This is a genomic window from Ruegeria sp. AE3, assembly GCF_056542225.1.
In genome coordinates, this window is record NZ_JBQFZL010000005.1 from 112,663 (window position 1) to 217,478 (window position 104,816).

General features: G+C 58.2%; 100 protein-coding genes and 2 pseudogenes. 48 read left to right on the forward strand and 54 right to left on the reverse strand.

Annotated elements, in window-relative coordinates; all coding sequences use genetic code 11:
• The first annotated feature begins 95 nt into the window (after positions 1-95).
• The 4 genes from trxB to ACR0NZ_RS11995 all read left to right on the forward strand — a co-directional run bounded on the left by trxB (position 96) and on the right by ACR0NZ_RS11995 (position 5,177).
• Positions 96-1,037 (forward strand): thioredoxin-disulfide reductase, encoded by a 942-nt coding sequence (gene trxB, locus ACR0NZ_RS11980; protein ID WP_267362965.1) that lies wholly within the window; start codon positions 96-98, stop codon positions 1,035-1,037.
• 3 nt (positions 1,038-1,040) lie between these two features.
• On the forward strand, positions 1,041-1,490 hold the full coding sequence (locus ACR0NZ_RS11985) for an RES family NAD+ phosphorylase (protein WP_480493622.1): 450 nt from the start codon (positions 1,041-1,043) through the stop codon (positions 1,488-1,490).
• An 80-nt stretch (positions 1,491-1,570) separates the two neighbouring features.
• Positions 1,571-3,262 (forward strand): adenylate/guanylate cyclase domain-containing protein, encoded by a 1,692-nt coding sequence (locus ACR0NZ_RS11990; protein WP_480519146.1) that lies wholly within the window; start codon positions 1,571-1,573, stop codon positions 3,260-3,262.
• 196 nt (positions 3,263-3,458) lie between these two features.
• Complete coding sequence (locus ACR0NZ_RS11995; RefSeq protein ID WP_480519148.1) at positions 3,459-5,177, forward strand: bifunctional sulfate adenylyltransferase/adenylylsulfate kinase; 1,719 nt, start codon at positions 3,459-3,461, stop codon at positions 5,175-5,177.
• Positions 5,178-5,278: 101 nt separating this feature from the next.
• Here the strand turns inward: ACR0NZ_RS11995 and ACR0NZ_RS12000 are convergent, their stop codons facing one another.
• The 3 genes from ACR0NZ_RS12000 to ACR0NZ_RS12010 all read right to left on the reverse strand — a co-directional run bounded on the left by ACR0NZ_RS12000 (position 5,279) and on the right by ACR0NZ_RS12010 (position 6,903).
• Positions 5,279-6,166 carry a PhzF family phenazine biosynthesis protein gene (locus ACR0NZ_RS12000; protein ID WP_480519150.1) on the reverse strand — a complete coding sequence of 296 codons (888 nt, stop codon included), beginning with the start codon at positions 6,164-6,166 and terminating at the stop codon, positions 5,279-5,281.
• Between the two features lie 93 nt (positions 6,167-6,259).
• The gene (locus tag ACR0NZ_RS12005) at positions 6,260-6,484 is read right to left on the reverse strand and encodes a DUF1150 family protein (protein WP_480475477.1); all 225 of its coding nucleotides are present in this window, start codon (positions 6,482-6,484) and stop codon (positions 6,260-6,262) included.
• 5 nt (positions 6,485-6,489) lie between these two features.
• Positions 6,490-6,903, reverse strand: a complete 414-nt coding sequence (locus ACR0NZ_RS12010; RefSeq protein WP_058275530.1) for an Hsp20 family protein — start codon at positions 6,901-6,903, stop codon at positions 6,490-6,492.
• A 163-nt stretch (positions 6,904-7,066) separates the two neighbouring features.
• Here ACR0NZ_RS12010 and ACR0NZ_RS12015 point away from each other — a divergent pair, with 163 nt between their 5' ends.
• The 4 genes from ACR0NZ_RS12015 (at position 7,067) to ACR0NZ_RS12030 (ending at position 9,675) form a co-directional block, all read left to right on the forward strand.
• Positions 7,067-7,291, forward strand: a complete 225-nt coding sequence (locus ACR0NZ_RS12015; protein ID WP_209504778.1) for a YdcH family protein — start codon at positions 7,067-7,069, stop codon at positions 7,289-7,291.
• Between the two features lie 76 nt (positions 7,292-7,367).
• A complete protein-coding gene (purE, locus tag ACR0NZ_RS12020; RefSeq protein ID WP_209504779.1) occupies positions 7,368-7,853 on the forward strand; it encodes a 5-(carboxyamino)imidazole ribonucleotide mutase in 486 nt (161 codons plus the stop codon).
• The gene (locus ACR0NZ_RS12025; RefSeq protein ID WP_480519152.1) at positions 7,850-8,605 is read left to right on the forward strand and encodes an NAD(P)-binding domain-containing protein; all 756 of its coding nucleotides are present in this window, start codon (positions 7,850-7,852) and stop codon (positions 8,603-8,605) included. Before purE ends, ACR0NZ_RS12025 begins: the two co-directional genes overlap by 4 nt.
• Positions 8,606-8,607: 2 nt before the next feature.
• Complete coding sequence (locus ACR0NZ_RS12030) at positions 8,608-9,675, forward strand: 5-(carboxyamino)imidazole ribonucleotide synthase (RefSeq protein ID WP_480475473.1); 1,068 nt, start codon at positions 8,608-8,610, stop codon at positions 9,673-9,675.
• Positions 9,676-9,740: 65 nt separating this feature from the next.
• Here the strand turns inward: ACR0NZ_RS12030 and ACR0NZ_RS12035 are convergent, their stop codons facing one another.
• From ACR0NZ_RS12035 to ACR0NZ_RS12060, 6 genes are all read right to left on the reverse strand, one after another.
• Complete coding sequence (locus tag ACR0NZ_RS12035) at positions 9,741-10,892, reverse strand: alpha-D-ribose 1-methylphosphonate 5-triphosphate diphosphatase (RefSeq protein ID WP_480519154.1); 1,152 nt, start codon at positions 10,890-10,892, stop codon at positions 9,741-9,743.
• Complete coding sequence (locus ACR0NZ_RS12040; RefSeq protein WP_480519156.1) at positions 10,889-11,662, reverse strand: alpha/beta fold hydrolase; 774 nt, start codon at positions 11,660-11,662, stop codon at positions 10,889-10,891. Before ACR0NZ_RS12040 ends, ACR0NZ_RS12035 begins: the two co-directional genes overlap by 4 nt.
• Positions 11,663-11,691: 29 nt before the next feature.
• Positions 11,692-12,543, reverse strand: coding sequence for a DMT family transporter (locus ACR0NZ_RS12045; protein WP_480519158.1), 852 nt, complete (start codon positions 12,541-12,543; stop codon positions 11,692-11,694).
• Between the two features lie 246 nt (positions 12,544-12,789).
• Complete coding sequence (groL, locus tag ACR0NZ_RS12050; RefSeq protein ID WP_480475465.1) at positions 12,790-14,427, reverse strand: chaperonin GroEL; 1,638 nt, start codon at positions 14,425-14,427, stop codon at positions 12,790-12,792.
• Positions 14,428-14,480: 53 nt separating this feature from the next.
• The gene (gene groES, locus ACR0NZ_RS12055) at positions 14,481-14,768 is read right to left on the reverse strand and encodes a co-chaperone GroES (protein WP_209504786.1); all 288 of its coding nucleotides are present in this window, start codon (positions 14,766-14,768) and stop codon (positions 14,481-14,483) included.
• A gap of 151 nt (positions 14,769-14,919) precedes the next feature.
• Entirely contained in the window at positions 14,920-15,594 is a 675-nt protein-coding gene (locus ACR0NZ_RS12060; protein WP_480519160.1) for a DUF2161 domain-containing phosphodiesterase, read from the reverse strand.
• Between the two features lie 109 nt (positions 15,595-15,703).
• Between ACR0NZ_RS12060 and ACR0NZ_RS12065 the strand changes: the two genes are divergently transcribed.
• The 4 genes from ACR0NZ_RS12065 (at position 15,704) to ACR0NZ_RS12080 (ending at position 19,327) form a co-directional block, all read left to right on the forward strand.
• Positions 15,704-16,684 carry a TraB/GumN family protein gene (locus ACR0NZ_RS12065; protein ID WP_480519161.1) on the forward strand — a complete coding sequence of 327 codons (981 nt, stop codon included), beginning with the start codon at positions 15,704-15,706 and terminating at the stop codon, positions 16,682-16,684.
• Positions 16,685-16,794: 110 nt separating this feature from the next.
• On the forward strand, positions 16,795-17,715 hold the full coding sequence (locus ACR0NZ_RS12070; protein WP_480475459.1) for a manganese-dependent inorganic pyrophosphatase: 921 nt from the start codon (positions 16,795-16,797) through the stop codon (positions 17,713-17,715).
• A gap of 191 nt (positions 17,716-17,906) precedes the next feature.
• Entirely contained in the window at positions 17,907-18,782 is an 876-nt protein-coding gene (locus ACR0NZ_RS12075) for a TIGR01459 family HAD-type hydrolase (protein WP_267362988.1), read from the forward strand.
• Positions 18,783-18,883: 101 nt separating this feature from the next.
• A complete protein-coding gene (locus ACR0NZ_RS12080; protein WP_267362989.1) occupies positions 18,884-19,327 on the forward strand; it encodes a MaoC family dehydratase in 444 nt (147 codons plus the stop codon).
• Positions 19,328-19,404: 77 nt separating this feature from the next.
• Here ACR0NZ_RS12080 and ACR0NZ_RS12085 read toward each other — a convergent pair whose 3' ends face one another.
• Together ACR0NZ_RS12085 and ACR0NZ_RS12090 are read right to left on the reverse strand one after the other, a co-directional pair.
• On the reverse strand, positions 19,405-20,394 hold the full coding sequence (locus ACR0NZ_RS12085) for a methylenetetrahydrofolate reductase (protein WP_480519163.1): 990 nt from the start codon (positions 20,392-20,394) through the stop codon (positions 19,405-19,407).
• Positions 20,391-20,972 (reverse strand): methylenetetrahydrofolate reductase C-terminal domain-containing protein, encoded by a 582-nt coding sequence (locus ACR0NZ_RS12090; RefSeq protein ID WP_480519165.1) that lies wholly within the window; start codon positions 20,970-20,972, stop codon positions 20,391-20,393. Before ACR0NZ_RS12090 ends, ACR0NZ_RS12085 begins: the two co-directional genes overlap by 4 nt.
• 261 nt (positions 20,973-21,233) lie before the next feature.
• Here ACR0NZ_RS12090 and ACR0NZ_RS12095 point away from each other — a divergent pair, with 261 nt between their 5' ends.
• The 3 genes from ACR0NZ_RS12095 to ACR0NZ_RS12105 are packed head-to-tail and all read left to right on the forward strand — an operon-like array spanning position 21,234 to position 23,670.
• Entirely contained in the window at positions 21,234-22,166 is a 933-nt protein-coding gene (locus ACR0NZ_RS12095; RefSeq protein WP_480519267.1) for a bifunctional riboflavin kinase/FAD synthetase, read from the forward strand.
• The gene (locus tag ACR0NZ_RS12100) at positions 22,163-22,636 is read left to right on the forward strand and encodes a YcgN family cysteine cluster protein (RefSeq protein ID WP_480519167.1); all 474 of its coding nucleotides are present in this window, start codon (positions 22,163-22,165) and stop codon (positions 22,634-22,636) included. The genes ACR0NZ_RS12095 and ACR0NZ_RS12100 overlap by 4 nt, the downstream gene beginning before the upstream one ends.
• A complete protein-coding gene (locus ACR0NZ_RS12105) occupies positions 22,636-23,670 on the forward strand; it encodes a threonine aldolase family protein (protein WP_480519169.1) in 1,035 nt (344 codons plus the stop codon). The genes ACR0NZ_RS12100 and ACR0NZ_RS12105 overlap by 1 nt, the downstream gene beginning before the upstream one ends.
• Here ACR0NZ_RS12105 and ACR0NZ_RS12110 read toward each other — a convergent pair.
• Together ACR0NZ_RS12110 and ACR0NZ_RS12115 are read right to left on the reverse strand one after the other, a co-directional pair.
• Positions 23,657-24,472 (reverse strand): alpha/beta fold hydrolase, encoded by an 816-nt coding sequence (locus ACR0NZ_RS12110; RefSeq protein ID WP_480519171.1) that lies wholly within the window; start codon positions 24,470-24,472, stop codon positions 23,657-23,659. The two genes, ACR0NZ_RS12105 and ACR0NZ_RS12110, sit on opposite strands and share 14 nt — an antisense overlap.
• 14 nt (positions 24,473-24,486) lie before the next feature.
• Positions 24,487-25,089 (reverse strand): DsbA family protein, encoded by a 603-nt coding sequence (locus ACR0NZ_RS12115; RefSeq protein WP_480519173.1) that lies wholly within the window; start codon positions 25,087-25,089, stop codon positions 24,487-24,489.
• A gap of 107 nt (positions 25,090-25,196) precedes the next feature.
• Between ACR0NZ_RS12115 and ACR0NZ_RS12120 the strand changes: the two genes are divergently transcribed.
• Positions 25,197-26,216, forward strand: coding sequence for a ribose-phosphate pyrophosphokinase (locus tag ACR0NZ_RS12120; protein WP_480475441.1), 1,020 nt, complete (start codon positions 25,197-25,199; stop codon positions 26,214-26,216).
• 105 nt (positions 26,217-26,321) lie between these two features.
• Positions 26,322-26,771 carry a ribose 5-phosphate isomerase B gene (gene rpiB / locus ACR0NZ_RS12125; RefSeq protein ID WP_480476904.1) on the forward strand — a complete coding sequence of 150 codons (450 nt, stop codon included), beginning with the start codon at positions 26,322-26,324 and terminating at the stop codon, positions 26,769-26,771.
• Positions 26,772-26,799: 28 nt separating this feature from the next.
• Here the strand turns inward: rpiB and ACR0NZ_RS12130 are convergent, their stop codons facing one another.
• The 7 genes from ACR0NZ_RS12130 to ACR0NZ_RS12160 all read right to left on the reverse strand — a co-directional run bounded on the left by ACR0NZ_RS12130 (position 26,800) and on the right by ACR0NZ_RS12160 (position 33,157).
• Positions 26,800-27,150: an H-type lectin domain-containing protein gene (locus tag ACR0NZ_RS12130; protein WP_480493596.1), complete on the reverse strand. Its 351-nt coding sequence runs from the start codon at positions 27,148-27,150 to the stop codon at positions 26,800-26,802.
• 114 nt (positions 27,151-27,264) lie between these two features.
• Complete coding sequence (locus ACR0NZ_RS12135; RefSeq protein ID WP_209504801.1) at positions 27,265-27,675, reverse strand: F0F1 ATP synthase subunit epsilon; 411 nt, start codon at positions 27,673-27,675, stop codon at positions 27,265-27,267.
• Between the two features lie 12 nt (positions 27,676-27,687).
• Entirely contained in the window at positions 27,688-29,112 is a 1,425-nt protein-coding gene (gene atpD, locus ACR0NZ_RS12140; RefSeq protein ID WP_480475437.1) for a F0F1 ATP synthase subunit beta, read from the reverse strand.
• Positions 29,113-29,132: 20 nt separating this feature from the next.
• Positions 29,133-30,008: a F0F1 ATP synthase subunit gamma gene (locus ACR0NZ_RS12145; protein ID WP_480482282.1), complete on the reverse strand. Its 876-nt coding sequence runs from the start codon at positions 30,006-30,008 to the stop codon at positions 29,133-29,135.
• A 12-nt stretch (positions 30,009-30,020) separates the two neighbouring features.
• Positions 30,021-31,559, reverse strand: a complete 1,539-nt coding sequence (gene atpA, locus ACR0NZ_RS12150) for a F0F1 ATP synthase subunit alpha (RefSeq protein WP_480475432.1) — start codon at positions 31,557-31,559, stop codon at positions 30,021-30,023.
• Entirely contained in the window at positions 31,560-32,120 is a 561-nt protein-coding gene (locus tag ACR0NZ_RS12155; protein WP_480519175.1) for a F0F1 ATP synthase subunit delta, read from the reverse strand. It lies immediately after the preceding gene.
• Positions 32,121-32,422: 302 nt separating this feature from the next.
• A complete protein-coding gene (locus tag ACR0NZ_RS12160; protein WP_480493592.1) occupies positions 32,423-33,157 on the reverse strand; it encodes a class I SAM-dependent methyltransferase in 735 nt (244 codons plus the stop codon).
• Positions 33,158-33,218: 61 nt separating this feature from the next.
• On the opposite strand from ACR0NZ_RS12160, the gene gloB reads away from it, so the two are divergent.
• The gene (gene gloB / locus ACR0NZ_RS12165) at positions 33,219-33,986 is read left to right on the forward strand and encodes a hydroxyacylglutathione hydrolase (protein ID WP_480519177.1); all 768 of its coding nucleotides are present in this window, start codon (positions 33,219-33,221) and stop codon (positions 33,984-33,986) included.
• A gap of 174 nt (positions 33,987-34,160) precedes the next feature.
• A complete protein-coding gene (clpA, locus tag ACR0NZ_RS12170; RefSeq protein ID WP_480493588.1) occupies positions 34,161-36,485 on the forward strand; it encodes an ATP-dependent Clp protease ATP-binding subunit ClpA in 2,325 nt (774 codons plus the stop codon).
• Positions 36,486-36,730: 245 nt separating this feature from the next.
• On the opposite strand, the gene ACR0NZ_RS12175 is transcribed toward clpA, so the two are convergent.
• The 3 genes from ACR0NZ_RS12175 to ACR0NZ_RS12185 form a co-directional block, all read right to left on the reverse strand.
• Positions 36,731-38,473, reverse strand: a complete 1,743-nt coding sequence (locus ACR0NZ_RS12175) for a peptidoglycan -binding protein (protein WP_480519179.1) — start codon at positions 38,471-38,473, stop codon at positions 36,731-36,733.
• Positions 38,474-38,476: 3 nt separating this feature from the next.
• On the reverse strand, positions 38,477-39,655 hold the full coding sequence (locus tag ACR0NZ_RS12180; protein ID WP_480482292.1) for a biopolymer transporter ExbB: 1,179 nt from the start codon (positions 39,653-39,655) through the stop codon (positions 38,477-38,479).
• A 69-nt stretch (positions 39,656-39,724) separates the two neighbouring features.
• Entirely contained in the window at positions 39,725-40,255 is a 531-nt protein-coding gene (locus ACR0NZ_RS12185) for a gamma-glutamylcyclotransferase (RefSeq protein WP_267365629.1), read from the reverse strand.
• A gap of 67 nt (positions 40,256-40,322) precedes the next feature.
• Between ACR0NZ_RS12185 and ACR0NZ_RS12190 the strand changes: the two genes are divergently transcribed.
• Entirely contained in the window at positions 40,323-41,324 is a 1,002-nt protein-coding gene (locus ACR0NZ_RS12190; protein WP_480519181.1) for a DUF2125 domain-containing protein, read from the forward strand.
• Here the strand turns inward: ACR0NZ_RS12190 and ACR0NZ_RS12195 are convergent.
• From ACR0NZ_RS12195 to ACR0NZ_RS12210, 4 genes are all read right to left on the reverse strand, one after another.
• Entirely contained in the window at positions 41,321-42,172 is an 852-nt protein-coding gene (locus ACR0NZ_RS12195; protein ID WP_480519183.1) for an extensin-like domain-containing protein, read from the reverse strand. The two genes, ACR0NZ_RS12190 and ACR0NZ_RS12195, sit on opposite strands and share 4 nt — an antisense overlap.
• Positions 42,169-43,089, reverse strand: coding sequence for a prephenate/arogenate dehydrogenase family protein (locus ACR0NZ_RS12200; RefSeq protein ID WP_480519185.1), 921 nt, complete (start codon positions 43,087-43,089; stop codon positions 42,169-42,171). Before ACR0NZ_RS12200 ends, ACR0NZ_RS12195 begins: the two co-directional genes overlap by 4 nt.
• The gene (hisC, locus tag ACR0NZ_RS12205; protein ID WP_480519187.1) at positions 43,086-44,171 is read right to left on the reverse strand and encodes a histidinol-phosphate transaminase; all 1,086 of its coding nucleotides are present in this window, start codon (positions 44,169-44,171) and stop codon (positions 43,086-43,088) included. Before hisC ends, ACR0NZ_RS12200 begins: the two co-directional genes overlap by 4 nt.
• A gap of 64 nt (positions 44,172-44,235) precedes the next feature.
• The gene (locus ACR0NZ_RS12210) at positions 44,236-45,651 is read right to left on the reverse strand and encodes an aminotransferase class V-fold PLP-dependent enzyme (protein WP_480519189.1); all 1,416 of its coding nucleotides are present in this window, start codon (positions 45,649-45,651) and stop codon (positions 44,236-44,238) included.
• Positions 45,652-45,753: 102 nt separating this feature from the next.
• On the opposite strand from ACR0NZ_RS12210, the gene ACR0NZ_RS12215 reads away from it, so the two are divergent.
• Positions 45,754-46,215, forward strand: a complete 462-nt coding sequence (locus ACR0NZ_RS12215) for an Lrp/AsnC family transcriptional regulator (protein WP_480519191.1) — start codon at positions 45,754-45,756, stop codon at positions 46,213-46,215.
• Here ACR0NZ_RS12215 and ACR0NZ_RS12220 read toward each other — a convergent pair whose 3' ends face one another.
• The gene (locus tag ACR0NZ_RS12220; RefSeq protein WP_480519193.1) at positions 46,216-47,088 is read right to left on the reverse strand and encodes a LysR family transcriptional regulator; all 873 of its coding nucleotides are present in this window, start codon (positions 47,086-47,088) and stop codon (positions 46,216-46,218) included. It abuts the gene before it with no gap.
• 93 nt (positions 47,089-47,181) lie between these two features.
• Here ACR0NZ_RS12220 and ACR0NZ_RS12225 point away from each other — a divergent pair, with 93 nt between their 5' ends.
• On the forward strand, positions 47,182-47,463 hold the full coding sequence (locus ACR0NZ_RS12225; protein WP_480519196.1) for a DUF1330 domain-containing protein: 282 nt from the start codon (positions 47,182-47,184) through the stop codon (positions 47,461-47,463).
• A gap of 58 nt (positions 47,464-47,521) precedes the next feature.
• On the opposite strand, the gene rpsD is transcribed toward ACR0NZ_RS12225, so the two are convergent.
• The 3 genes from rpsD to ACR0NZ_RS12240 form a co-directional block, all read right to left on the reverse strand.
• A complete protein-coding gene (gene rpsD, locus ACR0NZ_RS12230) occupies positions 47,522-48,142 on the reverse strand; it encodes a 30S ribosomal protein S4 (protein WP_480519198.1) in 621 nt (206 codons plus the stop codon).
• A 271-nt stretch (positions 48,143-48,413) separates the two neighbouring features.
• On the reverse strand, positions 48,414-48,857 hold the full coding sequence (locus ACR0NZ_RS12235; protein ID WP_480519200.1) for a hypothetical protein: 444 nt from the start codon (positions 48,855-48,857) through the stop codon (positions 48,414-48,416).
• 325 nt (positions 48,858-49,182) lie between these two features.
• A complete protein-coding gene (locus ACR0NZ_RS12240) occupies positions 49,183-51,465 on the reverse strand; it encodes an adenosylcobalamin-dependent ribonucleoside-diphosphate reductase (RefSeq protein WP_480475402.1) in 2,283 nt (760 codons plus the stop codon).
• A 114-nt stretch (positions 51,466-51,579) separates the two neighbouring features.
• On the opposite strand from ACR0NZ_RS12240, the gene ACR0NZ_RS12245 reads away from it, so the two are divergent.
• A complete protein-coding gene (locus ACR0NZ_RS12245; protein WP_480475400.1) occupies positions 51,580-52,011 on the forward strand; it encodes a DUF1489 family protein in 432 nt (143 codons plus the stop codon).
• On the opposite strand, the gene hisG is transcribed toward ACR0NZ_RS12245, so the two are convergent.
• From hisG to hisS, 3 genes are read right to left on the reverse strand one after another with little or no spacing between them, the layout of a single operon-like run.
• A complete protein-coding gene (hisG, locus tag ACR0NZ_RS12250) occupies positions 52,012-52,701 on the reverse strand; it encodes an ATP phosphoribosyltransferase (protein WP_480475398.1) in 690 nt (229 codons plus the stop codon).
• On the reverse strand, positions 52,698-53,786 hold the full coding sequence (locus ACR0NZ_RS12255) for an ATP phosphoribosyltransferase regulatory subunit (protein WP_480519202.1): 1,089 nt from the start codon (positions 53,784-53,786) through the stop codon (positions 52,698-52,700). Before ACR0NZ_RS12255 ends, hisG begins: the two co-directional genes overlap by 4 nt.
• 3 nt (positions 53,787-53,789) lie before the next feature.
• Positions 53,790-55,316: a histidine--tRNA ligase gene (gene hisS, locus ACR0NZ_RS12260; protein ID WP_480519204.1), complete on the reverse strand. Its 1,527-nt coding sequence runs from the start codon at positions 55,314-55,316 to the stop codon at positions 53,790-53,792.
• Positions 55,317-55,447: 131 nt separating this feature from the next.
• Between hisS and ACR0NZ_RS12265 the strand changes: the two genes are divergently transcribed.
• On the forward strand, positions 55,448-55,642 hold the full coding sequence (locus ACR0NZ_RS12265; RefSeq protein ID WP_209598067.1) for a SlyX family protein: 195 nt from the start codon (positions 55,448-55,450) through the stop codon (positions 55,640-55,642).
• A 4-nt stretch (positions 55,643-55,646) separates the two neighbouring features.
• Here ACR0NZ_RS12265 and ACR0NZ_RS12270 read toward each other — a convergent pair whose 3' ends face one another.
• The 3 genes from ACR0NZ_RS12270 to dnaE all read right to left on the reverse strand — a co-directional run bounded on the left by ACR0NZ_RS12270 (position 55,647) and on the right by dnaE (position 59,834).
• Positions 55,647-56,018: a hypothetical protein gene (locus ACR0NZ_RS12270; protein WP_480475392.1), complete on the reverse strand. Its 372-nt coding sequence runs from the start codon at positions 56,016-56,018 to the stop codon at positions 55,647-55,649.
• An 11-nt stretch (positions 56,019-56,029) separates the two neighbouring features.
• Positions 56,030-56,248 (reverse strand): YMGG-like glycine zipper-containing protein, encoded by a 219-nt coding sequence (locus tag ACR0NZ_RS12275; RefSeq protein ID WP_480475390.1) that lies wholly within the window; start codon positions 56,246-56,248, stop codon positions 56,030-56,032.
• An 85-nt stretch (positions 56,249-56,333) separates the two neighbouring features.
• Positions 56,334-59,834, reverse strand: coding sequence for a DNA polymerase III subunit alpha (gene dnaE / locus ACR0NZ_RS12280; protein ID WP_480519206.1), 3,501 nt, complete (start codon positions 59,832-59,834; stop codon positions 56,334-56,336).
• 345 nt (positions 59,835-60,179) lie between these two features.
• On the opposite strand from dnaE, the gene xdhA reads away from it, so the two are divergent.
• From xdhA to ACR0NZ_RS12315, 7 genes are all read left to right on the forward strand, one after another.
• Positions 60,180-61,541, forward strand: coding sequence for a xanthine dehydrogenase small subunit (xdhA, locus tag ACR0NZ_RS12285; protein ID WP_480519208.1), 1,362 nt, complete (start codon positions 60,180-60,182; stop codon positions 61,539-61,541).
• Complete coding sequence (xdhB, locus tag ACR0NZ_RS12290) at positions 61,538-63,940, forward strand: xanthine dehydrogenase molybdopterin binding subunit (RefSeq protein WP_480519210.1); 2,403 nt, start codon at positions 61,538-61,540, stop codon at positions 63,938-63,940. Before xdhA ends, xdhB begins: the two co-directional genes overlap by 4 nt.
• Positions 63,940-64,875 (forward strand): xanthine dehydrogenase accessory protein XdhC, encoded by a 936-nt coding sequence (gene xdhC / locus ACR0NZ_RS12295; protein WP_480519212.1) that lies wholly within the window; start codon positions 63,940-63,942, stop codon positions 64,873-64,875. The genes xdhB and xdhC overlap by 1 nt, the downstream gene beginning before the upstream one ends.
• Positions 64,872-66,389: an ABC transporter ATP-binding protein gene (locus tag ACR0NZ_RS12300; RefSeq protein WP_480496423.1), complete on the forward strand. Its 1,518-nt coding sequence runs from the start codon at positions 64,872-64,874 to the stop codon at positions 66,387-66,389. Before xdhC ends, ACR0NZ_RS12300 begins: the two co-directional genes overlap by 4 nt.
• Positions 66,390-66,452: 63 nt before the next feature.
• A complete protein-coding gene (locus tag ACR0NZ_RS12305) occupies positions 66,453-67,535 on the forward strand; it encodes an ABC transporter permease (RefSeq protein WP_480496425.1) in 1,083 nt (360 codons plus the stop codon).
• Between the two features lie 2 nt (positions 67,536-67,537).
• Complete coding sequence (locus tag ACR0NZ_RS12310; protein WP_209598075.1) at positions 67,538-68,458, forward strand: ABC transporter permease; 921 nt, start codon at positions 67,538-67,540, stop codon at positions 68,456-68,458.
• A gap of 32 nt (positions 68,459-68,490) precedes the next feature.
• Positions 68,491-69,564 carry a BMP family ABC transporter substrate-binding protein gene (locus ACR0NZ_RS12315; protein ID WP_480475376.1) on the forward strand — a complete coding sequence of 358 codons (1,074 nt, stop codon included), beginning with the start codon at positions 68,491-68,493 and terminating at the stop codon, positions 69,562-69,564.
• A 119-nt stretch (positions 69,565-69,683) separates the two neighbouring features.
• On the opposite strand, the gene ACR0NZ_RS12320 is transcribed toward ACR0NZ_RS12315, so the two are convergent.
• Genes ACR0NZ_RS12320 through ACR0NZ_RS12330 form a run of 3 tightly spaced genes read right to left on the reverse strand, consistent with a single transcriptional unit; the run spans position 69,684 to position 71,742 of the window.
• A complete protein-coding gene (locus tag ACR0NZ_RS12320) occupies positions 69,684-70,481 on the reverse strand; it encodes a metal ABC transporter permease (RefSeq protein ID WP_480519215.1) in 798 nt (265 codons plus the stop codon).
• Positions 70,481-71,227 (reverse strand): metal ABC transporter ATP-binding protein, encoded by a 747-nt coding sequence (locus ACR0NZ_RS12325; RefSeq protein ID WP_480519217.1) that lies wholly within the window; start codon positions 71,225-71,227, stop codon positions 70,481-70,483. The genes ACR0NZ_RS12320 and ACR0NZ_RS12325 overlap by 1 nt, the downstream gene beginning before the upstream one ends.
• Before the next feature lie 2 nt (positions 71,228-71,229).
• Positions 71,230-71,742, reverse strand: a complete 513-nt coding sequence (locus tag ACR0NZ_RS12330) for a Fur family transcriptional regulator (RefSeq protein ID WP_480475370.1) — start codon at positions 71,740-71,742, stop codon at positions 71,230-71,232.
• Between the two features lie 57 nt (positions 71,743-71,799).
• Between ACR0NZ_RS12330 and ACR0NZ_RS12335 the strand changes: the two genes are divergently transcribed.
• The 3 genes from ACR0NZ_RS12335 to ACR0NZ_RS12345 all read left to right on the forward strand — a co-directional run bounded on the left by ACR0NZ_RS12335 (position 71,800) and on the right by ACR0NZ_RS12345 (position 74,970).
• Entirely contained in the window at positions 71,800-72,771 is a 972-nt protein-coding gene (locus ACR0NZ_RS12335) for a zinc ABC transporter substrate-binding protein (RefSeq protein WP_480475368.1), read from the forward strand.
• A gap of 151 nt (positions 72,772-72,922) precedes the next feature.
• Positions 72,923-74,326 (forward strand): sensor histidine kinase, encoded by a 1,404-nt coding sequence (locus ACR0NZ_RS12340; RefSeq protein WP_480519219.1) that lies wholly within the window; start codon positions 72,923-72,925, stop codon positions 74,324-74,326.
• On the forward strand, positions 74,323-74,970 hold the full coding sequence (locus tag ACR0NZ_RS12345; protein ID WP_480519221.1) for a response regulator: 648 nt from the start codon (positions 74,323-74,325) through the stop codon (positions 74,968-74,970). The genes ACR0NZ_RS12340 and ACR0NZ_RS12345 overlap by 4 nt, the downstream gene beginning before the upstream one ends.
• A 73-nt stretch (positions 74,971-75,043) precedes the next feature.
• Here the strand turns inward: ACR0NZ_RS12345 and ACR0NZ_RS12350 are convergent, their stop codons facing one another.
• Positions 75,044-75,796 carry a hypothetical protein gene (locus tag ACR0NZ_RS12350; RefSeq protein ID WP_480519223.1) on the reverse strand — a complete coding sequence of 251 codons (753 nt, stop codon included), beginning with the start codon at positions 75,794-75,796 and terminating at the stop codon, positions 75,044-75,046.
• 832 nt (positions 75,797-76,628) lie between these two features.
• Positions 76,629-78,353, reverse strand: a complete 1,725-nt coding sequence (locus ACR0NZ_RS12355) for a hypothetical protein (RefSeq protein WP_480519225.1) — start codon at positions 78,351-78,353, stop codon at positions 76,629-76,631.
• Between the two features lie 194 nt (positions 78,354-78,547).
• Here ACR0NZ_RS12355 and ACR0NZ_RS12360 point away from each other — a divergent pair, with 194 nt between their 5' ends.
• The 7 genes and pseudogenes from ACR0NZ_RS12360 to ACR0NZ_RS12390 all read left to right on the forward strand — a co-directional run bounded on the left by ACR0NZ_RS12360 (position 78,548) and on the right by ACR0NZ_RS12390 (position 82,798).
• The gene (locus ACR0NZ_RS12360) at positions 78,548-78,826 is read left to right on the forward strand and encodes a hypothetical protein (RefSeq protein WP_480519227.1); all 279 of its coding nucleotides are present in this window, start codon (positions 78,548-78,550) and stop codon (positions 78,824-78,826) included.
• A 49-nt stretch (positions 78,827-78,875) separates the two neighbouring features.
• Positions 78,876-79,685 (forward strand): hypothetical protein, encoded by an 810-nt coding sequence (locus tag ACR0NZ_RS12365; protein ID WP_480519229.1) that lies wholly within the window; start codon positions 78,876-78,878, stop codon positions 79,683-79,685.
• A gap of 205 nt (positions 79,686-79,890) precedes the next feature.
• A complete protein-coding gene (locus ACR0NZ_RS12370) occupies positions 79,891-81,285 on the forward strand; it encodes a metal-dependent hydrolase family protein (protein ID WP_480494455.1) in 1,395 nt (464 codons plus the stop codon).
• Positions 81,286-81,305: 20 nt separating this feature from the next.
• A complete protein-coding gene (locus ACR0NZ_RS12375; protein WP_480519231.1) occupies positions 81,306-81,545 on the forward strand; it encodes a hypothetical protein in 240 nt (79 codons plus the stop codon).
• Positions 81,546-81,598: 53 nt separating this feature from the next.
• The gene (locus ACR0NZ_RS12380; protein ID WP_480519233.1) at positions 81,599-81,745 is read left to right on the forward strand and encodes a hypothetical protein; all 147 of its coding nucleotides are present in this window, start codon (positions 81,599-81,601) and stop codon (positions 81,743-81,745) included.
• A 41-nt stretch (positions 81,746-81,786) separates the two neighbouring features.
• Positions 81,787-82,261, forward strand: a pseudogene (locus ACR0NZ_RS12385) (DDE-type integrase/transposase/recombinase); the annotation flags it as partial.
• Positions 82,262-82,330: 69 nt separating this feature from the next.
• The gene (locus tag ACR0NZ_RS12390; protein ID WP_480519235.1) at positions 82,331-82,798 is read left to right on the forward strand and encodes a hypothetical protein; all 468 of its coding nucleotides are present in this window, start codon (positions 82,331-82,333) and stop codon (positions 82,796-82,798) included.
• Between the two features lie 127 nt (positions 82,799-82,925).
• On the opposite strand, the gene ACR0NZ_RS12395 is transcribed toward ACR0NZ_RS12390, so the two are convergent.
• Positions 82,926-83,150, reverse strand: coding sequence for a transposase (locus ACR0NZ_RS12395; protein WP_480519237.1), 225 nt, complete (start codon positions 83,148-83,150; stop codon positions 82,926-82,928).
• A 318-nt stretch (positions 83,151-83,468) separates the two neighbouring features.
• Here ACR0NZ_RS12395 and ACR0NZ_RS12400 point away from each other — a divergent pair.
• Positions 83,469-84,619 (forward strand): annotated as a pseudogene (locus tag ACR0NZ_RS12400) (IS3 family transposase).
• A gap of 349 nt (positions 84,620-84,968) precedes the next feature.
• On the opposite strand, the gene ACR0NZ_RS12405 reads toward ACR0NZ_RS12400, so the two are convergent.
• From ACR0NZ_RS12405 to ACR0NZ_RS12430, 6 genes are all read right to left on the reverse strand, one after another.
• Positions 84,969-85,763 (reverse strand): SDR family oxidoreductase, encoded by a 795-nt coding sequence (locus tag ACR0NZ_RS12405; RefSeq protein ID WP_480519239.1) that lies wholly within the window; start codon positions 85,761-85,763, stop codon positions 84,969-84,971.
• A 699-nt stretch (positions 85,764-86,462) separates the two neighbouring features.
• Positions 86,463-87,545: an ABC transporter ATP-binding protein gene (locus ACR0NZ_RS12410; protein ID WP_480519241.1), complete on the reverse strand. Its 1,083-nt coding sequence runs from the start codon at positions 87,543-87,545 to the stop codon at positions 86,463-86,465.
• A gap of 3 nt (positions 87,546-87,548) precedes the next feature.
• On the reverse strand, positions 87,549-89,204 hold the full coding sequence (locus ACR0NZ_RS12415) for an alpha-amylase family glycosyl hydrolase (protein ID WP_480519243.1): 1,656 nt from the start codon (positions 89,202-89,204) through the stop codon (positions 87,549-87,551).
• Positions 89,205-89,213: 9 nt separating this feature from the next.
• Positions 89,214-90,362, reverse strand: a complete 1,149-nt coding sequence (locus ACR0NZ_RS12420; protein WP_480519245.1) for a carbohydrate ABC transporter permease — start codon at positions 90,360-90,362, stop codon at positions 89,214-89,216.
• Between the two features lie 3 nt (positions 90,363-90,365).
• Entirely contained in the window at positions 90,366-91,373 is a 1,008-nt protein-coding gene (locus tag ACR0NZ_RS12425) for a carbohydrate ABC transporter permease (RefSeq protein ID WP_480519247.1), read from the reverse strand.
• A 66-nt stretch (positions 91,374-91,439) separates the two neighbouring features.
• Positions 91,440-92,708, reverse strand: coding sequence for an ABC transporter substrate-binding protein (locus ACR0NZ_RS12430; RefSeq protein ID WP_480519249.1), 1,269 nt, complete (start codon positions 92,706-92,708; stop codon positions 91,440-91,442).
• A 208-nt stretch (positions 92,709-92,916) separates the two neighbouring features.
• On the opposite strand from ACR0NZ_RS12430, the gene ACR0NZ_RS12435 reads away from it, so the two are divergent.
• On the forward strand, positions 92,917-93,948 hold the full coding sequence (locus ACR0NZ_RS12435; protein ID WP_480495814.1) for a LacI family DNA-binding transcriptional regulator: 1,032 nt from the start codon (positions 92,917-92,919) through the stop codon (positions 93,946-93,948).
• A gap of 2 nt (positions 93,949-93,950) precedes the next feature.
• Positions 93,951-95,282 (forward strand): GH1 family beta-glucosidase, encoded by a 1,332-nt coding sequence (locus tag ACR0NZ_RS12440; protein ID WP_480519251.1) that lies wholly within the window; start codon positions 93,951-93,953, stop codon positions 95,280-95,282.
• Positions 95,283-95,513: 231 nt separating this feature from the next.
• Here ACR0NZ_RS12440 and ACR0NZ_RS12445 read toward each other — a convergent pair whose 3' ends face one another.
• Positions 95,514-97,145, reverse strand: coding sequence for an arylsulfatase (locus tag ACR0NZ_RS12445; protein ID WP_480519253.1), 1,632 nt, complete (start codon positions 97,143-97,145; stop codon positions 95,514-95,516).
• A gap of 14 nt (positions 97,146-97,159) precedes the next feature.
• Entirely contained in the window at positions 97,160-98,002 is an 843-nt protein-coding gene (locus tag ACR0NZ_RS12450) for a TauD/TfdA dioxygenase family protein (RefSeq protein WP_480478494.1), read from the reverse strand.
• Positions 98,003-98,092: 90 nt separating this feature from the next.
• Here ACR0NZ_RS12450 and ACR0NZ_RS12455 point away from each other — a divergent pair, with 90 nt between their 5' ends.
• Positions 98,093-99,031, forward strand: a complete 939-nt coding sequence (locus ACR0NZ_RS12455) for a LysR family transcriptional regulator (RefSeq protein ID WP_480519255.1) — start codon at positions 98,093-98,095, stop codon at positions 99,029-99,031.
• A gap of 309 nt (positions 99,032-99,340) precedes the next feature.
• Here the strand turns inward: ACR0NZ_RS12455 and ACR0NZ_RS12460 are convergent, their stop codons facing one another.
• Positions 99,341-99,922, reverse strand: coding sequence for a TetR/AcrR family transcriptional regulator (locus ACR0NZ_RS12460; protein ID WP_480519257.1), 582 nt, complete (start codon positions 99,920-99,922; stop codon positions 99,341-99,343).
• Positions 99,923-100,009: 87 nt separating this feature from the next.
• On the opposite strand from ACR0NZ_RS12460, the gene ACR0NZ_RS12465 reads away from it, so the two are divergent.
• The 3 genes from ACR0NZ_RS12465 (at position 100,010) to ACR0NZ_RS12475 (ending at position 102,788) form a co-directional block, all read left to right on the forward strand.
• Positions 100,010-100,483 carry a cupin domain-containing protein gene (locus ACR0NZ_RS12465; RefSeq protein WP_480519259.1) on the forward strand — a complete coding sequence of 158 codons (474 nt, stop codon included), beginning with the start codon at positions 100,010-100,012 and terminating at the stop codon, positions 100,481-100,483.
• 95 nt (positions 100,484-100,578) lie between these two features.
• Positions 100,579-101,409: a class I SAM-dependent methyltransferase gene (locus ACR0NZ_RS12470; protein ID WP_209598739.1), complete on the forward strand. Its 831-nt coding sequence runs from the start codon at positions 100,579-100,581 to the stop codon at positions 101,407-101,409.
• A gap of 809 nt (positions 101,410-102,218) precedes the next feature.
• Positions 102,219-102,788, forward strand: coding sequence for a hypothetical protein (locus ACR0NZ_RS12475; protein WP_480519261.1), 570 nt, complete (start codon positions 102,219-102,221; stop codon positions 102,786-102,788).
• A gap of 289 nt (positions 102,789-103,077) precedes the next feature.
• On the opposite strand, the gene ACR0NZ_RS12480 is transcribed toward ACR0NZ_RS12475, so the two are convergent.
• On the reverse strand, positions 103,078-104,460 hold the full coding sequence (locus ACR0NZ_RS12480; protein ID WP_480519263.1) for an ApeA N-terminal domain 1-containing protein: 1,383 nt from the start codon (positions 104,458-104,460) through the stop codon (positions 103,078-103,080).
• A 39-nt stretch (positions 104,461-104,499) separates the two neighbouring features.
• Positions 104,500-104,816: hypothetical protein (locus ACR0NZ_RS12485; RefSeq protein WP_480519265.1), on the reverse strand; the 317-nt coding region annotated here is incomplete at its 5' end.

Genomic DNA, 104,816 nt, shown 5'->3' on the forward strand with positions numbered 1-104,816 from the left:
ACCTGAACAGTAAGGGGCTTTAAGCCGGGCCAGTCGGTCGCTATATCGGGGCGACGGGCCGCGGGCCCAATTCAGGCAATTCGAGCGGGGGCACCATGGCCGACACAAGACACACCAAGGTTCTGATCATCGGGTCAGGGCCCGCAGGATACACCGCAGGCGTATATGCAAGCCGCGCCATGCTGGAACCCATTCTGGTACAGGGCATCGAACCCGGTGGTCAGCTGACAACGACGACCGAGGTCGAAAACTGGCCCGGCGACACCGAGGTGCAGGGCCCGGACCTGATGGTGCGGATGCAGGACCATGCGAAGGCCATGGGATGTGAGGTGATTGGCGATATCATCAGCGATCTGGACCTCAGCAAGCGCCCCTTCACCGCCAAGGGCGACAGCGGCACCACCTATACCGCTGATGCGGTCATTCTGGCCACAGGCGCGCGTGCAAAATGGCTGGGTCTGCCCTCGGAAGAGAAGTTCAAGGGCTTTGGCGTCTCGGCCTGCGCCACCTGTGACGGGTTCTTCTATCGCGGGCAGGAAATCGTGGTGATCGGTGGCGGTAACACAGCCGTGGAAGAAGCCCTGTTCCTGACCAATTTCGCCAGCAAGGTGACCCTGATCCACCGCCGCGATGAGTTGCGGGCGGAAAAGATCCTTCAGGATCGCCTGTTGAAGAATGAAAAGATCGAACCGCTGTGGTTCCACCAGCTGGAAGAAGTGATCGGCACCGATGCGCCTTTGGGCGTCGAAGGTGTTCGGGTCAAACATGTTAAAACCGGCGAGATCACCGAGATCCCGTGCAAAGGTGTCTTTGTCGCCATCGGCCACGCCCCTGCGAACGAGTTGGTCAAGGACACGCTGGAAACCCATATGGGTGGTTATGTCGTCACCAAACCGGGCAGCACCGAAACCTCGATCCCCGGCGTGTTCGCGGCAGGCGATCTGACCGACCATGTCTATCGTCAGGCGGTAACAAGCGCCGGGATGGGCTGTATGGCGGCACTGGATGCCGAACGGTTCCTGGCCGAACAGGACTGATACATGCTTGAATTCTCTGGCCCTGTCTGGAGAATTCTGTTTGCGTCGCAGGCAGCGACCCCATTGCTGCCTGCCCGCGCGCCTGAGGGGCGCTTTCATCATTCCGGACAGTTCGCGCTTTATGCCTCGCTCAGCGCCGAGGGCGCTTCGGTCGCCATCCGGCGCTACGTCTCGGGGGATGATCCCGACCGCGTGATACAAAGGTTTCTGGTGGAAAACGCGCGGTTGGTGGACTACCGCGGGCAGACGGCTGTCTCGGTGATCTGGCAGGATAATCGTGCTATGGGGGTCCCTTCGCCGACATGGGCTTTTTCGGATAAAGCGCGGGCACTGGGGGCGGACGGCTTGATCTACAGCTCGCGCACGCGCCCCGACCTCAGCCATCTGGTGCTGTTTTGTGCGGACAAGATATCAATTCACTCCCAACACCCTGCCACCCACTGGCAGGCTTAGATTTGCACCCGAAGCCTTGACCTGACCGCGAACGTCCCCGCAAAGTCCAACCACGGCGAACAGCGATACAGGTGGTATTCTTGAAGAGCGCATTGTGGCGTGGCGGTTGGGCAACCCGGCTTCGGATCGGCAGCGGGTTGGTTCTGTTTGCTTTCGCTTTCTTCCATTTTATCAACATCGGGATGGGCCTGTTTCACACCGATTATCTGCACGGGATGCAGGACGGTCGAACAGCGGTGACGCGGCATATCCTTTTGAGCGTGCTGCTTTATGCGGCGCTGTTCACGCATGCCGGTCTGGCGCTGACCTCGATCGCGCAGCGCCGGACCCTGCGCATGCCGTTCAGCACGGCGTTGCAGGTGGTTCTGGGTCTGCTGATACCTTTGCAGCTGATCTCGCATGTCATCCAGACGCGGGTCGCGCACGAGATCTATGACGTCAATGACGAGATGGGGTATATCATCATCCTGATGTGGCCCAGCACCGTGATATGGATGCAAAGCGCGTTGTTGCTGATCGTCTGGGTGCATGGCTGTATCGGACTGCATATGTGGCTACGGCTGACGAAATGGTGGTCCAGCGCCGTACCCTATCTGATCGGTGTTGCCGTCTTCATCCCCATGTTCGCTTTGGCTGGTTTGCTGACCGAGGGTCGCCGCATTTGGATGGATTTCGCAGATGAGTTTTTGCGGGAACAATATATCGAGCATTACAACTGGCCCTCGCCCGAGGCGTTTCAGACCATGTTCACCGTCAAAGACAATGCCCTTCTGGCGTTCTGGCTCGCCTTGGCGGTCACGGGTCTTGTGTATATCGGGCGCAAGCTGTGGCGGCGCAGGCATTCGGTGCGGGTGAGTTACAGCAGCGGGCCCGAGGTAGATGCAGAAAAGGGTATGACCCTGCTTGAGATTTCGCAGGCACACGGTGTGCCCCATGCGGCCTTGTGCGGCGGGAAGGGGCGCTGCACCACGTGCCGCGTCATCGTTGAAGAGGGCGCCAGCGCCCTGCCCCCACCCGGCGATGTCGAGGCCCGCAGTCTGGCCGCTGTCGGCGCCTCACCGCAGACAAGGCTGGCCTGTCAGATCCGCCCGACGGAACCGACCACCGTTTTCCGCGTTTTTCAACCGGATGGCGGGCGCATCCGCGGGCATGCCAGTCAGGGGCAGGAACGGAAACTGGCCGTGCTGTTTCTGGACATGCGTGGATTTACCGCTCGCACGACCGGTCAGTTGCCCTATGACATCGTGTTCCTGCTGAACCGGTTCTTCGACGCCGTTGTTCCTGCCATCACCAAGGACGGGGGTGTCGTGGACAAGTATATGGGTGACGGGTTGCTGGCGGTTTTCGAAAAACCCGATGCAGCAGCATCCGCCAGCGCTGGGTTGAAAGCTGCGATAGATATCAGCCATGCCCTCGACCGGTTCAACGAACGGCTTGAGGCCGAGGGCAGCCCTGGCATTCGGATCGGAATGGGCCTGCACCTTGGGGATCTGGTGCTGGGTGAGATTGGCGCGCAGGGACATGCCGCTAGAACGATCATCGGCGACGCTGTCAATGTGGCCAGCCGACTGGAAAGCGAGACCAAGGCGTTGGGGGTCGAACTGCTGGTCTCACAAGAAGTGTTGACGGCTGCGGGCATGGACCTGCCGCCGGAGGGTATCCGGATGTTCCAGCTGCGCGGCGTTGCCGATCCGATTCCCGCCCTGCCAGTCACTCGCGCGTCCGGGCTTGCGCCACACACGCAAAAACAGGAACAGTCATACTTTGCATGATCGGATTATCTACGCCCAGGGGAACCAGATCATCATTTTGATTTCAGAGTTGGAAATTCCTTCCAATCCGCGAGAAATCAGCGCATATCGTCCTTTGTTTCATTGACGCCAGTGGACTTCGCGCGACAGTCGGTGCAAATGCCCCGAAAACGCCCTCGAATCACTGGCAACACAACACTGCGATAAGAGTATTCAGATGACGATGTTAAGCAATCTGGCCCCCATTCCCGAACTTTATGTGTCGTACGACTCGGCCCAGAAACTGAAGGTTGAAGCCGCCGACCTGACCAGTTGGGATCTGAGCCCGCGCCAGATCTGTGATCTGGAACTGCTGATGAATGGCGGTTTCAATCCGCTCAAAGGTTTCCTGAGCGAAGCCGATTACGACAATGTCGTTGAAAACATGCGTCTGGCTGATGGCACCCTGTGGCCGATGCCCATCACGCTGGACGTCAGCGAAGATTTTGCGGACAAGATCGAACTGGGTCAGGATATCGCGCTGCGTGATCAGGAAGGCGTGATCCTGGGCACCATGACGGTGACCGACCGCTGGACCCCGAACAAGGCGCGCGAAGCTGAGAAGGTTTTTGGCGCCGATGACGATGCCCACCCGGCTGTGAACTATCTGCACAATGTGGCGGGCAAGGTCTATCTGGGTGGCCCTATTGTTGGCATCCAGCAGCCCGTTCACTATGACTTCCGCGGTCGCCGCGATACACCAAACGAGCTGCGCGCCTATTTCCGCAAACTGGGCTGGCGGCGGATCGTGGCCTTCCAAACCCGCAACCCGCTGCACCGTGCGCATCAGGAGCTGACTTTCCGCGCTGCCAAGGAAGCGCAGGCCAACCTGCTGATCCACCCGGTCGTCGGCATGACCAAGCCCGGCGACGTGGACCACTTTACCCGCGTGCGCTGCTATGAGGCGGTACTGGACAAGTATCCCGCATCCACCACCTCGATGAGCCTGCTGAATCTGGCGATGCGCATGGCAGGCCCGCGCGAGGCGGTCTGGCACGGGCTGATCCGTGCCAACCATGGCTGCACCCATTTCATCGTGGGCCGAGATCACGCGGGCCCGGGCAAGAACTCGGCCGGTGAAGATTTCTATGGCCCCTATGACGCGCAGGATCTGTTCCGCCAGTTCCAGGATGAGATCGGCGTTGAGATGGTCGATTTCAAACACATGGTCTATGTGCAGGAACGCGCGCAATACGAGCCGAATGACGAGATTCTGGATAAGGACAATGTCACGATCCTGAACATCTCGGGCACCGAACTGCGCCGCCGTCTGGCCGAGGGCCTGGAAATCCCCGAATGGTTCAGCTTTCCCGAAGTTGTGGCCGAGCTGCGCAAGACCAAGCCGCCACGCAGCCAGCAGGGCTTTACCGTGTTCTTCACCGGCTTCTCGGGCTCGGGCAAATCCACCATCGCCAACGCGCTTATGGTCAAGCTGATGGAGATGGGGGGTCGTCCGGTCACGTTGCTGGATGGCGATATCGTGCGAAAAAACCTGTCATCCGAACTGGGTTTCTCGAAAGAGCATCGCGACCTGAACATCCGCCGGATCGGCTATGTGGCATCCGAGATCACCAAGAACGGTGGCATCGCCATCTGCGCCCCGATCGCACCTTATGCCACCACACGCCGCGCGGTGCGCGAAGAGATCGAGCAGTTCGGTGCCTTCTGCGAAGTGCATGTTGCGACCACCATCGAAGAGTGTGAGCGGCGCGACCGCAAGGGTCTGTATAAGCTGGCCCGCGAGGGCAAGATCAAGGAATTCACCGGCATCTCGGACCCGTATGACGTGCCTCAGAACCCCGAGCTGCGTGTCGAGACCGAGAATGTCGAGGTCGACAACTGCGCCCATCAGGTATTGCTGAAGCTGGAAAGCATGGGCCTGATCGCAGCCGGCTGAATCTGATGAATGAAACGAAGCGGCCTCCGGTTTACGGGGGCCGTTTTTGTTTTGACGAGGCTGAGGTGTTTGGGGACGTCGACGGGTGTGAGCCGGTTCGTCTATTGCGCGGTCTCTGGCAGGTCAACCTGCCCGCGCATCAGGATATGCCCCTGACCGGCAACCTTGATCCCCGTCATCGCGTCGGCGGGTCCAACGCGCGTGACAACGGCCTGACCGGGGCGGCCCATATCGTGACCCTGTTCCGCAACGAAACTGTCTTTGGTCATTAGCCCGTATCTCCACAGATAGGCCGCCATGGCCCCGGTGGCGGACCCGGTAAACGGATCCTCGGGCGGGCTGGGCGGGGCCATAAGCAGGCGCGAGAACGTATCGCCCGCATCGGTGGCCCCTTGGAGCGTCACGAGGAAAGGCTCGGCCATATCCGAGCCGGAATACCCTGCCGTCGCAGCCACTTTCCGCAGCGCGCCCTCGGACAGGCGGGCCGCGCGCAACGCGTCATGATCGCGCAGAACGGTGATACAGAAGGGCAAGCCGGTTGAAACCATCCGGGGTGGCGAGATGATGGCTTCTTGCGGCAGGCTGATCGCCTTTGCCACCAGATCGGCAGGCACATGCGCACCAAATTGCGGTGCGACCTGCGTCATTTCGATCTGGTCGCCCTGCAATCCGATCGAAACCAGACCCGCGCCGGTTTCCAGCGTCAGATTATCGCCGGAGATCATACCGCGCGACCGCATCGCCGCTACGGTGGCAATCGTCGGGTGCCCGGCAAAGGGAATTTCACGGCTGGCCAGAAAATACCGGACGCGGATGTCGGCCACGTCGGACGGGCCGGTGAATGTGCATTCGACCAGAGAGGTTTCGCGCACATATGCCATGCAGACCTCGGCCGAGAGACCCGCGCCGCCATGGACCACGGCACAACCGTTGCCGCCAAATGCACGATTGGTGAAGGCGTCTACCCAGTCGAATTCAAACCAGCTCATGCAGTCGGCTCCGTTACAGGTTAAAAGCGGCAGTTTCGCCGATGCGCATGTGTTGCGGGCAACGTTTCAGCCCCGCCCGGGCTAAGGGGCCGTTCAGTGAACGGCCACAGGTGACAGGTCGTGCTGACGGGCCAGAACGAAAGCCAGCTTGCGGTCGGCCACAAGCGCTAGTTGCTGCCCATCGGAATCGTGCACGGCATAAAGGTGATCCAGATCACCTGCCTGATCGCGCAGATCACGCGGCAGATCGGCAACGTCGACTGTTTTCACATAGACGATACGATTGCCTTCGGTGTTGATTTCAATCGGTGTATTCATAGCTCTTACCCCTTCCGTATATTGATTGTCTGAACCACGGTTTCCGGCACGGCGCGGGTCAGATCCACATGCAGCAGACCGTTTTCCATAATCGCCTCGCCCACCTCGACCCCGTCGGCCAGCACGAACATGCGCTGAAACTGACGCGCCGCGATGCCACGGTGCAGGAAGATGCGCCCCTCGCTGTCGTCGCGCTGACGGCCCCGGATCACCAGTTGGCGATCCTCGATGGTGATCGACAGATCCTCTTCGGCGAACCCGGCCACGGCAAGGGTGATGCGATAGGAAAAGTCCGAGGTCTGTTCGATATTATAGGGCGGGTATCCTTCATTACCGGCCTTTGCAGACCGTTCCAGAAGGCGTTCCAGCTGCTCGAACCCCAAAAGATGCGGGTATGAGCCAAGAGTAAGTTTCGACACGTATTTTCGTCCTTTATTGTCAAAGCGACGTGGTGCGCGGTCCCGTTCCGGCAACCGCTTGTTATAGAATATGGGAAGAAACCAGGATGTCCACAAGGTCTGGCGCGATAACGTCTGACACACTATCTTGTTGGGCAAGCACCACAACAAGCCCGAGTCGCCAATGAACGCGCCCACCGACCTTTCGATGAAAACCGATGAAGTTCTGCGGGTTGAATTGGAGGTTTTCCGCCGCCAGCACCGCGACCTTGATGAAGCGATCGAGGCGCTGCATGAAAAAGGAACGGCTGATCAGTTGACCCTTCGGCGTCTGAAAAAGGAAAAACTGCGCCTGAAAGACTTCATCCGCCTGATCGAAGACCGCCTGACCCCCGATATCATTGCCTGAACACCCTGTACCGCATTGCCACAAAAGCGGATTTGGCTATAGTGCGCGCTCTTTCTGAGCGCGGGGACGTAAGCGGATGAGCGATGTGACAGTGGGGATCATCATGGGCAGCCAGTCGGACTGGCCCACGATGAAGGAAGCCGCAGATATTCTGGATGAACTGGGCATCGCTTATGAGGCGCGTATCGTTTCGGCCCATCGCACCCCGGACCGGTTGTGGGACTATGGCAAGACCGCCGTGTCGCGCGGGTTGCAGGTGATCATCGCGGGCGCAGGTGGCGCGGCACATCTGCCGGGCATGATGGCCTCGAAAACACGGGTACCGGTGATTGGCGTGCCTGTGCAGACGCGGGCCCTGTCGGGGGTGGATTCGCTGTATTCCATTGTGCAGATGCCCAAGGGATTTCCCGTGGCGACCATGGCAATTGGGTCCGCTGGCGGGGCCAATGCGGGCCTGATGGCGGCGGGCATTCTGGCCTTGCAGGATGAGGCCCTGGCCGCGCGGCTGGATGCCTGGCGCGAGGCCTTGTCAGCCTCGATCCCCGAGGAACCGCAGGGATGAGCAGAATCGGGTTTATCGGCACCGGGCATATCGCCGCGCCGATTGCGCGGCTGATGGCCGCCAAAGGGCATGAGATCAGCGTGACCGAACGCAACGCCGAGGTCTCGGCCGCCCTGAATGCCGAACTGGGTGTGGCTATCGCGCCGCCGCAGGCGGTGATTGACACCTCGGACATCGTGTTTCTGTGCCTGCGCCCGCATATCGCGGCCGAGGTTCTGACTCCCCTGACCTTTCGCGCCGATCAGCAGGTCGTGTCGGTGATGGCGGCCGTTTCCGCCAAGGATTTGGCCAAGCTTTGCGCACCGGCGTCGGATTTCGTGCAGACCATCCCGCTGGGGTTCTTGCAGTCCGGTGGCTGCCCGATGGCGGCATTTGGAAATGACCGCTTGCTGGCCGAGCTGTTCGAGCCGGAAAACCCCGTGGTCAAGGTTGCGGATGAGGCGGCGCTGAACGCGCATTTTGCAATTTGTGCCATGGTTCCCGGCATTCTGGATTTGATGGCCACCGGGGCCAAATGGCTGGGTGACATGACCGGCGATGCGGACGAGGCCGAGTTCTATGCCACGCAGTTGATGGCTGGTTTTCTCGCCGCGATGGAGAAAGGCACAGCCGGGCGGTTGGCACAGGAGCGCGACGCTTTGGCGACCGAAGGTACTCTGAGCCTGCAGATGACGGGCACCCTGATCGAACAGGGCGCGCATGAGGCGCTGAGAGCGGCGCTTGGCGCAATTGGAAAACGTTTGGAGAATTGAAGATGGCGGAGATGCTCGCCCAAGGTGCGGTGATCGGGATTCTGGGTGGCGGCCAGCTGGGCCGGATGTTGTCGGTGGCGGCCTCTCGGCTGGGGTTTGTCAGCCACATCTACGAGCCGGGCGCAAACCCGCCTGCCGGACAGGTTGCGGATCGGGTAACGACAGCGGCCTATGACGATGTCGACGCCTTGACGGCTTTTGCCGATGCGGTGGACGTCATCACCTATGAGTTTGAGAACATCCCGACCGAGGCGCTGGATATTCTGGAAGCCCATCGCCCCATTCGCCCCGGGCGTGAGGCATTGAGGGTCAGTCAGGACCGCCTGACCGAGAAGACGTTCCTGCAGGGGCTTGGCCTGAAAACGGCCCCGTTTGCGGATATCACCAATCTGGATAGCCTGAATGCGGCTATCGAAGTAATCGGCACGCCTGCGATACTGAAGACCCGCCGCTTTGGCTATGACGGCAAAGGGCAGGCCAGATTGCGCAGCCCCGGGGATGCCGAGGCCGCGCTGGCCGACATGGCTGGCGCGCCTGCCGTTTTGGAGGGGTTCGTTGATTTTTCGCACGAAGTTTCGATCATTGCTGCGCGCGGGCTGGACGGTCAGGTGGCCTGTTTCGACCCGGGTGAGAATGTGCACCGCGATGGCATTCTGCACACCACCACCATCCCCGCCCGCCTGTCCCCTGCCCAGCGCACCGATGCCATCCTGCTTGCGGCCAATATTCTGAACGCGTTGGAATATGTCGGTGTCATGGGGGTCGAACTGTTCGTTACACCCGGCGGGCTGATCGTGAACGAGATCGCGCCGCGCGTGCATAACTCGGGCCACTGGACGCAGAATGGCTGCGCCGTAGACCAGTTCGAACAGCACATCCGCGCGGTGGCGGGCTGGCCGTTGGGCGACGGGCAGCGCCACTCGGATGTGGTCATGGAGAACCTGATTGGCGACGATATGGACCGCGTGCCCGAGCTGGCGCGCGAACGGGACGTCGCACTGCATCTTTACGGCAAGGCCGAGATCAAGGCCGGTCGCAAGATGGGACATTTCAACCGGATCAAGCGGTAGAATATCGCGCTACGGCGCGATGCCTTCGGCGAGAGTATTTGGAAAAAGGTGAAGCTGGTCTGGTTTCACCCCACAAAGCGCGACGCGATATCCCCTGACATATAGCTGACGCGCCCGCCCGCCAGTGTCGCGGCAACCCGGTGAGTGGTTGCATCAAGGATTACCAGATCGGCGCGTTTGCCCGCGGCAAGCGTGCCCCGGTCCTGCAAGTCCAGCACCCGCGCGGGGCCGGATGAGATCAGCGCCCAGGCCCCTGCGAAATCCAGCAGCCCGGTTTTGGCCAGCATCAACGCCGCGCGGCGTGGACTGGGATAATGGTAATCCGAGGCCAGCGCATCACAGAGCCCCATCGCGATCAGCTCTACCGCGCTGGCGTTGCCCTTATGCGAGCCGCCGCGGACCACATTGGGCGAGCCGAGAATGACGTGATCCCCGGCAGCGCGCGCGGCCTCGGCGGCCTCAAGCGTTTCGGGAAACTCGGCAATGTGCACCCCTTGGCCGCGCCACCAAGCGCGCGCCTCGGCAGTTGCGTCATCGTGGCTGCCCAGACGCACGCCCATGTCCGCAAGCTTCGAACAAAGCGCTACAAGCGCCGCCGGAACCTCAGCCTTGCGGGCGTGCATGTCGAGCAGCATCTCAAAATGTGCCTCCGGATTTCGCCCGGCCTTCAAGGCTTGCCCGGTCAGGCGCGGTGGTTTCTTGCCCTGTGCCAAACGATCATGCGGCAGGTGGTCATTGAAGACCACGTATGGCACCTGCCAATCGGCGATGCGACGGGCCAGCCCGTCGAAATCCGCGAGCATATTGGTCTCGAACCGCAGTTGCGGGATCAGATCGGTGACCGTGCTGCCCTTGACCGCTGCGATGGCCGCAAACACCTGCGCGGCAAAGTCCGGGCCGCGCACGCCGCCTTCCCAGCTGTAAAACTGCGCCAGCACGGCTGTGGTGATGCCATTGGCGGCCAGTTCGGCCTCGACCGACAGAATGCCCTCATTCATCTGTTTCATCGCGCCGCGACGTGGGGCTATATGGCGTTCGAATCCATCGCCGTGCAAATCGACAATACCTGGCAGAACTAGATAACCGGTCAGGTCAATCCGCCGCCCGGGCGCGTCATTCTGAACCACCCCATCTGCAATGGCGAAGTCTGCGCGTAACAGCCCTTCACCCGGTAGCAGGACCTCTGCTCCGGTCAATGTCAGTTCCAATGCGGTCATTCTGATGGCTCCGCCCCCGGTTCCGAGCAGTTTTGCCCGATACAGATCTCGTCTATTACGTCCATCACACCGTCCAGCCAAGTGATCTGCGGATCAAACCGGCCGAATTCAATGAAGTGCAGCACCTGCGCCATGACCTGCGGGTTGTTCATCATGAAGGTATGGGTCACCGGCAAGACAAGATGATCGGCCATGCCTTCGACCTTGGTGGACTCGACCGACACTTTGCCATCGTCAGGACCGTCGATCAGAGACGAAAACACGAGGTTCAGGGACTGGTCACCTGCGATGACACCCAGTTCGAAATCCACGGGCGGCAGGCGGCTGGGAATACCATCCGGGCCCGTACCCAGTTGAAGACCGGCCGGACCGTTCAGGTATCCGAACACCTCCCACGCGCTGAGTTCATCGACCAGCTGGCTACCCTGATTGGGCGGCCCCAGCATGACGACACGGCCCATGTTTTCAGGGCTGTGGTCCTGCAACCAGTATCGCAACAGGATGCCGCCCATGGAATGCGCAACGACATTGACGGTATCAGTGCCGCAGGCTGCAAACGCTTGCGGGATGGTTTGTTCGGCCAGTTCGGGGATTCCGATTTCGGTCGATGGGTAACCGGGGCGCACGACGGAATAGCCATTCGCTTTGAACAGTTGTTCCATCACGCTGAACGACGCCTCAGTCCGGGCAAGACCGTGCAGCAGGACAACGCATTTCGCATTGGCCACGGCGGGAATAAGGCAACAAAGCAGGGCGATCAGAATTCTCATACCCGCCAGATAAAGCCTGTGCGCCCACGTTAAAAGACCTTCCCACGTTGACGTCGCAGGACAGCCAGCGCGATACCGCCCAAAACCAGTGCCGCACCAACAAGCAGCCGCACACCCGCGCTTTCCCCCAACAGCACCACGCCGCCCACAATCGCGATCACCGGCACGCTGAGCTGAACAACTGCCGCCGTTGAAGGTGCCAGTTGGGGCAGAACGCGATACCACAAGGCGTATCCCAGACCCGAGGTTACGCCACCTGACAAGGCCGCAAGTAGATAGCCCAATCCGGTCATGTGCCACTCTGCCCCTGTGGCCATCAGGGCCAACGCGGTCACAGGCAGCGCGACGATGAAATTTGCAGCCGTGCCCTGCAACGCATCAGGCTCGGACCGCCCGGCCAGTGAATAGGCCGCCCAGCCGATCCCGGCGGCAATCATCAAAACGGTTCCGGTTGGATCGACCTGCACTGTTCCTGTGGGCCACAGGACACAGGCCAGACCACCCAGCGCAATCGCTGCTCCGGCCAGCTGTCGGCGGGTAGGTTTGGTCCCGGTAAGGGCGGTGGCGGCGAACATGGTGATCTGCACAACGGCAAACAGGATAAGCGCGCCCAGCCCCGCATCCAACGTCAGATAGGCAATGGAAAACCCGATCATATACAGGGAAAGCGACCCGGCCCCGATGAACCGCCTGCAGGTGCGCAGCGGCAAATGTCCTCTGCGCAGCACAACCAGTGCGGCCAGAACCAGCGCCCCCGCCAGAACCCGGATAATGGCAAACCCCGCGGGATCACTGGATCCGCTGTCGATAGCCAGCCGGTTCAGAATGGAGTTCGCCGCAAAGGCGCACATGGTCAGGGCGGTCAGAAGGAACAGTCGCATTGCAACCACATACCGACTTGGCGGCAGGTTGGACACTCACAATTCGGGCACACGCGGCCCAGCCTTCATCTTTTCCAAAATACTCCCGCCGGAGGCGTGGCCGCATTGCGGCCATCGGAAATGAGACGGGGCCGCCAAAAGGCGACCCCGTCCGTTAGCACTTTGGCTTCCCCTCTCGACAGCTTGACCTTGCAGCCAAACGCCTGTCAGGGGTCGTCAGAATTCGCCGAGGCGAATTCGACGTGCTTACATCATGCCGCCCATGCCGCCCATGTCGGGCATGCCGCCAGCAGGTGCATCTTTTTGCGGTTTGTCTGCAACCATCGCTTCGGTGGTGACCAGCAGGCCGGCAACCGAAGCCGCGTCTTCCAGAGCGGTACGGACAACTTTGGCCGGGTCGATCACGCCGAACGAGAACATGTCGCCATATTCTTCGGTCTGAGCGTTGAAACCAAAGGCCGGATCCGAAGACTCGCGCACTTTGCCTGCAACAACCGCGCCGTCAACGCCTGCGTTTTCGGCGATCTGGCGCAGCGGCGCTTCGATGGCCTTGCGCACGATGTTGATGCCTGCGTCCTGATCAGCGTTTGCGCCTTTCAGCGATTCCAGTGCTTTACCGGCCTGAACCAGCGCAACACCACCGCCTACAACGACGCCTTCCTGAACGGCTGCGCGCGTTGCGTTCAGAGCATCGTCCACACGGTCCTTACGCTCTTTCACTTCAACTTCGGTCATGCCGCCGACGCGGATAACGGCAACACCGCCTGCCAGTTTGGCAACGCGTTCCTGCAGCTTCTCACGGTCGTAATCCGACGAGGTTTCTTCGATCTGGGTGCGGATTTGGGCAACACGTGCTTCGATCTCGGCTTTCTCGCCAGCACCGTCGACGATGGTGGTTTCGTCTTTGCTGATCTCGATCTTCTTGGCGGTGCCCAGCATGTCCATGGTGACATTCTCAAGCTTCATGCCCAGATCTTCGCTGATCACCTGACCACCGGTCAGGATTGCGATGTCCTGCAGCATGGCTTTGCGGCGATCGCCGAAGCCCGGTGCCTTGACAGCAGCAATTTTCAGGCCGCCGCGCAGTTTGTTGACAACCAGAGTTGCCAGCGCTTCGCCTTCAACGTCTTCTGCAATGATCAGCAGCGGCTTTTGCGACTGGATCACCTGCTCGAGCAGCGGAACCATCGGCTGCAGCGAGGACAGTTTCTTTTCGTGCAGCAGGATCAGGCAGTCGTCAAGCTCGGCCACCATCTTGTCTGCGTTGGTGACGAAGTAAGGCGACAGGTAGCCGCGGTCGAACTGCATCCCTTCGACAACATCGGTCTCGGTTTCCAGACCTTTGTTTTCTTCGACGGTGATGACGCCTTCGTTGCCGACCTTCTGCATCGCGTCTGCGATTTGCTGGCCAATTTCAGCTTCGCCGTTGGCCGAGATGGTGCCAACCTGAGCAACTTCTGCCGAGTCTTTGACTTCACGCGAAGCAGCACGGATGCCTTCGACGACTTTGGCGGTTGCCAGGTCGATACCGCGCTTCAGGTCCATCGGGTTCAGGCCCGCTGCAACCTGCTTCAGGCCTTCTTTTACGATGGCCTGCGCCAGAACGGTCGCGGTGGTGGTGCCGTCACCGGCTTCGTCATTGGTGCGGCTGGCGACTTCTTTCACCATCTGCGCACCCATGTTTTCGAACTTGTCTTCCAGTTCGATTTCCTTGGCAACCGAAACACCGTCTTTGGTGATGCGCGGTGCGCCGAAGGATTTGTCCAGTACCACGTTGCGGCCTTTGGGGCCCAGGGTCACTTTGACAGCATCAGCCAGGATGTTCACACCCCGGAGCATCTTGTTGCGGGCATCGGTGTCGAACTTGACGTCCTTTGCAGCCATGTCGTTTCTCCTTGAGAAAATGTGTTGAGTGGAAGATCAGAGAAAGCGCGGGCTTACTCGATGATCCCCATGATGTCGCTTTCTTTCATCATCAGCAGCTCTTCGCCGTCGACCTGAACCTCGGTGCCCGACCATTTGCCGAACAGGATCTTGTCGCCAGCCTTGACCGCCATTGCGATCAGCTCGCCGCTGTCCTTGCGCGCGCCTTCGCCGGTTGCGACGACTTGGCCTTCGCTGGGCTTTTCTTTTGCGCTGTCAGGAATGATCAGTCCGCCTGCGGTTTTTTCATCGCTTTCGGTACGGCGAACCAGCACACGGTCATGAAGCGGTTTCAATGCCATCTTTGCAGCTCCTTGGGCTCAAAGTTTTGTTTATCCTCCCCTCGCCTTTCGACGAGGCGTTAGCACTCGGTGTGTATGAGTGATAACGACGCATAGCTAGGGAGTCTAAAACGCCGAGTCAACAAGGTGTTTGGGATTTTTTTACAACGCCTCAGTCAGCCTGTTCCCAGCTGTAGGCCCAGTGTTTCAAGCCGTCTGTTCCCTCAGAAGTAAGAGCGTAGACACCTTTTTCAACCTTCTCGAACCACCCATAGTGATTTTCCCGCATCAACCGGGTGGCGACCGGAACACCCGCCGATCTGGCAACCTCGGCCCCTTTGGCCGGGCCGTGTTCGGCCAGAAAGGCCGCGCATTTCAGCGCATCCTGACGGTAGGCCGTCACGATCCCGTGACGTGTCGCGCCCCCGGAATTGGGGTCGCCCTCCAGCCGAGCGAATTCACGCAGCAGCCGCACCGCCCTGGCCTTGTCCTTGCGCGGCACATATGGGCCCGGGTCGCATTGCACCTCGACCGTGCCATCGGCGCGTACGGTGATCAGACCCAGGCCAAGCCTGCGGCACAGAGCCAGATTGTCCCTGAGCGCCCGCCGGGCCGTGCGCCCGGTGGGTTTGCTGACCCCGATATAGACCTGATCCGTGAGTTTCAGGCGGGTAATCGCCTGATGGAAAAGGGACAGCGTGAACCTGAGCTTGAGTTCGACAATCACAGGCGTCTCGTCTTCGCGCATGGCGACGATATCGGCTGCGCCCACTTCTCCTTTGACGGTGTATCCCTGACGCTCCAAAAGCGCCTTGATCGGGGGATAGAGGTCCTGCTCGCGGTTCATGGGCCTATGCTACGCAGATTGTTGAGGAATACCAGACGGGTTGCTTGAACATGGGCCGCAGGCATGGCTATGTCTGGGACACCTTGATGACACAACACCGGATGGGTTCATGCGCCTGCTGACGTTTCTCGCTTTTCTACTGGCCCCGATCACGGCTGCGGCTGCGTGCGATGGGCAGGACCTGCGCCCACTGCTGTCAGATGACGCGCGGGCCGAGTTGCAACGCGCCGTGGCGGACATCCCCTTTCCGGAAGGCAACCACTGGATTGCGCGCAAGGGTGACACGGTTCTGCACATCGTTGGCACCCTGCACACTTATGACGAACGTATGGAAAAGGTGGTTGAACGCCTGTCTCCGGACCTGAGCAAGGCTGACGCATTCTATTTCGAAGTCACCCAGACTGACATGGACGCATTCGAAAAAAACCTGGCCAATAATCTCAGCGCTGTAATGATCACATCCGGGCCGACCCTGATCGACCTGATGGGAGATGAAGACTGGGCCGCATTCTCGACCGCGTTGAACCAGCGCGGCATTCCCGGCTGGATGGCAGCCAAAATGCGACCGTGGTTCTTGAGTATGATGCTGAGCATCCCGCCCTGCATGATGGAAGATCCGAACGGGACCTACGGCATGGACGCCCGCCTGAACGATCTGGCCGCAGAAAACGGCATTCCGCAATACTCGCTGGAACGTATCGACGACCTGATCGCCATGTTCGACAGCCACCCTCTGGAACAGCAGGTCGAGTCGCTGGTGCGGCTGTCCGGGGCGATGATGGGAAGCAACGATCAACTGGCCACCATGGCCAATGGATATCTGGAAGAAAAGCACGCCGAGATCATACAATTCGCACGCCTTCAGGGGTTCGAGGAATCCGGGTTGAGCCGGGACGTCTTCGATGAGGAATGGAACGGGTTCGAGCAGCAGATGCTTGTCCAACGGAATGCTCTGTGGATGGAGCATATTCTGGCCATCACGGATCAGACGGCGGTGATCGCGGTCGGCGCAGGTCATCTGAGTGATGACCACGGTTTGCTGAACCAGCTGGAGCAGGCCGGATACACGCTGACACGCGCCGCTTTCTAAGCTGGTTCAGCGGTTTTCAGACCAAGCGTCGCAGACGGGCTGCTGTGGCGTGACAAGGGCGTTTGTCCGCCCTATAAGGCGCGCAAATTTCCATTCCGCAGGACGCTGACATGACAACGCTCGTATTTGGTCACAAATCCCCCGACACCGATTCCACAGGCTCGCCGATCCTGTGGTCGTGGTACCTCAACGAAATCAAAGGTGTGCAGGCCGAGCCCGTGCTGTTGGGCGAGCCCAACACCGAAGCGGCGTTCATGCTGGACAACTGGGATCTGCCCAAACCACGCATCCTGGACGATCTGGCAGCGGACACTCCGGTGGTTATCGTCGACACCAACAACCCTGCCGAACTGCCCGCCAACGTCAATGACGCAGACATCCGCGCCATCATCGACCACCACAAGCTGGTCGGTGGTCTGGAAACCAAAGGCCCGATCGACATCACCGTGCGCCCGCTGGCCTGCACGGCCACCATCATGGTTGACCTGATGGGCGACGATGCAGCCAAGATGCCCGACGCCATCAAGGGCGCGGCACTGACCTGCATCCTTTCGGACACGCTGGAATTCCGCTCGCCCACCACCACGCCCCATGACCGCGAGGTCGCAGAGCGGCTGGCGGCCGAGTTGGAGCTGGATATCTCGGCTTACGCGGCAGATATGTTTGCGGCGAAATCGGATGTCTCGTCCTTCTCGGATGCCGAACTGATCCGCATGGACAGCAAGGAATACGAGGTCGATGGCACCAAATTCCGCGTCTCGGTTCTGGAAACCACTGCGCCGGGTGTCATTCTGGACCGCAAGGCAAGCCTGGCGGGTTCGATGGTGGATGTCGCCAAAGAAGACGGTGTCGATCAGGTGCTGCTGTTCGTCGTCGATATCCTGAACGAGGAAGCCACCCTGCTGGTGCCCAATGATCTGGTCAAAACCGTTGCCGAGAAAAGCTTTGGTGCATCCGTCGATGGCGACGCCGTGGTTCTGCCGGGCATCATGAGCCGTAAAAAGCAGATCATTCCGAACCTGAAGGTCTGAAAAAACACGCGGGGTCCGTCATTCTGAGTAAAACGGGCCTCGCATTATTGGTCTTCAGTCTGCGCCTTCGGCATTGCGCTTAAACAGACCTTTACCCAACCGACGAAATACAGGGCGGCCACCGATCGATTGGTGGCCAATCCCTTGCCAATCGGTCATAAGGCTCGTGCAGTTTCAGCTTGAGGCCACATATGACCCAGATCGTTCACGCGCTGTCCGAAATCTCCGCCCGCTACAAAGCGTTGTTTGTCGATCTGTGGGGGTGCGTTCACAACGGGATCACGGCCTATCCCGAAGCTGTCGCAGCCCTTCAAGCCTATCGCGCGGACGGGGGGCTTGTTGTTCTGGTCACGAACTCGCCCAAACCCCGTGCGGGTGTGGCCGAGCAACTGGTGCAGTTCAATGTTCCCGCAGATGCCTATGACACCATTGCCACCAGCGGCGATTCCGCACGGTCGGCGATGTTCCGTGGTGCTGTCGGGCACAAGGTTTACTTCATGGGGGAATGGCAGCGCGATGCGGGCTTTTTCGAGCCCCTGAAACTGCTGCACCACCCGATCCATATTGAACGTGTCCCGCTGAGAGAGGCCGAAGGGATCGTCTGCTGTGGCCCTTTTGATCCGATGGCCGACCCGGACGTGAACCGCCCCGATTTCCTCTATGCCAAACAGATGGGCATGAAGCTGCTGTGCGCAAACCCCGACATTGTTGTCGATCGCGGCGAGGTGCGCGAATGGTGTGCAGGCGCTTTGGCAAAGCTCTATACCGAGATGGGCGGCGAGAGCCTGTATTTCGGCAAGCCGCACCCACCGATCTACGATCTGGCGCGCCGCAGGTTGCAGGAACTGGGCCATGATATCCCGGACAGCGACATTCTGGTGATCGGCGACGGCCCCCATACGGACATTCTGGGGGGCATGGGTGAAGGCATTGATTCCCTGTTCATTTCGGGCGGGCTGGCGGCTGCTGAGACAAAAACGTCGCACCATCCGGATCACGAATCCCTAACGGCTTATATCGAAAGGGAAAAGATCAACCCGACCTACACAATCGGGCGATTGAGATAGCAAGAAAAGACTTGATTTTCTGCAGTTGCGAAGTAATAAAGTTGCCAACCTAGGCCGGATAGTGGTTTTTTCTTTCTCGGTCGATTTCGAGTGAGGGCAACATGTTGGACAATCTTCCACGCGGAACGATCTGTATCGAAGACATCGAAATGGGAATGTCCCGCCACCTGCGCAAAGTGGTGACGGACGAAGATATCGAGATGTTTGCGCAGATCTCGACAGACCGGAACCCGGTGCATCTGGATGATGATTATGCCCGCGATACAATCTTCGAAGGGCGTATCGCGCACGGAATGCTGACAGCTGGGCTGATCTCGGCCGTTATTGGCGAACAACTGCCGGGTCATGGCACGGTCTATATGGGGCAGTCACTGAAGTTCCTGGCCCCCGTGCGCCCCGGTGACATGGTTTATGCCGAGGTCAAAGTCATCGACATCGACTTTTCCAAGCGTCGCGTCAAACTGGATTGCCATTGCTCGGTCGAGGGCAAGAAGGTGCTGATCGGTGAAGCCATGGTACTGGCCCCGTCGCGCAAGTTCGACTGATCGGCGAACACATCCATGCAAAAGGCGCCCGACCGGCGCCTTTTTTTTGTTGGGACACTGAGTTTTGCCTGTGCCTTTCAGGACGGGCGGGCGCGTTTTCGCCCTTTCAACGCACCGGATTCCAGGATGATCTCTGACACCACGTGTTCACGCCTGTAGGCCATCACATGAACGCCAGACACCCCCGCGATATCGCGGATCTGCTGGATCAGTTCGATACAGATCTTCTTGCCCTCGTCAGCTGGTTTTTCGGCTTTCTCCATCCGCTCGATTACCTGATCGGGGATGTGAATGCCGGGAACATTGCTGCGCATCCAGCGAGCTGCACGCGCTGACGCGATCGGGCCGACGCCCGCGATGATGAACACTTTCTTGTCCAGTCCCGCATCGCGCACACGCGCCATAAATTTCTCGAACAGCGGAATGTCGTAGATGTAATTGGTCTGAATATACTCAGCCCCGGCCTCAACCTTCTTTGCCAGACGATCAGGTCGCCAGTCATAAGGCGGTATGCAGGGGTTTTCGGCAGCACCAAGGAACAGTTGCGGCGGGCGCGTGATCTTACGACCAGAAAGGAACATTCCCTGATCGCGCATCGTGCGGATCGTCCGCAACAGGGTCAGGGAATCGAAATCGAATACCGGTTTTGCCCCCGGCTGATCCCCGACGCCGACGCCGTCGCCGGTCAGGCACAGCACGTTACTGACGCCCAACGCCGCAGCCCCCAGAACATCGCCCTGAATGGCAATCCGGTTCCGGTCGCGGCAGGAAATCTGATAGACCGGAGAATAACCCGCGCGCGTCAGCAAGGCACAAATCCCAATCGAGGACATATGGCAGTTCGCGCCCGAAGCATCGGTTGCATTGATCGCGTCAGCCACTTCGCCAAGCGGTTGGGCCGCCTGAAAAACATCCTCGGGGTCGGCACTGTCGGGTGGGTTCAACTCGGCGGTGACTGCGAAACGGCCTGAACGGAGCACCTTCTCCAACCGGCTGTGCGACACATGTCCTTGGGGAACCGGAACATAGCCAATCGGCTCCACCTCGTTGCGATGGGTATCACTCATTTCTTCAGTTCCCGGTTTATCGCGTTGGGTGGTTCGGCGGCCAGTGGTGCCGCAGAAGGTTCATTCTCGCGCGCTTCGGGGAATGCCTCGGCCAGCGCCAACCGGGCTGCATCCCGGGTCTCGCGCTCGTGCGCTGCAATCTCGCGGCTGACCCGCAGCCAGGATGACGAGCCTTTCAACGTGTGCTCCACCGGCGGAAGAACTTCTTTTATCTTGTCGGCTCCGTGCCGCATGCGGCTGGCTCCGTTCCAGGCCAGGGCCCAGACGCATTTCATATCCGGCTTCACCTCGCAAAACTCGCCGGGACGTACGCCGCCACATGGGCCATTGCGCAATTGCTTTGGGCAGTTCATCGGGCAGGACATTCCGGTGGATGACAACACGCATTGCCCGCACATCTTGCAATCAAACAACAGGGTTTTGACGCCCTTCTCGACCAGTGCAATGGGGCGTTCGACGCGGTTATATCCGATCTTTGCAAATATCGGGTCCATCGCGACCATGCCGCGTTCGACACATTTATAGATCCACTCGAAAGTGCGGGCATGACGAATCGCGAACAGTCGCATTCGGTACATGGGTCTGCCTCCTGTGCTGGGTTCATTCGAACCTCGCCGGGCTTTGATCCGGTGCGCCTTAATCCAGGGAACCGGATTTTCAGTCTAAACCCGGAGTTTTTTTTGAATCAAGCGGTTGGAGGCGCTTGGCCTGAAATACTTGGATTGGCCTCATGCATTTTCCCGGCCAACTGAAATGTTCAAAGCTCAGTCACAGGATCGCATTCTTGGAATTCAAACTGCCGCTTGAACAAATTGACTCGCGCCGCTACGCAATCGTCTATGCACATCATCCGGGATATCCAGTTCGTCCAGCCAGAAGATCGCGGCGCCAGCGTGGCAATCGGGAATTTCGACGGCGTTCATTTGGGGCATCAGTCGGTCATTGAACTGGCCCGTAATGCAGCGCCGGACGCGCCGCTGGGTGTGTTGACCTTCGAGCCGCATCCGCGGGAGTATTTTGCGCCTGACGCGCCTCCGTTCCGCCTGATGCGGGGCAATGCGCGAGCGCACCGGCTGGAGAAGCTGGGCGTAGAGAAGCTTTATGAACTGCCGTTCAACGCCGCGCTGGCCGGGCTTTCGCCAATGGAGTTTGCGCGCAACGTGATCTGCGACGGGCTGGGCCTGTCGCATGTCGTGGTGGGTGCCGATTTCTGCTTTGGCAAGGGCCGCAGTGGCACGGCGCAGGATCTGGTGAAGTTCGGGCAGGACATGGGGTTCGGTGTGACGATTGCGCCTTTGATGGAACGGTCGGAAAATGTTGTATCCTCAACCGCCATTCGCACCGCGCTGAGCGACGGCCGCCCACGGGACGCAGCCGCGATGCTGGGACACTGGCACCGGATCGAAGGCGAAGTGATCGGGGGCGAACAGCGCGGGCGCGAGCTGGGCTTTCCCACCGCGAACATGTCCATCGAAGGGCTGCATCCGCCAAAATTCGGTGTCTACGCCGTACTGGTGGATGTGTTGGATGGGCCGCATAAGGGCAGCTATCACGGTGCGGCCTCGATCGGGGTGCGCCCGATGTTTAACGGCCAGGTGCCCAATATCGAAACCTTCCTGTTCGACTTTTCGGGCGATCTGTACGGGGCGACCCTGTCGGTGGGTCTGATCGACTTTCTGCGCCCCGAGATGACATTCGACGGGCTGGAGAGTCTGATCACGCAGATGGATGCCGACTGCGAACAGGCCCGCGGTATATTGACCGCCCTATGAGTGTTGATCCGATTGAACGCGCGGGCCTGCCTGCCCGGTTTTGGGAGCGCAAACCCCTGCGCCAAATGAACCAGCGCGAGTGGGAGGCGTTGTGTGATGGCTGCGGCAAATGCTGCCTGAACAAGCTGGAAGATGAAGACACGGGCGAGGTGGCCCTGACCTGCGTCGCATGCCGCTTGCTGGATGACGAAAGCTGCCGCTGCGTACAATACGACATCCGGCATCAATTCGTGCCCGAATGCATCGTCATGACCCCCGACAATATCGACGAACATGCCTATTGGTTGCCGCAAACCTGCGCGTATCGGTTGCTGTGGGAAGGCAAACCGCTTTACGACTGGCACCCGTTGATATCTGGTACAGCGGACAGTGTGCACGCTGCCGGGATCTCGGTTCAGGGGCGCACGGTGTCTGAGTTTGAGACACCCATGGAAGAGTGGGAAGATTACATAATCGAGGAGCCAAGCTGATGCATTTCGCGTCTGACAATTCCGGGCCGGTTCATCCACAGGTCATGGCCAGGCTGGCCGAGGTCAATCAGGGCTATCAGATGGCCTATGGCGCGGATACGCTGATGAACGAGGTGCGCGACCGTATCCGCAGTATATTCGAGGCTCCGGGTGCTGCGGTCTATCTGGTGGCGACCGGGACAGCAGCGAATTCGCTCGCCCTTGCAACATTGTCAAAGCCTTGGGAAACGGTCTTCTGTTCCCCAGTCGCGCATATCCACGAGGACGAATGCAACGCACCGGAGTTTTACAGCGGCGCCAAGCTGACCCTGGTACCGGGCGGAGACAAGATGACCCCTGAGGCTTTGCGCGGGTCAATTCTGGGCGAGGAAACACGCGGTGTGCATGGGCCGCAGCGCGGACCCGTGTCGATCACACAAGTGACCGAGCGCGGATCGGTCTATTCGCTGGCAGAGTTGCAGGCCCTGTGCGAGGTCGCCAAGACTTACGGCCTGCCCGTGCATCTGGACGGCGCGCGCTTTACCAACGCGTTGGTTGCGCTGAACTGTTCCCCTGCGGATATGACATGGAAAGCAGGTGTAGATGCTGTCAGTTTTGGTGGCACCAAGAACGGTCTCATGGGTGTCGAGGCGGTTGTGTTCTTTGATGAAAGCAAAGCCTGGGAGTTTGAGCTGCGGCGCAAGCGCGGGGCGCATCTGTTTTCCAAACACCGCTATCTGTCCGCTCAGATGGCGGCCTATCTGGAAGACCACCTGTGGCTGAAGATGGCGCGTCAGGCCAATGACAACTGCGCCCGCTTGGCCGAGGGGTTGCGCGCCAAGGGGGCCGCATTTCTGTACGAACCGCAGGCCAATATGATCTTTGCCTCATTCCCACGCGCGAAGCACAAGCAACTGCACAAGGCAGGCGCGGTTTATCACCTTTGGGGTGCAGAGCTGGAAGGCGAGGATAACAACGAAAACCTCGCGTGCAGGCTGGTTTGCGACTGGTCCATCGGAGCGGCGGAGATCGATCAGTTTCTCAATCTGCTTTGACGCCTAACGGGGCGTTGGTCTGCCAGAACGCCCGCAGCAAAGCGCCGGTTTCATCAGGGTGTGAAATCGGCAGCATGTGCCCTGCGCCGTTTATGCGTTCATGGCGCGCATCAGGCAGGCGCCGTTGCAGCCCTGCGCAAATCGCGTGGATCACTGGCGGCGTCTCTGACCCGCTCAGCAACAGGGTCGGCATCGATGCGCGCCGGAGCCGATCCGGGTCAAGCAACCCTGCCTGATCGTCATAGAGCACAGGGTGCACAGCAGGAACCGCATCGATTCCACGCACCATATTTGCCCGCGTGCGCTCGGGCAAATCAGGCCATTTGGGGCTGATCTTCGTGCTCCACGCCCTGTTGAACAGGCGCGCGGCCAGAGCCTTGTCACCAGATTCGAAGGCCGCACTGACTGGCTCGGAGTCCCGTTCGTGCTGTTCGAACAACAGCGGCGCATCCTGTTTCGCAACTGCAAAGAACACGGGTTCGATCAGGATCAGGCTGCGCACGCGCTCGGGATGCTCAATTGCCAGCCTGAGTGCGATCATCGCCCCAAAGGAATGCCCGATTACATCCATGGGTTCCGTCAATTCAGCCAGGGCCGGTTTGGTCACTGCGTCAAAGAAATCACCCTGCCCGTCCCAATCCGGGCTGCGCCCATGCGACAGCATATCCGGGGCAACAAATGTCGCACAGCCATTCAGCGCACTGGCCAAACCAGACCAGGCACCGGAATGCGCAATCGTGCAATGGAGGGCGAGCAGTTTCCGCTCCCCCTCACCCAAGTGCCTGACGAAAACGGATTGCATCGTGGCCCTGACCGTCACCCGTTCATCTCGGCCAGATGCCGATCCAGATCGTCCAGCCTGTCCTGACCCCAGAACCGCTGGTCGTCGGGCGTGATGTAGAACGGTGCGCCGAAGACACCCCGGTCCACGGCTTCCTCGAGGTTGGCGGCGTAGGTTTCTGCGCCCACCAGCAAGCCGCTGTCTGCCAGACCGGGATCAAACCCGGCTTGCGTCAGACATTCGCGGATGACATCGTCCTGTGCGATATCCTTTTCCTCGGCCCAGCAGGCGCGAAGGAAGCTATGACACAGCTTACCCACATCGCCCGAGCCGTCCTTGATCGCGGCAATAACCGCATAAGATGACGGGGCCATGTTGGTCGGCCAGTGCGCGGGTTTCAGATTGAACTCCATCCCCAGATTCTTCGATTGGCGCAGCAGCTCCTGTGCGCGGTACTCGATACGAGAGATATGCCGGTCTTTCGGAGGGGTCCCCCCGGTGCGCGCGAACAGGGCGATAATGTCCAGCGGCTTATAGTTGATCGTCGCGCCGTGTTTCGCCGCGATTTCTTCCAACCGCATCCCTGCCAGATAGGAATAGGGCGAGAGTGTCGCAAAAAAGTAGTCAATCTGGGTCATGTGCACTTTCTCCGCTGCGTTACCTTTGCGGGACGGTAAGGCCATGCTAAGCGGTGTCAACATCACGATTCTGTCACATTGCCATTGCTGCCCGGGGACCTCAGCCGATGCCGACACTTCACGAACCCAAGCTTATCGCTGGGAACGCCAACCTTCCGCTTGCCCAAGCCATCGCACGCCGCATGAGCCTGTACCGAGGCGTTGATCAGGGTCTGGTCGATGCGCGTGTCGAACGGTTCAACGACGGTGAGATTTTCGTGGAAGTGTTCGAAAATGTGCGCGGCGAGGATATGTTCATTATCCAACCGACCTCGAACCCGGCCAATGACAACCTGATGGAACTGCTGATCATCGCCGATGCGCTGCGCCGGTCGTCCGCGCAGCGGATCACCGCCGTGATCCCGTATTTCGGGTACGCCCGTCAGGACCGTCGCACCAAGGCCCGCACGCCCATCAGCGCCAAGCTGGTGGCCAACATGTTGACAGGGGCCGGGATCGAACGGATCCTGACCATGGACTTGCATGCGGCCCAGATTCAGGGCTTTTTCGATATGCCCGTGGACAACCTTTATGCCTCGCCCATCTTTGCGCTGGATGTGAGGCATCAGTTCAAGGGAAATCTGGATGAAATCATGGTCGTTTCACCTGACGTGGGCGGCGTGGCCCGCGCGCGTGAACTGGCCAAGCGGATCAACGCCCCTTTGTCGATCGTGGACAAGCGCCGCGAGAAAGCGGGCGAAGTGGCCGAGATGACCGTGATCGGGGATGTGAAGGACAAGATCTGTCTGATCGTCGACGACATGTGCGACACCGCCGGAACGCTGTGCAAGGCAGCGCAGGTGCTGCTGGATAACGGTGCGAAAGAGGTTCATTCCTACATCACGCATGGCGTCATGAGCGGCCCTGCGGTGGAACGGGTGACAAATTCGGTGATGAAGTCGCTGGTGCTGACCGACACGATCCAGCCAACCAAAGAGATTTTGGGCGCCAAGAACATCCGCATTGTTCCGACCGCGCCTATCTTTACGCAGGCGATCCTGAACATCTGGAACGGAACCAGCGTGTCATCCCTGTTCGAAGACAAGACGCTGACGCCGATCTACGAATCCATGTACCAGATGGATTGAGTTTGGACGGGTCGACAGAATGTGTCGTCCCTTTCTTTTTGAACCACCGGTTGCGCACAAGTCTGCCTCATGCGCGCGATCAGCGACACAAGCGGACCGATCTCCATGACTGGCAACAAACGCATTGTTCTTTCCAGCGACCACGCGGCTATCGAGCTGCGTCAGGCCGTGGCCAACCACATCGCGCAGCAAGGCTGGGACGTGGTCGATATCGGCCCGACGACCCATGAAAGCACCCATTACCCCAAACACGGCAAGGCCGCGGCACTGGCCGTAGCCTCGGGTGATTGCGGATTGGGGATTATCCTCTGCGGCACGGGTCAGGGCATCATGATGGCCGCAAACAAGGTGCCCGGCATTCGCTGCGGCGTCTGTTCGGACGCGTTTTCCGCCCGGATGATCCGCCAGCATAACAATGCCAATATGCTGTCGATTGGCGCGCGTGTTGTCGGCGAAGGACAGGCGCTGGATATTGTGGATGCGTTTCTGGGTGCCGAATTTGAAGGCGGCCGCCACGCCACACGGGTCGACATGATCGAAGCGCAGGACGACTGAGGCCTGCGCCTGTCCTGCAAGCCCAGGATCAGGAAATGTCCCAGTCGTCCGGGTGCGCCACCTCTCCAAACGCGGTCCAGCTGATCCGGATGCGGGCAATCCGCGTGTCGGACCAAGTCCGAAACACCGCTTCAAACCCTTCTGTGGTGACATTTTCTGCCTGAACCTCGGCGCGCAGGGCTGATGATGTGTCGACATCCCAAAGGGAAATCCCGATCTGAACAATGGGCGGGCTAAGAAACGTGTCCTTGAATTGGATGGGTTTCCGACGTTCGCGGGGGCCTTCGCCAGTCCACATGTCCCCGCCTTCGGCAAATTCCGAAAACAGAACACTTTCACCTTGATCGATGCCAATGGGATGGGTCAGAAATTTTTTCATGTATTCATCATTATACTTGAATTTCCGCAACTTATCCCTGCTTTTTGGCAAAAGCACGACAAAAAAACGGCCCCGCAATCGCGAGGCCGTTCCAATTTTTCACTGTTAAGCCAATTACAGGCTCATATGCGTCCCAAGCGCTTCCATGTCGGCCAGCAGCTTGGCGGCTTCGTCGACGATCGACATATCGTCGCCGCCCTTTGCCGCTTCGTGCGAGGCGCGTGCCTCGGCAATCAGCTCGTCCATATGCGAACGGGTGATTTCCGAAACCGGAACCGCCTTTTCGGCCAGAACCGACAGGCTGTCGCCGTTGATCTGGGCAAACCCGCCGGTGACCAGGTATTCGCTGGACCCTTCGGGTGCCTCAACCTTCAGCAGACCGGGGCGCAGCGTTGTGATGGTGGGGGCGTGATCGGGCATCGCCGTCATGTCCCCGTCTGCGCCGGGAATCTGGACCGCGGTGACCTCGAGCGAAGCTAAGCTCCGCTCGGGGCTGACGAGGTCGAAATGCATCGTGTTTGCCATCAGGGATACTCCTTAGGCGGCTGCTGCTGCCATTTTTTCGGCTTTGGCGATCACTTCGTCGATGCCGCCAACCATCAGGAAGGCTGCTTCGGGCAGGTGATCGTATTCGCCAGCCACAACGGCCTTGAACGACGAGATGGTGACATCCAGAGGAACCTGAACACCCGGCGATCCGGTGAAGACCTCGGCCACGTCGAACGGCTGCGACAGGAAGCGTTCGATCTTACGGGCACGGGCCACGGTCAGCTTGTCCTCTTCCGACAGTTCGTCCATGCCGAGAATGGCGATGATGTCCTGCAGCGACTTGTAGCGCTGGAGAATTTGCTGAACGTCGGTCGCAACCTTGTAGTGCTCTTCCCCGACGATGGCCGGGTCGAGCAGGCGCGAGGTCGAGTCGAGCGGGTCAACCGCAGGGTAGATACCCTTTTCCGAGATCGCACGGTTGAGAACGGTGGTCGCGTCGAGGTGCGCAAACGAAGTTGCCGGCGCGGGGTCGGTCAAGTCGTCCGCAGGCACGTAGATCGCCTGCACCGAAGTGATCGATCCGGCCTTTGTCGAGGTGATGCGTTCCTGCAGGGCGCCCATGTCAGTGGCCAGTGTCGGCTGGTAGCCCACAGCGGACGGGATACGACCCAGCAGAGCCGACACTTCGGAACCCGCCTGCGTGAAGCGGAAGATGTTGTCGACGAAGAACAGAACGTCGGTACCAGACTGGTCGCGGAACTGCTCGGCCAGGGTCAGACCGGTCAGAGCAACACGCGCACGCGCACCCGGAGGCTCGTTCATCTGACCGTAAACCAGGGCCACCTGGCTTTCCGACAGGTTGTCCGGCTTGATCACGTTCGATTCGATCATCTCGTGGTACAGGTCGTTGCCTTCACGGGTCCGTTCACCAACACCCGCAAACACCGAGAAGCCCGAGTGCACTTTTGCGATGTTGTTGATCAGTTCCATGATCAGAACAGTTTTACCAACGCCGGCGCCGCCAAACAGGCCAATCTTACCGCCTTTGGCGTAAGGGGCCAGCAGGTCAACCACCTTGATGCCGGTGACCAGAACTTCCGACTCGGTCGACTGTTCGGCAAAGGTCGGTGCGGGCTGGTGGATAGCGCGAACTTCGGTCGCCTCTACCGGACCTTTTTCGTCGATCGGCTCGCCGACGACGTTCAGGATGCGGCCCAGGGTGGCATTGCCAACCGGAACCGAGATCGGTGAACCGGTGTCGGTGACCACTTCGCCACGGACCAGACCTTCGGTCGCGTCCATCGCGATGGTGCGGACAGTGTTTTCACCCAGGTGCTGAGCAACTTCCAACACCAGGCGCTTGCCATTGTTGGTGGTTTCCAGCGCGTTCAGAATTTCAGGCAGCTGATCTTCGAAGTGCACGTCGACGACGGCCCCGATGATCTGTGTGACTTTGCCTTTTGCATTCGCCATGTTTCGTCTCCGGTTTGTCTCTACAGCGCCTCAGCGCCGGAAATAATTTCAATCAGCTCGTTGGTGATCACGGCCTGACGCGAGCGGTTGAACTGGATCGTCAGCTTGTCGATCATCTCACCCGCGTTGCGCGTCGCGTTGTCCATTGCGGACATCCGCGCGCCCTGTTCAGACGCTCCGTTTTCGAGCAGAGCCGAGAAGATCGCGGTCGCAACCCCCTTGGGCAGCAAGTCGGCCAGAATGGCCTCTTCGCTGGGCTCGTAGTCGAAGATGGCACCGCTGTCGTCACCTTCCGATTCCTCGAACGAGGCGGGGATGACCTGCTGTGCCGTCGGGATCTGGGTCACAACGTTGACGAACTTCGAATAGAAGATCGTGGCAACGTCGAACTCGCCCCCGTCGAAGCGGGACAGGATGTCCTTTGCGATGTCCTGCGCGTTGGAATAACCCAGACGCTTGACCTCACTCAGGTCCACATGCCCAACGAACAAATCGCCAAAATCACGCTTGAGCGCGTCACGGCCTTTCTTGCCGACGGTCAGGATCTTGACCGTCTTGCCCTTGCCGCGCAGCTCTTCCGCCTTCTGGCGGGCCAGCTTGGCGATGTTCGAGTTGAAGCCGCCACACAGGCCGCGTTCAGCTGTCAGCACAACCAGCAGATGGACATCATCACTGCCCGTACCACGGAGCAGCTTGGGGGCGCTGTCGCTGCCCCCAACCGACGCCGCCAGCCCCGCCATCACGGCATTGAACCGCTCGGCATAAGGGCGCGAGGCTTCGGCAGATTCCTGGGCGCGGCGCAGTTTTGCGGCCGCGACCATCTGCATGGCCTTGGTGATCTTGCGGGTCGATTTGACCGACTCGATCCTGTTTTTAAGGTCCTTCAGACTAGGCATCGGAACCTCCTATCAAGCGAAGGTCGCGGCGTATTCGTCGATCGCTGCTTTGAGTTTGTCGGACGCTTCACCTTTGATCTTTGGATCTTCGTCGGTGATCCACTTCAGCAGGTCTGCGTGCTTGCCGCGCAGATGCGCCAGCAGACCGGCCTCGTAGCGGCCAACGTCAGATACATCGATCTTGTCGAGATAGCCGTTGGTGCCAGCGAAGATGACGCAGACGATTTCCGCGTTGGTCAGCGGCGAGTACTGCGGCTGCTTCATCAGCTCGGTCAGGCGCGCACCACGGTTCAGAAGCTGCTGGGTTGCGGCGTCGAGGTCGGAACCAAACTGCGCAAAGGCCGCCATTTCGCGATACTGAGCCAGTTCCAGCTTGACCGGACCGGCAACCGATTTCATCGCGTCGGTCTGAGCCGACGAGCCCACACGCGAAACCGACAGACCGGTGTTCACAGCAGGACGGATGCCCTGATAGAACAGTTCGGTTTCCAGGAAGATCTGACCGTCGGTGATCGAGATCACGTTGGTCGGAATAAAGGCGGAAACGTCACCACCCTGGGTCTCGATAACCGGCAGAGCCGTCAGCGAACCAGCACCGAAGTCTTCGTTCAGCTTTGCCGAACGTTCCAGCAGGCGGGAGTGGAGGTAGAAAACGTCACCCGGATAGGCTTCGCGGCCCGGCGGGCGACGCAGCAACAGCGACATCTGACGATAGGACACGGCCTGTTTCGACAGGTCATCATAGATGATCAGCGCGTGACGGCCATTGTCACGGAAATATTCTGCCATCGCGGTTGCGGCATAGGGTGCCAGGAACTGCATCGGTGCCGGGTCGGACGCGGTTGCGGCGACAACGATCGAATATTCAATCGCACCGGATTCTTCCAGTTTCTTCACCAGCTGGGCAACGGTCGAACGCTTCTGACCGATCGCAACGTAAACGCAGTACAGTTTCTTCGACTCGTCGTCGCCCGCTGCTTCGTTATAGACTTTCTGGTTCAGGATGGTGTCCAGAGCCACGGCGGTTTTACCGGTCTGGCGGTCACCAATGATCAGCTCGCGCTGGCCACGGCCAATCGGGATCATCGCGTCAACCGATTTCAGGCCGGTTGCCATCGGTTCGTGCACCGATTTACGCGGAATGATACCGGGTGCTTTGACGTCTGCAACGCCGCGCTTGGTGGCATTGATCGGACCTTTGCCGTCCAGCGGGTTGCCCAGACCGTCAACAACACGGCCCAGCAGCTCGTCACCGATTGGAACGTCCACGATCGAGTTGGTGCGCTTGACGGTGTCACCTTCTTTGATGTCACGGTCAGAACCGAAGATAACGACACCGACGTTGTCGCTTTCCAAGTTCAGCGCCATCCCCATGATGCCGCCGGGGAATTCGACCATCTCACCGGCTTGAACGTTGTCCAGGCCATATACACGGGCAATCCCGTCACCGACGCTCAACACGCGACCGATCTCGGCCACTTCGGCTTCCTGACCAAAATTCTTGATCTGGTCCTTCAGGATTGCAGAAATCTCTGCAGCTTGGATTCCCATTTATCCGACCTCTTTCATTGCATTCTGTAGGGAGTTCAGCTTCGAACGGATCGAACTGTCGATCATTTTCGAGCCCACTTTGGCGACAAGACCGCCGATGAGGCTTTCATCAACGGTCGCATTGATAGTTACGGTCTTGCCCACACGCTCGGACAGCGTCTTGGACAGTTTTTCCAGTTGTGTCTTGGTCAGCGCCTTGGCCGAGGCGACATCGGCGGTCACTTCGCCACGCTCATCAGCCAGCATGTCACGCAGCACCTGCACCAGTTGCGGCACAACAAACAGGCGGCGTTTCTGCGCCATCAGACCCAGCGTATTGCGCAGGATGGCGTTCAGGCCCATCTTGTCAGCAATTGCGGTGATCGCAGCTTCCTGCTGAGTACGCGAAACCAGCGGCGATGCGATCAGGTCGCGCAGGTCGGCACTGTCGCCCAGTGCTGCTGCCAGATCATTGATGCCGGATTCCAGACCCGCAAGGTCATTATTCTCTTTTTCGATCTCGAAGATCGCGGTGGCATAGCGCTCGGCGATGCCTGTGGAAATCGAAGCTGGTTCGGACACGTCCACCCTTCCGATATTTGAGGCCCCGATTTTGGGTAGCGGCCGCTACCTTGGGGCGTGAGGAAACCCCGGCCAGACGGTCGGGGATCAAAATCACCGGGGATGTAGCAGAGGTGAACCAACCAAGCAATACGCTATAGCGGTAACAGATTTATCCACAAAATGTTAATTTTCATACACTTACACCAAGTGCGACCGTTTGGACCGGTCGCGGCAGTTGAAAAATGTTACGAATATGCAGGTTTTTGCGATTCCTGTGACTTTTTTCTCGCGAATTTGTCACTTTGGGATGCACACGGTTGTCACGCAGGCTTTAGCAGACCGTCAAGCGCCTTGATCGGCTTCCTGATGGCATGTTTGGTGACATTGCCCCGGGGCGGATGAATGTTCTTTGTGACCTCGACCATCAACACCCCGCCCGCCATGACAGTTGGAATACGCTGGCCGGTTTTTTCGATCAGACTGCCCGACTTCAACCAGAACCGCCGGAAGGACGGCGGCATGTAAAGAGCCGAGCAATGCGCCTCGGGCAGGAAGTAGTGCGACCTGAGCTGATTTTCCAGCTGAGTGGCGGAATAGGGACGGCCAAAGCCAAATGGCGTTTTGTCCGTGCGTGACCACAGACCCGCCCGGTTCGGAACAATGAACACGGCCCTGCCACCGGGGCCCAGAACGCGCCAGCATTCCTCCAGCAGCTGGTTTGGCCGCTCGGACGTTTCCAGCCCGTGCATCACCACAAGCTTGTCCACGTGACCGGTTTCAATGGGCCACCGGGTCTCTTCCGTCAGGACCGAGACATTGGGCATCCCCGCAGGCCAGGGCATCACACCTTGCGGGCCGGGCATCAGCCCGATGACCCGGCGCGCATCGGCCAGGTAAGGGCGCAACAGCGGCACGGCAAAGCCAAAACCGGCAACTGTCTGACCTTTGGCTTCGGGCCAGAGCTCGGTCAGCCGCCCGCGAATAGCCGCCTGTGCCGCGCGCCCAAGGGTGCTGCGGTAGTAGAAGTTCCTCAGATCCTGCACATCAAGATGCATTGCGGACATCCGGTCAATCGGCTTAGCTGGGCGCAGTCTAGCAATGAAAGGGCAAAAGACCATGCCTCTTGAAATCGTTACAATCCCGTGCCTCAGCGACAATTACGCCTTTCTGGCCCATGACAGCGGCAATGGCCAGACTGCGCTGATTGATGCGCCCGAAGCCGCGCCGATTCTTGCAGCGCTGGAAGATCGGGGATGGACGTTGTCACATGTGCTGCTGACCCATCATCACTGGGATCACGTTGAAGGGCTGGCCGAAATTCTGGCCAAACACCCTGCAAAGGTCATCGGTGCTGCCGCCGATGCGCACCGCTTGCCCCCGCTGGACCAGCGGGTTGCCGAAGGCGACAGCTTTGAGGTCGGTGGCGAACCGGTCGCGGTGATGGACGTTTCGGGGCACACGGTTGGTCATATCGCGTTTTATCTTCCGCAAAGCGCGGTAGTCTTTACCGCTGACAGCCTGATGGCCCTCGGGTGTGGGCGTCTGTTCGAAGGCAGCCCGGCGCAGATGTGGGCGTCGCTGAGCAAGCTGGCCGCTTTGCCGGACGACACTCTGGTCTGTTCGGGGCATGAATATACACAATCCAACGCAAAATTCGCCATTACCGTCGATCCCGAGAACACCGCGTTGAGACAGCGAATTGCCGATATCGACCGCGCCCGCGCCGCTGGCGAAGCCACTGTTCCGTCGATTTTGGCGCTTGAAAAAGCCACCAACCCGTTCCTGAGGGCCACTGATCCGGCGATTCAGGCCCATCTTGGTATGGCAAACGCCGATCCTGCGGCGGTTTTCGCCGAAATCCGGGGTAGAAAAGACAGGTTCTGATGCTTATTTGCCCCTCTTCACGGCCACGGTCACAACAAATGTGACTGTCAAGTGAAAGAAAACCCTTGAAGCCGGGCCACGATCAACCAAACTCTAATAGTATGAGGACATGGTTGGGATGGGGTTCCGGCCGAAAGCCCGCCCCCTTCTGACCCAAGACAGAGGAGCACCCGCGTGCCTTCATTCTCGAGCACACTGGAACAAGCCATCCACGCGGCCCTTGCGGCTGCGAATGAACGGCGACACGAATTTGCAACGCTGGAGCATTTGCTGCTGGCGCTTCTGGAAGAACCCGATGCGGTGCGCGTCATGAAAGCGTGCAGCGTCGATCTGGACGAGTTGCGCAGCACTCTGGTTGAGTTCATAGACGAAGATCTTTCAAATCTGGTCACGGATATCGACGGGTCCGAAGCCGTACCGACGGCAGCGTTCCAGCGCGTCATTCAGCGCGCCGCGATCCATGTGCAAAGCTCGGGCCGGACCGAAGTGACCGGTGCCAATGTACTGGTCGCCATATTTGCCGAGCGCGAAAGCAATGCCGCCTATTTCCTTCAGGAACAGGACATGACCCGGTACGACGCGGTCAATTTCATCGCCCATGGCGTGGCCAAAGACCCCGCTTATGGTGAAAGCCGGTCGGTGTCCGGTGCGGATCAGGTAGAAGAAGAAGCTCAGACAGGATCCGGCGACACGGAACAAAAAGAAAGTGCGCTTGGGAAATACTGCATTGACCTGAACGCGAAATCGCGCGCGGGTGATGTCGATCCGCTGATCGGGCGCGCGGATGAGGTGGAACGCTGTATCCAGGTGCTGTGCCGCCGCCGCAAGAACAACCCGCTGCTGGTGGGCGATCCGGGCGTGGGCAAAACCGCCATTGCCGAAGGTCTGGCGCACAAGATCGTCGCCGGAGAAGCCCCAGATGTCTTGGCAAACACCACCATCTACTCGCTGGACATGGGTGCGCTGCTGGCCGGGACCCGTTATCGCGGCGATTTCGAGGAACGCCTGAAAGCGGTTGTAACCGAGCTGGAAGAGCACCCCGACGCGGTGCTGTTCATCGACGAAATTCACACCGTGATCGGTGCCGGTGCAACCTCGGGCGGGGCAATGGATGCCTCGAACCTGCTGAAGCCTGCGTTGCAGGGCGGCAAGCTGCGCACCATGGGCTCGACCACCTACAAAGAGTTTCGCCAGCATTTCGAGAAGGACCGCGCTCTGTCGCGCCGGTTCCAGAAGATCGATGTGAACGAACCTTCGGTTGAAGACAGCGTCAAGATTCTGCGCGGTCTGAAACCCTATTTTGAGAAGCATCACGACATCAAATACACCGCTGATGCGATCAGAACCGCAGTCGAGCTGTCGGCACGTTACATCAACGACCGCAAGCTGCCCGACAAGGCCATCGACGTGATTGACGAAGCTGGCGCGGCGCAGCATCTGGTGGCGGAAAGCAAACGGCGCAAGACCATCGGGGTCAAAGAGATTGAGGCCGTGGTTGCCAAGATCGCCCGCATCCCGCCCAAGAACGTCACCAAGGACGATGCCGAGGTGCTGAAAGACCTCGAAGCCTCGCTGAAACGGGTGGTGTTTGGGCAGAATCTGGCGATCGAGGCGCTGGCCAGCGCAATCAAACTGGCGCGCGCCGGCCTGCGGGAGCCTGAAAAGCCCATCGGCAACTATCTGTTTGCCGGTCCGACCGGTGTGGGCAAGACCGAGGTGGCGAAACAGCTGGCGGATACGCTGGGCGTTGAACTGCTGCGTTTCGACATGTCGGAATATATGGAGAAACACGCGGTCAGCCGTCTGATCGGCGCACCTCCTGGATATGTCGGGTTCGATCAGGGGGGCTTGCTGACCGACGGTGTCGACCAGCATCCACATTGTGTGTTGCTGCTGGACGAGATTGAAAAGGCACACCCGGACGTGTTCAACATCCTGTTGCAGGTGATGGACCATGGCGAGCTGACTGACCATAACGGCCGTACAGTGAACTTCCGCAACGTGGTGCTGATCATGACCTCGAACGCGGGGGCGCAAGAGCAGGCCAAGGCCGCGATCGGGTTCGGTCGTGACCGTCGAGAGGGCGAAGACACTGCCGCAATTGAACGCATGTTCACGCCGGAATTCCGCAACCGTCTGGATGCCGTGATCTCGTTCGCGCCGCTGCCGAAAGAGGTCATTTTGCAGGTGGTCGAGAAATTCGTCCTGCAACTGGAAGCCCAACTGCTGGATCGTGGTGTGACCATTGATCTGACACCCAAAGCCGCCGAATGGCTGGCGGACAAAGGGTATGACGACAAGATGGGTGCGCGCCCGCTGGGCCGTGTCATTCAGGAATACATCAAGAAACCGCTGGCCGAAGAGTTGCTGTTTGGCAAGCTGGCAAAAGGCGGTGTGGTCCGTGTCTCGGTCAAGAAGGGTGATCTGGATCTTGAGATCCTTGGCCCGGATCAACCGCGCATTTCGGGTGACAAGCCTCCGCTTCTGACGGCAGACTGATCGCCCGCCGCATCAAACAGAAAACCCGCCTACCAAGGCGGGTTTTTTTTCGTTTCGCCCAACACAGAAAAGGACTCATCCACTCGATCGGGGTCGCGTTAGCGTCTCGGTTATACTGCGTGTGAAACGCCTGTCTGACATGTGCCGCCTTGATTCTCCAACGGCTCTGGTCACTGTGGCCGGTATCGCCAATAACCGGTTGCGGGGCGGCGGCTTGTTTTCGTGGCTACTGAGGGCCAGAGGCTTTACCTTTCGGTCAGCTTCAACTCGATCCGACGGTTTTGCGCGTGTGCCTCCGGCGTATCAGCGGGGTTGACGGGCTGGAATTCGCCAAACCCGTTGGCTGCAAGGCGGTTGGGCGGAATGCCCAGCGCGTCAACCATATAGCGCACAACCGACAGCGCGCGACCCTGGCTGAGCTCCCAGTTGTCGCGATACCGGCCCGACCCCGCCAGAGGAACGTTGTCGGTGTGGCCGTCGACCCGGATCACCCAGTTCAGACCGGGCGGGATTTCAGCAGCGACACTGCGCAGGATGCTGGCCACCTTGGCGACCTCCTGCTGCCCTTCTTCGGACAGCACGGCGGACCCGGTCGGGAACAGAACCTCGGACGAGAACACGAACCGGTCGCCTTCGATGCGCACCCCTTCCTGACCGCCAAGGACATCCCGCAAACGACCAAAAAATTCCGAGCGATAGCGTTGCAGATCCTCGGCCTGTGCCGCCAATTCCTGGTTCTGCCCGGCCAGTGCCTCGGCCTCGGCCTCAAGACGCAGGCGTTCCGCTTCTTCCAGTAGACGTCGCCTGCGTTCTTCGGATGCGGCACGGGCCAGCGCTGCGTTCAGGTCCTGCCCTAATGTCTGAATCTGCACCTCGGCGGCGGCGTTGCGTTCTTCGAAATCGTCTAGCAGCGACTGCAAGGAGCCCAATTGCCCGCGCAAGGCGGCGATCTGCAGGTTCAGCAGTGCGGCTTCTCGCTGCGCTTCGACAGAGATTTCTTTTTCTTCCGAAAGCGTCGCATTGGCGAGGTCCAACAAGGCCTGCCGCTGCTCGGCCAGAGAGCGTTGCGCATCAGCATCCGCCTGCGCTTGCGTCTGCGCCTGCAAAGCGGCTTCAAGCTGGGCCCGCAGTTCATCCGGGTTCACGTCGCCAAACTGACGCTCCAACGCGGCACGCGCCGCCTGTGCTGCGGCCAGCAGGGTGAGTGTGTCTTCGGCCTCTTTGCGTTGCGCTTCCAGAGCAAGTGTCATGGCCGTCAGCTCGGCATCGGCATCCAGAAGGCGGTTACGCAACGCCTCGGCGGCGGCGGCTTCGGCCAGACGGGCGGCTTCTTCATCGCTGAGCTGCTGTTCAAGGGTGGTGATCTGGGCGTCCCGGTCGGCGCTGCCTTGCTCCAGATCCGCCACCAGCGCTTCCAGTGCTTCACGACGGGCAGCGGCCAAACGGGCGGCTTCGGTCTGTGCGTCGATTTCCTCGCGGCTTTGGGCAAGGGCCAGGTTCAACGCCTCTTGCTCGGTCAGCAGTTTCGCGCGCTGCGATTCAAGCACTGCAATATCACCCAGTGCCCGTTCCTGTTCGGCCAGCAGGGCTGCTACCTGCGCTTCAAAATTGGTGATCCGGGTCTGCGCCTGATCCAGAGCGGCAGCCTGGCGGTCGCGCTCGGTGGTCAGTGACGCGATCAGTGACTGGGCTTGCGCCAGATCGTCTTCAGCCTGAGACAGGGTGGTATTCAACGCCCCAAGGCGCGCCTGCAACCGGCTGTTTTCGCGTTCTTCCAGCCCCAGCGCACCCGCCAGCGCCGCGATTTCGTCAGCCAATGTGGTCAGTTCGTCTTCCTGACCCGAGATGGTTTCGCGCAGCACAAACTGGATCACCATGAAGATGGTCAGCACAAAGGTCAGCACCATCAACAGCCCCGTCATCGCGTCGACGAAACCGGGCCAGACCGAGCCCTGGAACCGTTGACCGGTGCGGCGGGACAGCGCCATGGGCTATTCTCCTTCCGGCGTGGTGCGTACCGCACCGCGCGGCAGGGTCAGCGCCTTGACCAGCAGTTCAATATCCTTGCGGAACTCATTCATGCTTTCCTGCCGGCCCGCCGAAATCTCTTCGAGGATACGCAGCAGCTGCACATCCATCGAGCGCAGGCGCATCCGGCTTTCGGCGTCGATACCTTCACCCGCACCGTGATCGCGCATGTGATCCAGCAGGGCTTCCTGACCCAGCGCCACGCGTTCCAGCGCCGCCGTAACACTTTCGGTATTGGCCTGACGGTTGTTCATCTCACCGATCACATCGACCAGCAAACCCAGCTTGGCGGAAACCTCGGCCCGGTCGCTTTCCTGCGCAGAGAACAGATCCTGCAAGGCATCCATCTGTTCGGACATGGCGTCCAGCACCGGCGTGAGCACGGCAATTTCGGCACCGCCTTCTTCTCCACCCGCGAAACCTAAGCGGGTGATCGAAGACAGCCATTCTTCAAGCTCGCGATAGAAGCGGTTCTGCCCGTGCCCTGCAAAAACTTCGAGCAAGCCGACGATCAGCGACCCGGCCAGACCCAACAGAGACGATCCGAACGCAACACCCATCCCCTGCAATTGCGCCTCGAGCCCGGTCATCAGGCGGTTGAAAACGGCCAGCCCTTCCTCGCCCTCCTGCGGGTTTAGGCTGCGGATGGTATCGACAATGGCCGGCACGGTTGTCGCCAGTCCAAAGAACGTACCCAAAAGACCCAGATAGATCAGCACGTTGGTGATATAGCGGGTGATTTCACGCTCTTCCTCGACCCGTTCGGCCACAGAATCCAGAATGGAGCGGGTCGAGGTCGAACTGATCTGCGACCGCGCACCCCGTTCGCGCAGCAATGAGGCCAGAGGTGCCAACAATTGCGGTGTGCGGGCGTCTTCACGAACAACACCGCCAACGAATGCCTCGATCCAGCGCACGGACCCGATCAGTTGTGTCACCTGATAGAAACAGGCAAACACGCCGATCAGGAACACCATCAGGATGAAGCCGTTCAGGTACGGGTTGGCGAAGAACACCGGCAACACATAGGGCAGCGCCAGAAACACACCCAGCCCGGACAGGCCGATCGCCATCAACATCAACAGAATCTGTCGCGTTGGATGCGAGAAATGGGGTCTCGCGCCCTGATGTGCCTGCGCCATGCGCGTGGTTCCCGGTATTTGCCTGCTCTGCGTCGAAACTAGCGAAATTCCACTGGTGACGCCAAGAGTTTATGCGGTAATACTGCGCACCCGTTGCGCCAACCACTCAAGATCGGGGTCGCGCAGGCCGATCTCGGCCAGATGTTCGGCAGTGTTGTAGAGGTATTCATCATTCGGGCCGCGTCCGCCAACCGCGTGGGCGATGATCCGGGCCTGATCCTCCAAAGGCATGCCGCCGCAGTATTGCACATGGTCGGCATCGATCACATAGGTCACGGCGTTGACGATGTCGCCATTTTCCAGATGCACATCCAGCATACGTTCGACATAGGCCGACGAGATCAGCTCGCGCTCGCGCAGTTCGTGCAGGGTGCGGTCTTCGTGACCGGTTTCAACCGCAAGGGCCAAACCGGTGCAGATCGCGTTTGCCTGTTCGTCCAGCGCCAGCACCAGACCCGGTTCTTCTTCGGTTCCCCGGTGGTGGATCGAGCTCATGCAGAAGGACCGGGCATAGCCATGCAGTGTCGCGCGTTCGCTGCGTGCGACCGGAAAGCCCGGATTCCACAGCAGCGATCCATAACCGAAAACCCACATCGTCATTGCACTGGTCCTTGCCCGTTTGGGCCTATAAACATCAATTCCGAGGCAGGAAAAAGGGCCAAAGCTCATGCGCCGTGTCATACGAGTAGTCATTTTTATCGGCGCACTGTGGAGCGTCTATTGGTTTGTCGCCGGATATGGCCTGCGCGCGGCAATCACTGGCTGGTTTGATCAACAACAGGCCCGTGGCTGGCTGGCTGATTTCTCGGACGTGACAACGGCAGGGTATCCCACCCATCACGTGACCCGCCTGAACAATCCCGCCCTTGCCGACCCGGTGAATGGCACAGCCTGGAGCGCGGACTGGATCGAATTCGAAAGCCCAGCGATCTGGCCCGGCCGGCAGGTGCTGCGGTTTGCCGAGACGCCCCAACGTCTGTCCTACTACGATCAGACGTCAACGATTGTCGCAGATGATTTGATTGCCGAACTACAGTTGCAACCCGGCGTTTCGCTTGTGCTTGAGAAACTGGCGCTGACGGCAGGGGCTTGGTCGGTGACCGAAAACTCCACAGCACTGGCCGCTGGTGACACCCTAAGCCTGATCATGGCGCAAACATCCCAACCCGAAGCTTATGCCATTACCGCCCGCGCGGATGGGTTCGCACCCGGTGACCGGTTGCGGGCCCTGATGAATTCGGCCGCGTCGCTGCCGCAGTCCTTCGAAACGCTGGAACTGGACATGGTCACCACGTTCAGCAAAGTCTGGGACAGGTCGGCGCTGGAACACAGCAGACCGCAGCCCGTGGCCATCGACCTGCGACTGGCCGAGATCAAATGGGGTGGGTTACGCCTGTTTGCGGCTGGTAAGCTGGATGTAGACTCACAGGGTGTTCCGAGCGGTGAGATCGCCGTCAAGGCCGAGAACTGGCGCGATATGATCGACATGGCAAACGCGGCAGGTGCCCTGCCCGATCAGGCGGTTGATCCTGTCACCCGTGCACTGAATTTTCTGGCAGGGTTGGGCGGCAACCCCAACGCGCTGGACCTTCAGCTGAACTTCCGGGATGGTTTTGTAGCCCTGGGGCCGGTGCCGCTGGGCCCTGCCCCGCGGCTGATCCTGCGTTAACGGCAATACGCTCCGCTGCGGTAGCGTGCCGTATCCAGATGGAAATGATCGCGATGGTAGCCGTCCGAGTTCGGCCCCAATACCGTGCCGAACGGGCCACACGCACCGCGCCAGATCTTCTGCAATTGCTTCTGTGACGGGTTCTTGCGCCACCCTTCCAGGACGGTCACGACTTCACCATCGGCCAGCTTAAAGGCCGAAATATCGATGGCGCGTCCTTTGCCGTGCTCGGAAATCCGCGCGCCCTTGCGGTTGTTGCGAGTTCGGCATGCATAATGGGCTGCCACCTGCAATTCGACCACCGGGCCGCGGCGTTTGAAGGTGGGTTTGACCGTTTTGTCGACCCATTTGTTCAGCGCAACTGCGGTGCCGCAATCCATCGTCGCCGGGCGGCTGAGTGCCACACCGGAAACAGAGGTGATTTGCACCGCATCTTTTACGCCACAGGCCGAGTTGTCGCTGCCGACCCTGCCGACGGGCTTGCCCTGAATGGCGATATCTCCGCAAACTGACCCTTTACGCAGCTTGCGCTTCTTGAAAAGCACCTGCTGTTCAAGCGATTCAGGTCTCAAGTAAGGCATCAGCGACGTGTCGGGCCCCAGCAGTGGCAATTCCGATGGTCGCGCCAAGGCGGCAGTGACCTGCGGTGAAACCGGGCGTGAGATAGGGCGCAGATCAGTTATAGCCGCCACTGAAACCGGGGCAATGGCAGACACAACCTGAACGTTGTGCTGGTCCAGAATCGGACGTGCGGGAGGAACCAGAGATCGTTCCAGAGGTGTTGCCTGTGTGGCCACGGCGCACAACGCCATGATCCCGATCAGAAATTGCCCCCGGTATAACCTCATGAACCTGCCTTTCCCCGCCCGAAATCCGGTGCGTCGGTGTCCTGCCCCGCGTCGATGATGCCGCGACGAATAGCACGGGTATGGGTGAAGTAGTCAAACAAATGTTCCCCGTCCCCGGTCCGGATGGCACGTTGCAGCGCAAACAGCTCTTCCGTGAACCGGCCCAGGATTTCCAGCGTCGCGTCTTTGTTGGACAGGAACACATCGCGCCACATGGTCGGGTCGGATGCGGCGATGCGAGTGAAGTCCCGGAAACCCGCGGCCGAGTATTTGATCACTTCGCTATCGGTCACGCGGCGCAGATCGTCGGCCACGCCAACCATCGTGTAGGCGATCAGGTGCGGCGCATGGGACGTGACGGCCAGAACCAGATCGTGATGATCGGCGTCCATCTCATCGACATGGGAGCCCATACCTTCCCACAACGCCCGAAGGCGGGCGATTGCATCCGGGTCGGTCCCTTCGACGGGCACCAGCAGGCACCAGCGATTGTCGAACAATTTGGCAAATCCCGATTCCGGACCGGAATGTTCCGTCCCTGCCAAAGGATGCGCGGGAATGAAATGCACACCTTCGGGGATATGCGGCTGAACTGCGTGAATGACATGCCGCTTGACTGACCCCACATCCGACAGGGTCGCGCCGGGCTTGAGCGCGGGTGCGATGTCTTCTGCGACGGCCCCCATTGCCCCCACAGGCACGCAAAGAACGACAAGATCAGCACCTTCGACCGCTTCGCGCGCCGTGTCACAGACGCGGTCGCACAGCCCGATTCTGCGCGCGGTGTCACGTGTCGCCTCGGACCGGGCATAGCCGGTCACTTCCCCGGCCAAGCCCCCACGCTTGATCGCCCAGAACATGGAGGAGGCAATCAGGCCCAGCCCGATCAGCGCAACCCGGTCGTAAATCTGGCTCATGCTGCGCCCTCTTTGAATGCTGTAATCACCGCAACGACGCGGCGGCAGGCTTCCTCATCGCCCACGGTGATCCGCAGGGCATTCGGCAGGTTGTAGCCTGCAACCCGGCGGACAATCAAACCCTGCGTTTTCAGATAGTCATCACAGGCCTCGGCCTCGGCCCTATCGGCAAAACGCGCGAGGATGAAATTGGTACAGGACGGGTCCGAGGGTACGCCAATCTTGTCCAGCGCCTCGGCCAGCCACACTCGCAGGCGCGCATTTTCAGATTGGCAGAACGTCAGGAAATCGACGTCGCTGATCGCTGCTTCGGCTGCGGCCAGGGCTGTCAAAGACAGGTTGAAGGGCTGACGCACCCGGTTCAGAACATCGATAATCGATTGGTGCGCATACCCCCAGCCGACCCGCATCCCGCCCAGCCCGTACACTTTCGAGAATGTGCGGGTCATGATTACGTTCTCATACGCATCCACCAAAGACGCGCCGCCATCGAAACCGTCGACGAATTCGGCATAGGCACCGTCCAGAACCATCAGGCAGGTATCAGGCAGACCCTGTGCCAGATGGTCCAGCTCGTCGTTCGAGATCATGGTCGAGGTCGGGTTACCGGGGTTGGTCACAAACACGATCCGCGTCTGGCTGGTTACGGCGGCCAGAATGGCATCCACATCGACTTTGCGGTCGCGCTCGGCCACCATGACCGGTGCGGCACCTGCCATGCGGGCGATGATCGGGTACATGGAGAACCCGTGTTCGGTATAGATCACCTCATCCCCCGGCCCTGCATAGGCCTGAGCGATGAATTGCAGCACCTCGTCGCTGCCGACACCGCAGATGATCTGCGCAGGGTCCAGTCCGTGACGCGCGCCGATGGCCGCGCGCAAACTGGCGTGGTCGGTGTTGGGGTACCGATGCAAAGTGGCCGCGCTGTCGCGCACCGCCTCAATCGCCTTGGGGCTGGGGCCGAACGGGTTCTCGTTCGAGCTCAGCTTGATCACATGCTCAACACCCGCCACATGCGACTGGCCGCCCTGATAAAGCGCGATGTCCATAATGCCGGGTTGCGGGGTGATCTTGGTCATGAGAGGCTCCGTTGATTGGGCCCCTCATACCTGTCTCAACGGATTGAGAAAAGCGGCAATTCCATCATGCGGCCTTGAAGCGCGCAGTCGCCGGGTCGGCGTTGTAATACGGCACGAATTCCTCGGTACGGCGGGACAGGTCATTGACACTGTCGATGATGAATTGAACCGTTTCCTCGCTCATCAGGTACGAGAAATTCAGGCGTACCCAGCCGGGTTTCTTCATCTCTTCGCCCGCAGACAAGGCCGCGTGCAGAGCCTCGGACGCGGCGCGGTCAATCCCCAGCAGGCGGTGGGCATAAGGCCCTGCGCAGGCACATCCGCCACGTGCCTGAATGCCGTAGACGTCGCTGAGCATCCGGGTAAACAGCTGCTGATGCACAGGCTGTCCCGCGTTGTCGCGCACAAGGAAAGAGAAGATCGGCAGGCGATGCGAATTATTGACCCCAAGCAATGTCAGGTGCGGGTTATCCTTCCACCCGTCCAGCGCCATCTGGTTGTACTGCGCCTCGCGTCTTGCGATTTCTTCCGTGCCGACGACATCCTTGACGATAAAGGCAAGCGCCGCGCGGATATCACCGATCACGTTGGGCGTTCCCGCCTCTTCCCGCGCAGACAGGTCCGCACTGTAGTCATGCCGCCACGGTGACACGAAACTGACGGTGCCGCCGCCCGGCCAGCTGGGGCAGTTCCGTTTGACTGCAGCCCGGTTTACGATCAGAACACCCGACGCGCCCGGACCGCCCGGGAACTTGTGCGGAGAAACGACGATCGCATCCTTGCGCGCGTCCGCCGGCCCCATATCCATCGGCAGGTAAGGCCCGCCCCCGGCGTAATCCCAAATCGCCACAGCGCCATGCGCCTTGAGCAACCGCGTCACCGGATTAGGGTCCGTGACAATTCCGGTTACATTGGACGCCGCCGAAAAGGAACCGATCAGAAGATCGGCGCCTGCATGGGTCAACAGCGCGGTTTCCAGCGCCCCGAGGTCAACCCCGCCGCCTTCGGCCTCGGGGATTTCAACCACAAGTGCCTTGCTTTCCCGCCACGGCAGGATGTTCGAGTGATGCTCGTACGGACCAATCAAGACAACCGGTTGGTCGGCCTCTGCCACCCCGAGCAGGCTGACCAACCGGTTGAGCCCCGCAGTGGCGCCAGACCCGGTGAAGATCACCGCGTCCTCTTCCTGGGCACCAACAATGCGGGCTATTTCCGCCCGCGCCTCGCGGCGCAGATGTGTCATGTAAGATCCGCAGTAAGAGGCCTCGGTGTGGCTGTTCGCGTAAAACGGCAACACATGTTGCGCCACAAAGTCTTCGACCTGCCGCAAGGCGCGACCCGAAGCGACGTAATCCGCATAGACAAGCGGCACGTCCCCATGCAGACCCGGGATCAGAACATTCTCTCCGATCAGCCCATCGCGCAGGTTTGAATTGTGAGCGGTGGAACAGAGTTCCGCACGAAACTTGGACAGGGACATTGCATTGGCTCCTAACTGTCCGACTAATGTGATTTATTGTCAGCGCGAAAACTTCACCTATTATTGCATAGATTTTAAAGTCTTTGTGTCATATGATCAGTAATGGCATCAAAATTGGATCAAATTGACACACGCATTCTGAAAGAACTGCAGAAGGACGCCACCCTGTCGCAACGGGAGTTAGCGGATCGTGCGGGGCTTTCGCAGAACGCCTGCTGGCGGCGGCTGAAGGCTTTGAACGAAGATGGCGTCCTGATCGGTTCAACCGCCCGCATCGCACGCGAGAAATTGGGCCTGAGCCTTGTGGTCTTTGTCATGCTGCGCACGCGGCATCATTCGACCGAGTGGCTACAGGCCTTTCGCAGCCACGTTCTGACGATCCCCGAGGTCGTGGATTTTCATCGTATCGGCGGTGACTATGATTATCAGCTGAAAGTCGTCACACAGGATATGGCGTCTTACGACAAGGTGTATCAACGGCTGATCGAAAAGGTCGAGCTGGACAGTGTCACGTCGTATTTCGCGATGGAAGCAATCGCCGAAGGACGACCATTGCCGATATGATCACGCCGTAAACAACGGGCGTTTTTGCTTGAAAAAGGGCACCGCGATGTCGCGGAATGCGACCAGTTTTGCCGAAGGCCAAACATCCGGATGCGCCACGATCCAGATATCTGCGTAGGGTTGCGGTGAAAGGACCGGAACCTGCACCAAGCCCCGGAGTGAGCGGCCCAGAAACACCGGCATACGCACAACGCCCAACCCTGATTGTGCAGCACCCGCCATCGCGACCATGTCATCAAAGCGCATATGTATCCGCGAGTTCGGATAGATTTTGTCGACGCCGTCCGGCAGGTTCGGCTGCTTTTCATAAAGCAACCAATCCACGGGCGCGTTCGGATCTTGCCGCATTCGCGCGGCCCTTTCAGGCGTGGCAAAACAAGCGCTGTGCTGTTGCGTCAGGCGCAGACCTTTCAACGTATCGCCGGGGTTGCGGCTGATCCGGATCGCAATGTCGGCTTCGCGTCGATTAAGGTCCAGAATCTCGTTTGCCGCGCGCACCTGCAAAGACACAGCAGGGTGCCTTTGAGCAAACTCGCCCAGCGCCGGGGACAGAACATGGGCAATTAACAGTTGCGGCGCGGTTAAGGTCAGTTGCCCTTCCAATCGGGCATCTCGCCCTGACAAACCACGCAGCATCGCGTGTTCTGCGCTTTCCATCCGGGCAGCATATGCAGCGACAAGGTGCGCTGCTTCTGTCGGCCGATACCCGTCGGTCAGCCTTTCGAACAGCACTTCACCTGTCGCAGCTTCGGCGCGCGCTATACGGCGCGCGACAGTTGTGTAGTTGACGCCAAGCTCTTGTGCCGCGGCGGACAGGGTGCGCCTTCGAACCACGGCAAGTACGGCCCGGTAATCATCCCAATGAATATCCATACATGCAAATTCGCACATCATTGATGCAAATACACGCGTTTTCGCAAAGCAGATCACACCCTAGCTTTTGCCCACACATCAAGGAGAAAAGCCATGATCTATGCCTACGCAAAACTCACTGTAAAGAATCCCAACGCTCTGGCCGCATATCGCGAACAGGCCGGGACTGCATTGGCCCGCCATGGCGGAAAAGTCGAACACGCCACCGCAGAAACAACCGCGCTGGACGGCGCGCCGGACTTGCCTGATGTTGCAGCCCTGCTTTCCTTTCCCAACCGGGACGCGGCGCTGGGATGGATCAACGACCCGGAACTAAAAGACATCCACGAGCTGCGTCGCAGCGCAGGCGCGTCAGATATCGTTCTGCTGGGCTGAAAATGAAAAGAGCCGCACCCAAAGGTGCGGCTCTGAATTCCGGATCGGAATGCGAAGATCAGTTCTTCGCGTAGAATTCGACGACCAGGTTCGGTTCCATAATGACCGGGTACGGCACATCGCTCAGGCCCGGTGCGCGAACGAACGTTGCGGTCATTTTCGAATGGTCGGCGTCGATGTAGTCAGGAACATCACGCTCGGCTAGGGCAACAGCTTCCAGAACAACAGCCAGTTGCTTGGACTTGTCACGCACTTCGATGACGTCGCCTTCTTTGACGCGGTAGCTGGGGATGTTGACACGCTTGCCGTTCACTTTGACGTGACCGTGGTTCACGAACTGACGCGCAGCGAAGACGGTCGGTACGAACTTGGCGCGATAGACGACGGCGTCCAGACGGCGCTCCAGCAGGCCGATCAGGTTTTCACCGGTGTCGCCTTTTACACGCTCGGCTTCGGCATAGATGCGGCGGAACTGCTTTTCGGTCAGGTCGCCGTAGTAGCCTTTCAGCTTCTGCTTGGCACGCAGCTGCAGACCGAAGTCTGACAGTTTGCCTTTGCGGCGCTGGCCGTGCTGGCCGGGGCCGTATTCACGACGGTTGACCGGGGATTTCGGACGACCCCAGATGTTTTCGCCCATCCGGCGGTCGATTTTGTACTTGGCAGACGTGCGTTTGGTCACGGCTGATCTCCTTCGTTAGGTCGATGCCCAAACGGGCAACTATGAAGGGCGTTGTCCTCTTGAGGTTTCCCTCATGACAGGCTTCCCCTTGCGGGGGCCACCAACACCAATGAAGCCGCGCTTATATCCGCAAAGCCAGCAGAGTCAACATGGCATTCAACGCAGTTTCGAATATAAGCAAAGATATGTTCGCCGCAGGCAGCACAGGCTCCTGCACGTACAGCGACGACCGCCGTCACACCGCTTTCGTCAAGAAAAATACAGGTCGCGTTCAGACCGGAAATGCAACGACGTTCCCGCCGCCTTCAACACCCGCCTTGTGCACCATCACAACCTCGGTCACGTCGACGATCCAGAATTCTTCATCCCGTGGCGGGCAAGCGCCATCGAAAACGATGGTTGGTGCTGCATCATTGGTGTCGGCAACAAGGTTGGCTGAAAACCGCTGCGACCCATTGGTAAGTGTCAAAGCACCGGTCACGTGGCCGGAAACTTCCCGGACAATCGGAAAGCGGTTCTGCAAACGGGTTGCAGCGCCCCGCGCATATCCTATCTGTTCTATGCTGTTTTCGGCCTCAGCGCTCAGCACTATCGCCTGTCCGCGCCATGACCAAGCCGCGCCGACGGCCAGACAAGCCAGAGGCGCGTCCTCGAGTCCGTCAATTTCAGTTTGATCCCATGAAATGGCTACCTGACCGTTAACTCCGGCTCTCATCTGCCCACTCGCACTATTTAACATCCCGATATTCAATCATTGCTTATCAGCACAAAATCCGGCGGAAAAGAGACGGGAATGCAGCATTCACAAGAATGTTGCAGAAGTGAATCAAAAATATGTGTTCGACCTGAAATCAATACGCGCCTGCGAACAATCCCGTGTCTTGTTCGTTGCCGGCCGTCCGAACATCAACTGGCTGCGACTGATCAGGGTTCGAAATAGAAACCACCGCCCAGAAAAGCGATGGCCACGCTTGCGTGGCCAGACACTCAGTCTGTCGGGTCAAATTGATGAGCGCTGACTTTCGCGCAGCGCCTCATACCTACCCGCATTTGGAATGACCGCAGCTGCGGCAGGTCATGCAGCCTTCGATCATGACCATGTCATACTGACCGCAGGACGGGCAGGCTTTGCCGCGTGGCGCGTCCAGGTTCACCACCTGCGCCTGAGGGTCGGATTTCAGCCCCATCCCCTCGCCTTCCAGAAAGCCGATGGCAACCATGTGCTGTTCGATCACGCCCCCGATCGCGGCCAGGATCGATGGGATATACTTGCCTTTGACCCATGCCCCGCCGCGCGGGTCGAAAACGGCTTTCAGCTCCTCGACCACAAAGGACACGTCCCCACCCCGGCGGAACACGGCCGAGATCATCCGCGTCAGCGCCAGTGTCCATGCGTAATGTTCCATGTTCTTGGAGTTGATGAACACCTCGAACGGGCGGCGGCGGCCCGAGATGATGATGTCGTTGATGGTCAGATAAATCGCGTGCTCGCTATCGGGCCATTTCAGCTTGTAGGTCGAGCCCTCCAGCGATTGCGGGCGATCCAGCGGTTCGGACATGTAGATGACGTCGCCGCCTTCAATTTCATGTGGCGCATTCGCGCTTTCCCCCGGCACCTTGTCATCGCTTTCCGAAACAGTCAGAACCGAGCCAGTCACATCGTTGGGGCGATAGGTCGTGCACCCTTTGCAGCCCTGATCCCAAGCCTGCATGTAGACGTCCTTGAAGGCGTCAAAGCTGATATCTTCCGGGCAGTTGATGGTCTTGGAGATCGAGCTGTCGATCCATTTCTGCGCCGCCGCCTGCATCTTGACATGATCCAACGGCGTCAGGGTCTGGGCATTGACGAAATAGTCGGGCAGCGCTGCGTCGCCGAACTTGTCGCGCCACATCTGAACGGCGTAATCCACAACCTCTTCCTCGGTGCGCGAGCCGTCTTTTTGCAGAACCTTGCGGGTGTAGGCATAGGCAAAGACCGGTTCAATCCCCGACGACACATTCCCGGCATAAAGCGAAATCGTGCCCGTGGGCGCAATCGAGGTCAGCAGAGCGTTGCGGATACCATGTTCGCGGATCGCATCGCGGACGTCGTCATCCATTTGTTGCATCGTGCCGCTGGCCAAATATTTCTCAGCGTCGAACAGGGGGAACGCGCCTTTCTCCTTAGCCAGGTCGACCGAGGCCAGGTATGCGGCGCGGGCGATTGCGTGCAACCAGCGTTCCGTCTGGCGCGCCGCCTCGTCGGACCCATAGCGCAGGCCCAGCATCAGCAACGCATCCGCAAGACCCGTCACGCCCAGCCCGATGCGGCGCTTGTCCTGCGCTTCCGCCTCTTGCTCGGCCAGCGGGAATTTCGAGGCGTCCACGACGTTATCCATCATGCGCACGGCTGTCGCGACCAGTTCCTGCAACGCCGGTTCATCCAGATGCGCGGCATCCCCGAACGGTTCGGCAACCAGCCGCGCCAGATTGATCGAGCCCAGCAGGCAAGCCCCGTAAGGCGGCAGAGGCTGCTCGCCACAGGGGTTCGTCGCGGCGATGGTTTCAACATAGCTCAGGTTGTTGGCCTGATTGATGCGGTCGATGAAGATCACGCCCGGTTCGGCATAATCATACGTGGCCTGCATGATCTTGTTCCACAAATCACGCGCCTGAACGGTGTGATAGATCTTGCCGTCGAACTGCAACTCCCACGGGCCGTCGTCCTTGACCGCCTCCATGAAGGGATCGGTCACCAGCACCGACATATTGAACATGCGTAGGCGGGCCGGGTCAGATTTGGCGGTGATGAACTGTTCGATATCGGGATGGTCACAGCGCATGGTGGCCATCATCGCCCCCCGGCGCGAGCCCGCGGACATGATCGTCCGGCACATTGCGTCCCACACATCCATAAAGCTGAGCGGGCCCGAGGCATCTGCCGCCACGCCCTTCACATCCGCGCCGCGCGGGCGGATGGTCGAGAAATCATAGCCGATCCCGCCCCCCTGCTGCATGGTCAGCGCGGCCTCTTTCAGCATGTCAAAGATACCACCCATGCTGTCGGGGATGGTGCCCATGACGAAACAGTTGAACAGCGTCACCTGCCGCGCGGTGCCTGCGCCAGCGGTGATGCGCCCGGCGGGCAGATACTTGAAATCTTCCAGTGCCTCGTAAAACCTGTCTTCCCAATGATCCGGATCGTCCTCGACCCGCGCGAGGTCACGGGCGATGCGTCGCCAGCTGTCTTCAACCGTCTGATCGATGGGCGTGCCATCCGCCTGTTTGAAGCGGTATTTCATATCCCAGATCTGCTCGGCGATGGGGGCGGCAAAGCGGCTCATTGGTGATTCCCTGTGCTGAAAGAGGTATCCAGACTAACACCCACTACACCTTGATGAAAGCCAATCCTGAGCTACAATGGATAGATAGCCAATGGACGACTCTGTGGGAAAGCTGTGGATAAGTACGTGAACCTCATCAAACTTTCGGTTGGTTCGGAAAGCGTGGACTCTCTGATCGCGTGGCAGGACAGCCGAATGCCGCTTTATGAGGACGGATATCCGCGCCACGTAACCCGCATGTGGCCCAAACGTGATGCCGAGATTCTGAATGGCGGATCAATCTATTGGGTCATCAAGGGTGTCGTACAGTGCCGCCAGCGCATTCTGCGCCTGGATGAGGTGATTGGTGAAGACGGTATCCGCCGCTGCGCCATCGTACTTGACCCAATAGTTCATCGGACACAGAACGCCTTGAAGCGCCCGTTTCAGGGCTGGCGATACCTGAAACCGGAAGATACACCATCTGACCTGCCGAAAGGGCGCGCGCAGGACGACGCCCTGCCCGATGATCTCAACCGCGCCCTTGCGGATATCGGTGTGCTGTAATTACCGCAGCCGATCCAGCAATTCCGTCAGAACCGCCTTGTCCGCCGCGTCGACCTTTGCAACCCGGCTGCGCCACAATGTGGCCTGCGATTGCAGGATCAGACCGTCCGACAGGATCTTGAGGTGGTTCGCCCGCAAGGTTTCACCGGACGAGGTGATATCGGCAATTGCTTCGGCGGTTTCGTTCATGACCGTGCCTTCGGTCGCCCCCTGGCTGTCGACCAGAGTATAATCGGCCACGCCCGCGTCGGTCAGGAACTCCCGCACCAGTCGGTGATATTTGGTGGCGATCCGCAGCCGGTGGCCATGGGTGTTGCGAAATGCTGCTGCTGCCGCATCGAGATCGTCCAGCGTGTCCACATCGACCCAGCAGGCGGGTGTGGCGATGATCAGATCAGCCTTGCCAAAGCCCAGCTGTGCAATCTCTTCGACCTGCTGTTCCCAGCGCGGCAGCTTCTCATGCACCAGATCGATCCCAGTGACGCCCAGATGAATACGGCCCGACGCAAGTTCGCGCGGAATTTCACCCGCCGACAAAAGGATCAGTGAGACGCCTTCGATCCCGTCGACCCGACCCGCATATTCCCGGTCCGAGCCGTTGCGGGACAGCACGATGCCATGTTTTTCGAACCATGAGACGGTCTTTTCCATCAACCGGCCCTTCGAGGGCACGCCCAGTTTCACACTCATTGCGCGGCCTCCTCGATTTCAAGCATCAGGTCCGGGCGGATCACGCCGCCGATCGCAGGGATTTCGGCCCCATCCCCCAGGCGGCGCGTCAGCGCATCATAGCGCCCACCCGTGGCGACGGGCGGCAGGTCGGGGCGGCCTTCGGCGTAGAACCCAAAGACAAACCCGTCGTAATATTCCATCGATGTCCGGCCATATGACGCTTCGAAATCCAGCCGTGCAACATCGACACCACGCGCCTGCAGGGCTGCGATCCGCGCTTCCAACCGGTCCAGCGCCGGGGTGATCTGCGGCAGATCCACTGCCACGTCCCGCAGCTGTTCCAGCGCGAAGGGCATGGTTTCACGCACATTCAGAAGCGTTTCCAACCCGGCCAGTTCATTGTCGGAGATCGGCGGCGCAGCGCGATCTTCGCGCAGGGCTTTGATCCGGTCGGCAATTTCGGGCGCGCGACGCTTGCCGATCATCGGAACATCAACCGCCATCGGGTTGTCCGCGTCCAAAAGCGCGTCACGACCTTCGGGCCCCGGTTTGCGCCCTGCAAACCGGTCCAGCAGCGCACGGAACCGGCGCGGCCGCCACAGGTGCCGCATCAGCGCGGCCTTGCGGCGGTCTGTGGTCCGAAGCCCTTCGACAGCCGCCGTCAGGATACCGATATCCCCGGTGGCTGCGCGCAGGGGCAGCCCGCGCAGTTGCAGCGCCATCAGCGAAAACACTTCGGCATCGGCACCAGCGGGATCATCGCGGTCAAACACCTCGTACCCCACCTGAATATACTCGTTCGACCGGTCCGGGTCGTGTTCCTGACGGCGGAACACCTCACCTGAATAGGTATAGCGCGCAGGCTCGGCCCCATCCCGCATGTGCATCTGAACAACGGGCAGGGTGAAGTCCGGGCGCAGCATCTGCTCGCCCCGCAGCGCGTCCGAGGTCACGTAGGCACGGGCGCGGATATCCTCACCATAGAGATCCAGCAACATCTCAGCGGGTTGCAACAGGGGCGTATCCACCACCTGCGCGCCCGCAGCCTCGAACCGGACTCGCATCATCGCGGCACGGGCCTGTATCTGGGAACGGTTGGGCATGGGTCAGTCCTGACTGTCCAGAATTTCACGCACTTTCGCGACCAGATCAGCGCGCGATACTTCGAACTGGCTGGGGCGTTCTTTCCATTCTTCCAGCGTGGCGCTTTCGGCGATCTTGGCCCCAAGGATCAGGTCCTTGATCTGCACGATGCCTTTTGCCTTTTCGTCCCCACCTTCGATCACCGCAACCGGAGAGTTGCGCTTGTCCGCGTATTTCAACTGGTTGCCAAAGTTCTTGGGATTGCCCAGATACACCTCGGCCCGGATGCCCGCATTGCGCAGCTCGGCCACCATCGCCTGATAATCAGCCATCCGGTCGCGGTCCATCACGGTGACGACGACGGGGCCTTTGGCGTGGGCGCTGATCCTGCCTTTTTCGCGCAGCGCGGCCAGCAACCGATCCACGCCGATAGACACGCCGGTCGCGGGCACTTCCTGTCCGGTAAACCGCTTGACCAGATCGTCATAGCGCCCGCCACCCGCAACCGAGCCGAACTGCCGCTTGCGGCCTTTCTCGTCGAAGATTTCGAAGGTCAGCTCGGCCTCGTAGACCGGACCAGTGTAATAGCCGAGGCCACGCACGACCGATGGGTCAATCACGATGCGGTCGGGGCCGTAGCCTTGCGCGCTCAACAAGGAAGCAATCTGTTCTAACTCGTTGATACCGTCTGCCCCGGTAGGGCTTTCACCAACCGCTGTTCTCAGATTGTCCAACGTTTCTTTTGTGCTACCGCCTTTCGACGTTAGAAACGCGATAACTGGCTCTGCTTGCTCGCTCGTAAGCCCTACGCCTTCTATGAAAGCTCCAGAACTGTCTTTCCTGCCAACGGTTAGCAGTTCTCGCACTCCATCGACACCAACTTTGTCGAATTTATCAATGGTTCGAAGAACTGCATCCCGTTTCTCGATTGCATCGTAAATTGCTCCGAGATGTTCATCTTCCTCCCCAGAGACAAAACCGAATACACAGTGCAACACGCCTGTCAAAACCTTCCGGTTGTTCACCCGCACCAGATAATCGCCGCGCGGAATTCCGACCTCTTCCAGCGTGTCGGCCAGCATTGCACAGATCTCGGCGTCAGCAGCCATCGAGGCGGTTCCGACCGTATCCGCATCGCACTGATAGAACTGCCGAAAGCGCCCCGGCCCCGGCTTTTCGTTGCGCCAGACCGGACCCATTGCATAACGGCGATAAGGCGTCGGCAGGTCGTTGCGGTGCTGGGCGTAGACACGGGCCAGTGGCGCGGTCAGGTCATAACGCAGGGCCATCCAGTCGCCATTTCCGCCCTCGTCAAACTCCTGCCATGCAAAGACGCCCTCGTTCGGGCGGTCCACGTCGGGCAGGAACTTGCCCAGCGCCTCGACGGTTTCGACCGCACTGCTTTCCAGCGCGTCAAACCCGTACCGATGATAGACACCCGCAATCGTCCGCAGCATCTCGGTGCGCTGCGTGACTTCCTCGCCGAAATAGTCACGGAACCCTTTCGGCGTTTCGGCCTTGGGGCGGGGCTGTTTCTTGGGCTTGGCCATGTGGGGCGTCCTTGGGAGTGTACCTGTTCCGCGCGCGGTCTATCCCATGGCCCGCATCTGGGCAAGGCGCGCTTTCTCTGGCCAAGGCGTCACAGGGTCGCTATGTGCAGCCTGAAAGACAGGAGCATCCCATGCAGCATCTGGAAGAACAGATTGCCCATCTGACCCGCACGGTTGACGATCTGAACGCGGTTGTCACCAGGCAACAGGCCGAGATTGACAGGCTGACCCGCCGTGTCGAGATGCTGCTGCACCGCGAGGCTGAACGCGCACAGGAAGGGTCAGGCGGCGTTGTCCTTGGTGACGAACGCCCGCCACATTACTGAAGGCTTACAGCCCCAGCGTTGATTTCACCGCGTTGTCGACGACGCCACCCAGCAGGGCGTTTTCATCCCCGGCGCAACCCTCTTTCAGAGCCGCCACAAATGTTTCGCGCAGCGCGGCCTTTTCCTCGTCCGAACTGGCATGAGCTTCGAGGTCGACCTGACGGTTATAAAGTGACAACGCCGTCATCTTGCCGACCACGTCCACAATGTATTCTTCATTCCCGTCAGCCTCTTCGATGACCGACGCGCAGGTGTGGTACATAAGCGGCAGCGCCGCTTGTACCATCTGTTCGGCTTCCTCGTCCGCAAGGGCAAAACCGGGCCCTGTAAGCAGCGCTGTGGTGGTGATCACTTTCATCGCGTTCAAACGCATCATCCCGCCCCCGCTTATTTCGAGTTCGCGCCGATTAGCGCACCAACAATTGCCCCTGCGGCGGCGCCTTTGCCGTCGCCGATCAAGGCCCCAACCCCGGCCCCAATCACAGCACCTTTGATCGTGTTCTCTTTCTTTTTGTCGTCCGCAAGCGTGGCTGTCGCCGAAACCAAAGCCAGCGATGCCGCCGCCCCCAATACAATCGTTCTGAGATTGAGACCTGCAATCGTCATATCAACGCCCTCCCGTGGCATGAGTAGAAGACATATTTGCAAGGTCAGCCTAGCGATGCGCTAACTGTCTTGCAACAAAGCGGTGTCAGATCTCTTCGACGGTCATAACACCTTCCAGCGATTTGATCGCGCCCTTGATCTGCGGGTTGATCGGAAACACACGCCCAAGGTCGATTTCGACGTCGCCGGGCAGGCCGGGGTCCAGCAACAGCAGCTGGATCGGGCCGCGGGCCGCACCCTTGGCAGCGGTTGCGGCTTCTTCAAGAACCGTTGCAATCGTCGACACTGCCCGCGCTTCGTCGACAAAGATGCGCAGGCCCGTCGCCCCGGCTTCGGCCACCACAGAATCCGCTGGTCCAACCGAACGCCCCAGCAGCTTGAGCTGATCGGACTCCATCGTCGCCTCAACGGTCAGAACCACCTGAGCGCCGGTTTCCAGAAACTCGCGGCATTTCTCCAGCGTGTCGGAAAACAACGTGACCTCATAAGCGCCGGTCGGGTCCGAAAGCTGGGCAAAGGCGAACCGGTTGCCCTTGGCCGATTTCCGTTCCTGCCGCCCGGCAACCACTCCGGCCATCTTGGCGATCAACGGGCCAGAGCGGGCTTTCTCTGTCACCTCGTCCAGCGTCAAAACCTGTTTACGCTTCAAGGCCGGCATATAGTCGTCCAGCGGATGACCAGAGAGGTAGAATCCGATGGCCTTGAACTCTTCGCTCAGACGTTCAGCCGGCAACCAGTCGGGGGTCGGCGCCAGGCGCGGTTCGGGCAGGTCATCTCCGGCCTCGCCAAACAGTGACACCTGGTTCGAATTCTTCTGTTCATGGATCGCGGCCGAATACTGCACCAGCGCATCTAGGCTTTCAAACACACGGCGGCGGTTCCGGTCCAGCTCATCAAAGGCCCCGGCGCGGGCCAGCATCTCAAGCGGGCGTTTGCCCACTTTCTTCAGATCAACGCGGCGGGCGAAATCGAACAGGTTAACAAACGGCTTGTCCGCGCGAGCCGCAACGATCAGGTTCATCGCCTCGACACCCACATTCTTGAGCGCGCCCAGCGCATAGACCAGATGTCCGTTATCAACATCGAACGTGGCCTGAGATCGGTTCACACAAGGTGGGACATACGGCAGTTCCAGCCCTTTTCGGACCTCTTCGAAATAGATCGCCAGCTTGTCGGTCAGATGGATATCGCAATTCATGACGCCCGCCATGAATTCAACCGGATGGTTCGCCTTCAACCAGCCGGTTTGATAGCTGACCACCGCATAGGCGGCGGCGTGGGATTTGTTGAAGCCGTAATTGGCGAATTTCTCGAGAAGGTCGAAGACTTCGCTGGCTTTCTTGGCATCCACCCCGTTTTCTGCCGCGCCTTTTTCGAACTTGGGGCGTTCGGCATCCATCGCCTCTTTGATCTTCTTACCCATCGCGCGGCGCAGCAGGTCTGCACCGCCCAGGCTGTACCCCGCCATGACTTGCGCGATCTGCATCACCTGTTCCTGATAGACGATAATACCTTGAGTTTCCTCAAGAATGTGGTCGATCAGCGGGTGAACGGATGTGATTTCGCGCAGCCCGTTCTTGACCTCGCAATAGGTCGGGATGTTTTCCATCGGGCCGGGGCGGTAGAGCGCGACGAGGGCCACGATATCCTCGATACAGGTGGGTTTCATGCGCTTGAGCGCGTCCATCATGCCCGAAGATTCAACCTGGAACACCGCGACCGTCTTGGCCGCTGAATAGAGCTTATACGTCGCCTCGTCATCCAGTGGGATGGCGTTGATCTGGTTCTCGGCCCCCTCGGCAGGTTCATAAAGCTCGGTGCCATCGGCGGCGATGTGCAACTTCCGCCCGGACTTGAAGATCAAGTCCATCGCGTTCTGGATCACGGTCAGGGTTTTCAGACCCAGAAAGTCGAACTTTACCAGCCCGGCCTGTTCCACCCATTTCATGTTGAACTGGGTTGCAGGCATGTCGGATCGCGGGTCCTGATAGATCGGCACCAGCGCGTCCAGAGGCCGGTCGCCAATCACAACCCCAGCCGCGTGGGTCGAGGCGTTGCGCAGCAGCCCTTCGACCTGCTGTCCATACGTCAGCAAACGATCCACCACCTCTTCGTTACGAGCTTCCTCCCGCAGACGCGGCTCATCCTTCAGGGCTTTTTCGATGGAAACCGGTTTTACCCCTTCAACCGGGATCATCTTGGACAGACGGTCCACCTGCCCGTACGGCATTTGCAGCACCCGCCCGATATCGCGTACGGCAGCCTTGGACAGCAAAGCACCAAATGTGATGATCTGCCCCACCTTGTCGCGCCCGTATTTCTGCTGCACGTAGCGGATCACCTCTTCGCGGCGATCCATGCAGAAGTCGATATCGAAGTCGGGCATCGAAACCCGTTCGGGATTCAGGAACCGTTCAAACAGCAGGCTGTAACGCAGCGGATCGAGGTCGGTAATTGTCAGCGCATAAGCCACCAGCGAGCCCGCACCCGATCCCCGCCCCGGTCCAACCGGAATATCGTGATCCTTGGCCCATTGGATAAAGTCGGCAACGATCAGGAAGTAACCAGGAAAGCCCATGCCTTCGATGATGCCAAGTTCGAAATCCAGCCGTTCCTGATATTCCTCGGGCGTCACCGCATGGGGGATTACCGCCAAACGTTTCTGCAAGCCTTCATTGGCGATGCGGCGCAGTTCAGCGACCTCGTCATCGGCGAATTTCGGCAGGATCGGATCACGCCGATAGGCCATGAAAGCGCAGCGTCTGGCAATCTCGACCGTGTTCTCGATGGCCTCGGGCAAATCGGCAAACAGCGTCACCATTTCCTGCTGCGACTTGAAATAATGCTGCGCGGTCAGGCGGCGGCGACCTTCCTGCTGGTCGACATAGGCCCCTTCGGCGATACAGATCAGCGCATCATGGGCCTCGTACATATCCGAGGTCGGGAAATAGACGTCATTGGTGGCAACCAGCGGCAGGTTCTTGGCATAGGCCATCTCGATATGGCCGCGCTCGGTCTGGCGTTCGGCCTCTGGTTGGCCGTCTTCGCCCGGATGACGCTGGAGTTCGATATACAGGCGATCCGGGAAGATCGCGGCCAGCCGATCCACCAGCGCCTCGGCCGCCGGACGTTGCCCCTGTTGCAACAGGCGGCCCACCGGCCCATCGGGCCCTCCGGACAGGCAGATCAGCCCGTCGGAGCGGCCCGCAAGCTCGTCCAGCGTGACCTGCGGCAACTGCCCGCCCTTGTCCACGTAAAGGCACGTGCTCAGCTTCATCAGGTTCTCGTACCCCGCCTCGGACTGTGCCAGCAGAACAAGCGGCGCGGGCGTTTTTGGCTTTTCCCCCGGTTGCGATTGCACATAAGTCAGATCAACCTGACATCCCATGATCGGCTGGACACCGGCCTGGCTGGCTGTCACCGAAAATTCCAGCGCCGAAAACATGGAATTCGTGTCAGTCACCGCGACGGCAGGCATCCCCATCTTCTCGCACAGGGCGGGCAGTTTTTTCAGCCGCACAGCGCCTTCCAGAAGGGAGTATTCGGTGTGAACACGTAGGTGAATGAATCGGGGGTTACTGCTCATGAACGGCAGGCTACCCTAGCCGCGAGGCATGCAAAAGCCGGAACCTGCGCCGTTGTTTGGCAAAATAATCGTTTTCGATTATTCGGATTTTCCAGAAGGTGCTTCGGAAAGCAACATCTTCACTGACAAAAAAACGCTTTAGTTTCAAGTAACTGATATTTACACAGGGTGCGCAAATCCACGCCACTTGGCTGTAATGATGCATCATACAGGCAGTTTTTCTTGCCAGATCACGCATGCTGTTTCTAACATCCATTTGCAAGCTATCCGCCCGCCACTCTTTCTACGTCGCATCGAAGGAGGGCATCACCAGGGCGCAACCGGGTAAGGCGACGGGTTTCTCGAATGGACATCACGTTTCTTCTGAATGGAGAGACAGTGGAGCTGACGGATATCAATCCGACAGCCACTCTGCTGGATTGGCTGCGTGAAGATCGTGGCCTGACCGGCACCAAAGAAGGCTGCAACGAAGGCGATTGCGGTGCCTGCACTGTCATGGTGACGGATGCGGGTGGCGCAAAGGCCCTGAACTCGTGCATCCTTTTCTTGCCGCAGCTGCATGGCAAGGCGGTTCGAACCGTCGAAGGCGCCAGCGGCCCCGATGGCGAGGTCCATCCGGTTCAGCAGGCCATGGTTGACTTGCACGGGTCGCAATGCGGCTTTTGCACACCCGGTTTTGTCATGTCGATGGTGGCTGGTCACACCAATGGCGCGACGGATCACGACACACAGCTTGCCGGTAATCTGTGCCGTTGCACAGGTTATGCACCCATTATTCGCGCAGCCGAAGCGGCCGAGAAGCATCCCGTGCCTGTCTGGGTCAAGGACAAGCCTGTCGCAACACCCGCCGCTTCACCCATGCTGCCGGGCTCGTCCGACGCGCTGGCTGCTGTGTATGCCGAGAACCCAAATGCCACTTTGGTCGCGGGCGCAACTGATGTTGGGCTTTGGGTGACCAAGCAACTGCGCGATCTTGATCCGGTGATCTTCCTGAACAGCTGTGACGATCTGAAAGAGATCACGATCACCGACGAAGATATTCGGTTCGGTGCCATGGTCGATATGAACCGCATGGGCGAAGCCTTGGCGGACATTCACCCATCGTATGCTGAAATGATCCGGCGCTATGCCAGTGTTCAGGTCCGTCACGCGGCCACTGTGGGTGGCAACATCGCCAATGGCTCACCAATCGGAGACAACCCGCCCGCGCTCATCGCATTGGGTGCGACGCTGCACCTGCGCAAAGGTGATGAACGCCGGTCAGTCCTGCTGGAAGACTTCTTCATCGATTACGGGAAACAGGACCGCGCGCCGGGTGAGTTTGTCGAAGCCGTCAGCTTCCCGCGTCAGGCGGACCGGTTGAAATGCTACAAGCTGAGCAAACGGTTCGATCAGGATATCTCGGCCGTGTGCGGATGCTTCAACATTACCATTTCAGACGGACGGGTGGCGGCTGCGCGCATCGCGTTTGGCGGTATGGCTGGCATTCCGAAACGGGCAACCCATGTCGAGGCCGCGTTGATCGGCAAGCCATGGACGCGCGAGACGATTGACGCCGCTCTGCCCGCTTTTGCCGACGATTATTCACCGCTTACCGATATGCGCGCCTCGGCCACGTACAGGCTTGAGACCGCCAAAGCGATGCTGGAACGGTACTTCCTTGAGGATCAGGGCCAAGTGACCAACGTGCTGGAGGTATCGGCATGAGCGTAACCAAACCCCTTCCCCATGACGCGGCACCGCTGCACGTATCCGGTTCCGCCCGATATGTGGACGACATCCCGACGCCAAAGGGCACATTGCATCTGGCCTTTGGCCTGAGCCCGATCGCCAAGGGCACGATTACCGCGATGGACCTGTCTGCCGTGAAAGCAGCAGCCGGGGTCGTCAAGGTCATGACGGCACAGGACCTGCCCTTTGCCAACGATGTTTCGCCCTCGATCCACGATGAACCGTTGCTGTCCGACGGGACGGTTCACTATATCGGCCAGCCTGTTTTCCTTGTGGTTGCCACCAGCCATCTGGCCGCCCGCAAGGCGGTTCGGTTGGGCAAGATCGACTATGCAGAGGAAACACCGATCCTGACGGTGGAAGAAGCTCTGGCAGCAGACAGCCGATTTGAAGACGGGCCCCGTATCTATGCCAAGGGCGACGCGGACGCCGCGATTGAAAGCGCAGCCCACGTCATCGACGGAACATTCGAGATCGGCGGTCAGGAGCATTTCTATCTGGAAGGTCAGGCAGCCCTTGCCGTGCCGAATGAAGGCGGCGACATGCTGGTCCACAGCTCGACCCAGCACCCGACCGAGATACAGCACAAGGTGGCGGACGCTCTGGGCCTGCCCATGCATGCGATCCGCGTCGAAACCCGGCGCATGGGTGGCGGATTCGGTGGCAAGGAAAGCCAGGGGAATGCGCTGGCCGTCGCCTGCGCAGTGGCGGCGCGGGCAACCGGCAAAGCCTGCAAGATGCGCTATGACCGCGATGATGACATGATCATCACCGGCAAACGCCACGCCTTCCGGATTTCCTATCGCGCGGGATTTGACGAACAGGGTCACATTCAGGGCGTGTCCTTTCTGCAATACGCGATCTGCGGCTGGGCGCAGGACCTGTCCCTGCCCGTCGCCGACCGTGCGATGCTGCATTCGGACAATGCCTACCTGCTGCCCAATGCCCGGATTGAAAGCCATCGGTTGAAGACCAACACGCAGTCAGCCACCGCCTATCGCGGGTTTGGTGGCCCGCAGGGGATGGTTGCCATCGAACGGGTGATGGACCACGCCGCGCATGAACTTGGGCTGGACCCGGTGGAATTGCGCCGCCGCAACTATTACGAGCCCGCGCATAAGGTTGCCGAAGTCCAACCTCACGAAAAACCGCGGGGTCATCCCGACCCGCACGAAGACCTGACCAGCCGTGGCGCGGTGGAAACAGGGACCGCCCCGGTCCGCCCCCTGCCCGCTGGCGGCAACACGACGCCCTACGGAATGGAGGTCAGCGATTTCGAACTGCATGGCATGACCGAAGCGCTGATGAAGTCCAGCAACTATGCCGCGCGCAAAGCGGTCATCGAGAAATGGAACGCCGAAAACAGCGTGATCAAGAAGGGCATCGCCTTTTCTCCGGTCAAGTTCGGAATTTCCTTCACGCTGACCCATCTGAACCAGGCCGGTGCGCTGGTGCATGTGTATCAGGATGGTTCGGTCCACCTGAATCATGGCGGCACCGAGATGGGTCAGGGCCTGTTCCAGAAGGTCGCGCAAGTGGCCGCGTCGCGTTTCGGCATCCCGCTTGAGATGGTCAAGATCACCGCCACTGATACGGCCAAAGTGCCGAATACGTCAGCCACGGCAGCGTCTTCAGGCAGCGATCTGAACGGCATGGCGGTGAAAGCGGCTTGCGATACGATCCGCGACCGGATGGCCGATTTTCTGGCTGAACGGCATCAGGCCGACCCCTCCGCGGTCACTTTCACGGATGGCCACGTTTCGGTTGGTGAAGAACGGTACACGTTTGCCGAAGCTGCCGCACTGGCCTATCAGGGTCGCATAAGCCTGTCGGCCACCGGCTTTTATAAAACGCCCAAGATCGAATGGGACAGGATCGCGGGACGCGGTCGCCCGTTTTACTACTTCGCCTATGGCGCTTCGGTCACCGAGGTCGCTGTGGACACGTTGACGGGCGAGAACCGCATTCTGCGCACAGATATCCTGCATGACGCGGGCGCTTCGCTGAACCCGGCGCTGGATGTCGGACAGGTCGAAGGCGGTTACGTGCAGGGCGCGGGCTGGCTGACGACCGAGGAACTGGTCTGGGACGGCAAGGGCAACCTGCGCACACATGCGCCCTCGACCTACAAGATCCCGGCCTGTTCCGACCGGCCCGACATTTTCAACGTCGCACTTTGGGATGGCGAGAACCGAGAGGACACCATCTATCGCTCGAAAGCCGTGGGGGAACCCCCGTTCATGCTGGGAATATCGGCCTGGCTGGCGCTTTCGAATGCGGTGGCAGCCTGCGGGGACACCTATCCGGCACTCAACGCGCCCGCCACCGCCGAAGAGGTCTGGCGCGGCGTCCAGAGGATGAAGGGAGATATCTGATGGGATTTGACCTAGAGGCTTTGAGGGAGGCGGTCAAAACCCACGGCAAAGTGGTTCGGGTGGTCATCGCCGGGATCAAAGGGTCGTCTCCACGCGAAGTTGGTGCCGCCATGCTGGTCTGGGGCGGCGGGCAAAGCGGCACAATTGGTGGCGGAACACTGGAATACCAGGCGGCAAATGCCGCACGGTTGCAAACCACGCAAACCCGCCTGACGCATCATGCACTTGGACCCGAGTTGGGGCAATGCTGCGGCGGTGCCGTGTCGTTGCTGAGCGAGGTCTACGACGCAAACACTGTCAATGATCTGGACGATACGGTCATCGCGCGCCCGGCCACGGGTGACGAGATGCCCCTGTCGGTCAAGCGAATGCTGGCGACGGCGCGCGGACAGGGGATTGCGCCAGAACCGCAGCTGATCGATGGCTGGATGGTTGAACCTGTTCACAAGCCGACACGCAATCTGTGGATCTGGGGCGCGGGCCATGTCGGCCGGGCGCTGGTGGATGTGCTGTCCCCGCTTCCCGATCTTGCGATCACCTGGGTGGACACCAGCCGTCAGCGCTTTCCGGCCACTGTGCCAGCGGGCGTGACAATTGTTCCGGCCACAAAACCGGCCGAGCTGATCCGCCATGCCCCATCCGACGCCGAACATCTTGTGCTGACATACTCGCATAGCCTTGACTTTGAACTGTGCAACAGACTGCTTTTGCACGATTTTGGCTTTGCGGGGCTGATCGGCTCGGCTACGAAATGGGCGCGATTCCGGTCGCGTCTGGCCGCTCTTGGGCATCCGCCTGAACGGATAAGCCGGATCACCTGCCCGATCGGTGACCCGTCGATGGGGAAGCATCCACATATGATCGCCGTGGGCGTCGCCGCACAATTGCTGCGCCCGGCCCTGCAAAACGAGTTGAAGAAGGACCTGAGCGCGTGACCATTCCACTTTTGAGCTTGCAAGGGCTGACCAAAGCCTACCCCGGTGTTGTGGCCAATGATCAGGTGTCCTTTGACATCGGTGAAGGCGAAGTGCACGCGCTGCTGGGTGAAAACGGCGCGGGGAAATCCACGCTGGTGAAAATGATCTATGGGCTTGTGAAGCCGGACAGCGGCACCATGAAGCTGCGCGGCAATCCGTTTGCGCCGCCCGAACCGCGCGCGGCCCGTGCCGATGGGATCGCGATGGTGTTCCAGCATTTTTCGCTGTTTGACGCGCTGAACGTGGCCGAGAATATCGCGCTGGGGATGGAGAATCCGCCCCCGATGGGGGATCTGGCATCGCGCATTCGCGAAGTCTCGGAAACCTATGGTCTGCCGCTGGACCCGTTCCGCACGGTTGGCGATCTGTCCGCAGGCGAACGCCAGCGGGTCGAGATCATTCGCTGCCTGTTGCAGGACCCCAAACTGCTGATCATGGACGAACCGACCTCGGTTCTGACCCCGCAAGAGGTCAATATCCTGTTTGAGACGCTGAACAAGCTTCGCTCCGAGGGAACCTCGATCCTTTATATCTCGCATAAACTGGAGGAGATCCGAACGCTGTGCGACCATGCCACGATCCTGCGTCTGGGCAAGAACGTGGGCGAATGTGTTCCCGCTGAAACCTCGGCGCGCGACATGGCCGAGATGATGGTCGGTTCGACGTTGCAGACGCCTGAACGCTCGGGCCGGGAACTGGGCGAGGTCGCGCTGGATGTCAGCGGGCTGTCAGTCCCCTCGCCTTCGGAATTCGGCACCGCATTGCGCAATGTGCACATGACGGTCCGCAAGGGCGAGGTTCTGGGCGTCGGCGGTGTTGCCGGAAACGGGCAGGATGAATTGCTGGGAGTGCTGTCCGGGGAAATCCTGACATCGGCGGATGCGATCAAGTTCAACGGTCAGGCAATCGGCAAGCTCGGCCCGACAGCGCGCCGCAAGCTGGGCGTTCTGACCGCGCCTGAGGAACGGCTCGGCCACGCGGCGGCGCCCGACATGAGCCTGACCGAAAACGCTTTGCTGACCGGATCTGTGCGGGAAGGGCTTGAGAAAAACGGCTTCTTGAAATGGTCCGAAACCCGGAGTTTTGCCGAAAAGATCATCGAAGCCTTCGACGTACGTACGCCCGGGCCCGAAAACGCAGCGCGGTCCTTGTCCGGCGGCAATCTGCAGAAATTCGTGATTGGACGCGAAGTGCTGCAAAACCCTGATGTGTTGGTGGTAAACCAGCCAACCTGGGGGGTGGATGCCGCGGCGGCCGCGTCGATCCGGCAAGCCATACTCGATCTTGCGGCGAAAGGCACAGCGGTGGTCTGCATTTCGCAGGATCTGGATGAGCTGATGGAAATCTCGGACAGTTTTGCGGCCTTAAACGAAGGTCGGCTGAGCGCACCGCGCCCGACCACCGGCCTGACCGTGGATGAGATTGGCCTGATGATGGGCGGTGCCCATGGCATGGAGGTGGCACATGTGTGATCTGCTGAGTCGCCTTCGGCGAGAGTATTTGCAAAAAGATGAAACATCTGGGGGGATGAGCAGATGATTGTATTGGAGAAACGGCCACAGCCGTCCAGGGCCTGGTCTTATGCGACCCCCCTTGTGGCGGTGCTGGCGACAATGGTGTTTGGCGGGTTGCTGTTTGCCATATTGGGGAAAAACCCGGTCGAAGCCATCGGTACCATCTTCTGGGAGCCGCTTTTTGGCGAGTTCGCATTCTATTACCGCCCTCAATTGCTGGTCAAGGGCGCCCCGCTTGTGTTGATCGCTATCGGATTGTCGCTGGGATTTCGAGCCGGTATCTGGAATATCGGGGCCGAAGGGCAATACATCATGGGCGCCATATTCGGTGCGGGCGCAGGTCTGGCCTTCTATCCGCTCGACGCCTGGTACATCTTCCCGATCATGGTGGCCGCAGGCGCATTTGGCGGCTGGCTGTGGGCAACGATCCCGGCTTTGCTGAAAGTGCGTTTCGGCACCAACGAAATCCTCGTGTCGCTGATGCTGGTCTACGTGGCCGAACAGATGCTGGCCTCGGTCTCGCTGGGTTTGCTCAAGAACCCCGAAGGGTTCGGCTTTCCCGGCTCGCGCAACCTGCAATCCTATGAAAGCGCGCACAATGCCGAGCTGATTGCCGGTTCCGGGATGCATTGGGGTGTTGTCGCGGCCTTCATCGCGGTGATCTTTGCCTATGTTTTGCTGAACCGTCACATGCTGGGGTTCCATATCCGTCTGACGGGTGAGGCCCCCCGCGCCGCAAAGTTTGCAGGTGTGAATCCAGCGCGCCTGATCCTGTTCTGCCTTGGAATTTCGGGCGCTTTGGCCGGGTTGGCCGGGATGTTCGAGGTGTCCGGCCCGTCCGGTCAGATCAGCATCGATTTCAATGTGGGTTATGGCTTTACAGCGATCATCGTCGCCTTTCTGGGCCGACTGCATCCGGTGGGTATTCTTTTGGCCGGGGGCCTGATGGCGCTGACCTATATTGGCGGTGAAATCGCACAATCGCAGCTGGGCCTGCCTGCCGCAGCCATTCAGGTGTTTCAGGGAATGCTGCTGTTTTTCCTGCTGGCCTTCGATCTTCTGACAAACTTCCGCATCCGTGCGGCTCGTAGCGAGGTGGCGTGATCATGGATCTTGGTCAAATCAATCCCGTTCTTCTGGTTGCTTCGCTTATGGTGGCCGCAACCCCCCTTCTGCTGGCCGCGATCGGAGAGCTTGTCGTGGAAAAGGCAGGCGTTCTGAACCTTGGTGTCGAGGGCATGATGATCGTTGGCGCGATCAGCGGTTTTGCGATCTCGGTCGAAACCGGATCGCCCTGGCTGGGCTTTGTTGCTGCCGCCATTGGCGGGGCCGTGCTGTCGCTGCTGTTCGTCTTGCTGACACAGTTTGCGTTGGCCAACCAGGTTGCCAGCGGCCTTGCGCTGACCCTGTTTGGCCTGGGGTTCAGCGCCCTGATGGGGCAAAGCTATGTGGGCGTCAAACCACCCAGCATGGGCGATATCCACATCCCCTTGATCAGCGATATTCCGGTCATCGGCCCGATCCTGTTTCGGCACGATCCCATCCTGTATCTGGGCATTGCGCTGACCGCTGTGGTCTGGGCCGTCCTGAAGTACACCCGCGTCGGGTTGATCCTGCGGGCGGTTGGTGAAAACCACGATGCCGCCCATGCGCTTGGCTACAAGGTCATCAAAATCCGTATCATGGCGATCCTGTTTGGCGGGGCCTGCGCGGGTCTGGGTGGAGCTTACATCAGTCTGATACGTGTGCCGCAATGGACCGAGGGCATGACCGCAGGTGTCGGCTGGATCGCACTGGCGCTGGTGGTGTTTGCCAGCTGGAAACCGTGGCGGGTCCTGCTGGGTGCATATTTGTTCGGCGGCATCACCGTCTTGCAGCTTAATTTGCAGGCAGCGGGCGTTGCCATTCCCGTCGAGTATCTGGCAATGTCACCCTATCTTATCACGATCCTTGTGCTTGTGATCCTTTCGGCCGACAAGAGCAGCGCACCTGCCTCACTGGGCCGGACCTTCCATGCCTCACACTAGGGGCCAACTGAACCAACTTGGGGAGTAACTACATGAAATTAAAATCGCTTCTGACAACTGCCGCGATAGCGCTTGGTCTTGCGACCGGTGCAGTGGCACAAGACAAAACCAAGGTCGGTTTTGTTTATGTCGGCCCTGTCGGCGACGGCGGCTGGACCTATGAACACAACAAAGGCCGTTTGGCGATCGAAGAAGAGTTCGGCGACAAGGTCGAGACTGTATTCGTTGAATCAGTACCCGAAGGCCCCGACGCCGAGCGCGTGATGACCCAGATGGCGCTGGAAGGCGCGGATCTGATCTTTACCACCTCGTTCGGCTATATGGATCCAACCATCAATGTGGCCAAGAAATTCCCGAACGTGAAGTTCGAGCACGCGACCGGCTACAAGACCGCCGACAACGTCTCGGTCTATTCAGCGCGTTTCTACGAAGGCCGCGCGGTTCAGGGGCATATCGCGGGTAGAATGACCGAATCGAACATCATCGGCTATATCGGGTCCTACCCGATCCCCGAGGTGATCCGCGGTATCAACTCGGCTTATATCCACGCCAAGAAAGCGAACCCGGATGTCCAGTTCAAGATCGTCTGGGCCTATACATGGTTCGACCCGGCGAAAGAGGCTGACGCCGCATCGGTTCTGATCGAACAGGGCGCCGACGTGATCCTGCAGCACACCGACTCGACCGCACCGCAGGCCGCCGCACAAGAGGCGGGCAACGTGATCACCTTCGGTCAGGCTTCGGATATGAGCGAATACGCCCCCAAACCGCGTGTTTCCTCAATCATCGACAACTGGGGACCCTACTACATCGCGCGCACGAAGGCCGTGATGGACGGCACCTGGACCTCGTCCAACACCTGGGACGGTATCGGGCCGGGCATGGTAGAAATCGGTGAGATTTCGGATGCAGTTCCCGCGGACATCAAGGAAGAGGCACTGGCCCTGAAAGCCGCGCTTGCCGATGGCAGCTATCATGCCTTTACCGGACCGCTGAAAAAGCAGGACGGCAGCGACTGGCTGGCCGAGGGCGAAGTGGCCGACGACGGTACTCTGGCCGGTATGAACTTCTATGTCGAAGGGCTGGAAGGCGATATCCCGCAATAAACGGAGCGGATAGAAATGCATAAAGGCCCGCAGGATTGCGGGCCTTTTTTTTGGCGTTTTCGTTTCGGTCACATTACCGGATGCCCGGGATTCTACGGCCGCAAAGACCTACGGAACCTTTAGGCCATGTCCTGCGTTCGCCACCCGATCAGGCTGAGACACGCAAAAACGATCGCGGCTACGCAGACAATCGAGGGCCCTGCCGGAGTGTCGAATACATACGCAGCCCTTAGCCCTGTGATGGCCGAAAGCGCACCTATTCCTGCAGCAATCAGGGCCATGGATTCTGGTGACCGTGCCAGGTTTCGCGCAGCAGCCGCCGGAATAATCAGCATCGCGGCGATCAGCAACACGCCCACAACCTTGATCGCCACCGCTACGGTCACAGCAAGTGACAGGGTCAGGATCAGTTGTTCTCGCCTTGGATCGAAGCCGCTGGCATAGGCCAGTTCTTCGTTCAGTGTCGCGGTCAGAAGTTGCGACCAGCGCCAGACAATCAGCGCTACGACAAGCGCCGCACCACCCCAGATCACGACCAGATCCGAACGGGAGACCGCCAGAATATCCCCAAACAGATACGCCATCAGGTCAATCCGGACACCGGACAGGAATGAAACTGCAACCAGCCCGAAGGCCAGCGCAGAATGTGCCAGGACCCCCAGCAGCGTGTCCATCGCATAGCCGCGACCGGCCAAAAGCGAAACGGTCAGCGCCATGACCAAAGCGACAGTCAGCGCACCCGTGAAGATCGACATCTGAAACGTCAGGGACAGGGCCACGCCCAGAATTGCGGCATGCGCGGTCGCGTCGCCGAAATACGCCATGCGACGCCACACGACAAAACATCCAAGGGGGGCCGCCGCAAACGCCACGCCAATACCGGCGAGCGTTGCCCGCATCATGAAATCATCCAGCATTATTCCGCCGCTTCCTGTGGGTTTGCATCATGGTCATGATCATGATGGTGATCATGTTCATGACGATAAAGGGCAAGCGCGCCACCTGTTCCGGTTCCGAACAAGGCCCGATACTCTGGTGCCGAGGCGACCACGGCCGGCGATCCTTCGCAACAGACATGCCCATTGAGGCATATCACCCGGTCCGACGCGCTCATGACCACGTGCAGTTCGTGGCTGATCATCAGAATGGCGCATCCGGACTCGCGTCGGACTGCCTCGATCTGCTGGTAAAAGCTAGCCGATCCCCGTTGGTCCAACCCCTGTGTCGCTTCGTCCAGCAACAAGATGTCCGGGTGGTTGATCAAGGCTCTGGCCAACAGCACCCGCTGGAACTGTCCGCCGGACAGCTGCGACATCTGGCGTTTCAACAGATCCGGCACACCCGCGGATTCAAGCGCCTCGACACATTGCCTGCGCGACACAGGATCGGTCAGACGCATGAACCTTTCGACGGAAATTGGCAAAGTCGGATCGACATGCAGCTTCTGCGGCACATAGCCGATTTTCAATCCGGGCTTCAGTGACACGTGACCGGCGGAAGGCCGTGTCGCACCGATAATGGCCCGCAGCAGGCTGGTCTTGCCTGATCCGTTCGGGCCAACGATGGTCACGATTTCACCCGGTTCAACGACCATATCCACATGATGCAGCACGGTATGCGCGCCATAGCGGACGCTGAGTTTCTCGACAGTGATTAGGGCCATCTTTATGCCTTTTCGGTGCAGTCAGGGCAGAGACCTTCAGCCTCTACAACCGTTCGCTCGATCTCGAAACCTGCCGCGCGCGCGGCAGCGCCAAGAACACCTTTGGAGGGGGCGGACTGCGCCTCGGCTACGGCATCACATTTTCGGCAGATCATGAAAGCAGGTGAATGCGCCGCGCCGGGATGAGAGCAGGCGACAAACGCGTTCAGCCGCTCGATCTTGTGGACAAAGCCGTTCTGTACAAGAAACTCCAACGCCCGATAAGCGACCGGAGGCTGGGACCCGAATCCTTCGTCGCGCAACCTATCAAGGATTGCGTAGGCGCCAAGGGCGCGATGTTCCTGCAACAACATCTCAAGAACCTTGCGGCGAACCGGCGTCAGACGCAGCCCTTCCTCTTTGCACCGGGCTTCGGCAGATGCCAGGGCCGTTGCGACACAGCTCTGGTGGTCATGTTCCTGAAACCCGACCGGGGCGGTGTCTTTGCCAGGTACTGGGTGCACATCACTTGTCATGTTATTTCATATCATGTATTGCCACTTGAAATGTTATAAAATCACACAGAGAGCTCTATGTCCAGAACGCTTCTTCTTCCATTGTCGATCACAGTTGCATTGCTGGGTGGACCGGCCCGCGCAGATGCGCCAAACGTTGCCGCGGACATTGCCCCGGTTCATTCGCTGGTGGCCCGTGTAATGGAGGGTGTGGGAACACCTGCCCTGATCGTCGCACCGGGTGCCTCGCCGCATGAATACAATCTGCGCCCGTCCGAGGCAGCCGCGTTGCAAAACGCCGATCTGGTGTTCTGGGTAGGAGAAGACCTGACGCCATGGTTGGAAAGCGCGATAGAAACCCTTGCCCAAGGCGCGACTGCCACTGCCCTATTGGACGCAAAGGGCACGGAGCTTCTTGAGTTCCGGGAAGACACATTGTTTGAGGCGCATGATCACGCGGACGATGCGGGTCACGAAGACCATGACGACCATGACGATCACGAAGGCCATGATGATCATAACGATCATGATTCTCATGACCCACATGCCTGGCTGTCGCCAACGAATGCCAAAGCCTGGCTGAACCTGATCGCAGATCAATTGTCGTCAGCGGATCCCGACAATGCCGCTGCGTATTTGGCAAACGCCGAAGCGGCGCGCGAAGAAATGACCGCGCTTTCCGCAGAAGTGGCAGGGTTGCTTGAGCCGGTTCGCGGCGGCAGCTTCATCGTGTTTCATGATGCTTATCAGTATTTCGAGGTCGCGTTTGGTTTCCCGGCATCAGGCGCGATTTCCCTGAGCGATGCGTCCGACCCAAGCCCCGCGCGTATTGCCGCCATTCAAGGTCGCATTCGCGCTGAAGGCATCAACTGCGTATTATCTGAACCACAGTTCAATCCGGGCATCGTCGAGACCGTGTTGGATGGAACATCGGCGCAATCCGGTGTGATCGATCCACTGGGCTCGGCACTGGAACCGGGGCCGTCTCTGTACCCGCAAGTCATTCGTAACATGGCGCAAACCCTGTCGGAGTGTTTGAAAACCCGTTGAACCGGGACTGGGATCGGGACGCGGGAACCTGCCGGGGTGCACCCAAAAAGGCCAAGTCCCGGCCCGCGCATCAGGTTTCGAACATTGGAGAAGCGCATCAGACCATGGTCTGTAGCGCGTCAAGCAATTGTCGTTCATAGTCGATTGCGAAATGAGACCCAAAATTTCTGACCTGACAATTGGCAACTGGTCTTTGTCGCGCGTTTTTCTCGCGGCCAGCATAGTCGTAATGGGGACTGCTACGGTGTTTGTTGGTCACTGGGTGTCGAACCGGATCGAAAACGCGGTTGTACAGAACTCCGCCAACTCGGCCGCACTGTACATGGAAAGCATTCTGTCTCCTCTCAGCCAGGAGCTGGCGCATGGAGATCGACTGTCCGAACAGGCCAGCCGGGCGCTGGACGAGATTTTCATGACCCAGCCGATGCGCGAACGCATTGCCTCGTACAAGTTCTGGAAACAGGATGGCGAGATTGCATACGCATCGGATTCCGCCATCATCGGTCGTCGGTTCGAGCCGACAGATGACCTGAAACGCGCATGGGCTGGAGAAATCTCGGGCTCATTTGAAGAGCTGGACGACGAAGAAAGCGCGGCAGAGGCTGCGCTTGGCATTCCATTGCTGGAAGTCTACAGCCCTATTCGCGAAATCTGGTCGGGGAAAATCATCGCGGTCGCCGAGTTCTATGAAAAAGCCGATCAGTTGGAACTGGACATGGCCAGAGCCCGAAGAACAAGCTGGTTGATCGTTGGCTCGGCTTTTGCGGCAAGCACGATTGTTCTGTTTTCCATTGTCGCAATCGGCGACAATACCATTCGACGGCAGGGGCGCCTTCTGAACGACCGCCTTGCCGAAAGTGAAAAGATGGCCGCGCAGAATGCCATGCTGCGGTCGCGCGTCATTGATGCATCAGAAAGATATGCTGCGCAAACGGACAGGTTCCTCAGGAAACTCGGCGCGGAACTGCATGACGGTCCTGCCCAATACCTATCGCTCGCTGCCCTTCGATTGGAGGCCGCATTCGGCGACAGGCCGGAGATGCCCACCGAGGCCGAAGAAATTCAACAGTCGTTGCAGAAGTCTTTGGCAGAAATTCGCGCCCTGTCACGGGGGTTGTTCGCGCCAGACATCGAAAACCTGGCGCTCGTTGATGTCGTGAAAAGAGCTGTCGAGGACCACGCGGAACACAGCCCTTTTCGCCCCGGTATTTCCTTTCAGGGCAATCCGTCGCCCGACTTGTCGATCTCGGGCAAGTTGTGCGTTTTCCGGTTCCTGCAGGAAACGATTTCCAATGCCGCAAGATATGCGCCCACGTCCCGATGCATTGTCACCTGCGACGTACATGATGATCGCATCACCGTTCAGGTCAGCGACGACGGCCCCGGGTTCGATCCGTCAGGCGAGACTGTGCTGCGAGACGACGGGGGCCAGGGCCTTGTCGGTTTGCGTGACCGGGTCGAAAGCATCGGTGGCCGGTTCGTGGTGACATCAACCCCGGGCAAGGGCACCACCGTTGCTATGACATTGTTTCCCAGAAAGATGAGTGCATCATGACAACATCCGTCGTTATCGCAGATGATCACCCGATTTTTCGGGACGGTTTGCACCGCACATTAGAAGAGGCTGACGGTTTCAAGGTTCTCGCCGCTGGATCAAATGCGGATGAGGCCGTTTCCCTTGTCCGAACCCATCAACCTGACATCGCCATCCTCGACCTGTCGATGCCCGGTGGCGGCATTAGCGCGACCCGTCGAATTGCTGAAATGGCGAACCCGCCTTTCATCGCGATATTGACGGTCTCTGAAAACAGCAGTGACGTCGCAGACGCTTTGGAGGCGGGTGCCATTGGCTACATCGTCAAGGGCGTGACAGCGCGCGAATTGACAGATTCGCTGCGCAGTATCGCCTCGGGCGAAGGATTCGTCTCGCCGGGTCTGGCTTCGCGCATGCTGCTTCAGATCAATCGCGGAAGTGGGCCGCAGAAAGAAACTGACGCCATCGATGATCTTACCCATCGCGAGGAGGAGATTCTTCGGCGCGTCGCCAAAGGGCTAAGCAATCGGGAAATAGCCGATGAGTTGGGGATTCAAGAAAAAACCGTCAAGCATTACATGACGGCGATCCTGTCCAAGCTCCATGCGCGGAACCGGGTGGAGGCCGCTCTCATCGCGCATGAGGCCTGGAACAAGAAAGACTAGGGTCAGGCGCTCAAAGACCGGGGCGGTCTCTCAAGAAAAGAAACCGCCCCGCACAATGGTCAAAGTTCGTTGTTCAGTTGGCAATCGCCTGAAGTCTGCTGCGATCCGCCGCGGTTGCGGTTCTTTCAACAACGGTCCGGTTGAACGGGTCTTTCAGTTCGTAACGTCCGCCCTCGATCTCTTCTTTCCAGCCGTTTGCGTAACTAACTTCGATATTGTTGCCCTGAATTTCGATTTTTGCCGGGTTACTTCCAGCACCGCCGCTCTGCCCTGGCGAGCGCACACTATCGATTGAGATACCGTTTGCCAGTGACCGAAGGCGCGAAACGTCGGCACCGGTGGCCGGTCGTTCCTCGACGGTTCGGTTCTGCGCGTTCTTTCTTTCGTACCGACCGTTTTCGATCTCTTCTTTGGTGCCGTCAGCATAGCGTACTTCGATGCCGCTCGCGCTTGTCTCGACCTTTGTTATTCCAGCCGATCCCGATGACCGCCCCCCAGACTGAGACCGGTCCTTCTTATCCCCGCCCCGACCCGAGCGTGACGATCCATCGTCATCGTCATCATCGTCATCATCATCGTCGTGACCACCTTTACCCGATCCGGAATTGTCGTCGCTATCTCCGCCGCTGCCCGACCCGGAATTGCTGTCATGATCATCATCCCCGCCGTTGCCGTCACTCCCCTTCCCGCTTTTTGCAAACGCGTAAGCAGGTTCCAACCGCAGATGACCGTCTGCGTCAAATGTCGGCACATAGGGTGTCATCACAATCAGCGACGCCAGCGCTGCTGAGCTCAGAAGCTGACCAGTTCTTTTCCGGGTATTCATTATCGTCTCCAATCCTGTTCGAGGCGTTTTCCTGCATTGGAGGCAGAATATCCCAGTCCCGGCTTCGCTACATCGGGCTTAGGTCTGGTGAATTTCCGGCCGAATGTCCGGACCGAAGAAGCTAAGAATTACAATTCCCGAAACTCAACCTGATCCAACACTCTTATTTTGGCTTTGAGCAACGAGGGACCGCATGTCGGTGCCGACAGCACTGACGGTGGAGGCGTGTTGGTTTTCATGTTGGGGTAAGAGTCGGCTTCAGGGAGCGTCAGAATGGGTGCGCTTTGATAGCTGATCTTTGCTCTCTGGCGTAGCACCGTTGTAGCACCGGGCGAGGATGCCCCACGCGCGGAAATCGCCCTGTTGGACGCTAGCGTATTGTGTTTATTGAGGTATATTTTGGTTGCGGGAGTAGGATTTGACCTTTATCGAACATCAATTAGGCACATCCCTAACAAACCAATTTGAAGTAGATTTCTGGAGGCACGGATTTACTGCTTCAGACGCTTGACCAATTTGGGCAGGAGGCTGTCATTCGCTGCGGTCTGCGCTAAGGTCCGTTCCGCGCAAACTATGCGGTGGCAACTTCTGTCATAGTATTGACTGTTCGAACGGCCATAGCGTTCTTCCTGTCGGCAGTCTTTCAGCTTTGATGCAACCATCAGAGAGATGCTACCTTGTGTATGCGCTTTGGCGTCGTAACGACCGCACATCCAAGCTCAGCACGGAGAATCTACGTTTGCTTCAAGGCACGATGGGCAGGGTACAAATCTGCAGCAGAAAAGCAGCTCGGAGTCTGCCACTGAGATCCGAAGAGCTTTACGCCCGGCTTTCATTCGTCAACAAAAGTGTGCGCTTCTGACAAACCCTTGGTAACGGCTTCGACAAGAACCGTGTTCATACTATGCGATTCCAGCCATGCTTTGGGGTCCTCGTAGAGAAGCGGGTCGAGCTCAGCCAGTCTATTGAGAGCAACTCGTGCGGCTGTTTCGTTTGAGAGTTTGCTGTAAGCGATGGCAAGCAAAGCCTGGCCAAAGGACCAGCCATCAGTGGAGGCGTGTTCCGCATCCTTGGCCAGTTCCTCCCATTCCTCTCTAAGCAGATGGTCCGCGGCCAGCAGGTGAAAGTAGAACGGCGGTGGCGCAACAGAGCGGTCTATCGCGCGATGCATAATGGGAACTCCCTCGTCGAAGCGACCTGCTATTCCATAGCGGATCGCTAGATTGGCCAGTGCAGCTGGATCATTGGGGTTAACTTCCACGGCCCTTTGTGCAAACTCGATCGAGCGCTCCATATCACCCGCATATTGCTCAACATGGGACATCGCCTGAAGCGCGTCAGTATCCCGTGGATCCAAGTCGATAGCGCGTGCCGCTGCCTCTTTGGCTAGAGCAAAGGCCGCATCTCTTGAAAGCACTTTCTCATGACCGAACCGGGCAGCATCATTGCGCAGGTAGGCCAGCATTGCCCATGCGCGAACGTATTCCGGGTCCTCGCGAACGGTCGCTTCGAGACAATCCCGCGCAGCCTGATATTGATCTCGATGGTATGTTCTGCGGTAAATCTGTGCACTCGCGACACACGCAAACCCTCGCAGTGTTGGGTCGTTTCGATCCACAAGTCTGTCAGTGCGAGCATCGCGGAGCGCATATCCGTATTGCTGCCCTATTGTCGAAGCGATCTGCGCAGAAATCGTGTCCTGAATTTCGGTTATGCTCTGGCCATTGGTGCCCTCGGCATAGCGCTCGCTCCATAAGACTTCGAAATCATCCCGCCGCACAAGGTTGGTTCGGATAAGTAACTCGCCGCCATCGCGCCAAACGTCGCCGGTCACTGTAAACTCAGCGGTTGGCTGATGGATTTCGAACGACGTGGTCCCCGAGCCCTGCGCGACTTGAGCAGATGCAATATGCACTGCAAGATCCGGAAACTTGATCAAATCCGCAGCAAGCTCATTGGTCAGGCCCGAGGCGACAAGCGAAACAAGAGCGTCGTCCGTTCGAACTTCAAAATCCTCAACTAGAATGGAAACTTTTTTGTCGGGCCTCTCGGCTACTGCTGGTACACGGCTATCAGGTCTCTCGTACCAGAAACCAAATCCGGCCAAAATGACTAGGCACATGACCACCAGCAAGGCCAGTCCAGTGTAGAACCTTGTATTAGGCTTCGACACTTGCTCGTGGTCGGCAACCTCAGTCGCCCTGGGATGAACTGCCTCGGGCACGATCTGTTCTCGCGCGGAAAATTTCGGAATGTAATGACCTTTTGGAATACTAATGCGGATCGGGTCATTGCTACCTCGCCCGACATAGTAGTTGTCGAGATCCCTGCGCAGCTTTCGGGCTTCGAGCCGCACGACCGGGTCGGCTTGCTGATCAAAATCAGACCCACGCCCGAAGACCGCGATTGCGATAGTGGTCGCCTTCAGTTCGTTCTCGCGACCCGCCAAGGCTTCCTCGACAATGTATGCCAGCATCTCGCGACGCCGGGCACTGGACTGCAGTCCACTATAGTCAAGTATTCGTTCGAGTTGTCGACGTATGTCCTCTTCGGACATCTCCAAACGTGTCGGCCAATGACTGCTGGTCACTTTTGTCCTCACTGGTCCATAGAACCCTTAAGAAAAGAAAATAGAAGTAACAAGCCATCTGGCCATACTTTTTTTGGCCTGCGAACTGCATGTATACAACATGTAGCAACGTTCTAATCCACGCCTTTTGATGCTGTGGTCCGGCAGGAGCACAACGGATAATGGACACTTTTCTGGAAAATTTGATTGACTGGTACCCCGAGCAAGGTGAGCGGATCGTTGTTCAGTTTCGTGAGGACCCAGTATTCCGGTCAATCTGTGAAGAGATGGAAATAGCCGAACAAGCCATAATACGCTGGAAAAATCTTCCGCCTCGCGCGGCAGAATATGAACAGATTTTGAATGAGCTGAAAATAGAATTTCGGGCGTATCTCACTTCTGATTGTCATCGGCAGACGAAAGATAATCAGGGCAGTTCGGCGGCATCAGATGGAGAATAATTAAGTGGGTTACGCGGAATGCAAATCTTCGGGCCGGACAGAGGACCGGATGCTAATGTCAAGACTGCTCAGAGTTGGCGCTATCTCGGCTGTCTTTACTGCCGCGATCAATCAACCTGTTTCTGCTCAGGAAGACCTCAGCGAGATCAACAACGGAACCAATCCAACACTGCTGACAACGCAGTTTGGCTTCCAGTATCAGTTCAACCAGATCAATTCCGACCTGAACACCGGCCTGTTCGAGGCCTTCTACACGCAACCTTTCGGTGAGGGTGGAAAACGGGCGTTCCGGATAACCGTCCCAGGCTCGGACAGCCCGTTCAACGCAAACCCCATCTACGGCGGAGAGCCAGGGGTTGAATTCACATTGGGCGACATAAGCGTAACCTACATTGACGTTTTCCACCTTACCGAAAAAAACGGGGCCGCTTTCACTTTTGAACTGTTTCTGAACACAGCGGAAACCGAAGCCGCCGGGTATGGGCAATTTGCCGGTGAAACCTCGGCCTTCTACGCTTGGTTTCTCAACAACGGAGCAATTTTCGCCCCAGCCTGGGTTCAAACATTCGGATTGGAGGGCGGGAATGATCAAGGCCAGAATGTAAACACGACCACGATCGACTTCTACTATGTTCCCAAGCTGAAGAATCCGCGTTTCTACCTGACATTCGATCCCGCAATCATCCACGATTGGGAAACAGACGCGACCTTTGGCAGCCTGCAGGTGACTGCAGGCATGTTGACAGGCAAGGCATTTGGCGGCGATGGTCAAGTGTTCATCAAGCCTGGCATTCTCTTCGGCGGTGACAGACCGGCTGAGTGGTCTGTCCAGGTCGGATACAAGGTGCTGAATTTCTGATGCCGGTCCACTTTATTGCTGCCTGCCTACTTCAAACCCGCCCCACCTCCAGGCGCTCGAAACAGTTCTACGCGGAGCAGAAATGGGCCGTAAGGGTCCCCCGTCTCAATTTGCAATTTTCACAGCGCGGCACAACTCCACCCCTGAACTACCCAGTGCAATCACAACGAAATTCGTCCAAAATCTGAAAATGAGGAAACCAATCATGTCCAACAAAATGTTGACCTATTTTCTCTGCACCACGCTCGCGGCAACTCCGGTCAGCGTTCTGGCACATGACGCCAACCATGCGGTCGTCCCAGCCGGCGTAATCGGCGAAATTGAAACCACCAACGTCAGAATGAAATTCGACAATGTCCTTATTCGAGGCGCGCGGATATTCAATGGCTGCGACGAGGAATTGTCAGAAGCCGACGTGCTGGTCTCTGGCCAGCTGATCCAGAAGATCGGCAGCGACATCCCGACACCGGAAGGCGCTTTCGAGATCGATGCCGAGGGTTATACGCTCATCCCAGGCCTGATCGACAACCACTGGCACGGGATCTTTGCCGAGGCCACCATCGCCCAATTGGCACTGACCGGCGAGGGGTACTGGAACCTTCTGGCCGCCAGGGCGCAGAACAACGCGCTTGCCCGCGGCTTCACCACGGTGCGTGATACTGCTGGCCCGATGTTCGACATCGCCAAGGCAACGAACGAGGGTCTGATCGACGGACCTCGTGTGTTTCCCTCGGGACCCGCGCTATCGATCACAGCGGGCCATCAGGATTTTCGCATGACGCGAGATGTGCCGCAGGGCGCCGGCGAATTGCACTCGTTCGAGCGAGGCAACATGTTCTACATCACGGACGGCGTACCGGACGTTCTCAAGCGCACGCGCGAAAACCTCATGCAGGGTGCCACCCAGATCAAGCTGATGGCGGGCGGCGGTGTCACCTCGGCTTACGACCCGATCCACACCATCCAGTTCACCGATGAAGAATTCAAGGCTGCTGTCGAGGCGACAGAAGCCTGGGGCACCTATGTGACCACCCATGCGATCAATGACGAAGCGGTTCGACACTCCATCGAAAATGGCGCGCGCAGTGTTGAGCACGCGCATATGTCGACTCGCGAAACACTGCAGATGTTTAAGGACAACGATGTCTGGCTCAGCATGCAGCCATTCCTCGATGACGAAGACGCACCGGCCCTGAACGAGTTCCAGAAGGCCAAGTACAAGTTCGTCACTGACGGAACCGATTTCGTCTACCGCACCGCCAAGGAGTTGGGCCTGAAGATTGCCTTCGGTACTGACACGCTCTTCAGTGCGGACCTTGCGAAACGTCAGGGCGCGGTGCTGGCGAAGATGGAACGGTGGTTTACCCCCTACGAGACGCTGAAGATGGCCACCTGCGACAACGCCGAATTGCTTAAGATGTCCGGGCTGCTAACGCCCTATCCGCTCGGGCCGCTCGGCGTAATCGAGGAAGGTGCCTATGCAGACATGATCCTCGTCAACGGCAATCCGCTGGAGGACCTGCAACTGATCAGCGATGCGAAGGCGAATTTCGGCATGATCATGAAGGATGGCACCATATACAAGTTCGACATGGAGTGAGCATCATATCGCGTAGAACCGTGATTGCCTCTGTTCTTGACCTCGCGGCGTCGATCGCGGGGGCGCAGGATCAACCTGCCAGGCCCATTGTTATTACCAACGTCAACGTTTTCGACGGTTTGAATGAAGAACTGATCGATGGCGCCAATGTCGTGGTCTCTGGCAAATTGATTGCACAAATCACTACTGAGGAGGTCGCAGTCGCAGGGGGGCAGGTCATCGACGGTGGTGGTCGCACGATGATCCCTGGCTTGACCTGAACCTCCCATACTGAACTGGTCCACCGCTATGCTTAGGAAACGGAGGACCACGAATGGCAAACAAGAGACCAAAGCCCGAAGAGATTGTCTTAAAGTTACGGCAGGTTGAAGTTCTGATAGGGCAAGGGATGTCCCGTCTTGATGCGATCAGGCAGATTGGTGTTGTTGAGCAAACCTATTACCGCTGGCGGAAGAAATGAGCCGTTGAAGGCGCCATTGGTTCGAGCACAATGGCGAGCGGCGACGAGAGGGGCTGAAAGTGCCAGTGAAACAACCGAAGAAAGGGCGGCTCTGGCTGAACCCTCTCGGGACATTGCTGCGCAATGCCCTGCCGGGCAGTGGATGGGTCTTGTGTTCGGCTTAGGCCGGAGTATCGCAAACACGTGTGGTCCTATGACTTTGTCCATTGCCGAACCGATGATGGCAAAGCTTTCCGGTCGTTGAACATCGTTGATGAGTACAGTCGGGAATGTTTGGCTATCAGGGTCGAGCGGAAGCTGAACTCAACCGATGTAATCGATGTCCTGACAGACCTGTTCATACTTCGCGGCGCGCCGAGTTTCATACGTTCAGATAACGGGCCGGAATTTGTCGCCCAGGCTGTCCGAGACTGGATCGCTCCCGTTGGCGCCAAGACAGCTTACGTCGAACTTGGCAGCCCGTGGGAGAACGGATACTTTGAAAGCTTCAACGGCAGGTTCAGAGACGAGCCGCTCCGGTCTTAGGTAGCAAATGCACCAAATTGCCATCTGGATGGCTGGCGAGATCTCGTGTGGAATGGCGGCATGTCGAAACCACTGATTGTTCACACGCTGACAGAGAAGCGGGCCGAGATACTGGGCCAGATTAAAGCATACGAGGCGCAGATCGCACATGCGAAGCACGATCTGGCGCATGTGAACGCGACAATTGAGCTGTTCGCCGCACCTGAACGGCGGCGTGCCCGGTACATTGTGAGCCATGGGTTCTTCGAGAAGGGCGAGATCGCGGATATCTGCGTCCGTCATCTTCGGGTCGATGCCGAGCTGACCACGCGAGAGCTTGCCAAGCGCGTAATGGTGGAGCGCAACCTGAACATCTCAGATACAGCGCTCAGAAACTCGGTGGTCTTCAAGGTCGTCCAGGCGCTGCGGCATGCCAAGCGACGAAAGCTCGTCAAGATGATCGAGAAGAAGAAAGGTTTGTGTGTCTGGGATGCCGGCGACGCCGTCACGTTGCGCGTCGTTGCCAATACCCCTTCCACGACCGGCTGACCGGCGACGCGAGCGCACCACCTATCAGGCAATCTGCCAGGCGGCCATTGCGCTCCTCCCGATGATCCTCGAGCCAAGCCGCATGAGCCGCGTATGCATCGAGATATCTTCCTTCGACCTTCAGATGTTATCCGCCAATCATCCGTCTAAGCCGTGAGAAGAAGCTCTCAGCAAGGTTGGTATTAACTCCTCTGACGCTGTAACCCTCTGAATGATTGACTCTTTGCATGTCGAAGTCTGTTTCCAGAAGATCCCAGTACGCAACTTCATCGGCCGAGACAACGGTGTCTGGAGTGATCCTTTCCCTTGCAAAATCGACGCCTTGTGCCTCCCGAAGAAAGGTTCTCGTCACCGTTCGACCGCCCCGCTGGCGGAGTACGACAACGGCTGGAATCTGGCGGTCCGACGTATTCTACAATGGCCCAAGGCCGCTCTGCCTCTGGAAACGCGTCAGAATGTCATCACTTTTTCGGTGACCGCGATTCCGGCGCCATTCCAATCTGATCTTGCAAAGCTGATGCATCGTCTGTCCACACCAGACCCGCTGGCAGATGACGGTCAGAACAGAGCACTCCGACCTGCAACCCTGATCGTCCCCCTCTGAAGTGGTCCGCCGTTATGGTTAAGAAAACGGAGGAACCACATGGCGAACAAGATCAAGCTTGCGCAGATGAAGCCGGAAGAGATTGTCTCGAAGTTGCGACAGGTTGAGATATTGATGGGGCAAGGCATGTCCCGTCTGGATGCAATCCGGCAGATTGGTGTTGTTGAACAGACCTATTATCGCTGGAAGAAAAGTACGGCGGAATGGGTGCGGATCAGTTGAAGGAACTCAAGCGCCTTCAAAAAGAGAATGAGCGTCTTCGAAAGGCCGTCTCGGATCTTACCCTGGACAAACTGATCCTGACGGAGGCGGCCAAGGGAAACTACTGAGCCCCACCCGTCGCCGTGCCTGCATCAATCATGTGCGCCGCAAACTGCGTGTCTCAGAACGTCCCGCTGCCCGGCAGTCGTTTGCAAAGCAAACGATGAGAGGGGGCGTGTCGTGTCCTGAAACAGCACCGATCCACACAGCGAAAGCTGCCGAAAGGTCGAACAGACGAGAAGCGCCTGGTGGCGGACATGATAGAATTAGCCCGCCAGTATGGCCGCTACGGTTATCGCCGGATCGCGGCTTTGCTGAGAGATGCGGGCTGGCAGGTGAATGACAAGCGCGTCGAAAGGCTTTGGCGTCGGGAGGGGCTGAAAGTGCCAATGAAACAACCAAAGAAGGGGCGGCTCTGGTTAAATGATGTATCGTGTGTTCGGCTGCGGCCGGAGCATCGAAACCACGTCTGGAGCTATGACTTCGTGCATTGTCGAACGGATGACGGAAAAGCATTCCGCACGCTCAACGTCATTGATGAGTACAGCCGGGAGTGCTTGGCGATCCGTGTGGGCCGCAAGCTAAACTCCGGCGATGTCATCGACGTCCTGAGTGACCTGTTCATCATGCGCGGTGTACCAAGCTACATTCGCTCCGACAATGGCCCTGAGTTCATTGCCGTGGCGGTGCAAGACTGGATCAATGCAGTTGGAGCAAAGACCGCATACATCGAGCCAGGCAGCCCATGGGAGAACGGTTACTGTGAGAGTTTCAATGCGCGGTTCAGAGATGAGTTCCTGAATGGAGAAGTCTTCTACAGCCTAAAAGAAGCGCAGATATTGATCGAAGAATGGAGGAAACACTACAACACTAAACGCCCGCACAGTGCTCTGGGATATAAACCACCGGCCCCGGAAACCATCGTTCAGATGGACCAAAGGCCAATCATGCACTAACAATCAAATTGGACCACACAAGTGGGGCTGATCAGGGGGGCCGGCTTGTTGGCGTTGGGACAACAAAAAACGGCCTCGGAAGCAGTTTCTTCGGGCCGTTCTGTATCGCTGGTTGCGGGTGCAGGATTTGACCTTTGTCGAACCACAGCGCTTCTGAGAATACCCAGATGAACTTAAGGCCAAAGTTAACAAGAGCAATCTGATCGTAAAAACCATGCCTAAAGTGGATATTCGACTAGTAGTCGACCAGCAACTGCTTTGCGGACAAACCGTGATTTCGCTGCGATTGAGGCAATGTCCCCAATATAGGCACGGGAACGGACGAAAGATCGCCCGCCCCGCCTTATAATCAATCGCCGGGTGTTGCAGCAGTACCCGCGAGGATGCCGCCATCAATCGTTAGTTCTGTTCCGGTCATGTAGGCCGCCTCGTCTGAAGCGAGCAGCACGGCAAGGGCTGCAACCTCTTTCGCTTCGCCAAACCGCCGCATGGGTGTGTCTGCCACCATTGCAGCTTCGCGTTCAGCCCTGTCCGGACCGTTGCCTAGCATTGGTTCCCACATCGGCGTCATGATTGCCGCTGGATGGATAGAGTTACACCGGATGTTCAGCCCTTGCGCGGCGCAGTAAAGCGCGACTGACTTCGTGTGGTTGCGTATAGCGGCTTTCGAGGCCGCGTAGGCAGCGGCCATCGGGATGCCGATGAGACCGGAACGGGATGAGATGTTCACGATGCTGCCTGCACCCTTCGCGCGCATAGCTCGGATCGCATAACGGCAGCCGAGAAATGTGCCATCGGTGTTCACCGTATGGACCTTCCGCCAGTCAGCCAAAGCAGCATTTTCGGGATCATGAGCAGGTGGCGCACCGTCGAACGGCCCTTCAAACCCTGTGATACCAGCGTTGTTCACCAGAACGTCAAGGGCGGGAAAGCGTTCTGCAACCGTATCCCACGCCGCTTCGGAAGCCACATCAAGGCGCGCGAAAGTTGCACCGATCTGGTCGGCCATGGCCTGCCCGGTCTTAGCGTCGATATCTGTCAGGATGACGTCGGCACCTTCGTCGCGGAAGGCGCTTGCGATGGCGGCACCAATGCCGCGGGCACCCCCAGTTATGAGGGCTGTCTTTTTCTTTAATCTGGGCATGAAAGCTCCGTAAGGTATGAATTCGATGGAGTCCGAGCGTTGGTCGCCCGAGGCGCAGTTCCGCCTAGTAGGCGGGTTTCCGGGTTACCGGTGCCGTTTGTCCATCGTAGTTCTCTCCTCTTCTTCGGATAATTACATAATAGAAAGCGGCACCCCAATGATCAAGCTGATAGCAGCAGCCGTTCATAGACTTTGCAGCATCGTTCATTATGGGATCTTCGCGGTCATTGGGTCAGTTGCAGCATTCTACCCATCGAGAACCACAAACCCAAACAGGGACGGCCCAAACTGGTCATTCATCGCCTCTGGCCACGCTGCGGTGCAGCTTCAACGAACCGGCCATTCGCTTAACCTGCGAGATCGACGAGTTGTCCGACGTCTGCCTTGCGGGCAAAGTGAGCAGCGAAGTGACGCACATGATCCGCAAAGGTCAGCTTACGCCCGGAATCTGTCCGTTTCGCCAAATTGCGGCATTGGCGGCACAAGCAGAGGGTTCGGTACCAACTCTTCGTTCAGTAAGAAACTTTGCAAAAGATCCTAGGACACTGAGTAACGAAGATAAAAGAACACTGCGTGTAGTATCACGTCCCTTGGGAAATGAGCGCCTTTGAATGAAATTGTTACTGTCTGCCTCGATCAAAGTCCGAAACGCCATTAACACCAAGACTTCCTGGCCAAAAGTTCGCGACAAAGCCCTCATCATTTCCGCATTGACAAACCATTGTGAAACAGATGCACTTTGCTCGGGTCCGCATTCAATTTGACAGCTTTCCCACGTCGGTTTCGTTCAACGCCAGGAAACTTGGCGACGATATTCTCAGCCCCCGGCCTGCTGGCAAAATACAGCAAGGTCACTTCACCCAGGGCTTCGACAAAATCGACAGTGCCGTCCAGAAACCCAGCGGCGGCGTCGGCAACGAAATCCTCAGGTCGTACCCCGATATTGACCTGCAAACCCATTTGTTCGGGCGTGGTCGAAATGGATGAAACGGCTTTTCCGCCCGCATCAAGTGTGACCTCTGTCAAATCCCCGGTTTTGGAAATTTTGCCAGACAGCAGATTCATAGAGGGCGATCCGATGAACTGCGCCACAAACTCGTTATCCGGCGTTTCGTACAGTTCCAGTGGCGTACCAACCTGCGCGATGCCTTTGTTGGCGAGAACGACGATCCGGCTGGCCAGCGTCATCGCCTCAACCTGATCGTGGGTCACGTAGATCATTGTGCTTTCGGGCATCGCCTCTTTCAGGCGCGCAATCTCGATCCGGGTTGCAACGCGCAGCGCAGCATCGAGGTTCGAAAGCGGTTCGTCGAACAAATAGACCTGGGGGTCTCGCACGATGGCGCGCCCGATAGCGACGCGCTGGCGTTGCCCTCCGGACAGAGCCTTGGGCAGACGATCCAAGAGCGGATCCAGTTGAAGGGTCTGGGCCGCGCGTTCAACGGCGGCATCGATCTCGGCAGCAGGCATCTTGGCGATCTTCAGTGCAAATGCCATGTTCTCGCGCACGGTCAAATGTGGGTAGAGCGCATAGGACTGAAACACCATGGCAATGCCCCTTTGGGCGGGCGGCACATCATTCATGACCTGCCCTTCGATCTCCAAGGTGCCGCTGGTGATCTTTTCCAGCCCGGCAATCATTCGCAACAAGGTTGATTTTCCGCAACCCGATGGACCGACAAAGACGATCAACTCGCCCTTTTCGATGTCCAGATCGATATGCTTCAGAACATCGATTGGACCATAGGATTTCGCGACATCCGTAAGTTTGAGTTCTGACATGGTTTACCCCTTGACCTTAGCCATCAGACAAAACTGTGCGGGGTGCAGCGTAACGCTTCCTGCACCGTCGCTACCGCCGAGTTCCCGCCCGATGACCCGCCAATCACCCAAGGGCAAGTCGACCCGCTGAGCTTCCGTTCCAAGGTTGAAAGCACAAAACACCGCTTCAGACGCATCCTCACGCAGGAAAGTCAGCACAGGTCCAATCTGTTTCATGTTGGACTGCGCACCCGAAGTTAGTGCTGGGTGGACGCGGCGCAAGGCGATTGCGCGGCGATAATGGTTCAGCATCGATTGGTCGTTCGCCTCGAGCCGGTCAACGGCTCTTTCCGTTTGGGCCGTACTAACCGGCAACCACGGCTCACCGGTGCTAAAGCCTGAATGTTCGTCCTGCGTCGCCCAAACCATTGGCGTGCGACATCCGTCGCGACCCTTGAACTCGGGCCAGAACTCGATGCCATAGGGGTCTTGTAGTTTCTCGAACGGAACATCTGCCTCGAGCAAGCCCAGTTCCTCTCCCTGATACAAACAGGCAGAGCCGCGTAGACACATCATCAGAACCGCGTGCTGGCGAATGGCCGCATCGTTTAGGTCCCAGCGCGAGGCATGACGTTCAACATCATGGTTCGAGAACGCCCAGCATGGCCATGCGTCGCCTGCCTTTTCTTCGAGCTGATCAAAGACCTGCTTTGCATAAGGCGCGGTCATCGCACGCTTTTCCAGAAACTCGAAGGCATAACACATATGCATTCGTTGATCGCCCGAGGTGTACTGACCAATGATTTCCAGCCCGCGCTGTGCATCACCGACTTCACCCAAACAGGCACGGCCTTCATATTCGTCGGTCAGCGCGCGCAACCTTTCGAGGAAGGCGATATTCTCGGGCTGACTTTTGGAATAAAGGTGATCCTGGTGGTTATAGGGGTTCACCGCAGGCGCAATTGATGCATTACGCTCTTCGACCGGAAGGGCCGGATTGTCCCGCAGATGTTTGTCGTGGAAATAAAAGTTGATCGTGTCCAGGCGAAAACCATCCACGCCCATGTCCAGCCAGAACCGAGCCACATCCAGCAGTGCGATTTGCACTTCGTTACAGTGAAAGTTTAGGTCTGGCTGCGAACTCAGAAAGTTATGCAGAAAATATTGCAGGCGACGAGGCTCCCACTGCCACGCTGAACCGCCAAAGATAGACAACCAGTTATTGGGCGGTGTGCCGTCCGGTTTAGGGTCGGCCCAAACATACCAGTCGGATTTCGGGTTGTCCCGATTGGCGCGGCTCTCACCGAACCAAGGGTGCTGATCAGATGTGTGTGACAGCACCAAATCGATCATCACTTTCAGACCCTTGTCATGGGCCTGATCAAGTAACTCGCGGAAATCTTCCAACGAGCCAAACATAGGATCCACGTCGCGGTAGTCGCTGACGTCGTAGCCGAAATCCTTCATCGGAGATTTGAAGAAGGGTGAAATCCAGATCGCATCGACCCCCAGATCCGCAATGTAATCCAGACGTTGGGTGATCCCTTTCAGGTCACCGATCCCATCACCATTGCTGTCCTGAAAGCTGCGCGGATAGATCTGATAGATCACGCCACCGCGCCACCACTCTGACTTTGCTTTGGTTGATTTGGAGAGTTCTAAAGTGTTCTGCACGTTCATCAGACGCCTCTATTTGACGGATCCGGCCAGCAGGCCACGGACCAGGTATTTTTGCATCGCGAAGAAAACAATCAGCGGAACGATGATCGAAACAAACGCAGCGGTAGCGAGGATTTCCCAGTTGCCCCCTCTTGTACCCAGTAGTTCGACAATTCGATTGGTCATGACGGTGGTTTGACCTGATGCATCAATCAGGAAGACTTTGGCCACCAGAAGGTCGTTCCAGGTCCACAGGAACTGCAGGATTGCGAAAGACGCGAGCGCCGGGAAGCTGAGTGGAAGGATCAGTTTCGTAAAGATCTGGAACTCAGACGCCCCGTCGACCCGCGCGTTCTCGATCAAATCACGTGGCAGTCCGGCCATGTAGCTGCGAAGAAGGTAAATCGCCAGCGGCATTCCAAAGCCTGTGTGGGCCATCCAGACACCCAGATACCCTTTGCCGATCCCAATATTAAGATGGAATTTCAGCAAGGGGATCAGTGCGAGCTGAAGCGGAACAACCAAAAGCCCGACAATAGCTGCGATCAGCAACACGCGGCCCGGGAACTCCATCCACGCCAACGCATAAGCGGCGAACGCCGCAACCAGGATAGGGATGATCGTGGCAGGAATGGTCACTGTGAGAGTATTAAAGAACGCCCGACCCATACTGTCGGTGCTGTTCTCGGCCAAGAGAACCTTGTGGTAATTGTCCAACGTGAACTCGGGTGGAAGTTCTGCACTTACGAAAACACGCGGGCCGCGGCTGCCAGTAAACTCCTCTTCATTTTCCGCTTTGTAGTTCCCGTTTGCATCGACCGTGATAGTCCCGCCACGACGCAATTCCGCTGTCTGACCGGGTTCATACGCATCCACCGCGCGGGAGCTGACACCCCACTTTGAGATCGTAGCTTTCTGCCCTTCGTCGAACAGGTTCCCTTCAATCACATACGTCCCGTTTTTCAGAATTTGCGTATTGGGCACGGCCGTGCGTAGCGTCAGGTTTTGTTCGGACGGGAACAGGGATTTCCACCAGCCACTGGTCGCGATCTGGTCAGCCGTGCGAAAGGATGAGATCAACAATCCAAGTGTCGGTATTACCCAAAGCACCACGAGAAAGAGGACCGAGGCCTGGACGACCCATCTAAGGGCGGGTTTGGTTCCTGCAATATCGCTCATCCCCTACTCCATTTCCCGGCGTGCGTTGCGGATGTTCCAGACCAAGATCGGCGTCACCAGCAACATGATCACCATGGCCGATGCCGAACCCACGCCCCAATCATTGGCGCGGAACATCTTGTCGTACATGTAGTTGGCCAGAACCTGTGTCTCCCATTGGCCATTGGTCATCGCGAAAACGATGTCGAAGACCTTCAGGACCAGAATGGTGATGGTTGTCCAAACAACCAGAATTGTGTTCCAGATTTGAGGCACCTTGATTTTAAAAAATATCTGGAAGGGATTGGCCCCATCCAAAACCGCCGCCTCGACGGTTTCTTCGGAGATGCCGCGCAAAGCGGCAGACAGTATCACCATGGCAAAGCCTGTCTGAATCCAGATCAGGATCCCCATGAGGAAGAAATTGTTCCAGAACGGAATGGTTAGCCAGGTTTGCGGCTCGGCCCCACCAAAGAACAGATAAAGCGCATTCAGAATCCCGATCTGGTCTTGCTCGGCCGGACGCGCATCGTAGATCAGTTTCCAGATGACCGAAGCCCCGACGAAAGAGATCGCCATCGGCATGAAAATCAGTGCTTTTGCGATGTTACCCCAGCGGATCCGATCAGTTAGCTGAGCTGCCAACAGACCAAATGCAGTCGACATTGCAGGGACCACGATCAGCCAGAACAAATTGTTGCGCATGGCTTCCCAGAATTTCGGTTCTGCCACCATCTGGACGTAGTTATCGAGACCAACCCACTTATACCCACCACCGGCGATGCGATCCGTGAGCGACAGGCGCAACGTCTCAACTACCGGATAGGCCAGATATAGGCCAATCGCTACAAGCGCCGGAAGCAAAAACAGCCAAGGCCGGATCATATTCGCGCGGTTGATGTTGCGGCCGGCATTCGGTCCGCGCGCAGGGAACAGAACCTTGTCCAGAAACTGGTTGGACAGAAAGAAATAGCCCACACAGCCCGATACGCCTATGGCGATGGTCAGCAGGCCCTGAATTGCCGGATGCATCATGCTCTCCGTTGCGAAGGGGAAAAGGGGTGGCCTGACGCGCAGACCGCCCGGGTTTTAACGCGCTTAGTCCAGCGAATCCCAGGAAGATTGGATCTCGTCAGCAACTTCCTGAGCGGGCTTTCCACCAGCATAGTCAACCATACCGGTCCAAAATGTGCCGGCCCCTACGCCGCCCGGCATCAGGTCCGAACCATCAAACCGGAAGGTGGTCGCGCCCAGAAGAATGTCGTTCATCTTCTTGAGCGTCGGATCCGAGAACACGGAGGTATCAACGCCTTTGTGCGGCGTCAGGAAGCCGGTCAGGGCCATCCATGTCTCATGTGCTTCGGGGGTCTGCAGATAGGCGATCAGATCATGTGCAGCCGGGCTGTCATTGGTGATTGCCCATAGCGTGCCGGCGCCAAGAACCGGGCTACCCAGATCCTTGCTTTCATATGCGGGGAAGTAGAAGAAATCAGCATCTTCACCGACAACCGTGCCTTCAGGAAAGAATGCCGGGATGAACGACGCCTGACGGTGCATGTAACATTGTGGTGGCGAACTGAACATGCCCTTTGGACTGTCACGGAAATCGGTCGTTGCGACCGTACCTGCCCCGCCCGCAACATAGTCATCATTGCGTGCAAACGCGCCGAACTCTTCGATGGCAGCGACCACTTTCGGGTTATTGAACTTCATTTCATTGGACACCCAGGCGTCATAGTCCTCGGGCGATTGAGTGCGCAGCATCATGTCTTCGACCCAATCGGTCGCTGGCCAACCGGTCGCACCACCTGAACCCAAACCGATGCACCACGGCGTCTCTCCGTCTGCGACGATCTGATCGGTCAAAGCCTTCAGTTCCTCCATCGTGGTCGGAACTTCGTAACCGGCATCCTCGAAATTCTCAGGCACGTACCAAACAAGGGATTTCACATCTACCTTGTAAAAAAGCCCATAAAGGTGATCCTGCCCTTCGGGCCCCGGAAAAGTGCCCAGATCTACCCAGGATTGTCCAGCTGCGTAATTGTCACGAACCCAATCAGCGGTGCCGTCGCCCAACGGTGTCAGAAAACCCGACTTGGCCATATCCGCCGCCAGACCAGGCTGCGGGAAAACGGCTATATTCGGCGCCGAGCCTGCCTCTGCATCAATCCTGATCTGCTGCTCGAAACTATCTGAACCAACATACGCGTAGTCGTGGCCTGTCGCGGCTGCAAAGCCATCCAGAACCGCTTCGACGTTTTCCTGGTCCGGGCCCAGCCATGGCCCGAACACGGTAACCTTATCAGCCTGAGCTGTTCCCGCCATCAGGGCGAATGTGGCCACACCTGCATAAAGCGCGTGTTTCATGAAATCTCCTCCCAGTAATATCTGCGCATTGCAAGATTTTCAAAGCGCTTTGGATGTTGCACTTTATCTGCTGGCAATCAGATTCTGTCAACATATCGTTTCTACCCCTCAATTATTGCCGCTATTGACCTCTTTGCCAAAACGGGTTGACGGAAGCAAAAAATCACAACAAAACAAGTGAGCATCCATTTGAAGGCGCTTTGAACATATGAACCTAAAGCAGCTCTCTGAGATTCTCGGTCTTTCGCAGACAACGGTCAGTCGCGCGCTGAACGGCTATCCAGAGGTGAACGAGGCGACTCGTGTGCGCGTGCAGGCCGCTGCAGACAAGCATGGCTATCGGCCAAACAGTCGCGCCAAAGGTCTGGCGACTGGCAAGTCCATGGTGATCGGGCACGTCATCCCTAGTTCGTCCCAGCACGAGATGGTGAACCCGATCTTCGGCGACTTTGTCGCCGGCGCTGCGCGGACATACTCTGCGAACGGCTACGACATGATGTTCACCACCGCGGATGACACTTCGATCGAAGGGGCCTATCGCAGCTTGTTTCAGCGCGGGGCCGTGGATGGCGTCGTTTTGCAAGGCCCCAAGGTCAACGAGCGTCGCATCGATCTGCTAAACCGGATGGCGGTACCATTTATCGTACACGGTCGTTCGACCGGGATAGATGCAGAGTATGACTGGATCGATGTGAACAACAAAAGCTCCTTTCGGCGCGCAACACAGTTCCTGATCGACTTGGGTCACCGCCGGATTGCCCTGATTAACGGGCTTGAGGATATGGATTTCGCACAGCGCCGTCGTGCCGGATACCTACAAGCGCTGGAACAGGCGGACTTGATCCCGGACCCACAATTAATGCGCAGCGCCGAAATGACCGAGGTCTACGGCCATCATGAAACCCGCGATATGCTGCAACTGGACGATCCACCAACCGCCATTCTGGCATCCTCGATGATTTCGGCGATTGGTGTGAGACGGGCGCTGGACGAGGCAGGGCTGCGAATTGGCCGGGATGTCTCGGTCATCGCGCATGATGATGACCTCTCTTATCTCAAAAACGGACAGGATGTGCCCATCTTTACAGCAACGCGGTCCTCAGTGCGGCATGCAGGAGAGCTGGCCGCCGAGATGTTGATTGAGAGGATCAAATCGCCTGACGATCCGGTCAAGACCAGGTTGCTTGAGGCGGAACTGGTTGTTGGCAAATCAACCGGCCCAGCACCCAACAGGATCTGACAATGAAACATACGCGCAGCGATTTCCCCAAAGACTTCCATTTCGGAGTCGCCACTTCTGCTTACCAGATCGAAGGTCATGCCCAAGGCGGCGCCGGTTCGACACATTGGGATACGTTTGCAGCGACACCCGGAAATGTAGTGCGGGGAGAAAAAGGCGATCTGGCCTGTGATCACCTGAACCGGTTTGAACAGGATCTTGATCTTGTGCGCGACGCGGGATTCGATTGCTATCGCTTCTCAACCAGCTGGGCGCGTGTGATGCCCGAGGGGCGCGGACCTGTTAATCAGGCGGGATTGGATTTTTATGATCGCCTGACCGACGCGCTTTTGGAGCGTAGCATCCGTCCGTGCGCGACACTGTATCACTGGGAACTGCCGTCGCCCCTGGCCGACTTAGGTGGTTGGCGCAACCGGGATATTGCCGGTTGGTTTTCCGATTTCACTGAGGTCATCATGGGACGGATTGGCGACCGCATGTACAGCGTCGCCCCCATCAATGAACCGTGGTGTGTCAGTTGGTTGAGCCATTTCGAAGGGCACCACGCTCCCGGGCTGCGCGATATTCGAGCCACGGCGCGCGCTATGCATCACGTTCTGCTGGCCCATGGTCAGGCCATTCAGACGATGCGTGGGTTGGGCATGTCTAACCTGGGCGGCGTATTCAATCTGGAATGGGCCGAACCCGCCGATGACAGCGCCGAGGCACAACAGGCCGCCGCTCTGTATGACGGAATATACAACCGGTTCTTTCTGGGCGGCGTGTTCAACAAGGCCTATCCCGAGAATGTTCTGGAGGGGCTGGAGCCCCACCTTCCGTCGGGCTGGCAAGATGATTTCGATAGCATCGGAGCACCCGTAGACTGGTGCGGACTGAACTACTACACCCGTAAACTTATCGCGCCCGCAGAAACAGCGTGGCCAAGTCTCGCTGAGGTTCCCGGCCCTCTGCCGAAGACCCAAATGGGTTGGGAAATCGACCCCACCGCGCTGACCAGGTTCCTGATCCGAGCAGCACGTGAATACACCGGCGACCTGCCGATCTTCGTGACCGAAAACGGTATGGCCAGCCCCGAGCGTCAACAAGACGATGACCGTATCGACTATCTGGATCAACACTTGTCGGCAGTCCAGGTCGCCTTGGGCGAAGGGGTTCCGGTTAAGGGGTACTTTGTCTGGTCCCTATTGGACAATTACGAATGGGCCTTGGGGTATGAAAAACGCTTTGGCCTGGTTGATGTAGATTTCAGTTCAATGAAGCGAACTCCGAAAGCGTCTTACTTCGCATGGAAGGACATGCTTGCTGCACGGATCTGTTGCAGAGTTTCTTACTGAACGAAGAGTTGGTACCGAACCCTCTGCTTATGCCGCCAATTCCGCAAATTGACGAAACGGACAGATTCCGGCCCATTCCTGCCGTTCACCAACCGGTCAAGATGCTGCGATCGCAGCCCGCTTAGCCGCCATTCGCTGCGGCCGCCAAATCCAAACTCAATTGAACTCACATTGCGCAGGACAAACCCGTCCTTTACCAGGGGACCCTCAGTGGACGCTTAGCCATCAGTTTCAGCCATTTGGAGTTTCCATCTTCCACGCGGCCAGAAGTTTCGGCAGCGCTTCGTTCCAGTCCAGGACTCCGGAGGTGTCAGCCCAGGCCTGGTACTGGCGGATAAGGTCTTTCTCAAGCGCAGGGCTGCGGCCTGCAAGATTGGTCAGTTCGGTGCGGTCGGCCTCGATGTCGTAAAGCTCCCAATGGTAATCATGCAGGCGCACGAGTTTGAACTGACCGAGGCGGATCGCCGCGTTTCCTTCGTGCTCCCAGAAGATCGGCTGTTCGCGCTGCCAGTCCTTGCCCTGAAAGAGGCTCAGCAGCGACTCTCCCTGCAACGGTTGGATTTCATGGCCACCCAACTCGCTCTGATAGGCGGCACCGGTGGCCTCCAGGATGGTTGGCAGGATATCAACCACATGGCAGGCCGCATGGGCGGCACCACGCGGCCTGAATCCATCTGGCCAATGGGCAACCAGCGGGGTCGAGATGCCGCCTTCATGCACATAATGTTTGTACAGCCGAAACGGTGCGTTGGAGACATTGGCCCAAGGCTTGTCATAACTTTGAAAGGTCTGGGCATCGCGGGGGCGCAAACCTGTCACATTGCCCATCGTGATCTGCCTGCCATCATGCGTTTTGTCCGGGTAGAACTTCGCCCAGCCGTCCTCGGCCATGAATTCGGCGCAGCCGCCGTTGTCGGAGAGGAAGAGGATCAGCGTGTTGTCGAATTGCCTGAGCCGCTTCAGGGCCGAAATCAGTTTGCCAATCGACTGGTCCATGCGGTCCACCATTGCCGCATATGTGGCCATCTTGCTGACCTCCCAATCCTTGTTTGCCTCATGCTCCCAGCCATGCACCGTGCTGTCACGCGGGGAGATGTCCCAGCCGCGCTGGAACACGCCTTGACCGTTCATGGTTTCGTGGCGTGCGGTGCGGATTTGGTCCCAGCCCTTGGCATAGACGCCGTCATATTTCGCGATGTCCTCGGGGTGTGCATGCAGCGGCCAGTGCGGCGCGGTATGGGCGAGGTAGAGAAAGAAGGGTTTCTCTTCCGCTACCGCGCCTTCGATCATGCCAATGGCCTTATGGGTGATGGCTTCGGTGAAGTAGAAATCGTCCGGGAAGGTTTCGACACGGGCATCATCCTCCAGCATGTAGTGCGGCGAAAAGAAATGCGTGGCCCCGTCCATGATCCCGTAGAAGCGGTCAAAGCCACGCTGTCGCGGGGTCGGGTGCTCGACATCGCCGACCCGCCAGCTGTCCACCTCGCGGGCTTCGAAATCACCGGCCACATGCCACTTTCCGGACATCAGCGTGGCATAGCCGCTGGCGCGCAGGTGTTCGGCAATGGTGGCGCTGTCGTTGCGCAGGAAGCCCTGATAGGCGGCCGTGCCAAGATTGGCGCCCATATGGCCGACGCCAGCATTGTGCGGATAAAGCCCGGTAAGGAGCGAGGCGCGAGTGGGGCAACAACGGGCGCAGTTGTACATCGCAGACAGCATCACGCCGCCCCGCGCGAGGGCATCGATGTTGGGGGTTTGGATTTCAGACCCGGTGCAGCCGAGATCGGCAAACCCCATGTCGTCCGCGAGGATCAGAATGACATTGGGTCGGCTGGCGTTGGACTGCGGGTTACGGTCGGTCATACCGGTGCTTTCAATTAGGCTAAGGCTGCGACGACGGGCGCAAGCGGAACGCCCTCGACAGTGACACGGTGCATCAGGCGCCGGTAGCCGTGATAGTCGTTGATCGCCTTGTGCCAGGTGGCGCGGTTGTCCCACATCGTGATGTCACCGGCCTGCCAGCGCACCCGGCATTGAAACTCGGGTTGCTGGCAATGGGCATAAAGCATGGCCAGAAGCGCTGCGGATTCGTCTGGGGTCAGCCCTTCTATACAGGTTGTGAAAACCGGGTTCACAAAAAGGCCGCGCCGTCCGCTCAATGGATGGGTGATGACAACCGGATGCCGCGCGTCCTGCGTGGCGGCCTCTGCGTTGCCCAGGCGGCCCGATTTCACCGCCTCGCTGTCCATCGCGGAGGCGCCGAACACATGGCGCGAGGAGTGCACAGCCGTCAGACTGTCGAGAAAGCGTCGCATCGGCGCAGAGAGCGCCTCATAGGCGGCACCCATGGAGACAAACAGCGTGTCGCCGCCATAGGGCGGCACCTCGATTGCGTGCAGAATGGAGCCCATCGCCGGTTCCTGATCGTAGGAATGGTCTGTATGCCATCCCTCACCAACCGCTTCGGTCTGGTCCCTCTCCTTCAGCACCGTGGCGATTTCCGGATGGCCCTCAACCGGCTTGAAGAACCGGTTCACGTTTATCGGCCCAAAACGGCGGGCGAATGCCAGGTGATCCTCAGGACCGACGTTCTGGCCCCGCAGCACGATCACCGAGTATTTGGCAAAAGCGCGCTGGATCGCATCAAAATCTGCGCCGCGACGGATATCCACCCCAAGGATTTCCGCACCCAATCCGCCCGTCAGAGGTATTATTTCCATACCGGCCTCCAATCTGTCCTGACCGGAGCATAGAGATTGCCTCAAGGTCAGAAAAACTGATTTAATCGTCCGCAAAGATAGGTATTTCCGATGTTTTGCTTCACCCTTCGCCAACTCACCTACCTGTCGGAAACAGCGAGACAGGGCGGGATCGCACAGGCGGCGCGGCAACTGAATGTCTCTGCCGCCGCCATCGCGTCGGCACTGGATAAGCTGGAGGCCGCCACCGGCGTGACCCTGTTCGACCGGTTTCCTGCGCAAGGCATGCGGCTGACCCGCGCGGGCGAGGAATTTGTCGCACAGGCAGACGCGCTGCTGGTTCACGCATCTGGGCTGGATCGGCGGGCCACAGATCTTGCGTCAGGCCGGGCGGGCAGGATCCACATTGGCACCCATCATGCATTAGCGCAGCGGATCGTCCTGCCCGCAGTAATTGCTTTTCGCGAAAACCACCCCGGCGTCCGAATTGAAGTGAAAGAGGCAGACTATCCGGCTTTGGTAGAGGCGCTGGATGCGGGCGAGGTGGATGCGCTGGTGATCTTTGACCAAGGGCTCGACAAGCGGCGGCACCATGCAGAAGTTCTTTTGGAACTTCCCCCTCAGGTCTTGTTGTCAGCGACACACCCCTTGGCAGCCAAAAGCCGGATCAGCCTGTCCGAACTGAACAATCTGCCCTACATTGCGGTTTCACCTGCCGGCCCTGGCCCCAGCTACCTGCAACTTCTACAGGCCGCGGGCATTCACCCAGAAGTGCCGTTCCAGTCCCAATCGCGTGAACTTGTCCAGGCTTATGTCGGCAAGGGGTTCGGGTTCACACTTGTGGGTTTTCCCCCCAAACAGAACCGCACAATAGAAGGCGACCCTATCGTTGCGCGGCCGCTCAAGGAAGAAATTGGCCATTACAGGGTGGTGATTGCCCGCTCGCACCAAGCCTTGCAGACGGCGCTGATGGAGCGGTTCCTAGAGATCTGCAGGTCGCCCGCCACGATTTCCGGCCCCGCAGGATTCCAAGGATCTGCAATCCTGTGACGCTGACGTCCGTCATTAATTCTACACCCGTCGTCGTGGCTCTCTGCCGAACTCAGAAAAGGTGCAACATCGGTCCTATGCGAGCCACTAAGCATGATCGAAGACGGCCCGAAGCGGACGTTCATCGACACATGTCGCCGCTGCGGTGCGGCCCGTCGAACCGACCGTTCGCTGCAGGCGCAATTTTCAGGGTGCACGAACTCACAGTCTGCGGACATAGCTGTCGTTCGCTGCATTGCAACACGTTTAGCTGAGCATCTGCACAGCTAAAAAGCGCCCATCTAACCGAAATTGCGTTGCTGGCGCGTTTCACACTTTCGGCAGGTACTGGTTAAGCAGAGCGTCCACGAGACCTTCTTGTAGCCGGTACCCCTTTTGCTGATCTACGCGCAGAATATCTTCCAATATCACAAACTGCTCTATGCCTGTTGTCATGGCCAAACGTAGTGTCAGATCTTCGTAATCGCTCAGTTTCATCGAGCTGCAAACGGGTTCAAGGGCCTCTCCAAATGCCGCGACCCTTCTCGCTCCACGCATTTTGACAGTGCCGTCTTGCAGTGATGCCTTCAGCGATTCAGCCAGAAACTGGCGAAAGAAAGCCTCATGTTTGCGGGAGAAATCCAGATAGTAGCGCGCAACCGCGTGCACACGGTTGCGTACATCCTCAAGTCCTTCCAGCAATTCTGCGGTCGGCATCACCTCTATGTCGAGGGTCGCGTCGAGGGCCAACACGCCGGGATCGGAAAAGTACCGGTATACCGTTGCCCGACCGGTTTTCGCGCGCTCTGCTACTTTGGCAAGCGTCACATTTTCCCCCTCTGACATAAGCTCACGTGCCGCCGCCAGCAACGCCTCTCTAGTCCTGTTCTTTTGATTGGTTCGAGGGGCCACACCGATGTTCCTTAATGATAAACTTGTCTCATGAGTGGATATGTGTATCATAAAGGTACATTCATCGAAGTAAAGGGAGTCGTTGAAATGACGCAATCTCGCCCTCGCACATATCACCTTCTAGGGAACCTTCTGAAATTCCACGCATTTCCAGCCGAAACCGGAGATCGCTGTACAATCGTTGAAATCAAGACCGCCCCGGGTGCCGGCGCGCCCCCCAATCATCACGCTGGCGAAGATGAGAGTTTCTATGTGCTCGAAGGCGAGTTTGAGTTTTTCCTAAACGGCGAGACAAAAATGGTAAGCAGTGGCGATTTCGTGAAAGTCCCCGATGGCGCGGTGCACGCGTTTACTTGTATTGGGAAAACTCCAGGTCGCTTGCTATGCATCAACGCTCCGGGAGCTATGCATGATACATTCTTCACCGAAGCGGGCGAAGCAATGCCGGACGGCACAACGGATATTCCTGCACCCGATGGGCCACCCGACATTCCGGCGATCATGGCGGTGGCGGAAAAGGCCGGCATGACGATCCTGGCCCCTGAAGACGCACCCGCTTGAAGCAACCTAAGCCACGCGCTCAAGTCTGGGCGGTAAGCTGACATATTATCCCTGCTGATATATCCTGCCATCATCACTATTGGGGAGGCTATGTCATGACGAACCTGAAAGAGGTCGCCCAACACTATCATTCAGGACATCTGCTTAAACGCATCTCTGACGGCTGCGCGGCGCTGGATCTGACACCACCGATTGCGCACGACGCACTCGCTCCGGTGGACGAATTTCATATTGGTGGCCGTCGTGCAACTGAACCGTTTGTTAAGTCGCTACAGCTTTCCAAGGGTAGTCGCGTCCTGGACCTCGGCTGTGGTCTGGGAGGCCCAGCCCGCTTTGTCGCTGCAACGACAGGAGCTCATGTCACCGGCATCGACCTGACGCCCGAATTTGTAGAAACCGGGCGCGCTTTGACCGAGTGGACGGGATTGAATGACAAGATTGAATTGGTTGTAGGCAGCGTGCTCGAGTTGCCTTTTGAGGACGCATCAATGGACGCGGCCTACATGATCCACGTCGGCATGAATATCGCCGATAAAACTGGGATCGCGCGAGAAGCAGCGCGGGTTCTCAAGCCTGGCGGCATCTTTGCGATCTACGATGTGATGCAGGTCGGAAGCGGACAAATGGATTACCCGGCGCCTTGGGCATCATCTCGTGAACTAAGCGCGTTGGACCCGCCTGAAACCTATGAGGCGGCCTTAAAATCGGTGGGGTTTGAGGTTGGGGAACGCATTGACCGTACAGCGTTTGCTAAACAGTTCTTCGCTGATCTTGCTGCCGCACAAAGCCAGGCCGACGGTCCCCCGCCACTCGGGCTACATCTCATCATGGGCGATGACACCGCGCTGAAAGTACGTCACATGGTGCACAACATTGAGAGCGGTTTGATCGCACCGATTGAGTTGCACGCGCGGCTGCATAGCTAGCGGCGGCTCTCGAGCAGTTCGTGTCTTTTTGAAGTGGCCGCTTTGGGCTCAGTGCAGACCTCGGAGGCAGCGCAGCATCCAACCGACAGATCCTTTCCGCCTCGGCAAGGACGGCCCATAGCAGTAGCTCGACAGATGATGGTAATGCTGCGGTTGTAGCCCTCTTTGCTGCCGTCTGCGGCATTCGCGAGATTGAAGTTTCGCTGAACTCACGGTCACTAAGCAGACCTTAGCTGCTTGCACCGAACTGGAGGTACCTGATGGCAGCAACGTGCAGAGAACGAACTTTGCAGCCTTCATTAGAGAGGGCGGTTTGATAACGGTTTTCGCACCTTGAATGGTGACATTTGTGCTCGAACCCGGAGCTGATCATGTGCTTACATACCAAAAATAACACCCTTAGAAATCACTTTTCCTTCTTTACTAACAAACGTTTAAACTCAGGTTTCAAAGAGGCTGAAGATCGACTATTTGTGGCCCTCAGGAACGGCATTGTGTAAAAATCTGTTATGTTGTCTGTTGACAACTTTGGGGGCGGAGACTAAGTTTTTTGGCACGTGAGAGGCATTCTAAGAAGGAAATAGAAGCAGTACTGTCTGAGCTTGAGGGGCTCGGGTGGACTGTGAAGGTGCGCAAAAAGGGTCACGCTTGGGGCTTGTTGCTGTGTGAGCACAACGACAAAAAATGCCGGTGTGGAGAGTTCTGCCAGATGTCAATCTGGTCAACTCCGAAAAACCCTGGGAACTTTGCGAACAATCTGCGCAATAAAGCTTTGAATTGCATCAAACTGAATCAAGAGGGTTCAAACGATGACTAAATTCGAATTCGACATCATCTTCGCCATCCCAGATGGTGAACACGATGAACTTGATCTGTCGAACGCTGTATTCGAGGCTGGCTTCGAAGAAGCAGTCGTCGGCACTGGTCTGCCTGACCTTCTGGCTGTAGCGCTCGAAATGGAAGGTGAGGATGCTGAGAGTGTAATCGTGAGTGCCGCGCGCGAAATCCTGAAGCAGCTGCCGAAGGGGAGCACTCTGCGCGAGGTTCGGCCGGACCTTGTAAGTCTCTCTGATGTTGCCAAGAAACTGGAAGTAAAGCGACAAGCTCTTCAGAAGCGTCGCGAAATGCCACTGCCTGCAATCAGCGGCTACTATCGTGTGACCGAAGTAGCCGAAGCTATTTTGACAATTGTTGCTACAAGCCGTAGGCGGCCGCGTTTCAATGTCCATATTGCAGAGGCGTGGCTGAACGCCGGTGTTGGCGCTCAGACTCTGAATGCTCGAATAGCGCTCGGTGAAGTCGATCCAGAGAACATGGAATTCCGAGCAACTGATAAAAAAGACATTCCGCCTGCGTATCAAATCCACGCAGGCGCATGAGTTAGGGTCCCACTTGGGGCCCTTTTAGTTTTAGTTCCAAGCAGGCTAATCTCAGATAAGTAGCCCAATGCGTAAGTCGCAGGCTTCGTTGAGTCTGCGACGACTTTACCAGTCAATTCGAGCTGGGCGTAACTATATTCGCCAATCATAGATTTCACGCTAGATGGGCGAATACGCACGTCGTGCAGAACCAATCGATCGCATGGGCCAGCTTGACGCTGCCAACTGCATCCGCAGCATCCGGATAGTTCGGCAATGACGGATAGGTCCACGGCTTCGGTAAGTTGCATTAAAATGCGTTGACGTAGTCTGTCACGAGCGGGTTTCGGTAAATGCGCTCTTTGCCATGTTTTGATATCGGTAGTCCCGAAGCCAGCAACAATAAGCACAAACACTCGACTGCGCTGATCGACCGTGCAAGCGTCTGGAACTCTTGGTCAGTATTTGTGTGGAGAGCCCGATGCGCCGCATGCCCTCTAAGGCGAATTGCATTCATTAGATCAGCAACCATTCGTTTTGATGGCTCTCCTTTGAGCGGACTGCCTTTCGTGAGGTCAGACAAAAGTCTCTTGAAACGAGTTTCGTGATCTTCGTCGCCGACCCTCTGTATGGCGGATGTCAGCCTTCCAGACAGTTGGCTTTGGCCAAGCTTACTGGCAGCTTGTCGTGCAGCTTCGATCACCTGTTGAATGTCATCTTTGTCAACAACAGAAAGACTTTCTGCACCCGGAATTTGCTCAAGGCACTTGCAGGCATCCAACAATCGGTCGGGCCCTATCGTACCTCGATGCCGCAAATACGACATCATAAGCCCATATGAAGTTTTCCATTTTGGGGCGCGCTCCATCCAAGCGGCCAAGCATTTCGAAAGGGCCGCCGTTTCATCTTCGTCGTAGCACAGACACGGGCTTCCCCAGTTTCCAGTACCATCCAAGTTAGGCTGAAAGTCGCTTTGCAGGAAAAAAACTTGATGGAAGTCGAAGAACTCTTGATTTTCGATGGCAGTTTCAATCTCCGCATCATCCATGCTCGAGACAGTGACGTTATCCCAGTTTAACTGAACACCAAGGCAGAATGACAGAAAAGAGCCGACGAGGAATAGCGTTTCGGTAAAGTCATCGATAGGCCTCGGCGTATCAAACCGCACGTCAAATCTGGGATTCCATTCACTCGGGAAGTCGTCGCCAGCGTAATACGCAGTGTACCAAACAGACACCTCAACTCCGTCCGCTTTTGATCGAAAGAGGTAGCCGTTGGCCTCTTCATATCGCCGGTCACCGCTCAAGCGTGACTTCAAGTTTCGGTTTTCAAGTATGCGGCGCGCGTGTGGGACTTCGAAGGAAACCTTTTTAACCTGCATCCCTTCTTTCCAAGGGCAATCACCGATGACGGCCATGTTGGATCGAATTCCCAGAATGTCACAGCGCATCGGCGGCTCGCTATTTTTCGACCTAGAACCGGTACCCACCAAATTTTGAAATAGAGTTATGAACTTTAGGTGTTCAGTCAACAAAACTATCCGCTGGTTTTCTGGAATATGAACAAACCCATCAAACGCTGTCAGTTGCGTTTCAATATCGTCCTTTGTGTACTTGAAGAAACCGGGAACCGATCTTCCAGTTTCCTGTTCGACGCAAAGGACTCTGTTTCCGGATCGAAGTTTTTCACCCATGTACTAGTCCGTCTCTAAACCAATTTGATTTACAAAATCTTACTTCCGATCGCATTTCTTCAAATACATAGCCATCGGCACACTCGGCATGTGATGTTCCGAACTGGACATCAGAAGAAGCCGATTGATGGTGCTGTCGTAAATTCCACCTTTGGGAAACGCACACTCAATCTTCACGCTATTTCGCAAGAATCCTGACTTCTTCATTGCCTCCGTGTATGCGGAAGATCCCTTTGCAAGGCTCGCCATTAAATGCTGTTCAAAGGAGCGTGTTGCACAAATCGTTTCCGATGCGTAGCTGGTCCTTTGATTTGACTGCGGGATGCTGTGATGCCCTTCAAATTCAATGCGTCGCG

Bases quoted from the DNA above. Each gene is read 5' to 3' on its own strand.
- trxB (WP_267362965.1), top strand. From the start codon at position 96: ATGGCCGACACAAGACACACCAAGGTTCTGATCATCGGGTCAGGGCCC.
- ACR0NZ_RS11985 (WP_480493622.1), top strand. From the start codon at position 1,041: ATGCTTGAATTCTCTGGCCCTGTCTGGAGAATTCTGTTTGCGTCGCAG.
- ACR0NZ_RS11995 (WP_480519148.1), top strand. From the start codon at position 3,459: ATGACGATGTTAAGCAATCTGGCCCCCATTCCCGAACTTTATGTGTCG.
- ACR0NZ_RS12000 (WP_480519150.1), bottom strand. From the start codon at position 6,166: ATGAGCTGGTTTGAATTCGACTGGGTAGACGCCTTCACCAATCGTGCA.
- ACR0NZ_RS12005 (WP_480475477.1), bottom strand. From the start codon at position 6,484: ATGAATACACCGATTGAAATCAACACCGAAGGCAATCGTATCGTCTAT.
- ACR0NZ_RS12015 (WP_209504778.1), top strand. From the start codon at position 7,067: ATGAACGCGCCCACCGACCTTTCGATGAAAACCGATGAAGTTCTGCGG.
- purE (WP_209504779.1), top strand. From the start codon at position 7,368: ATGAGCGATGTGACAGTGGGGATCATCATGGGCAGCCAGTCGGACTGG.
- ACR0NZ_RS12025 (WP_480519152.1), top strand. From the start codon at position 7,850: ATGAGCAGAATCGGGTTTATCGGCACCGGGCATATCGCCGCGCCGATT.
- ACR0NZ_RS12030 (WP_480475473.1), top strand. From the start codon at position 8,608: ATGGCGGAGATGCTCGCCCAAGGTGCGGTGATCGGGATTCTGGGTGGC.
- ACR0NZ_RS12035 (WP_480519154.1), bottom strand. From the start codon at position 10,892: ATGACCGCATTGGAACTGACATTGACCGGAGCAGAGGTCCTGCTACCG.
- ACR0NZ_RS12040 (WP_480519156.1), bottom strand. From the start codon at position 11,662: ATGAGAATTCTGATCGCCCTGCTTTGTTGCCTTATTCCCGCCGTGGCC.
- ACR0NZ_RS12045 (WP_480519158.1), bottom strand. From the start codon at position 12,543: ATGCGACTGTTCCTTCTGACCGCCCTGACCATGTGCGCCTTTGCGGCG.
- groL (WP_480475465.1), bottom strand. From the start codon at position 14,427: ATGGCTGCAAAGGACGTCAAGTTCGACACCGATGCCCGCAACAAGATG.
- groES (WP_209504786.1), bottom strand. From the start codon at position 14,768: ATGGCATTGAAACCGCTTCATGACCGTGTGCTGGTTCGCCGTACCGAA.
- ACR0NZ_RS12060 (WP_480519160.1), bottom strand. From the start codon at position 15,594: ATGAACCGCGAGCAGGACCTCTATCCCCCGATCAAGGCGCTTTTGGAG.
- ACR0NZ_RS12065 (WP_480519161.1), top strand. From the start codon at position 15,704: ATGCGCCTGCTGACGTTTCTCGCTTTTCTACTGGCCCCGATCACGGCT.
- ACR0NZ_RS12070 (WP_480475459.1), top strand. From the start codon at position 16,795: ATGACAACGCTCGTATTTGGTCACAAATCCCCCGACACCGATTCCACA.
- ACR0NZ_RS12075 (WP_267362988.1), top strand. From the start codon at position 17,907: ATGACCCAGATCGTTCACGCGCTGTCCGAAATCTCCGCCCGCTACAAA.
- ACR0NZ_RS12080 (WP_267362989.1), top strand. From the start codon at position 18,884: ATGTTGGACAATCTTCCACGCGGAACGATCTGTATCGAAGACATCGAA.
- ACR0NZ_RS12085 (WP_480519163.1), bottom strand. From the start codon at position 20,394: ATGAGTGATACCCATCGCAACGAGGTGGAGCCGATTGGCTATGTTCCG.
- ACR0NZ_RS12090 (WP_480519165.1), bottom strand. From the start codon at position 20,972: ATGTACCGAATGCGACTGTTCGCGATTCGTCATGCCCGCACTTTCGAG.
- ACR0NZ_RS12095 (WP_480519267.1), top strand. From the start codon at position 21,234: ATGCACATCATCCGGGATATCCAGTTCGTCCAGCCAGAAGATCGCGGC.
- ACR0NZ_RS12100 (WP_480519167.1), top strand. From the start codon at position 22,163: ATGAGTGTTGATCCGATTGAACGCGCGGGCCTGCCTGCCCGGTTTTGG.
- ACR0NZ_RS12105 (WP_480519169.1), top strand. From the start codon at position 22,636: ATGCATTTCGCGTCTGACAATTCCGGGCCGGTTCATCCACAGGTCATG.
- ACR0NZ_RS12110 (WP_480519171.1), bottom strand. From the start codon at position 24,472: ATGCAATCCGTTTTCGTCAGGCACTTGGGTGAGGGGGAGCGGAAACTG.
- ACR0NZ_RS12115 (WP_480519173.1), bottom strand. From the start codon at position 25,089: ATGACCCAGATTGACTACTTTTTTGCGACACTCTCGCCCTATTCCTAT.
- ACR0NZ_RS12120 (WP_480475441.1), top strand. From the start codon at position 25,197: ATGCCGACACTTCACGAACCCAAGCTTATCGCTGGGAACGCCAACCTT.
- rpiB (WP_480476904.1), top strand. From the start codon at position 26,322: ATGACTGGCAACAAACGCATTGTTCTTTCCAGCGACCACGCGGCTATC.
- ACR0NZ_RS12130 (WP_480493596.1), bottom strand. From the start codon at position 27,150: ATGAAAAAATTTCTGACCCATCCCATTGGCATCGATCAAGGTGAAAGT.
- ACR0NZ_RS12135 (WP_209504801.1), bottom strand. From the start codon at position 27,675: ATGGCAAACACGATGCATTTCGACCTCGTCAGCCCCGAGCGGAGCTTA.
- atpD (WP_480475437.1), bottom strand. From the start codon at position 29,112: ATGGCGAATGCAAAAGGCAAAGTCACACAGATCATCGGGGCCGTCGTC.
- ACR0NZ_RS12145 (WP_480482282.1), bottom strand. From the start codon at position 30,008: ATGCCTAGTCTGAAGGACCTTAAAAACAGGATCGAGTCGGTCAAATCG.
- atpA (WP_480475432.1), bottom strand. From the start codon at position 31,559: ATGGGAATCCAAGCTGCAGAGATTTCTGCAATCCTGAAGGACCAGATC.
- ACR0NZ_RS12160 (WP_480493592.1), bottom strand. From the start codon at position 33,157: ATGCATCTTGATGTGCAGGATCTGAGGAACTTCTACTACCGCAGCACC.
- gloB (WP_480519177.1), top strand. From the start codon at position 33,219: ATGCCTCTTGAAATCGTTACAATCCCGTGCCTCAGCGACAATTACGCC.
- ACR0NZ_RS12175 (WP_480519179.1), bottom strand. From the start codon at position 38,473: ATGGCGCTGTCCCGCCGCACCGGTCAACGGTTCCAGGGCTCGGTCTGG.
- ACR0NZ_RS12180 (WP_480482292.1), bottom strand. From the start codon at position 39,655: ATGGCGCAGGCACATCAGGGCGCGAGACCCCATTTCTCGCATCCAACG.
- ACR0NZ_RS12185 (WP_267365629.1), bottom strand. From the start codon at position 40,255: ATGACGATGTGGGTTTTCGGTTATGGATCGCTGCTGTGGAATCCGGGC.
- ACR0NZ_RS12190 (WP_480519181.1), top strand. From the start codon at position 40,323: ATGCGCCGTGTCATACGAGTAGTCATTTTTATCGGCGCACTGTGGAGC.
- ACR0NZ_RS12195 (WP_480519183.1), bottom strand. From the start codon at position 42,172: ATGAGGTTATACCGGGGGCAATTTCTGATCGGGATCATGGCGTTGTGC.
- ACR0NZ_RS12200 (WP_480519185.1), bottom strand. From the start codon at position 43,089: ATGAGCCAGATTTACGACCGGGTTGCGCTGATCGGGCTGGGCCTGATT.
- hisC (WP_480519187.1), bottom strand. From the start codon at position 44,171: ATGACCAAGATCACCCCGCAACCCGGCATTATGGACATCGCGCTTTAT.
- ACR0NZ_RS12210 (WP_480519189.1), bottom strand. From the start codon at position 45,651: ATGTCCCTGTCCAAGTTTCGTGCGGAACTCTGTTCCACCGCTCACAAT.
- ACR0NZ_RS12215 (WP_480519191.1), top strand. From the start codon at position 45,754: ATGGCATCAAAATTGGATCAAATTGACACACGCATTCTGAAAGAACTG.
- ACR0NZ_RS12220 (WP_480519193.1), bottom strand. From the start codon at position 47,088: ATGGATATTCATTGGGATGATTACCGGGCCGTACTTGCCGTGGTTCGA.
- ACR0NZ_RS12225 (WP_480519196.1), top strand. From the start codon at position 47,182: ATGATCTATGCCTACGCAAAACTCACTGTAAAGAATCCCAACGCTCTG.
- ACR0NZ_RS12235 (WP_480519200.1), bottom strand. From the start codon at position 48,857: ATGAGAGCCGGAGTTAACGGTCAGGTAGCCATTTCATGGGATCAAACT.
- ACR0NZ_RS12240 (WP_480475402.1), bottom strand. From the start codon at position 51,465: ATGAGCCGCTTTGCCGCCCCCATCGCCGAGCAGATCTGGGATATGAAA.
- hisG (WP_480475398.1), bottom strand. From the start codon at position 52,701: ATGAGTGTGAAACTGGGCGTGCCCTCGAAGGGCCGGTTGATGGAAAAG.
- ACR0NZ_RS12255 (WP_480519202.1), bottom strand. From the start codon at position 53,786: ATGCCCAACCGTTCCCAGATACAGGCCCGTGCCGCGATGATGCGAGTC.
- hisS (WP_480519204.1), bottom strand. From the start codon at position 55,316: ATGGCCAAGCCCAAGAAACAGCCCCGCCCCAAGGCCGAAACGCCGAAA.
- ACR0NZ_RS12265 (WP_209598067.1), top strand. From the start codon at position 55,448: ATGCAGCATCTGGAAGAACAGATTGCCCATCTGACCCGCACGGTTGAC.
- ACR0NZ_RS12270 (WP_480475392.1), bottom strand. From the start codon at position 56,018: ATGATGCGTTTGAACGCGATGAAAGTGATCACCACCACAGCGCTGCTT.
- ACR0NZ_RS12275 (WP_480475390.1), bottom strand. From the start codon at position 56,248: ATGACGATTGCAGGTCTCAATCTCAGAACGATTGTATTGGGGGCGGCG.
- dnaE (WP_480519206.1), bottom strand. From the start codon at position 59,834: ATGAGCAGTAACCCCCGATTCATTCACCTACGTGTTCACACCGAATAC.
- xdhA (WP_480519208.1), top strand. From the start codon at position 60,180: ATGGACATCACGTTTCTTCTGAATGGAGAGACAGTGGAGCTGACGGAT.
- xdhB (WP_480519210.1), top strand. From the start codon at position 61,538: ATGAGCGTAACCAAACCCCTTCCCCATGACGCGGCACCGCTGCACGTA.
- xdhC (WP_480519212.1), top strand. From the start codon at position 63,940: ATGGGATTTGACCTAGAGGCTTTGAGGGAGGCGGTCAAAACCCACGGC.
- ACR0NZ_RS12305 (WP_480496425.1), top strand. From the start codon at position 66,453: ATGATTGTATTGGAGAAACGGCCACAGCCGTCCAGGGCCTGGTCTTAT.
- ACR0NZ_RS12310 (WP_209598075.1), top strand. From the start codon at position 67,538: ATGGATCTTGGTCAAATCAATCCCGTTCTTCTGGTTGCTTCGCTTATG.
- ACR0NZ_RS12315 (WP_480475376.1), top strand. From the start codon at position 68,491: ATGAAATTAAAATCGCTTCTGACAACTGCCGCGATAGCGCTTGGTCTT.
- ACR0NZ_RS12320 (WP_480519215.1), bottom strand. From the start codon at position 70,481: ATGCTGGATGATTTCATGATGCGGGCAACGCTCGCCGGTATTGGCGTG.
- ACR0NZ_RS12325 (WP_480519217.1), bottom strand. From the start codon at position 71,227: ATGGCCCTAATCACTGTCGAGAAACTCAGCGTCCGCTATGGCGCGCAT.
- ACR0NZ_RS12330 (WP_480475370.1), bottom strand. From the start codon at position 71,742: ATGACAAGTGATGTGCACCCAGTACCTGGCAAAGACACCGCCCCGGTC.
- ACR0NZ_RS12335 (WP_480475368.1), top strand. From the start codon at position 71,800: ATGTCCAGAACGCTTCTTCTTCCATTGTCGATCACAGTTGCATTGCTG.
- ACR0NZ_RS12340 (WP_480519219.1), top strand. From the start codon at position 72,923: ATGAGACCCAAAATTTCTGACCTGACAATTGGCAACTGGTCTTTGTCG.
- ACR0NZ_RS12345 (WP_480519221.1), top strand. From the start codon at position 74,323: ATGACAACATCCGTCGTTATCGCAGATGATCACCCGATTTTTCGGGAC.
- ACR0NZ_RS12350 (WP_480519223.1), bottom strand. From the start codon at position 75,796: ATGAATACCCGGAAAAGAACTGGTCAGCTTCTGAGCTCAGCAGCGCTG.
- ACR0NZ_RS12355 (WP_480519225.1), bottom strand. From the start codon at position 78,353: ATGTCCGAAGAGGACATACGTCGACAACTCGAACGAATACTTGACTAT.
- ACR0NZ_RS12360 (WP_480519227.1), top strand. From the start codon at position 78,548: ATGGACACTTTTCTGGAAAATTTGATTGACTGGTACCCCGAGCAAGGT.
- ACR0NZ_RS12365 (WP_480519229.1), top strand. From the start codon at position 78,876: ATGCTAATGTCAAGACTGCTCAGAGTTGGCGCTATCTCGGCTGTCTTT.
- ACR0NZ_RS12370 (WP_480494455.1), top strand. From the start codon at position 79,891: ATGTCCAACAAAATGTTGACCTATTTTCTCTGCACCACGCTCGCGGCA.
- ACR0NZ_RS12380 (WP_480519233.1), top strand. From the start codon at position 81,599: ATGGCAAACAAGAGACCAAAGCCCGAAGAGATTGTCTTAAAGTTACGG.
- ACR0NZ_RS12390 (WP_480519235.1), top strand. From the start codon at position 82,331: ATGTCGAAACCACTGATTGTTCACACGCTGACAGAGAAGCGGGCCGAG.
- ACR0NZ_RS12405 (WP_480519239.1), bottom strand. From the start codon at position 85,763: ATGCCCAGATTAAAGAAAAAGACAGCCCTCATAACTGGGGGTGCCCGC.
- ACR0NZ_RS12410 (WP_480519241.1), bottom strand. From the start codon at position 87,545: ATGTCAGAACTCAAACTTACGGATGTCGCGAAATCCTATGGTCCAATC.
- ACR0NZ_RS12415 (WP_480519243.1), bottom strand. From the start codon at position 89,204: ATGAACGTGCAGAACACTTTAGAACTCTCCAAATCAACCAAAGCAAAG.
- ACR0NZ_RS12420 (WP_480519245.1), bottom strand. From the start codon at position 90,362: ATGAGCGATATTGCAGGAACCAAACCCGCCCTTAGATGGGTCGTCCAG.
- ACR0NZ_RS12425 (WP_480519247.1), bottom strand. From the start codon at position 91,373: ATGCATCCGGCAATTCAGGGCCTGCTGACCATCGCCATAGGCGTATCG.
- ACR0NZ_RS12430 (WP_480519249.1), bottom strand. From the start codon at position 92,708: ATGAAACACGCGCTTTATGCAGGTGTGGCCACATTCGCCCTGATGGCG.
- ACR0NZ_RS12435 (WP_480495814.1), top strand. From the start codon at position 92,917: ATGAACCTAAAGCAGCTCTCTGAGATTCTCGGTCTTTCGCAGACAACG.
- ACR0NZ_RS12440 (WP_480519251.1), top strand. From the start codon at position 93,951: ATGAAACATACGCGCAGCGATTTCCCCAAAGACTTCCATTTCGGAGTC.
- ACR0NZ_RS12445 (WP_480519253.1), bottom strand. From the start codon at position 97,145: ATGACCGACCGTAACCCGCAGTCCAACGCCAGCCGACCCAATGTCATT.
- ACR0NZ_RS12450 (WP_480478494.1), bottom strand. From the start codon at position 98,002: ATGGAAATAATACCTCTGACGGGCGGATTGGGTGCGGAAATCCTTGGG.
- ACR0NZ_RS12455 (WP_480519255.1), top strand. From the start codon at position 98,093: ATGTTTTGCTTCACCCTTCGCCAACTCACCTACCTGTCGGAAACAGCG.
- ACR0NZ_RS12465 (WP_480519259.1), top strand. From the start codon at position 100,010: ATGACGCAATCTCGCCCTCGCACATATCACCTTCTAGGGAACCTTCTG.
- ACR0NZ_RS12470 (WP_209598739.1), top strand. From the start codon at position 100,579: ATGACGAACCTGAAAGAGGTCGCCCAACACTATCATTCAGGACATCTG.
- ACR0NZ_RS12475 (WP_480519261.1), top strand. From the start codon at position 102,219: ATGACTAAATTCGAATTCGACATCATCTTCGCCATCCCAGATGGTGAA.
- ACR0NZ_RS12480 (WP_480519263.1), bottom strand. From the start codon at position 104,460: ATGGGTGAAAAACTTCGATCCGGAAACAGAGTCCTTTGCGTCGAACAG.